This is a genomic window from Actinobacillus seminis (assembly GCF_002263215.1).
Taxonomy (GTDB): domain Bacteria; phylum Pseudomonadota; class Gammaproteobacteria; order Enterobacterales; family Pasteurellaceae; genus Actinobacillus_B; species Actinobacillus_B seminis.
In genome coordinates this window covers 173,014-259,071 of sequence record NZ_NLFK01000002.1, presented here as the reverse complement: position 1 = coordinate 259,071, position 86,058 = coordinate 173,014, and the positions used below count along the sequence as shown (strand labels likewise).

The window sequence follows — 86,058 nt, the reverse complement described above, 5'->3', positions numbered from 1 at the left end:
ATTTCCTGATGGGATGTCTGCGCTAGAAAGTGCGGTCTTTTTCGCCTCTGCTTTTGAGTTTTTGCCTAACGCGACGGAATCGCCGGCGTTTTCTTCTACAACTGCACTATCACCAATCGCCACAGCGCCTGCCGCTTTAGCTTGTGCGTTATAACCGATAGCGATTGCGTGTTCAGCAACGGTTTCCGTATTCGCTTTAAAGCCAATAGCAATGGAATCTTTACCCTCTGCTCGGTTGCCTTTAAAGTTAGACAGCTTAATTTCCTCTTCTGTTAAGTTAGTAAGTTTCTTTTTATTTTCCGCAGTGTTATCAGTTTCAACTGCCTTGGTAATTTTTTCTTGCCATTCATCCAGTTGTTTTTTTAACTCTGCTTCGGATTTACTTGAGTTAGCTACTGCGTTTTGTCCTTTAAGCTCTTGAATAAGGTTAGTAATTGCAGTTGCAGTCTCTTTGATTTTATTAGTTGAACCTAATTTATTTACCTCCGTTTCAATCGCATTTAATGATTGTTCATTAAATGTTTCTTTCCCATTCGCCTTACGGTTTAGGAGGGTAGCGTATTGTTTTGCCAGTTCCACATAGCGCTCGTAGTTTTGCACTGCTTTTTGACCGTCGGTGATGCGTTTGGCTTCGCTGTTTGTGGAGGTTTGGTCGACGGCGAGGTATGGCGTGTTGAAGCCGGCACCGTCGGAGGTGAGTAAGTTAACGCGTTCCTCTAATGATTTTAATTGCCCCACGTTGGCGGCATCGGTGTCTAAATAGCCTGACGCGACGTTAACCACGCGACGCTCATGCCCTTTATAACCCACGGAAATCACGCCCGATTGACCGCTGGTCGGGATGGTGATAGAACCTTTCGGGGTGTAGGGTTCGTGCAATAAATCGTTATATAAATAATCAGTTTTGGATTGATGTCCCAACGCCACGGAGTTATTTAAATAGGCAAGAGACTCAATCCCCAAGGCAAGGGAGTTTGTGCCCTTGTAGTGGTCTTTGTTTTGGTTAGATTTCCCAGCAATATTGCCATTACTCTCATCCTGCACTCTAGCACGATAGCCTAATGCAATACTATTTGCCCCTTCGGCATAGGAACGCACCCCAATCGCCATCGCGTTTGTCGCGCGGTTCCCCGCATAAGCATAAGACCCAATTGCAAACCCGTTAGACGCATCCGCCAACGCCGAATACCCCAACGCTAAACTGTTTTCCCACAATGCAAAAGAACGCCCCCCAATAACAATCGCGTTTTTGCCATTGCCAGTTTCACCGTGAAGTTCTGTTTTTTTGATATTTTTTCCGCCAATGGTGAGAATAATGTCATTTTGATAGTATAAAGGCATAGTTTCATGCTCGCCCCCATTTTTTAGAATGGTAGTAGCTTGATTATTAAATTCTTCAATGTCGTCTAAATTTTCTTGATTTTTATTAAAATCTTTATATAACTTAAGCCATTTTTCTCCTATATCTAAATCAAATTTAGCCCCAGCACCTACCATACTACCAATCGCAATTGTATGTTCTCCTACTGCCCGAGCGTTATAACCGTACGCCATAGAGCCCTTGCTGGTTGCTTCGTTAAAATTACCAATAGCGAGGGAGTTAGCAGCAAATACCCGTGACTCCTGACCGACCGCAACACCACCGGTTGCACTTTTATCGACAAACGCACGCATACCTAAGGTTGTAGAATAATCAGATAAAGCAAAGGACAACGCCCCAACAGAAGTAGATAAATTACCGACTGCGACTGTTCGAGAACCAATTGCAATCGCACCTGTTCCAGCAGCGTAGGTTGGGCTAAATTTTCTATTGTCGGCATTATTATAACCTGTTAAATATTTTTTTGAAATTCACCATTAGAAAAATAATAAGAGTCATTCATAAGCTCCCTAAAAATAGTATTTATGCTCTGTTGCGGAAGTTTGTCATCAAACTTTGGGTCATCAATATCATCATTACCGATAGCAATAGAGGATTTACCGTTAGCAAATACATCAGCACCTAATGCTACCGACTGACTATTTGCCCCCGCATTATTCCCGATAGCAATCGCTTGCCCGGCGCCTGCTTTTGTTTTTGCTGACAAACCTAGCGCAATCGCTTTAGCTCCTAATGCATTACTACCGTAACCAATCGCAACCATGCCGTTTTTTTCATCACTTTTTAGTGAATTAGTACCTACAGTTGCGCTTTTACCTATGGCAACATAATCGCTGTTACTGCAATTATTCCAGTTATTAGATAATTGAACGGAGTTATCTCCGGCACATTTATCCCACTCACCAATTTTAAATTGTCCATTAGTCCAACTATAAATATTTTGATCAGCAAAAGCCTCGTTTGCTATGCATATACTTAACGCTAACAGGGTAAATCGGAAAGGAAACGGGAAATCAGCCGTGGAGGGGGGGGTAGAACGGGTAGTTTGTGATGCAAGTTGTTGATTAGTCGCGAGTTCCGACACCACTTTGGTTACCCCGGAAGTTACGTCGTACTTGCATTTGAAAATTTTATTCATATTAAGTTCCTTTATTAATATGTTGTAAATATTGTTAGTTAATTGTTGGGTATTTAAATATTGGCGAGTAATCCGCACAAATTTTGGGGAGCCAGTATATCCAATATCTCTCCACAAAAAAAGCATAATTTTGTGCTTTTGGTAAAATTTGAGATATTTGAGGGGGCGCGTTGTTTTAGCGAATAAAAATGGACTTTCGCAGTTTGATCGCTGAACTTTCAAGCTAATTGAAAGGAGGCAACGCGCTTGAGATAGTAATAGCATTGTAACGAGTTTTTGCCGATGCCAATTAGTTAAATGTGGTAAATAACCATAGAGGAAGCCCTAAACCAAATACGTCAAAAAAACTGTGCGCCAGCATAAACGGGACTACATTGCGAATTTTAAAGCGTAATAGCATGAGCAATACGCCGAAAAGGAATACAACAGTGGCAGAAAATAGCCCTTGATAGGTATGGAAAGCAAAGCGTACGATAAGGGCGAAAATTAGCGCGAAAGGGAGCCATTTTTTTTCGACGCAGAAGACGAGCCCAAGGAAAAAGATTTCTTCATAAAACCCGTTTAGCAAAGCAAATAATATCAGGGATAAGGAAAAATAATCCCAGAGGTTTTCACTTTCCGTCTGCGCAGGCGTGGCGTTTTCCATCAATGTGCTGTCGGTAATCGTTGGTTCTGTGAGTATTTCTGGCGAGAAGGTATTGGCGAAAAGATGGCAAATGGCGCCCGTGAATAAGATTAAGGCAAGGGTGAGGGGGAGCGTATTTTTGTTAAACGAGAAAGGAAGTTGGGCAAATTGAAATTTACGCAACATGAGATAAAGCCATGCCACCCCTAATGAAAGCAGTTCCATGCCAATGGATGAATAATTATCGGCTTCGCTAAATTCCAGATTTTCCGGCGCGGCAAGCCCGGCTTGTTGGAGCTCTATAAAATAATGAAAAGAGGTGATAATCGGCGAATAAAAAAAGATCGCGGCTAAGATCACAAGATCGATTATATGCAAGGCGTTGTATTTTGTTGATTGCATTTGGGGCGTCCTAACAAATTTGTTGTAAATATATCATTTAGAAAGCGGGTAAATTCAATTAGAATAGGTATTGAAATGGCGCACCCGAGAGGATTCGAACCTCTGACCGCTCGGTTCGTAGCCGAGTACTCTATCCAGCTGAGCTACGGGTGCGTTTTGAAATAACCTTTCATTTTAATCATGCTAATTTTATTGTAGAGTTCAATAAAATGGCGCACCCGAGAGGATTCGAACCTCTGACCGCTCGGTTCGTAGCCGAGTACTCTATCCAGCTGAGCTACGGGTGCCCTGAGTAAATGGCGGTGAGAGAGGGATTCGAACCCTCGATACAGTTTCCCATATACACCCTTAGCAGGGGTGCGCCTTCAGCCTCTCGGCCATCTCACCGCAATCGGTTTGTGGGCGGTATAATACGGATTGCCCTGCAATAAGTCAAACTCTTTTTTTGAAAAATTAGGTCGTTTGCGTGAATTATCTACAAAATCCGTTGGAAATCACCTAACCGCGTAAAATAGCGCGTAAATTGGCAATATGATTTTTGGTTTTTTGCTGCTGTTCTTGTTCGGTTAATGGCGGTTTATCTTTTTCCCATAACAGATCGTCCGGCGGTAATTCGTCTAAGAAACGGCTGGGTTGGGGGCAATAACTCTCGCCAAATTGTCGCCGCGCTTTGCACAAGGAAAAGACCAAACTTTTTTGTGCGCGCGTAATGCCCACGTAAGCTAAACGACGTTCTTCTTCTATGTTGTCTTCATCAATGCTGGTTTGGTGGGGTAAAATATTTTCTTCCATGCCGATCAAAAAGACATGGGGGAATTCCAATCCTTTTGAGGCGTGTAAGGTCATTAGTTGTACTTGATCGCTTGCTTCGTCGTCTTCGTTGCGTTCCAACATATCGCGCAAGGTCAAACGCGTAACGACCTGATTTAAAGTCATTGGCTCATTAAATTCATCCCCTTTGAGCATCTCGGCAACCCAGCTGAACAAGGTTGCGACGTTTTTGCTTTGAAATTCCGCCATTTTGGGGCTGGCGGCTTGTTCGTACAAATATTCTTCATAATGCAATTGTGCCAACATTCGACGAACGGCATTTTCCGGTTCCGAACGCAGGCTTTCATCATGTAACTCCACAATCCAACGGGCAAAATCTTGTAACGCATTGTAGGCTTTCGGCGTAACCCGTTGTATTAATTCAAAATCGAAAATCGCCTCAAATAAACTAATATGTTTTTCTTGCGCCAAGGCACCCAATTTTTCCAAGGTTGCAGCGCCGATTTCTCGCTTCGGCGTATTGACAATGCGCAAAAATGCTGCGTCGTCATCTTGGTTAACCAATAGGCGCAAATACGCCATCATGTCCTTAATTTCCACGCGGGCGAAAAATGAGGTTCCTCCGGAGATGCGATAGGGAATACGGTTTTGCATCAAGACTTTTTCCAACAAACGGGATTGGTGATTGCCGCGATATAAAATAGCATAATCTTGATAACGAGTTTTGCGACTAAAACGATGAGCAATCAGTTCTCCGACAACACGCTCCGCCTCATGCTCCTCATTTTGGGCTTCAATGACTAATAATTTTTCTCCTTGATCCAAGGTGGAAAATAATTTTTTATCAAACACATGATCATTATTGGCAATTAAAATATTGGCACAATGTAAAATACGTTGCGTCGAACGATAATTTTGCTCCAATTTCATCACTTGCAGTGACGGAAAATCATTTTTTAAACGCACCATATTCTGCGGTCTTGCGCCGCGCCATGAATAAATCGATTGATCATCATCCCCCACCACGGTGAAACAGGCGCGTTCGCCGACCAATAATTTAATTAATTCATATTGGCTGGTGTTGGTATCTTGATATTCGTCCACTAATAAATAGCGAATTTTCGCTTGCCATTTCGACCGCACTTCGGCGTTTTGTTTAAATAACAAGGTCGGCAACATAATCAAATCGTCAAAATCCAAGGCGTTGTAGGCGCGAATTTGTTTGGCGTAACGCTCGTAACAAGAGGCGAAAGTGCGTTGTTTGGGATCTTTTGCTATAGCGGTGGCATGGTGCGGCATTACCAGATCATTTTTCCAATTGGAAATCATGGCAGCCAGATCGCGCAATAATGCTTTATCTTCTTGCAACAAGTCAGAGGTCAATTCTTTCAGTAGGGCAAATTGGTCATGTTCATCAAATAGGGTCAAATGGCGTTTAAAACCTAAATGTTGATATTCCTGTTTGATAATATCAAATCCTAGGGTATGGAAGGTGGAAACGGTTAACCCGCGGCTTTGTTCTTTACCAATGGAATGGGCTACCCGCTCTTTCATCTCGCGTGCGGCTTTATTGGTAAAGGTGACGGCAGCAATTTGTTTTGGAAAATAACCGCACTTTTCAATTAAATAGGCGATTTTATTGATGATCACGCGGGTTTTGCCCGAGCCTGCGCCGGCAAGGACTAAACAAGGTCCCTGCACATATTCGACAGCTTGTTGTTGTTGGGGATTGAGTTTCATAAGTTAATTATCGTTTGACTAGGGTTCTATAAGCGGATAGTGCAAAAGTGCGGTTAGTCTTAAGCCTATTTTCTTCATGGCGGCATTATAGAACAAGACTTTTCTGTTTTGGATATTTTTTGCTGTTTTGGCACAGATTTTACTATGGCGACGTGAGAAAAATGATGTTAGCTTATGGCTTGTTTTTGTGATATAGATCACATTTTTTAACATATTATTGTATTTTTTTGATTTACATCACATTTATTGATGTAGGCGAATGAAAATATATTGTGATACATATCACAAATTTAACTTTAAAAATTTTAAATTTGATGTTGACTATGTTATTTTCCTGCATAAATACTAATCACTTCTTCAACGAGGTTTATATGCTGTCAGCAAATACAAAATTGAAAATTCAAAGTTTTGGGCGATTTTTGTCAAATATGGTGATGCCGAATATTGGGGCATTTATTGCTTGGGGATTTATTACCGCCCTTTTTATTCCGACAGGTTGGTTTCCGAATGAAACATTAGGAAAACTTGTCGGTCCTATGATTACTTATTTGCTGCCGTTATTGATTGGTTATACCGGCGGTAAATTGGTCGGTGGCGAGCGTGGCGCGGTGGTGGGCGCGATTACTACCGCGGGCGTGATTGTGGGGACGGATATTCCTATGTTTTTAGGTGCCATGATCGCGGGTCCTAGCGGCGGTTGGGCGATTAAACATTTTGATAAATGGGCAGAGGGTAAAATCAAAAGCGGTTTTGAGATGTTAGTCAATAACTTCTCATCCGGAATTATCGGGATGATTTTAGCTATTGTGTTTTTCTGGGTGGTCGGTCCTGCGATGAAAGCGGTTTCCGGTTGGTTAGCCGCGGGGGTGGATGTGTTAGTTAATGCGGGGTTGTTGCCGTTGACGTCCATTTTTGTGGAACCGGCAAAAATCTTATTTTTAAACAATGCCATCAATCACGGGATTTTCTCGCCGCTTGGAATTCAACAAGCGCAAGAATTTGGTCAATCTGTATTCTTCTTAATTGAAGCTAACCCTGGTCCCGGTTTAGGCGTGTTGCTGGCTTATATGTTATTTGGCAAAGGTTCGGTAAAACAAACGTCAGGCGGTGCGGCGATTATCCATTTCTTCGGCGGTATTCACGAAATTTATTTCCCGTATGTGTTAATGAACCCGCGTTTAATCCTTGCGGTTATCGCCGGCGGCGCCACCGGTGTGTTTACCTTGGTGCTATTCAACGCCGGTTTACAAGCGCCGGCGTCGCCGGGTTCGATCATTGCGGTCTTAGCCATGACACCTAAAGCGTCATTTTTGGGCGTGATTGCCTCTGTTGCGGCGGCTTGTGCAGTGTCTTTCGTCGTTGCGTCATTCTTTGTGAAATTACAAAAAGAAGAGGGTGCGGATAAATTGGCAGCCGCACAAGCCGCATCAAACGCAATGAAATCCGGCGAAATGGCAGATCATCATGGTGTGGCAGATTATCAAGGAATGAATACTATTTTTGTTGCCTGTGATGCTGGTATGGGGTCTAGCGCAATGGGCGCGAGTATGTTGCGTAAAAAAGTCAATGAGGCGGGGCTTTCCATTGAAGTGACTAACTGTGCTATTAACAATTTGCCGAGAGAGGCGCGTTTAGTGATTACGCATCAAGATTTAACCTTACGTGCGAAAAAACATGTGCCCAATGCGGTGCATTTATCATTAACGAACTTTTTAGATAACACATTCTATGACCGCTTAGTGAAGGATTTAAGCGCACAGGTTGCTGAAAAAGCGCGAATAACCGCGCCAAAAGAAAGGGAAATGGCAGGAAATGACGTAACATTTCGCTTGACACCCGAGCAAATTTTCTTAGGTTTAGCGGCAAATGATAAGTTTGAGGCTATCCGTTTTGCCGGTGAGCAATTGGTGAAAGCGGGCTTTGTGCAGCCAAGTTATGTGGATGCTATGTTGGAGCGTGAAAAACTGGTATCGACGTATTTAGGGGAAGGCGTGGCAGTGCCACATGGCACTATAGATGCGAAAGAGGCGATTTTGAAAACCGGTATCGTGGTTTGCCAATATCCGAAAGGGGTACGTTTTAGCAACGAAGAAGATGGCATTGCAAAATTGGTGATTGGTATTGCGGCGCGTAATAATGAACATATACAGGTACTCACTGCCATTACAAATGCGTTAGATAGCGAAGAAGCAATAGCGTTGCTGACGTCAACGCAGGATGTAAATAACGTATTGGAACTATTGAAGGCATAAAGCGTAAGGGCAAATTTTATTTACCCCTAATATAATATCGGAGAAAATTTCAATGAAAGCATTACATTTCGGCGCGGGCAATATTGGGCGCGGTTTTATCGGGAAATTATTGGCAGACAGCAATATTGAGGTGATTTTCGCGGACGTGAACGAAAGCGTGGTAAATTTGCTTAAAACTCACCGCACTTATGGCGTGAAAATCGTGGGCGATAGCCTGAATACGGTTGAACAAGTGAACAAGGTATCCGCGGTGAATTCAACTGACGAAGCGGCGATTATTGCGTTATTTAATGAAGTGGATTTAGTGACTACAGCGGTTGGTCCAAACGTGTTAAAAATTATCGCAAATACGCTTGCAAAAGCCTTAGAAGCGCGTTTGACAAACGGTAACAGCAAACCATTAAACATTATTGCTTGTGAAAATATGGTGCGTGGAACGACTTTCTTAAAAGAGCAAGTATTTACTCATTTAAATCCGGCGGTTAGCGATCAAGTGGAAAATGTAATCGGCTTTGTGGATAGTGCCGTTGATCGTATTGTGCCGCCGGTAAAACCGGATGAAACGGATCCATTGCTGGTTACGGTGGAAGAATTTAGCGAATGGATCGTGGATAAAACCCAATTCAAAGGCGAAATTCCCGCAATTGAAGGTATGGAACAAACCGATAATTTGATGGCGTTTGTGGAACGTAAATTATTTACGCTGAATACCGGTCATGCGGTAACCGCGTATTATGGTAAATATAAAGGGTATCAATTTGTCAAAGAAAGTATTGATGATCCGCAAGTTAAAGCCTTTGTTAAATCGGTGATGCAAGAAAGCGGCGCGGTATTAATTAAGCGTTATGGTTTCGATCCGCAAGCGCATGCGGCTTATATCGAAAAGATTTTAAAACGTTTTGCTAATCCGTATTTGGTGGATGATGTGGATCGTGTTGGGCGTGAACCATTGCGTAAACTGGGTTATAATGATCGCCTTATCAAACCGTTGCGCGGGACATTGGAATATGGGTTGCCAAATAAACAATTACTTCGTGCAATTTCGACCGCGCTTTTATATCGCAATGAAAAGGATCCTCAAGCCATTGAGCTTCAACAATCGTTGGCTGAAAGCGGCGTGGTTTCAACATTGAAAAAATATACCGAATTACAAGATCATGATGTAATTGAGCAAATTGCAAAAATCTATCAAGATTTTATTAATTAATTCGATAAAAATCCCTCGGAATGCGCTTGAAAGGGATTTATTCTGATAGGAATAGTTTGTGTTATCGTCCGACCAAATTTATGAAAAACTCAATGAAGCCACTTCAATTCGCGGTTTCATTACTGCTTCGGTGGCTATTTTTGACGAAGCGGTCGATCAACTTATTCAGCGCGTTTTTCGCAAAACGGATTTTGCGGTCAAATCGGTTGTTGATTCTTTGTTTATGACCGGCGGACCTTTATTTGATTTATCGGTTCGCTTAAAGGTGCTTTTGGGGTTAGGTGTCATTACTCACGCTGTTTTTGAGGATATGTATGCTTTTATTAAGTTAAAAGAAAAATTAAGTAATGATGAAAAAGATTACCTTTTTTTCGATCAACTGATTATTGATTTTATCCGACAGCTCCATGTGGCGACCGAAAACGCTTTGCTGCATTTTCCGGATGAAAAGGAAGATATGCCGAATTCGTTGTGTTATCAAATTAAGGTGCAACGCAAAGAAAAACTCGTTCGTTCTTGTTTAATGCTAACAATCATTGAAATTTACGAACAACTTCAAATTGAAAGTCCGTTGTAACCTTGTTCTGTATTGGCGTTGCGCTGCGAAGTTGTTGTCAACGCGCTTTTATGCTTTATCTAAAAATTAGACTTTTCATAATATTATTATATAAAATTTACAAAATTTAATTTTATAATAAAAAATATTTACAAGTTGCCAAAAGTGTAAAAAACAATATAATGCGAGAACCGTTAATTTTTAACATGAGGCATTGTATGGAAAGTGTTATTTCTTTTGTTAGGTATATTGTTTCAGCATTTGAATCGCTTCTTCGTTGGATTGTCAATACATTTGACGGTCCGCTTTGGGATCTTACCGTTGTTACCCTTTTGCTTGTGGGCTTCTTCTTTACTATCACTACCGGTTTAGTGCAGTTGCGATTACTGCCGCGCAGTCTTCGGGAGATGTGGTCCGGTCGGGCGGCGGACGGTGAATCTTTAACGCCTTTCCAAGCATTTACGACCGGTTTGGCAAGTCGGGTCGGTGTGGGTAATATTGGCGGTGTGGCGACTGCGATTGCGCTGGGCGGGCCGGGCGCGGTATTTTGGATGTGGATTACGGCGATTATCGGTATGAGTAGTGCTTTTGCGGAGTCTTCTTTGGCGCAAGCCTATAAGGTTAAAGATCCGAACGGGATGTTTCGTGGCGGTCCGGCGTATTATATTAAACGTGGGTTAAAGGCACCTACATTGGCGATTATTTTTGCATTAACGCTAATTTTTTCCTTCGGCTTTGCCTTTAATGCGGTTCAGGCGAATTCTATTGTAGAAGCGACGCATAATGCGTGGGGATGGAACGCGGAATATATTGGTTTGATTTTAGTTGTGATAACAGCGGGGATCATTTTCGGCGGAGTGAAACGTATCGGTCAAATTTCTGCTAAAGTGGTGCCAATGATGGCGTTATTTTATCTTATCATGGCTGTCATTATCCTTGGGATGAATATTGATCGGGTGCCGGAAGTATTACACCGTATCATCGCCAGTGCCTTTGATTTTTCCGCTATGGCAGGCGGATTATTCGGCATGATCTTTTCTCAAGCCATGTTATTGGGAATCAAACGGGGTTTATTTTCCAATGAAGCCGGAATGGGATCTGCGCCGAATTCCGCAGCTACTTCAGATGCTAAACATCCGGCAAGTCAAGGGCTTATCCAAATGTTGGGGGTTTTTGTTGATACGATCGTGGTGTGTACCTGTACAGCAATTATTATCTTGATGTCGGATGATTATGGCAGCGAGACATTACGTGGCGTCTCTTTAACGCAAAAGGCACTTGAGTTTCATGTGGGCGAATTCGGCTTACATTTCTTGGCGTTTGTGATTTTGCTGTTTTGTTATACATCTATTATCGGTAATTATGCTTATGCGGAAAATAATGTCCGCTATGTGCGGAATAAACCCGGCTTTATTTTAGCTTTTCGCTTGGTTGTGCTATTTTTTGTTTATTTTGGTGCAGTACGCGAAGGAGGAATTGTATGGGCATTCGCAGATACGGTTATGGCATCCATGGCGTTAATCAATTTAATTTCTATTGTATTGCTTTCACCGATTGTTTGGATCATCCTCAAAGATTATAAAAAACAAATTAAAGCGGGCGTTATGCAACCGGTCTTTAAAATTGAAGACCATCCGGATCTCGTTCGTCGCGGAGTGGATCCGTTAATTTGGAAATCAAAAGAGTAAAACGATTGAGATGTATTGGGGCAGGGCGATAAGTTCTGCCCTTTTCTTTTGCTTTTATCTTTTGAATGCGGCTTAACCGTTAGGTATTAGGCTAATTTTCTGCTTTAGTCTATAATGGCGTCATTGTTTTAATTACGCAATGAGAAAATTATGGCACAAATCGCTGAAAACCCGCTCGTCTTGGTGGACGGTTCTTCCTATTTATATCGCGCGTTTCATGCCTTCCCGTCGCTAACCAATTCCCTTGGTGAGCCGACGGGTGCAATGTATGGCGTATTAAATATGCTGAAAAGTTTAATTTCGCAAGTTCAGCCGACGCATATTGCAGTCGTGTTTGATGCGAAAGGCAAAACCTTTCGTGATGAGATGTTTGAGCAATATAAATCTCATCGCCCGCCAATGCCGGATGAATTGCGGTCGCAAATTTTACCGTTACATAATATTATCAAAGCCTTGGGGATTCCTTTGTTGGTGGTGGAAGGTGTGGAGGCTGATGATGTTATCGGCACCTTGGCGCTACAGGCATCCAAAAAAGGGCAAAAAGTCCTGATCAGTACCGGCGATAAAGATATGGCGCAATTGGTGGACGATAATATTATGTTGATCAATACCATGAATAATACGCTGCTGGATCGTGCCGGAGTAATTGAAAAATATGGTATTCCGCCGGAATTAATTATTGATTATTTAGCCTTGATGGGCGATAGCTCGGATAATATTCCCGGGGTTGCCGGCGTGGGCGAGAAAACCGCCTTAGGTTTATTACAAGGGATCGGCAGTATGGCAGAAATTTATGCCAATTTGGATAAAGTTGCTGATTTGCCTATTCGTGGTGCGAAAAAATTAGGCGAAAAATTACAAGCTGCTAAAGCAGATGCGGATTTATCCTATTTGCTGGCGACCATCAAAACTGATGTAGCATTAGCGCTAACGCCGGATCAATTGACCTTGGGGCAAAATGATAATGACCAATTGATTGAATATTTTGCGCGTTATGAATTTAAACGCTGGCTAAATGAGGTGATGAGCGGGGAAAGTTCGCTGACCAATGGCGCTGAACAACGAGGGCTCTCTATCGCTTATCAAGCAACAGCGACCTTGCCGCAAGCGGAAAAAACGGAGAAAAGTGCGGTCAAAAATGTGATAAAAATTGACCGCACTTTATACCAACAAATTGATACGCAAGAAAAACTTGCCGCGTGGATTGCTAAAATTAACGCGGCGAAATTGATCGCCATTGATACGGAAACGGATTGTTTGGACGCTATGTCTGCGAATTTGGTAGGGATTTCCATTGCTTTAGAGCATGGTGAGGCTTGTTATATTCCGTTAGCGCATGTGCGTGAAGTGAGTGTTGCGCAGCCGCAAGGCGATTTATTTAGCGAAGATAAGGTTGCGGGAGAAGCCTGTTTTGAGCAGGTTTTGCCGCAGCTTTCTTTAGAGGATTGTTTAGCGCAATTAAAACCATTATTGGAAGATCCGCAGATTAGAAAAGTTGGGCAAAATTTGAAATATGATTTAATTGTGCTGGCTAATTATAATGTGCAACTTGCCGGGGTAGCGTTTGATACTATGCTGGAATCTTACGTGTTGAACAGTACGGGGCGGCATAATATGGACGATTTAGCCGAACGCTATTTGGGATATCAAACAATCGCGTTTGAAACCCTTGCCGGCAAAGGGAAAAATCAGCTGACCTTTGATAAAATTGATCTTGCTCAAGCGACGGAATATGCGGCGGAAGATGCGGATGTGACCATGAAATTGCATCAAACCTTGTGGCAAGAATTGTCGCAGATGCCGGAATTAGCGAATTTATTCAATGAGATAGAATTACCTTTGGTGAAAGTTTTATCGCGCATTGAGCGTCATGGCGTGTTAATTAATCCTCAAACCTTATTGGCACAATCGGAAGAAATTGCGCAAAGATTAACCGCACTTGAGCAGGCGGTACATCAAGAAGCAGGCGAAGTCTTTAATTTGGCATCCACGAAACAATTACAGGAAATATTGTTTGAGAAATTAGGCTTGCCGGTGATTGCTAAAACGCCGAAAGGAGCGCCCTCTACGAATGAGGAGGTCTTGGAGGAATTGGCGCAGCAAGGGCATGTGGTACCGAAATTGTTAATAGAACACCGCGGGCTTGCCAAATTAAAATCTACTTACACCGATAAATTACCACAGATGATTAACCCGCGAACCGGACGGGTGCATACCTCTTATCACCAAGCGGTAACCATTACGGGACGCCTGTCTTCCAGCGATCCGAATTTACAAAATATCCCCATTCGTAACGAAGAAGGGCGGCGTATTCGGCAAGCCTTTGTCGCTCCTCAAGATTTTTCCATTGTCGCCGCCGACTATTCGCAAATTGAGCTGCGACTTATGGCGCATTTATCACAAGATCCGAACTTGATTAAGGCTTTCGTGGAAGGAAAAGATGTCCATCGTTCTACCGCGGCAGAAATTTTTGGCTTACCAATGGACAGTGTTACTAATGAACAACGGCGTCGAGCAAAAGCAATTAATTTCGGTTTGATTTATGGTATGAGCGCTTTCGGATTAGCTCGTCAATTGGGGATTGGGCGCAATGAAGCGCAACAATATATCAATTTATATTTTCAACGTTATCCCGGTGTACAAACATTTATGACCGAGATCCGAGAAAAAGCCAAGGCGCAGGGGTATGTGGAAACCTTGTTTGGACGTCGTTTATATTTGCCGGAAATTCATTCCTCAAAGGCTATGCGACGCAAAGGTGCGGAGCGGGTGGCGATCAATGCGCCAATGCAAGGGACTGCTGCTGATATTATTAAGCGTGCAATGATTGCGTTGGATCGTGAAATTGCACAGGATCCGGATATTCGCATGATTATGCAAGTACATGATGAATTGGTGTTTGAAGTGCGGTCAAACAAGGTCGAAAAATATCGCCAATTGATCAAGAAAACTATGGAAAATGCCGCGAAGTTGGCTGTTCCATTAATTGTTGATGTTGGCGTCGGGGTTAATTGGGATGAGGCGCACTAGTCGCCATCTTCTTGAAAAATAGCGAAAAAATCACCGCACATTCCTTGCCTAACGGTGGGCGACGTGCTGAATTTACGCTATAATAGTTCACTTTTTATTTAACTTTTTAAGAATGAAGAATATGACAGCAAAATTTAATGTAAAAACCTTTCAAGGGATGATTTTGGCGCTTCAAGATTATTGGGCAACGCAGGGTTGTACTGTGGTACAACCCTTTGATATGGAGGTGGGCGCGGGAACATCACATCCAATGACCTGCTTGCGTGCACTTGGTCCGGAGCCTATGGCATTTGCTTATGTGCAGCCATCACGTCGCCCAACGGACGGTCGTTATGGCGAAAACCCAAACCGTTTGCAACATTATTACCAATTCCAAGTGGTGATCAAACCGTCACCGGATAACATTCAAGAACTTTATCTTGATAGCCTTAAAATGTTAGGTTTTGACCCAACCCAAAACGACATTCGTTTCGTGGAAGATAACTGGGAAAACCCAACCTTAGGCGCGTGGGGTTTAGGCTGGGAAGTGTGGTTAAATGGAATGGAAGTTACTCAATTTACCTATTTCCAACAAGTGGGCGGTTTAGAATGTAAACCGGTCACCGGCGAGATCACCTACGGTTTAGAGCGTTTGGCAATGTACATTCAAGGCGTAGACAGTGTGTATGATCTCATTTGGTCTGACGGTCCACTTGGCAAAACTACTTATGGCGACGTGTTCCATCAAAATGAAGTGGAACAATCCACCTATAACTTTGAATATGCCAACACCGATTTCTTATTCTACTGCTTCGACCAATATGAAAAAGAAGCCCAATTGTTATTGGCATTAGAAAAACCGTTACCGCTTCCGGCTTATGAACGTATCTTAAAAGCGGCGCACAGCTTCAACTTATTAGACGCTCGCAAAGCGATTTCGGTCACCGAACGCCAACGCTATATTTTACGCATTCGCGCCTTAACCAAAGGCGTTGCCGAAGCATACTACGCCAGTCGCGAAGCGTTAGGTTTCCCAAGTTGTAAGAAATAATTTTAACTTTCTCTTTTTAATTTTAAATCTCCCCCTAACTCTCTCTTTATAAAATAGGGGGGAATGATGAGGTAAATGTGATGAAACCTATTTTATATTTTGCTCACTGGTGTCCGGATACACCGCCTTTTGTTGCTGAATTAAAGCGTCTTGGTATTGATTATGAAGAACGCGAAATGACCACAGGCGGCGCGAACTTAAAAGCCTTTTTGAAACTGCGTGATAGCCACCCTGCTTTTCAATCGGTCAAAGCAAATGGGGCTATTGGCGTGCCTGCGTTGATTGATGGGGATAAGGTGATATTGGATTTGGCGAAGTTGGAAGATATTTTAGAGAAATAATGCAACCCTATTCGAGAGATCTTAAAATACTTTCTCAAAAACTACGTTCAACACAAACAGACGCAGAGCGTAAGTTATGGCAAAGCATAAACCGAGATCAGTTGTTAGATTTTCGGTTTAATCGACAAAAACCATTGTTAAATTACATTGTCGATTTTACTGAGCAACCGCACAATGCTTCACTCCATACATTAATGCGGGTACAAATTTAAGGAGGGTAAATGTTAGGTTTCTCAATATTAATTTCACTAGCGGATGATGAGCTGATAAATAGTAAACATCTTGAAATTAAGGATAGAGTTTTTACTGCTTGGAGAGCGGATGTTGGGGAAATTGATTGGATATTAAGACTTCACAAAGAAAACAGATGCAAATTAATTAAAGAAAACTATTTTTATCCAAATATTTATGAAATTCCTTGTGAAGAAATTAGAGCGTGGTTATCTCAAAATTCACCACAAAAAACTTTGAGTTCTAAAATTATGGTAGAAGATGAAAGTATCGAGCTTAATGATGACTATGATCCGCCCTTAACATTTAGAAATTTATCTTTGTTTAGAAGTTTAAGTCCGGAAACTCGATTACATATTACTGTTTGGGATTTAAGCTAAAATAGTACAATTATTTAAAATCAAAACGGTGCGTTAAAACGCCCCCTACAAGAGAAAACAAAATGACAACACAAAACTTCCTCGCCGAGATCGGCACTGAAGAGTTGCCACCGAAGGCACTCAAAAAATTAGCGACCGCGTTTGCGGAGAATGTTGAAGCGGAATTAAACCAAGCAGGTTTGACCTTTGACAAAGTAGAATGGTTTGCGACACCTCGTCGTTTAGCAGTGAAAGTGTTGGAGCTTGCGACAAGCCGGCCGAGCAAAGAAGTGGAAAAACGTGGACCGGCGGTGTCGGCGGCATTTGATGCGGACGGTAAGCCGACTAAAGCGGCAGAAGGTTGGGCGAGAGGCTGTGGCATTTCTGTTGAGCAAGCGGAACGTATTGCGACCGATAAAGGCGAATGGCTGATTCACCGTGCGGTGATCGAAGGTCAGCCGACCAAAAACTTGTTGCCGAGTATCATTAGTAATGCGCTTGCGAAATTACCAATCCCGAAAACCATGCGGTGGGGCGATAAAACCGAGCAGTTCGTGCGTCCTGTTCATACCGTGACCTTATTGTTAGGTGGCGAGTGTATTGAAGGCGAAATTTTAGGCGTGAAAAGCGGCACAACCATTCGTGGACACCGTTTCCTTGGCGAGCGTGAATTCCAAATTTCACACGCTGATCAATACCCTGCGTTATTGAAAGAAAAAGGCTCTGTAGTTGCTGATTTCCACGAACGTAAAGCGTTGATTTTGGCAAAATCGCAAGAAAAAGCGACCGCTCTTGGAGGTGTAGCAGATATTGAAGAAGATTTACTTGACGAAGTCACTTCATTGGTGGAATATCCGAATATATTAGCAGCAAAATTTGAGGAACGTTTTCTTGCTGTACCTGCGGAAGCCTTGGTTTACACAATGAAAGGCGACCAAAAATACTTCCCGCTATATGAAAAAACAGAAGGCGACAAAGCGGGTAAATTATTACCGCACTTTATCTTTGTATCGAACATCAACCCGGAAGATCCCGCCAAAATTATTGAGGGGAACGAAAAAGTGGTTCGCCCACGTTTAACGGATGCAGAGTTCTTCTTCAAAACCGATTTAAAACAGCGTTTAGAAGACCGGTTGCCACGCCTTGAATCTGTGTTGTTCCAACAACAATTAGGTTCGTTGTTAGACAAAACCAAACGTATTCAAGCGCTTGCCGGCGAAATTGCCGGTCAAATTGGAGCGAACAAAGCGAAAGCAGAACGTGCAGGCTTGCTGTCAAAATGTGATTTAATGACCAATATGGTGTTTGAGTTCACTGATACGCAAGGCGTGATGGGAATGCACTACGCGCGTCATGATGGCGAAGATGAAGAAGTGGCAGTGGCGTTAAACGAGCAATATATGCCTCGTTTTGCAGGCGATAAATTGCCGCAATCATTGGTGGCGAGCAGCGTCGCCTTAGCGGATAAATTCGACACACTGACGGGAATTTTCGGTATCGGTCAAGCTCCAAAAGGCAGTGCGGACCCATTCGCTTTACGTCGTACGGCATTAGGTGTGTTGCGTATTATAGTGGAGAAAAACGTACCGCTTGATCTGGCAGAAATCGTGAAAAAATCGACCGCACTTTTCGGCGATAAATTAACCAATGCCAATGTTGTTGAAGATGTGGTAGACTTTATGCTCGGTCGTTTCCGCGCCTGGTATCAAGATGAAGGCATTGCTGTGGACGTAATTCAAGCGGTGCTTGCACGTCGCCCTACTAAACCGGCGGACTTTGATGCGCGTGTGCGTGCAGTGTCGCATTTCCGTACCTTAGACAGCGCGGAAGCGTTGGCGGCAGCAAATAAAAGGGTGGGCAATATTCTTGCTAAAGTAGAGGGTGAAATTTCATCAGAAATTGACCGCACTTTACTCGTAGAACCGGAAGAAAAAGCCCTTGCCGAACAAGTGATTGCGTTACAAACGGCGCTTGCTCCATTATTTGCAAAAGGGGATTATCAAACGGCGTTAGTTCGTTTGGCGGATTTGCGAGAAGTGATTGATCATTTCTTTGATAAAGTCATGGTGAATGCGGAAGATCCGAAATTGCGCTTAAATCGTTTAGCGATTTTAAGCCACTTACAAAACTTGTTCTTACAAGTGGCGGATATTTCGTTGTTGCAATAAGCTGATGAACCATAGAGGCGGGCTAAGCTCGCTTTTGTTTTTTTAGCTGCAATATTTGATTAATAAAAAGCCCTTTGTGAAATATATTGTTACAAGAGGTTTTTATCATAGGAAAAATTATTTAAATAAAGTACGGTTTATAGCGGTACGTTTGAATTGGCTGATTAGCAATAATGTAAAAAGTACTACGTAAAAAGCAAAAATCACCACGATCCATTGCACCATTGACACCCCTAAAAATTCCCATACGTTATCGCTGCAAGAACCATAAGGTTGGAATAGAGATGGGAACCATTGATCCAACGGTAACGTTTGCGGAAATTCCGCAACCGTAGAGCATTGGTTCCAAGGACCCGGGTTCAGTTGGTAATCCAAATGTTTTAATACCAATAGTATCCCTTTCACCGAACTTCCTAAACCGATTAATAATGCGAGTATTCTGGTAACATTAAAACGCGAGAACAACATTCCGAGAAAACCGGAAAAGCCGATACCCATTAACGCGACACGCTCATAAATGCACATTACGCAAGGTGCTAAAGCCATACCGTGTTGAAAGTAAAGTGCAGTGCTTTCCAAAGCGATTACTGATAACAGTAACAGTATCCATCCTATTCTTTTTGTTGATAGCGTTTTTAAATAACTCAGCATCATTTTTCTTTTTTAATTGATGTTAATTTATGGCATTATCAATCCTAGCGAGGCTAAGATCTCCGTTGCAAATGGTAAAATAAATTCAACAGAAAGCAAACCAATAATTGATAATACGAGGGTATATGGTAATGCCATGTACACCATTCTACCATAAGATAATCGGATGAGTGGTGCTAGAGATGAGGTAAGCAAGAATAAAAATGCCGCTTGTCCGTTCGGGGTGGCGACGGATGGTAAGTTGGTACCTGTGTTAATCGCAACCGCCAACAATTCAAATTGGTGGGGGGAAATCGCACCGGCTGTCAATGCGGCTTTAGCTTCGTTAATATAAACGGTAGCAACGAAAACGTTATCCGAAATTGCCGATAATACACCGTTAAAGACATAAAATAACAGTAATTGTACATTTTCTGCGGCGGAAAGCACAAAATGGATAATCGGAGCAAATAAATGTTGATCGATAATCACTGCCACCACGGAGAAAAAGACCACTAAAAGCGCGGTAAAAGGTAAGGATTCTTGGAATGCTTTACCCAACGCGTGTTCACTGGTAATACCGCATAAGGAGGTACAGAAAATGATAATCGTTAATCCGATTAAACCAACTGCCGCCAAATGGAATGCTAAACCAATAATTAACCAAATACCGACCAGTGCCTGAATGATTAATTTTAAACGTTCTTGTTTATTCATTTTTTCTTCGCGGCTACGGTCAAATTGTGCCAACACGCCCCATACTCGACGCGGTAATTTTGCGCCATAACCGAATAAGTGGAATTTTTCCACCAATGCACAAGTCAATACGCCACAAATTAACACAGGAACCGTTACCGGAGACATCCTAAAGAAGAACTCTGCAAACCCCCATTTCGCTTGTTCGGCAATAATTAAATTTTGCGGTTCACCCACCATAGTCATCACCCCGCCCAAGGCAGTCCCAACCGCGGCGTGCATCATCAAACTACGTAAAAAGGCACGAAATTCTTCGAGAGTTTCCTTGCGATTAATGATGTGTTTATCGTCATTGATATCATCAGAATCCTCAAAGTTTTTACCGGAGGCAACTTTGTGATAGACCCCGTAAAAGCCCATACCAACACTGATAATGACCGCCACAACAGTTAATGCGTCTAAAAAGGCGGATAAAAAGGCTGCACTTAAACAGAAAGAAAGGGACAATACGATTTTGGAGCGAATTTGTAAGAGTAATTTGGTAAATACAAATAGCAATAATTGCTTCATAAAGTAAATACCGGCAACCATGAACATCAATAACAAAATAACTTCAAAGTTCGCCATGATTTCCGCTTTAACATGCTCCGGGTGGGTCATGCCGATAGCAACCGCTTCCAATGCCAACAATCCACCGGGTTGTAGCGGATAACATTTTAACGCCATTGCCAGCGTAAAAATAAATTCGGCAACTAACACCCAACCCGCCACAAAAGGGCTAATTGCAAAGAACAAGATAGGGTTAATCACCAAAAAAGCGACAATAGATAATTTATACCAATCCGGGCTTGAGCCGAGAAAATTTTTTAAAAATGCCTGAGTATAATTCATAATTTACAACCTTACAGCCTTAATCTTAAAAAACTATGATGGTTTAATTGTAATATATATTACTTTCAAGGATAATGAAAAATATCAAATTTGTTATACATTATCAAAAAATTTTTGACCAATTATAAGAAGAAAAACAGCATGAATGATCATCAATCCCTTCTCAAAGCGCAAAGTCCGGCGGGGTTAGCGGAAGAATATATTGTAAAAAGCATCTGGCATAACCATTTTCCACCGGGTTCCGATTTGCCGGCAGAGCGTGAATTGGCGGAAAAAATTGGGATTACTCGCACCACCTTACGAGAAGTATTGCAACGTTTAGCACGCGACGGATGGCTAAATATTCAGCACGGAAAAGCGACGCGCGTGAATAATATTTGGGAAACTGCCGGCCCCAATATTATCAAAACCCTCATTCAATTGGATAAATCGATTACGCCGGTGATTATTTCAAACGTCGTGTCATTGCGGACGAAAATGGCGGAATTTTATATTCCCGAAGCTATTCAAAATGATGCGACGCAATCGCTAAAACTGTTTGAAAATCTACCGCACTTAAAAGATACCGCTAAAGATTACGCGGCATTTGATTACGCGCTGTATCGCAGTTTTACTTTTATTGCGGATAAACCGGTTTACGGATTGATTTTAAACAGCTTTAAAGAATTATATTTGCAAGTCGCCTCATTGTTTTTTTCCTCGCCACAAGCACGCCATTTGACACTAAGTTTTTATCAAAAATTGCAGCAAAGTTGTGAGCATAATGATGCTCAGCAAGCCATTGTGCATATGCAAGAAAACCGTGAAAACAGCATTTCCATTTGGAAAGACTTACTGCATCATTTGCCGGATAATTTTGGTGAGCTATAAAATCAACATGAAGCCCCCGCAAGTAAAATCGCGGGGTATTTTTATTGATGATAATGTTGTAAGAAATTGGCAAATTTTCCTAAAGCATCTTCAATTTGATGCACATAAGGTAGCGTGACGATGCGGAAATGATCCGGCGCTTGCCAGTTAAACCCGCGTCCGTGTACCAGTAACACTTTCTCTTGTCTTAACAAATCCAATACCATTTTTTCGTCGTCATAAATATTAAATTTCTTAATATCAATTTTCGGGAACATATACAATGCGCCCATTGGTTTAGTACAACTGACCCCCGGAATTTGGTTAACCAGCTCGTAGGCTTTATTACGTTGTTCTAGCAAGCGCCCGCCCGGTAAAATAAATTCATTGATACTTTGATAGCCGCCTAATGCGGTTTGGATGGCGTGCTGCATTGGATGGTTGGCACACAAACGCATGGATGCCAACATATCTAATCCTTCAATATAGCCTTTTGCTGCCTTTTTCGGTCCGTTTAAAATCATCCAACCTTGACGAAAACCTGCTACCCGATAAGCTTTAGACAGTCCGTTAAAGGTGACGGTTAACAAATCCGGCGCTAATGCCGCAATATGATGATGTACCGCGTCATCATACAAAATTTTGTCGTAAATTTCGTCGGCAAAAACAATCAGACCGTGCTGGCGGGCAATTTCCACAATCTCCAACAGCACAGCTTTATTATACACCGCGCCGGTTGGGTTGTTTGGATTGATAATCACGATCGCTTTAGTTCGCGCAGTTACTTTACTTTTAATATCCTCAATTGCCGGAAACCAATCGGCTTGCTCATCGCATAAATAATGCACTGCCTTTCCGCCGGCAAGTGTCGCCGCCGCGGTCCACAACGGATAATCCGGCATTGGAATTAACACTTCATCACCATCATTAAGCAACGCTTGCATGGACATCATAATCAATTCCGATACGCCATTGCCGATATACACGTCGTTGACCGTTGCGCCTAAAATATTTTTCGATTGATAATATTGCACAATAGCTTTACGCGCGGAATACAACCCTTTTGAATCGCAATAGCCTTGCGCCGATGGCAAGTTGCGCAAAATGTCCACCAAGATTTCATCCGGTGCTTCGAAACCAAATGGTGCGGGATTTCCGATATTCAGTTTTAAAATTTTATTACCTTCTTCTTCTAGACGCAGCGCTTCTTTGTGCACTGGACCGCGAATGTCATAACAAACATGTTCTAATTTGTCTGATTTCGGAAAAACTCTTATCATGATGATCCTTGTATTACTTGCTATGCTTGAAAATCGGGAAAATCTTAACCGCACTTTACGCTTATTTTTCAAACTTGGAAAGATTTTATAAAAAAATTTCTTAAAGTGCGGTAGAATTAGCGTTTATTTTTAACTTATTTTACTGTTAAAGACAACGTTTTTCTCAATGGATAGTTTTCATTTTCTTAAAAAACAATTAATTGAAAAAATTAATACGTATCAACCACAGCACGAAGAAATTACCGTCTTGCAAAGCCAATCAGCGGTCGAAGTCAATCTATTGTCGTGGTTAAAAGCGCAGAATGTATATCCGCAATTTTATTTAAAACGACGCGACGAGGTGCAAACTTTCGCCGCAGTGGGCAAAGTGCGGTCGTTTTCGGATACAAATTTGGCGCAACAGTTTATTGAAACCCATGATTTCACTTTAATTGGCGGTTTAACCTTTGATGGCGAAACCTTACTTTATTTGCCGCGATTATTGTTGTTACAAGAAAAAGCTCAATTAAGCGCGCAGTTATTTATTGATAACCGCGTTGATTGGGCAACGGAAAAAACGCAGTTATTATCATTATTAGAAAATCTCGAAAAAACTACCGCACTTTTACCGATTCAGCAATCTATTTATCAATATTCGCCAACTGCCTCGCAAGCGCAATGGTGTCAATGGGTGGAAAATGCGCTGCAACATATTCAACAAGGACATGCCGGTAAAATCGTATTGGCAAATGAAACCCTTTTTCATACTGAACAACCGCTGTGTGCGAAAGAGGTGTTAGCGGAAAGTGAGCAATATAATGTCGGTTGTTATCATTTTTTACTGGCGCGGGATGCGGAATGTAGCTTTATTGGCTCGACACCGGAGCGTTTGTATCAGCGTGATGGCGATCAATTGCAAACAGAAGCCTTGGCAGGAACTGCATTTATGAGCGAAGATGAACAATTAAACCGCCAGCAAGCCACTTGGTTATTGCATGATCCCAAAAATATTTATGAAAATAGCCTCGTGGTAGAAGATATTCAGCAAAATTTACGTCCGTTCAGCACGCAAATTGAAGTCTCGGAATTAGGCATCAAACAGTTGCGCCAAGTGCAACATTTAAGACGACCAATTTCGGCTAAATTAGCGGAAAATTGTGGCGATAGTGTTTGTTTGCAAGCTATACATCCGACCGCTGCGGTCGCCGGATTACCACGTCAAGCAGCGAAACAATTTTTACAGCAAACCGAAACCTTTCAACGCAGTTGGTATGCCGGAACCCTAGGATTTATGCGCCAACAGCAGGCTGAATTTTGTGTGGCAATCCGTTCCGCTTTTATTGAGCAAAATAAAATTCGAGTTTTTGCCGGTGCGGGTATTGTTGAGGGTTCAATTCCCTTGTTAGAATGGCAGGAAATTGAACGTAAAGCTTTAGGATTAATATCATTATTACAAGAATAAACGGAGAATAGTATGTCAGTTAGCGTATTTAATCGTTGTTGGTCAAAAGTGATTTTAGAAACCTTGGTTCATCGAGGTATTCACCACTTTTGTATTGCTCCGGGATCGCGCTCGACTCCGTTGACCCTTGAAGCCGGACGCTTGCAAGAGGCGGGACGAGCAAGTTGCCACACCCATTTTGACGAACGCGGTCTTGGTTTTTTTGCCCTTGGATTAGCAAAATCGACGCGAACTACCGTGGCTGTAATTGTAACTTCCGGTAGTGCTGTCGCCAATTTATATCCGGCGGTAGTAGAAGCTCGACAAACGGGCGTGAATTTAGTCATTTTAACCGCCGATCGACCGCCGGAATTATGGGAATGCGGTGCTAATCAAGCAATTTTGCAGCAAAATATGTTTGCTGATTATCCGATTGCGAATGTCAACTTACCTCGTCCGAGCGCGGATTTTTCCACTAATTGGTTGATTTCCGTGTTGGATCAAGCCTGTTATCAGCAGCAATGTCGCGCGGGTGTGGTGCATATTAATGTGCCTTTTGCTGAACCGTTATATGAAGCCAAGGCGGAGGAAATTGATTTGCATCCTTGGCTTGCTAATATTCAGCGTTGGTTTACGCAACATAAAACTTGGGTGGATCATCAAGTATTGCAGCGCGAAGTGTTAATGCATGAAAATTGGGATTACTGGCGTACCAAAAAAGGTGTAGTGGTCGTTGGTAAATTGCCGCCGGAACAAGCTATGGGTATTCATGCTTGGGCGGAAACCATGGGCTGGATTTTGGTGACTGATATCCAATCCATGGTCGAACCAATTTTACCTTATGCGGATGTTTGGTTAGCAAATCAAACCGTAAAACAAAAATTGTTGCAGGCGGATATCGTTATTCAATTGGGAGCGCGGTTTATTAGTAAACGCATTAACCAATTCTTGAGCGAATTTAAAAATGAATATTGGATTGTGGAAGAAAGTCAAAATGCGGTGGATCCGTATCATCATTCACACACACGATTTAACGCCAAAGTGCATCATTGGCTACGTGCCCATCCACCACTTCGTCAAAAACCTTGGTTGTTAGAGCCTCTAGCCTTATCTGGTTTTTGCGCTACATTTATTGAAGATCAAGTAGGATCGAATTTAAACGAAGCGTCGTTGGCACATCAAGTGGGGCGCTTAATGCAACATGGCGGTAATTTATTTTTAGGCAACAGTTTATTTGTGCGCTTAGTGGATGCGTTAACCAAATTGCCGGAGGGGACACAAGTTTATACTAATCGCGGCGCCAGCGGAATTGACGGATTATTAGCGACTGCCGCGGGGATAAGCGTAGGTTCGATGCAACCGTTGATTGCAATGATTGGCGATACTTCCGCGCTGTATGATTTGAACTCCTTGGCATTATTGAAAAAAGTCAGTCAGCCTATGATCCTATTTGTTATTAATAATAACGGTGGCGCGATTTTCGATATTTTATCGGTGGATAAGGAAGTGAAAGAGAGATTCTACCGTATGCCACACAATATGGAATTTTCCCACGTTGCCTCCATGTTTGACCTCAAGTATGCACGCCCTTATACGTGGGCAGATTTGAGTTCGGTGTTTAAACAAGCCTTATTGCGTAAAGAAGCGACTATTATTGAAATTAAAGTCAATAACAGTGATGGAAGCAGTACTTATAAACACTTGATTGAGCAAATTAGTTATGCCGTGATCGGCGGTTAGTGCGCAAAAATTCAGATTTAATGATGAGGGGAAGTGGAAGAAATCCGCCAAATGAGATCCCTAAAACTTCCCTATCATATCAATTTCACCATAAAAGAAAAGCAACTTTTTCTAAATTTACTACTTTGATCATATTTTCAAACATTTCTTGTTAATTTCCCCAATCTCCTCTTGAAAACTTTATCCAAGAAGTCTATCTTGTCATTAAGGATTTTCACTAGAGTAGAAATACTCATCATAAACAAAGAGGTAAATGCTATGACTCTAAACATTACAAGTAAACAAATGGAAATCACCCCGGCAATTCGCGCTCATATTGAAGAAAGACTTGCTAAATTAGGTAAATGGCAAACTCAACTGATTAATCCACACTTCATTTTAAATAAAATTCCAAAAGGATTTTCCGTTGAAGCGTCTATTGGTACTCCGGTTGGTGATTTATTTGCCGGCAGCGAGTCTGAAGATATGTATAAAGCGATTAATGAAGTAGAAGAAAAATTGGAAAAACAATTAAATAAATTACAGCATAAAGGAGAATCTCGGCGCGCTGATGCACGTTTAAAAGACTCTTTCCAAGAATAATTTAACCTTTTACATGACAAATTTAACTGCATCTCATCTGGGATGCAGTTTTTGTTTGACCGTCTTTTATTGCATCAACGATTTGCAAAAGATATAAAAAACCGCACTCAAGTGCGGTCAGACCGCTGACAAACCTTTAGACATTTATCTGGAGGTTTGATCTAATAAGCATATCAAACAGAGGAAATACTTATGGTCAAAAATACCCAATCCCCTCAATATGAGTTCAAGAGGATAAGTCTTGAACAGCTCGTACCTAAAGACCGCCTTGTCCGTAAAATCGATAAAGCGATTGAGTTTGAATTTATTCGTGATATTGTGCGGCAAGCGGTTGTAGAGGATTAAGCAAAGTTCAAATGCAATGCTTTTTGGCAAGTATTGCCCAAAATATCAAGAAGATAACTCTTGTTATCCGGACTATTTTATATTGTTTTATGGCTTGGATAAGGGAATATACTCGGAATGGGCGTTCTAAAATTAGTAGGGTAAGAATATTGGTTTACAAGCTATCAAATACAAAACAACTCCACTATTTTTTATTGATTGTAAAAATAGTGGGGCGGGGTCATTGGTCTGAATCGATGGCAATTACCACCGATTTTTTTAGGTTTTGGAAAACGGGCAGTTCCTGAATTGCGGTTGGGGAGATTATTTTGCTTTTTTATCAAACCGACTGTTGAGCTATTCAATAGTTTGAGCTTCTTCATACTCTTTTCAAATATGAGAAGACGTATCTATACAAGCGGAAAATGCACTCTGTGTTTTTTGAAAAAACTTTTTTCGCATTAAGGTGAAAAAAAAGAGTTGGTTTGGTTACCAACTCTTTTTACACTTTGATTAGATTTGATTAGAATTGTACATCAAGTCCCAAAATAAAATTTCTTCCCATTTGTAGGACATAAGGCAGAAATGAGTTGTGAATATATATTTTCTCATTGAGCAAATTGTTGGCTTGTAAGGAGATTTTATAGTTCACTTCTTTATATTTATTCACATAATCAATGCCGAGATTGAGGAGGTGATAGCCTTTGGTTTTTTGTTCATAAATATCAATTTTATCTAATGTGTTTCCGGCAACTTTATCCGGTCGATCATCATCTTTTTCTCTGGTGAATAAGGATTTGGAGATTTTATCTTGTTTAAATACTCGGGTGTATTCTATAAAACCTGACCACGAGGAATTAAATTGGCTGTTCAATCTCAATCCTATTCTTGCCGGTGGAACTCGAGGTGCATTACGATTCGGGCGATCTATCTGTTCTCTACCAACCATTTCGTAGTCACATTCTTCTTCATTCCATTCATTTGTGAAACATTGTTCACGATAAATTTTATCACCGAAAATTTTAGGTAAATCAAATAATTTTCCACGAACATAATCACCAAATAATGTCATTTGATGATTTGGCGTAAAGTGATAACTTATTTCTCCTTCAATTCCTTGAAATTTTGCTTTTGATTGTAAATGGCGTCTTACATATAAATTTCCGCTACGGTAAAGGTTTTCAGCGTGAATATAGTTTTTAAATCGATTTTGATAAATACTTAATTTATACTCCCATTTATCACTTAGATGTTCCAGCGTAATTTCAATATTATTTGAGCGTTCTTTGTTTAAATGACGGTTGCCATATTCAAAAGAGTTTGTCGCTAGGTGTTTACCGTAATAATACAGCTCTTTTGCTGTAGGTAATCGTTCATTGTGTGATAGATTTAATGAAATAGAATAGTCCGGATGGAAATTCCATAAACCGGTTAGCGAGTAAGAAAACGCTTGTTGTTTATTGGTTGATAAATCCGGGTACTCACTACCTGGAGGGGTGTACTTTTTAAGTAAATCCATATCGTAATCAACAGGAATTCGTTGCTTTTCAAAGCGTCCGGCTAACTCAAAGATAAAATTTTTGTAACTGAACTGTTCCAAGCCAAAAAGACTGAATTGTTTAGACGTATTGCTGACTAACGGATTACGTTCACTTATTTCACGTTCGCCGATAGTTGTCGGTACATCTCCCAAATTGGTGGCGGTCCAATGCGTGATACCCTTGTTTTTTGTGTTTGATATTGTGCGCCCCAGATGCCGGTTAGGTTACCAATGGGCTGATGGTGAAATTCAATTCTTCCGTTAAATCCCCGATTGGTAAACCGTGCCAGTGGTTTACCATATAATGCTTGAGCATCTTTTATTTTTCTTTCTTTAATGTATTTAGGATCATTATCGCTGATATAAGTCTTACCGTCTCCTTTTTCATCATGATAATAATCTGCCCAAGCGAAACTGAATTTCATTCGTTCAATACCTTTGAACGGTTGTCTTATTTCCCCTTGTAAATCGATCCGTTTTGCTTCCATATCAACCTATGGACCGGGAGAGCTGTGATCGTGTTTATGCCTATAGACATTGTCATGGCTGTGCGGTTTATTAAGATCATGATCCGTACCGCAATGGAAATGGATCGTACGAATCATATCCGAGTCTTCCATTAGATGTGATATTTCCGTGGTATCACAGAGTTTTGGTCTGTCTCATAAATATGAGTACTACAACTATCCAGCATATAGTTATGACCGGGTAAACCATATCGGTCTTTACGACGGCTATAAGAAACGCCGATATATCCATTATCTTCAATAAATGATAAACCGATCGTTCCGACTTTAGATCGGTTATAGGTGTCGGGAACATAATTCAATGTTTCACCCAAATTAATGGCGGGAACATGGTAATTATCAGAATGGCGTTGTAGCCTTTCTAAGCGCAACGCGATGTTTTTACCTAAAGCAAGACTTACTCCTGCTGTTAGGGCTTTCTCTTTACTTGCTCTATCTAAACGGGAATAGATTTCTCCCTCATAACCGTTTTTCGGCATTTCGGTTAAGATCCGTTTATCGACAACATTAATAACACCTGCCGGAGAGGCACTCGCATAAGTAAAGTTGATGTTCCTCGAACAATTTCAACTTGTTGGGCTAATAAAGAATCTGCTGCAATAGCATGATCCGGTGAAATTGTGGACATATCAACCACATCCGAACTGTTTTGTAATATTTTTATTCTTACGCCCTCTTGTCCACGAATAATCGGTGAGCTGGAACCACCGACAAAAGGGTTACTGTGTATACCGAGTTCACCGGCTAGGGCATTTCCCAATGTGGCTGAACGAAAGGCGAGTTTTTTCTATCTACAACATTATCACTTAAATTTATTGTTTTTTCGGCAATACTTCCCGATAACTTATTTTGTTGAGATGTTTCAACACTGATTTCATCAAGTATTTCGGTTCCCTGTGCATGAGCGGTATTAATACTGATGTAACCGGATATTAATAAAGCAATCATCATCTTTTTATACATTTTTTCTCTCAAATATCGCAAGATTAACTTTAATAAAAATTAATCTCATTACAAATCTTATTTTGTGACGAAAAATAATAAATAAAAAATGAGGAAATTACAAAGGATAAATACGTTAAAAAAAAGATCGATGGAAGGGTATTACTTTCAAATTAACAGCATATTTTTTCAACATCATCTAAATGAGGCTTTGTGATCTTTTTTTTCTCAAAATTTTAGGAGATCACATGGAAGATCACACCAACCGATGACAAAGGCACATTTTGATTTACAAGGCGAACATTTAAAAATAGCTAATTTATTGAAATATATATTTTTTGACAAGGCTTACAACATTTTATAGTGTATTGGCGGAACGGACGGGACTCGAACCCGCGACCCCCTGCGTGACAGGCAGGTATTCTAACCAGCTGAACTACCGCTCCGGATATAGGTAAAATTGAAATTGGCGGAATGGACGGGACTCGAACCCGCGACCCCCTGCGTGACAGGCAGGTATTCTAACCAGCTGAACTACCACTCCGCACAGGTGGAGAAAATAATAATCGCGAAAGAGATGTTCGTCAACTTTTTTTTATGTTTTATCAGTTAGTTGCTTAATCCATAAGCATTTTGGCTAATGTACTTTTTCAGCATCATGGTTTTTTGTCCACAAACACTGATTATTGCTTTTTTTATTGATCAATTGGAGGTAATCCAAATGGGCTTTTTCTTCTTCCTCGCTTGGTTTTAAACGCACTAAATCCGACGAAAAACTGACCGCACTTTGTTCATAGACTTCGGATTCCGCTTGCGGCATCTCAGCTTCATTATCATCAAATAAGCTGGTTTGCCCGCCGGTCATTGCCAAGTAAACATCACCTAATATTTCCGCATCAAGTAACGCCCCGTGCAATGTACGCTTACTATTATCAATATGTAAACGGTCGCAAAGCGCATCTAAGCTATTACGTTTACCGGGATACATTTGACGCGCCATTTGCAGCGTATCCGTGACGACACAAATATCGTGGGTTTTGACATTAATATGATGTTTGGCAAACTCGTAATCCATGAAGCCTACGTCGAAGGGGGCGTTGTGAATCAGCAATTCAGCACCTTGAATAAATTGCACGAATTCCTGCGCCACCGCAGCAAAATCCGGTTTATCTTCCAACATTTCGTCGGTGATGCCATGCACTTTAACGGCTTCAGGATCCACAGGTCGATCCGGTTTGATATACAAATGCAATTTGCGTCCGGTATAACGTCGGTTGATCATTTCCACTGCGCCAATTTCAATAATACAGTGTCCTTCGTAGTGGGCACCGAATTGGTTCATCCCTGTGGTTTCTGTATCCAATATAATTTGTCTCGTCGGATTTATTTCAATGCTCATGGGTTTTGCTATCTCTTTCATTTATTTTGCGGTATTATCGCCTCATTTAATTGAAATGAATAGTTAAAATCAACAGATGACACGAAAAAAGATTGATATTTTTACTGATGGTTCTTGCTTGGGAAATCCGGGATGTGGCGGGATTGGCATTTTATTGCGCTATAAACAGCATGAAAAACAGATTTCAAAAGGGTATTTTTTGACTACAAATAATCGAATGGAATTGTTGGCGGTAATTGAGGCGTTAAATACCTTAACCGAAGCCTGCGAAGTGACGGTGCATAGCGATAGTCAATATATGAAAAACGGGATCACGCGGTGGATTTTCAATTGGAAGCGGAATAATTGGAAAGCAAGTAGCGGCAAGGCGGTAAAAAACCAAGATTTATGGCAACAATTGGATCAAGCCATTTTGCCCCATGATATTCATTGGCAGTGGGTGAAAGGACATAATGGACATCACGAAAATGAAATTTGCGATCAGTTAGCAAAACGAGGGGCGGAAAATCCGACTTTACAGGATACGGGCTATCTTCCCGAATCATGATGGGCAAGCGTACCCACCATGATCAAAGGCAATTAAGGCAATTTTGCGATTACTGCATAGCCTGATAGTCACCATCAGCGCAAATAAACGCTGATTCGCCTTGTTTTAATTCAAGTGCGGTCTGATTTTGGCGAATTTTTAGTGAACCTTCCATTACCAATAAAATCTCGGCGCTTTGCGCGTGTAAATCAAGCTTGTCTTGAGGCTGATAACGCAGATTGCTTAAAGCAAAATCTTCTGCCGGCGTCTCATAGGTCATGATAGCGTTTTGTGCATCCGCAGCCGGAATAATTTGCGGAATAATCTCACGGCAATCAACCACTTTGAGCAGTTCCGGAATATCCACATGTTTGGGCGTTAAGCCGCCACGAATAACGTTGTCGGAACACGCCATCAATTCAATGTTTTGACCGCGTAAATAGGCATGAGGAATGCCGGCATCTTGATAAATACCTTCCCCTTGTTTAACCTGCACAATATTAAACAAATAAAAACAAACCAGCCCGGCATCCAATTTATCTTCGGAAATTTCCATGCTTTCCATGCAGTACAACACCCAATAATCCGGATTGTCCAAGGAAAATTGGTTATTTTTTTCAAGCGTTTTTGGGGGTATTGCGCCTTAAGCGAGGGTAAAGACAGAAATACAACATCGATTTTATGAATTTTTTTAGTATGCCGCTTTTGATCTGTTACCGTTTTTGTAAAAACACAAAAATCATTTTGTTTTAAGCGAAAAATGTGGTATCAATAGAGAAATATAATATACCGATTATCTTATTTCTTATGTTTATTTCTGCTTTTGACCGCCTCATTATTAACCTCGTAGTGATTATTATCGCTGCGAGGGGTGTGTTGATGAGTGAATAAATCCGGATGATAATCGATCAACAAAAACCCTCGCTATTCTTTGGTGGGGGTTTTTTAATGGATGCCAATCTCCATCAAGTGAAAGCGAATTAACAATGTTAAAGGTGAAATATGAACGGTGCAAATTTAGTCGTCGAATGCTTAAAAGCCCACGGTGTAACCACATTATTCGGCTACCCCGGCGGTGCGATTATGCCGGTGTACGACGCCATCTACGATTCCGGATTGGATCATTTACTTTGTCGTAACGAACAAGGCGCGGCAATGGCTGCCATCGGGTATGCGCGCGCGAGCGGAAAAACCGGCGTGTGCATTGCCACGTCCGGACCGGGCGCCACCAATTTGGTGACCGGCTTAGGTGATGCCTTAATGGATTCCGTTCCTATCGTTGCCATCACAGGACAAGTCTCTTCCGCCTTTATCGGTACCGATGCTTTCCAAGAAGCTGATGTATTAGGCTTATCCTTGGCTTGTACTAAACACAGTTTTATCGTACAAAATATCGAAGAATTACCCCTCATCATGGCACAAGCCTTTCAAATTGCGCAAAGCGGACGCCCCGGTCCGGTATTAGTCGATATTCCGAAAGACGTCCAATTCTCTCCGACAACAAGCCGACCTGTGGTATATGATAAACTGCCAATAACAGCACAAAATTCGACCGCACTTCAACAAGCATCAAAATTATTGGCGCAAGCCAAACGTCCGGTACTTTATGTAGGGGGCGGCGTCGGTATGGCTGGGGGCGTTAAAGCAGTCAGATCCTTTCTTGAACACAGCAATATTCCTTCCGTTTCCACCCTCAAAGGCTTAGGCGTTATTCCGCCGCAACACCCGTTGTATATGGGCATGATCGGAATGCACGGCACCAAAGCGGCGAATTATGCGGTTCAGGAATGCGATTTGTTAATTGCGTGCGGCGCCCGATTTGACGACCGTGTCACCGGAAAATTAGACACCTTTGCTCCTCATGCCAAAGTGATCCACATTGATATTGATATTGCCGAGATCAACAAATTACGCAAAGCCGACGTTGCCTTGCAGGGTAATTTAATTGAAGCCATTGATGCCCTTGCACAACCTTTGGAAATTGAGGCTTGGCGTGCGGATATTCGTCGGTTAAAAGCAGATTTTGATTTTACTTACCAAGCCAATCAAGGTGATGGCGAAATCGATCCTTGGGCATTATTACATACCCTTTCACAACGTAAAGCACCCAATATGATCATCACCACGGACGTCGGTCAGCACCAAATGTGGTCGGCACAACATATGCAACACGAAGCGCCGGAAAACTTCATCACCTCCGCCGGATTCGGCACCATGGGCTTTGGTTTGCCGGCGGCAATCGGTGCGGCAAAAGCGCGACCGCAAGATCCCGCTATGGTGATCACCGGCGACGGTTCCTTTATGATGAATGTGCAAGAGCTGGGATCCATCAAGCGCGGTCATTTACCGGTGAAAATTTTATTATTGGACAACCAACGTTTGGGTATGGTACGCCAGTGGCAATCGTTATTTTTCCATGGTCGCCACAGCCAAACGATTCTGGATGATAATCCAGATTTTGTGATGCTCGCCAATGCCTTTGATATTCCGGCGGAACGCATTGAAAATGCCGGCGAAGTCTCAGCGGCATTGGATCGTTTACTCAATAGTGAAGGCGCTTATTTGCTTCATGTTTGTATTCCGGATGAAGAAAACGTGTGGCCTTTGGTTCCGCCAAATGCCTGTAATAATGATATGTTAGATGAAGACATCGGTGTATAAGGAAAATAAAAATGCAACAATATCAATTTGTTATAAGAGCTAATAAACGACCTGAAACCCTTGAACGCTTACTGCGCGTCATTCGTCATCGCGGATTTGAAGTACTTTCCTTACGAGCAGAAAATGAGGGAGCAGAAATAAGATTAAACGTCGTAGTGCAAAGTGAAAGAAATATTACGTTATTACACAACCAATTAAGCAAATTACCGGACGTTCTCGCGCTTACTTAAAAATAGCGTAATAAGAACCGCACTTTACATAAGTTCAGATAATACATATTACTATTGGAGATGATTATGCCTAAATTACGTTCCGCGACCAGTACGCAAGGTCGCAATATGGCAGGCGCACGTGCCTTATGGCGTGCGACGGGAATGAAAGAAAATGATTTCGGTAAACCGATTATTGCGGTAGTGAACTCGTTCACGCAATTTGTACCCGGTCATGTTCACTTAAAAGACATCGGGCAGTTGGTTGCCGGCGCAATTGAAGATGCCGGCGGAGTCGCAAAAGAATTCAATACAATCGCAGTAGACGATGGGATCGCCATGGGACATGGCGGTATGCTGTATTCCTTACCAAGCCGCGATTTAATTGCCGACAGCGTAGAATACATGGTAAACGCCCATTGCGCTGATGCCATGGTCTGTATCTCTAACTGTGACAAAATCACGCCGGGAATGTTAATGGCGGCACTGCGCCTTAATATTCCGACCATTTTTGTCTCCGGCGGTCCGATGGAAGCGGGAAAAACCAAACTTTCCGATAAAATTATCAAACTTGATTTGATTGATGCCATGATCCAAAGTGCGGATAAAAATGTTTCCGATGAAGATGTGGCGACGGTGGAACGCTCTGCTTGTCCGACCTGCGGTTCTTGTTCCGGAATGTTTACCGCCAACTCTATGAACTGTTTAACCGAGGCATTAGGGTTAAGCCTACCGGGTAATGGCTCCTGTCTCGCTTCGCACGCTGATCGTAAACAATTATTCTTAGACGCGGGAAAACAAATTGTTGAGTTATGTAAAAAATATTACGAGCAAGAAGACGCTTCCGTGCTTCCGCGCGCGATCGCCGGCAAAGCGGCTTTCAATAACGCCATGAGCTTGGATATTGCCATGGGCGGTTCCACCAACACCGTATTACACTTACTTGCCGCCGCGCAAGAAGCGGAAGTGGATTTTACCATGAGCGATATTGACCGCTTATCCCGCCGCGTGCCTTGTTTAAGCAAAGTGGCGCCAAATACAGGTAAATATCATATGGAAGATGTCCACCGTGCCGGCGGGATTATGGCAATTTTAGGCGAGTTGGATCGCGCTGGTTTATTACACAACCAAACCCGCACCGTACTCGGTTTAAGCCTTGCTGAACAAATTGCCAAATACGATATTATGTTAACCGAAGATGAAGCGGTACATAAATTCTTCCGTGCAGGGCCTGCCGGTATTCGCACCACACAAGCTTTCTCACAAGATACCCGTTGGGAAAGTGTGGATAATGATCGTCAACAGGGTTGTATACGCAGCAAAGCATTCGCCTACAGCCAAGATGGCGGGTTGGCAATGTTATCCGGCAATATCGCGCTTGACGGTTGTATCGTCAAAACTGCCGGTGTGGACGAATCCATCTTAAAATTCAAAGGCGAAGCTATCGTATTTGAAAGCCAAGAAGAAGCGGTTGATGGTATTTTGGGCGGCAAAGTACGTGCCGGTCATGTAGTGGTTATCCGCTATGAAGGACCGAAAGGCGGACCGGGAATGCAAGAAATGCTATATCCGACCAGCTATTTAAAATCCATGGGACTTGGTAAAGCCTGTGCCTTGTTAACCGACGGACGTTTCTCCGGCGGAACTTCCGGATTATCTATCGGTCATTGTTCACCGGAAGCAGCTTCCGGCGGTACTATTGGTCTGGTTAAAGACGGAGATATAATTGAGATCGATATTCCAAACCGAAAAATTGAATTGGCAGTTTCCGACACTGAACTTGCCCTACGTCGTGCCGAACAGGATGCCAAAGGTTGGAAACCGGCAAATCGCCAACGCGAAGTGTCTTTTGCGTTAAAAGTTTATGGTCATTTCGCAACATCCGCAGATAAAGGTGCGGTACGAGATAAAAGTAAAATTTAAATAATCACAACAAAAGTGCGGTCGTTTTAACCGCACTTTTGTATTAGGAAATGAAAATGGTAAATGAACTCACTCCAAACCTGCCCACCGGTGCAGAATACTTAAAAGCGATTTTAAGTTCAAAAGTCTATGAATTGGCGCAAGTGACGCCATTACAACCCATGGAAAAATTATCCGAACGGTTGGGCAATAAAATTTTTGTAAAACGTGAAGATCGTCAGCCGGTTCACAGCTTTAAATTACGTGGCGCTTATGCCATGATCGCAAGCCTCACGGCGGAGCAAAAATCCGCCGGTGTGATTGCGGCGTCCGCCGGTAACCACGCGCAAGGTGTGGCATTGTCCGCCAAAAACTTGGTTTAAAAGCCTTAATTGTGATGCCGCAAAATACGCCGAGTATTAAAGTTGATGCGGTACGCGGTTATGGCGGAGAGGTATTGTTACATGGAGCCAATTTTGACGAAGCCAAAGCCAAAGCGATAGAACTCTCGCAAACCAAACACATGACCTTTATCCCACCGTTCGATCATCCGTCGATCATCTCCGGTCAAGGTTCTTTAGCATTGGAATTGTTACAACAAAATACCCATATCGATCGAATTTTTGTGCCCGTCGGCGGTGGCGGTTTGGTCGCGGGTATCGCAGTGTTAATCAAACAGCTTATGCCGGAAATTAAAGTGATCGGCGTTGAAAGCAAAGATTCCGCCTGTTTATATACCGCATTAAATGCCGGTAAACCCGTCGATTTAGAACGCGTCGGGTTATTTGCCGACGGAGTGGCAGTCAAACGTATCGGCGATGAAACCTTTCGTCTTTGTCAGCAATATTTAGATGATGTGGTGTTGGTTGATAGCGATGAAATCTGCGCCGCCATGAAAGATATGTTTGAAAATGTGCGCGCCATTGCTGAACCATCGGGAGCCTTATCCCTTGCCGGACTAAAAAAATACGTTAAAGAACATCAAATTCAAGGGGAAACCTTAGTCAATATTTTGTCCGGCGCCAATTTGAATTTCCACACCTTGCGTTATGTATCCGAACGTTGCGAAATCGGGGAAAAGCATGAAGCCATGCTGGCAGTCACAATTCCGGAAGCCAAAGGCAGTTTCTTACGTTTTTGCCATTTATTAGGCGACCGCGCTGTAACGGAATTCAACTATCGCTACGCCGACCAAAAACAGGCGTGCATTTTCGTCGGGGTGCGCATTCGCGGTGAAGATGAGAAAATGGAAATCATCAATCACCTACAAGAAAACGATTATTCGGTGATGGATCTTTCCGACGACGATGTCGCTAAAACCCATATTCGTTACATGATCGGCGGACGATCTTCCAGCCCGCAAAAAGAGCGGTTATATAGTTTCGAGTTTCCGGAACAAAAAGGGGCATTGTTGAAATTCTTAGAAATGTTAGGGACGCATTGGAATATTTCCCTCTTCCACTACCGCGCCCACGGTGCCGATTATGGCAACGTCCTCGCCGGTTTCCAATTAACCGATGCGGACGGAATCCGCTTCAATGATCATTTGGAAGAACTTGCCTACACCTACCAAGACGTTACCGAAAGCCCCGCTTATCGGTATTTTTTAGGATAAAAATCTAAAAGTCAGGGAAAATTATCCCTGACTTTTTCAATACAGATTGGCGTAAACTCGATTTTTATTTCCGTTCTCCTCTCGTTCACTAAGGAAAACGGACATTACCACAGATAGCCGACAGAAACGGAACCTGCCGTTTTACCTCGAGAGTTACTGTTTCCTTGTAATCTGAGCATAATTTTTCCATTATCGCTCATTTTGGAATACCCCACCGCTACCGCATTTTGACCGTCATAAGTCGCTGTCGAGACAGAAAGCATAGATGTTCCCGGCATAGACGTCACAGCCAATCCGGCAGCCGCATTTGCTCCTGCAATCCCTGCTCTTAGGTTTTTATCGGTGGTTTCCAATTTATGTGCGGTTTGTGAATGCAGGCTATCCACATACCCCTTGTTAACCACGGTATTCGGTGAAGAGTTCGGCGTTAAATCCGGCACTCTGATTTCTCCTTTCTCCCCGTCAATCTCAATACGTTGACCTTGCGGGTTGGTCAAGGTTAATCCGCTTGAGGTGAGCGTTGTACCGTGCTTACCATCCGTTAATTTTACTCCATCGGAACCGTAATGTGCCGATTTGCCGTCTTTATGAGTTACCCGTAATCCGTTGCCGTCAAGACGGGATTTATTCCCTTCTACAGTTTCTTTGGTTTCAAAAGAGGTCATGTTTTTCAACGTGTCGGACAGTTTGACTTCCAGTCCCGTCTCGGAGGCGTCCACTTTAATATTGCCCGCCGCCGTGGTCGCACTGTTAAACTCCCCCTCGCCTTTGATGGTCAATTTCTCGCCTAAATTTTTATGGACAGGCACGCCGTCATTGCCCTCAAAATTTAAGCCCGCTTGTCCTAAGGCTTGTAAGTCTTGCAAGTTTGCCCCGCGGTGAACATCGACGCTTGCATCGCCCGACAATAATTTATTGACAGCGCCATCTTTTGCTTTTAAGGCGGTTTGATAGGCGTCTTGCTTCGTTTTTAATATGCCTTGTGCCGATTCAACCTCTTTTTTCGCTTTATCCAATTTCGAGTTAATGTCGGCTAATGTTGATTTTTCGCCCTCGATCTTAGCTTTGGCTTTCTCTTTCGCCGCTTTTTCCTCCGGTGTAGTTTCCGGCATGAAAGACAATGCGGTTTCAAGAGCGTCAATGGCGTCCTGTTTCGCCTCTTTTGCTGTTTGTAGCGTCAACATATCGTCTACTTTTTTCGCCACCGCCTGTGCTTCGGTTTTCACTGCTTCGCCTGCCTTTTTCACGTTTTCGGCATGCTCTTTCGCTTTGTCGGCATCAATACCCAAACCGCTTGCCACGTTGCCCAGCACCACAGGTTTATCGGTTTCACCACCGGTATTGACCAACGAAAGTTGTGGATTTTCCACCGCACTTTTTCCGTCTTTTGGCACACCGTTATTTTCAACATCCGCCGCATGGTAGTATTTGCCATCATTAGCTTTCACCAAACGCTGACCGGCGCTGTCGGTATACACCACCGAGCCAGCTTCCCCGTTGCGTAGGGCGTTGGCTTTGTCGTTGGCATTGTGACCATTTAGCCCATCTTTTGCGGTTAACCCTTGATTTGCCGCCGCGGTCGGGTCTGTCGCCGCTTTGCCATCCCGCCCGTCAGCAAAGGTCATCTTGCCATCTTGCCCCGCCAGCGCGCCGGTCGCTGCCACCAATTGCGCTCCGTTTACTGCGTCTGTTGAGTCCGTCGCCAGTTTCGCCGCTTTAATATTGCTCACGGTCATTGGCGTGCTTTGCGGTTCGGCTTTAATCACAATTTGGGCTTTTTCCTCCGCACTTAGCTCAACTTTTTGACCATTATTTTCTTTATAAAACTTGCCATCTTTGTCTTTGCTGACTTTGATGTCGTTTAAATAATAATCAAACGGACGGTTGCCGGCGACTTCTTCTAGGGCGCTGCTAAGTTGATTGTCCACGTAGTTTTTATTGACTGCCATATCGCCTGTTGATTTCTCATCAAGATCTTTTAAGCCCCTAATGGCTCCTGTGCCTTTCTCACCGTCTTTCGCAAACTCAAGGGTTGGAGTTTTATTTTCTCCCTCTCCTTTATTTCCTAAGAATACAGATTGTGCTCCGTCTTTGCCATTGACTGTCATTCCGTCTTTGCCATAGTGCGTATTGGATTTATCCGTACCAACCGTCATGCCGTCCGCATTGATTTTATTTTGGGAGGCTTCTTTCCCATCTCCATTATCTTTGCTCAAGGTAATATCTTCCGCCGTTTGTTTGTTCGACGCTAACTCTTTTTCATTGTTAGATTTTTTAACAAGGTCGTTTCCTTTTGCGGTTTGAGTGTTTTCAACCGTATTTCCTTTATCATCTTTTGCGGTTAATACCTCTTTTTCCGCCGTTGACGTATTGGATTTATCGCCATCTTTCAACTCGGCTTTATCCAATGTGTAAGACGCCGATTTGCCATTCGGTTTCGGTTTGCCGTCTTTATCCAACTCTTGAATGGTTGTACCGTCTTTGCCGACTTTCGTTTGAACTTTATCGCCATCGTTGGTCGTTTGGGTAACAGTTAAACCGCTTTGATCCAGTTTGGATTTATTGCCTTGCTTATCCGCTTCCGTTTCAAAAGAGGTCATATTTTTTAATTCTTTATTTAAATTAAATTTAACGACACCTTTATCTTCAACTACTGCAGTAGTATTATCGCCGTTTTTGAAAACAAAGCCCTCTGTTAATTTAACCGTTTTAGCGTCTTTTTCATCATTCGCTTTATAGCTTATGATGGCATTTGCCAAACTATCTTTCACTTCACCGATAGCCTGATGAACCGCTTTGGAGCTCACCGCTCTTTCATCGTGTTCGGAAACCTTATCCGCTTTATTTAGGGTTAAAGTTAATTTTGCTCCATCCCCATCTTTTTCGACTTTCGTTTTAATATCCTTTTCCTTCGTGCCTTTATCATCTTTATTGGCTTCCGAACTGTCGATCGTCAACAACTTGTCTAAGTTGACCAGTTGTTCTGTTTGATCTGCTTCATTTCCTTTGAATTTAAGCCCTCTTTCGTCTACATATTTTTTATTGGCGGCATCATGATCTTTGGTCGGATCGGCGACATTGATAATACGTCTTTTAGTGTTTTCATTCCCTACAGAGACGGTATTCGCTTCTCCTGTTGAACCGTTACCCAATATCACCGCATCGTAAATTTTATCATCTGTCGTTATCTTAGAACCAATAGCAATAACATTTCTACCTGCGATAGTGTTATCCGACCCGATGACATAGGATTGAACACCGGATACAGTATTAGTCTCACCGATGGCGATCGATGATTGACCTCCTACAACATTTTTTCTTCCTAAAGCAACACCGTCTATAGACGTAACATCCGAATCTTTACCAATAGAGATTGCCCCGGCATTTTTCGCTCCGGCATTTTGACCAATAGCAACCGCTCCGGCATTTTGAGCGATGGCTTTATCCCCCACCGCAATTGAGCCTTCGCCCTCTGCTTTGGTCTCCGGATTATCGGAAATTTTCACTGAGCCTGTTCCCGTACCTTTTAGGTAATCAATCACCGCTTTAGCCTGTACTAATTCAGTTGAACTTTTCTCACCGTCTGGCGTTAATTTGATTTCAGCAATACCGACATTGCTACCGAATGTTTTTCTGCCTGCTGGTTTCGAAGCTTCATCTTTTCCGATATTCTCACCAGTAACTTTTAAGAAGTCTGTTTCTAATTTTGCCGTTGGTGTGTATTTTTTCAACTCGTCCGCGACTGCTTTGGAAGTCACCAATCTTTCGTCATTTTCGTCCACTTTGTCGGCTTTATTCAATTGTAAGGTTAATTTGCCGGCATCCGTCAATGAACCATTCGAATTCGGTTCTACCGCAACGGTGATGTCTTTTTGTTTAGTGTCTACTGTATCACCGACTTTTACCTTGCTTTCCGAGCTGTCAATAGTTAATGTCCCGCCCAGTTGCATCGTAGTTTTGTTGTTGTCATTGCCTTTAAAGCTCAGCCCTTTATTCACTGCTGTGATTAAGTCATCAATGGCGTCCTTGTAGGTCGAGGTTGTGCTATTTTTTGAACCGCCCTTCACTTGTGTAAACGACGGTGCGGAAAATCCGGTTTTACTGTCATTCACCGACACACCTAATTTACCAACCAAATCAGCAAGTTGTTTACCGTTAATGGCATCGGTGGAACTGGTGGTTATTTCACCCTCTGCCACTTTTGAAATTTTAACTTTGTCACCGGAAGTGGCTTTTGTAAATGTCAACGCATTTCCACCAACTTTTAACTCCGCCGTGTTGCCATCTTTAAACACAAGGGCGTTGCTGTCGTTTTTGCCAATAGTCGATAAGCCGGTGGCTTGCACTCCGCCATTTGTCGCGTCTTTTTTCAACATAACGGTTGAGCCGTTTTCCGGACTTAACTCGATTTTGTTATCCGTTCCATTGGTAACTTTAATACTGCCCTTATTTTCACCCGCACTTAAAGTGGCTTCATTTTCTTTCAATTCAAGTTTTGAATTGTTTTTAGCACTTTCTAAGGTAGCGGTAGCATTATCGAGTTTTAACGCCCCTTTGCCCTCTGCTTTTTTAATTTCAGAAACGCCACTTAAGGTGCTACCTTTTAATGTCACCGTTTCCGGTTTATCGCCTGAGGTGAAAGTAATGGTTTTATCTTTTCCATTCTCTCCGCCTAAAGCAATCTTGGCATTCTCATCGTTGGCGACGGATTTAATGCCGGTCAATGTATCCGATAAGCCGATTTCCAGCCCGTCACCACCTGTATTTTTGGACACTTTAATATTATTGTCCGCCACGGTGATATCTTTAGCCTTGTCGCCTTTACCGACAATTTTCAACGTCTCGCCGAGTTTTCTGGCGACTTTATCGGTATCTCCACCATTTCCTTCAAATGAAATGCCTTTATTCACAGTTGCTTCAACTGCATTTTTTAATTTATCATCAACATATTTTTTATTAGTTAGTTCTTTATCATCTGTAGGGGCAGTATCATTATCTAACATTACCTTTGTAAACGTCGGACTAGCTTTCAATCCTATTTTAAGGGTAGCAGTACCATCTTGTCCTTTTACAATTTCTGTTTTTAGGTTAGTTTCTTTATAATCTGTATTAATATCCTCTGCTTTTATATTCAGTGTTGAGCCTAAATAAAATTGTTCTGTTTTTGTGCCATCTCCAAATTTAATACCTTCATTTAATTTAGCAATATTGGCATTAATTGCCGCTTTAAATGTTTCCGGCGCTGCAACATTCGTATTATTTCCGTCTTTAGCATTTAATTTCGGAAATGTTGTCGGTTTGAATTTTTTGTCGGTACTATCAACTTCCGCACCAAGTACATTGACGCCGAGTTTGCCGAATTCTTCAATCACGCTATAAAGCTGTCCGCCGTTGACGGCGTCGGTTGACGTTGGCGTGACCTCACCCGCCGCCACGTGTTTAATCAAGCGTTCTTTGCTGGTATCACCCACGCTAATGACGGATTTTTTATTACCATCCGTAGGGTCCGCAGACGTTCCCGCCTCTTTCCAATCAAATTTCAGACTGTTTTGACCAACAGTGATTTCCGCTCCATCAAGTGCGGTCGTTTTGTCGACAGTTTTTGAACCCTTACCCAACGCAAGTTTACCGTCTTCAACGACAATTTCGCCCAATTTGTTTTTCACACCTTGAGTTAGTTTAACGGTGATTGTTTTATCTTTCGCCTCTGTTTGGGTATAACTTGCCTCACCTTTTATCTCAAGGGTTTCGCTCAGTTTTATTGATGCGTCCTTATTGTTATCACCTTTAAATTTCAACTCTTTATCCAGAATAGCTTTGGCGACCATAGAGAGATCTTTGACGTTGACTGCGTTTTCTGCAATGTTTTTATCGTATGAATCCGCACCAGCTAAGATATTTTCAACCGTTTCGGTACTTCCATTATGTGTTTTATTCAACCCGCTTTGTACGCCTTTAATTTGCCGTTGATTTAAATATAATCCCGTTCTCTCAAAGACATATTTCGCCTCATTAGAGTCAATAACTACATTGGTGTTGGCATTTGTACCATTGACGCCTTTGTCATTAAATTTAATGGAGGAACTAACTTTATTATTCCCCGCTGTCGCTTTACCCGTAATCGAGTTTATCTCTTTGACATCTTCATTCAACGCAACTTCCAAAATGCCACTGTCTTTCGCTTCTGTGGTGATATTTTTATGATTACCGTTTGCAGTATCTTTCTTGCCTTGGATGGTTAACTTATCACCAAGTTGAAGTTGCTTGTCGCCACCGGTATTACCGGTAAACTTCAGCCCCTTATTGATGGCGGTAATGGTTTCGTTGATGGCGTCTCTAAAGGTTGTTTTTGCAACGTTGGTATTTCCTTGATACTCCACTTTGCTAAAGGTAGATTTTTTAAAGCCTGCTTGTCCCTTGTCCGCTTTCTCCGCGCCCAATACGTCAACCGCTAATTTAGAAAACTCATCGGCGACGGCGTAGAGTTGACTTCCGTTAATGGCATCGGTGGAAGTTGACGTTACTACACCTGCGGCGACATGTTTAATCTGTCTTTCTTTGCCGCTATCGCCTATGCTGACGACGGATTTATCGTCTCCAATACCGGCTGTCCATGCAAATTTAACGTCTTTACTTGATTTAGCTTCACTTGGTGCGGTTTCTTTCTTAGTCGCTTTCGACCCTTTACCTAAAGCGATTGAATCACCTGCCGCACTTTCTACTTTTGCTTCATGCCCCAATACGACCGCACCTGCGGCTTTGGTTTCGGCATCTTTACCGATGGCGATAGCTCCTATGGCACTTGTAGCAACCGTCGCTTTTTTTCCCAACGCAATGCCGTAATCGGCTTCGACTTTGGCAACGCTACCGATGACCACCGCGGCTTTTCCCGAGGCTTTGGTGACTTCTTGAGTGGTTGTACTCGTATTTCCCGAACTTCCTGTAGCCGTATCGTCTGCCGTGCCGATAACGATACTGTACATGCCTTTGCCCATTTCCGTTTCCGCTACGCCAATGGCTAAAGAATGATCAGCTTTAGCACCCATATTATCTTTGTTTTGCATAGCAGTTAATTTATTAACAGAGAAATACGAGACTCCGCCACCGCCGGCATTTTTCATCGCTTCTCGTAATTGCCCTAAATTGACGGCGTGTGTATCTTCCGTCCCCGGTGCGACATTCACGATTTGTCGATATTTTGTATCTTTTTTACCGATAGATAACACACCGCCGAGTTTGCCTTCAAATTGCTTAGCAAAATCCTCACTTATCCATGTTTTTTCTTTAGCCTCAGTCTTATTATCTTTTGTGATCATAAAAGAGCCACTTGACGGACTATCGGCTTCAGATTCAGCACCCAAAGCGATTGCATCGGTATGTTGATGATCTACTTTAGCCCTATATCCAATAGCGACGGCTTTTTGAGATTCCACAGAAGAATGTGCCCCTAAGGCGGTTGATTGTGAACCTTTTGCATAAGCAAGATGCCCTAAAGCAACATCGTCAGTTTGCTCCGCATAAGATTGCATACCTAGTGCTACTGTTTCGTTACCATAGGCTATGGCTTCCGAACCCAATGAAGTTGAATTTAAGGCAGCAAATGCTTGTTCACCTACTGCCACAGATTTCTTGGCACTTGCTCTAGCACGATGACCGATAACAACACTTTCTGTAATCCTCATCCAATTATTTGTATTAATGTCGATTTTTTCTCTAGTATTATTACTCCAAGGTTTATTTTTTTTATAAATGAAACTCTTACTTCCGGGTGCCAAAAGAATTGACTTATCTCCAACTTCATTTATAAAAGGTGTAGTATTCTTCCCACTTCCGCTACTATCGTTTAGAATTTCACTGGGTCCAATTTTTGATTCGTTAGCTGTTAAACCACTCAAAACTATATTAATCTCCTGACCGTACACAAAACTCCCAGTCAATAAAAACGCCAACGGCAGTAATTTAAACAGCCCTAAAAAACTGCCCGAAATCCCACCGCACTTCAGCGTTTTCTCCGAGCTACTTGCCAATTGACGATTACTCGCCAATTCAGACACCACTTTGGTTTGTCCTGTTGTTACATCGTATTTGGTTTTGAAAATCTTATTCATAGGAAATCCTTACAAAAAAACAGCAAAAAATTAAGATAAAATTTCCAGCTTTTTTTTTTTTTTTCTGTTAAATTATTTTTTTAATTATTACCAAATAAACTGCGGTCAGTTTTTAGGCAATTTTACGTGCTTTTAGGCTTTATCTGATTGCGCCGTAAACCTCAGTCCTTTTGGGCGTGGATATAAGACACAAATGTGATATAATCGTGCCGCTAACAGAGATAGGCTTAGGCTTTCTCAATGACGGCAAATCAGGGCGGGATGCGCTCGGTTTGTTGAGTGAACCGCATGAACGGTAAGCCACAGGACCCACCGAGAGTCGCCTACGCATTGCGTGGGATCCGGTAGGAATCTCCAGCCTTTAGGCAGGGGAGGATGTAATAGGATTAGTATGAAATTAGAAAATGTAAATATCGCGGTTATCGGATTAGGTTATGTCGGATTACCCCTTGCGGTAGAGTTTGGTAAAAAAAGAAATGTTATCGGCTTTGATATTCAACAAAAACGCGTTGATGAATTGGCAAGTGGCACGGATCACACATTAGAAGTCAGTCCGCAAGAATTAAAATTAGCGACACACCTCAAATTTACCACGGACTTAGCCGAATTAAAAAACAGTAATTTCTTTATTGTTACTGTACCAACCCCAATTGATAAAGTTAACCGTCCTGATTTAACTCCGTTACAGAAAGCCAGCGAAACGATTGGCAAAGTATTAAAACGTGGCGATATTGTTGTATATGAATCCACGGTGTATCCCGGCACCACCGAAGAAGTCTGTGTACCGATTTTAGAACAGGTATCCGGATTAAAATTTAACCAAGACTTTTTTGCCGGCTATAGCCCTGAACGCATTAATCCGGGAGATAAAGTCAATACGTTAACCAAAATCAAAAAAGTCACCAGCGGCAGTACTCCTGAAGTTGCAGAATTGGTTGATCAAGTGTATTCCGGCATTATTGTAGCCGGTACACACAAAGCACCAAGTATTAAAGTGGCGGAAGCGGCAAAAGTCATCGAAAATACGCAACGAGACTTAAATATTGCGCTGGTTAATGAATTATCCGTCATTTTTGAACGCGTCGGCATCGATACGAGTGACGTATTAGAAGCCGCCGGCAGCAAATGGAATTTTTTACCGTTTCGTCCCGGTCTTGTCGGCGGGCATTGTATCGGTGTCGATCCTTATTACTTAACCCATAAAGCGGAAGAAATGGGCTATCACCCGCAAGTGATTTTAGCCGGACGCCGTATTAACGATAATATGGCGCGCTACGTTGCGCGAAATACTATTAAACGGATGTTAAAAAACGGAATTGATGTCCCTCGTGCCAAAGTGGGCATCCTTGGAATTACGTTTAAAGAAAATTGTCCGGACATTCGCAATAGCAAAATTGAGGATATGATCAAAGAGTTTAAACAATGGGGAGTAGAAGTGGCGGTTTCCGATCCTTGGGCGGATAAAGAAGAAGTGCAGGCGGAATACGGCATTACCCTTAGCGATATTTCAGAGAAAAACCCGGTTGATGCTTTGGTTGTTGCGGTTGGACATAATGAATTCCGCGCCTTAAGCGCAGAACAATTGCGTCTTTTTACGCGTTCGGAAAAACCGGTACTTGCCGACGTAAAAAGTTTATTTGACCGTAATGAAGTAAAAAATCAAGGCTTTACCGTCTTTAGATTGTAAAATTTACTTTTCGACGACGAGTTCAATTTCGGTATATCAAAACCCAATAAATTTTTTGCTGTTCCTGCAATAATTTTTAGGTTGACAAGTCGGGCAGAAAAAGCTGTTACGCTGCCCAATGACCGAACTTTCAATTTTTGTACCGCACTTTGGACAAGGTTCGCCTTTACGTCCGTAAACCTGTAGTTCTTGCGCAAAATAACCGGGTTTACCATCAGGTTGTAAAAAATCTTTCAGCGTCGTTCCACCTTGTTGAATCGCACGGGTTAATTCTTGCTTAATGGTTTGTACTAAGGTTTCCGCCTGCATTTTCGTCAATGTTCGCGCCGGTTTAGCCGGATATAAGCCGCATAAAAACAGGCTTTCGTTGGCATAAATATTGCCCACACCGACCACTACGCGGTTATCCATTAAAAAGGATTTAAGAGTGGTCGTTTTTTTGCGCGATTTTTTAAACAAATATTGCGCGTTAAATTCTTCGGAAAGCGGCTCCGGTCCCAATGTTGCAAACAGGTGAAAATCTTCCAGCGTTTCCGTCCAAAGCCAAGCACCGAAACGTCTAGGATCGTTATAACGCAATAATTTCCCGTTATTCATCACAATATCAAGATGATCATGTTTTTCAATCGGGCTGTCGTGTGCTACGATCCGCACGGATCCCGACATGCCCAAATGCCCGATAATAAATCCTTGTGTGGTGTGAATAATCAAATATTTGGCACGTCTTGAAAGTGCGGTCACTTTTTGTTGAGCAATTTGTGTCAATTGCGGGCTAACTTCCCAGCGTAATTTACTGTTGCGCACCACAATTTTTTCGATCACAAATCCTGTTAAATAAGGACTCACGCCATTTACCGCTGTTTCGACTTCAGGAAGTTCAGGCATCATTTCCCCTTTTAAATGACAAATATAGAAAAACCCGAACAAGTCGGGCTTTTGCATCATATTAAAACGAAATTATTTAATTTTCGCTTCTTTATAAATGACGTGTTTACGCACTACCGGATCAAATTTTTTGATTTCCATTTTTTCAGGCATATTGCGTTTATTTTTTGTTGTTGTGTAGAAATGACCGGTTTCAGCAGTTGAAACTAAGCGGATTTTCTCACGAGCACCTTTAGCTGCCATTGTTTAGCTCCTTAGATTTTCTCGCCACGAGCACGGATTTCAGCCAACACTGCATCAATGCCTTTTTTATCAATGATACGCATACCTTTCGCCGTTAAGCGCAAAGTTACGAAACGGTTTTCACTCTCAACCCAGAAACGGTGAGTGTGTAAGTTAGGAAGAAAACGACGACGAGTCGCATTCAATGCGTGTGAGCGGTTGTTACCAACTGCCGGACGCTTGCCTGTTACTTGACAGACTCTAGACATACTAATCTCCAATAAATCAAATATAAGCTCGAGCTTAGGGTTCGGATTACTGTAAAACAAGGTTTTACAAGCTACCTCGTCAGGTCGCTGTAACCCGACCCGCATACTATATTAAAGGTGGCAAATTATACTCACTTTATTGATTATTCTCAAGCACAAATACTTAAATTCGCCAAATAAGTGCTAAAAAATTCATCATCTCGGCAAAATTCCGTTACAGCCATCCGTTTTCCGCAAAAGAAAAATAGCTCCCCTTTCCGATCACAAAATGATCCAGCACACGAATCTCTACCAATTCGGCGCATTTTATGATCCTTTCGGTAATCTGTCTATCCGATAAACTTGGCTGAGAAATACCGGAGGGATGATTATGCGCCAAAATTATTGCCGCCGCATTACAATATAAGGCGCATTTAATGATCTCACGCGGATAAACCGCCGCCATGTTGATCGTGCCGAGAAACATCTCCTCTTTTTTGATCAATCTATGCTGATTATCCAAAAATAACACCATAAACACTTCGCGTTCTTTACGTTCCAATTCCGTCTGCAAGTAGGTTCGCACCTTATCCGGTTCGGTAAAAAGCGGTACTTGCGCCAATTCTTGCAACAAATAACGCTTGGTCATTTCCGTACCGGCTTGCAATTGCACAAATTGCGTTACGCCTAAACCTTTTACTGCACAAAATTCCCCTTTTTCAGCAGAAATCAAATTTCGCAACGAGCCAAATTGCGCCAACACTGACGCAGAAAGCTGCATCACGGGACAATTTTTAATGCCCGTGCGCAAAAAAATAGCTAATAATTCTTGATCGCTTAGCGCTTCAGCGCCAAATTGCAATAATTTTTCACGTGGCATTAAAAAAGTCGTTTGCTCCATACCTTACCCACCCATCTATTCTTCACGTCTTTTACTTTACAGGCTTATTTTTTTCATAGAATCTTACGAGCAAAACTTTACGATTCCGATCGCAAAAATCCATTTTTTCTTTGTAAAAATTACAGTAAAATGACCGCACTTTTCGATGTGATTGAGGACTAACAATGCAAAATTTGCAAGGTAAACGAATTGTCGTCGGCATAACAGGCGGTATTGCAGCGTATAAAACAATTGAGTTAATTCGCCTATTACGCAAATCCGACGCCGAAGTACGCGTGGTGTTAACACCTGCTGCGGCAGAGTTTGTCACGCCGCTCACGCTGCAAGCCGTTTCCGGCAATCCCGTTTCTCAATCCTTATTAGATCCGCAAGCTGAATTGGCGATGGGACATATCGAATTGGCAAAATGGGCAGATGCCTTGCTGATTGCGCCGGCAAGCGCCGATTTTTTAGCACGCTTAACGGTAGGCATGGCAAACGATTTATTATCAACAGTGTGTTTGGCAACCGCCTCCCCTATTCTGTTGGCACCGGCAATGAATCAGCAGATGTACCGTCAAGCTATCACTCAACAAAATCTACAACAATTACGCCAACGCGGGTTACACATGGTCGGTCCCAATGCCGGTGAACAGGCTTGCGGCGATGTCGGTTTCGGGCGAATGTCAGAACCGCCTGAAATTTATACCGCACTTTGCTCGCTTCTCCAACCACAAACAGATCTGAACAATATTTCTGTGGTGATCACCGCCGGTCCAACCCAAGAAGCCATTGATCCGGTACGTTATATCAGCAATTACAGCTCCGGCAAAATGGGATTTGCGATCGCCGACGCCTTTGCTAAACGCGGTGCGAAAGTGACATTGATTGCCGGTCCGGTTAATCTTGCTACGCCGGCGAATGTTACACGCATTAATGTCACTTCCGCCCAAGAAATGTGTCAAATTGCGCTACAAAGTGCGGTCAAAAATGCTATATTTATTGGGTGTGCCGCAGTAGCAGATTATCGCATGGCAGAAGTGTCCCAACAGAAAATTAAGAAAACCGGCGATAACGACGAGCTCACCTTAAGATTGGTGAAAAATCCCGATATTATCGCAACTGTCGCGGCACTAACGGAAAATCGCCCCTTTGTTGTCGGTTTTGCAGCGGAAACGCAAAATATCGCGCAATATGCCAAACATAAATTAAGCCAAAAAAATCTTGATTTAATTTGTGCCAATGATGTCTCCAACGGACAAGTTTTCGGGCAAGATCACAATAGTTTACATTTATTTTGGCACGACGGGGAAAAATCCCTGCCTTCTGCCGGTAAAGCGGATTTAGCGACGGATTTAGTCAATGAAATTATACAACGATATATAGCATAAATTGATGTATATACCTAAAAAATTAACAAGAGAGAATAAGAATATGAAACAAATTGACTTAAAAATTTTAGATAAACGCATCGGTACTGAATTTCCACTGCCGACTTATGCCACCGCCGGATCTGCCGGCTTAGATTTACGAGCGTTAATTGATGCACCGCTGACAGTGGAAGCCGGACAAACAGTGTTAATTCCTACCGGTATTTCCGTTTATATTGCGGATCCGAATTTAGCGGCGGTCATTTTGCCGCGCTCCGGTTTGGGGCATAAAAACGGGATTGTATTGGGCAATTTGGTCGGCTTGATCGATTCCGATTACCAAGGTCCGCTGATGGTGTCTTTATGGAATCGCAGCGATAAACCTTTTACGGTGGAAATCGGCGATCGAATTGCGCAGTTGGTTTTCGTACCCGTGGTACAGGCGCAATTCAATATCGTCGAAGAATTTACGCAAACTGACCGCGGTGAGGGCGGTTTTGGCCATTCAGGTAAGAAATAATGGAAAAACAAATCAAACGTAGCGTAAAAGAACGTCGCCAGCAGGTGTTGACCGTGTTGACGCATATGTTACATTCCGAACGTGGCATGGAACGGATGACCACCGCCCGTTTGGCGGAAGAAGTGGGCGTTTCCGAAGCGGCGTTATATCGCTATTTTCCAAGCAAAACGAAAATTTTTGAAGCCTTGATTGATAATATCGAAAGCAATCTATTTAGCCGCATTAGTCATTCTATCAAAAACGAAACCAACACAATGCATCGAGTGCATGATATTTTGCAAATGATTTTGGATTTTGCGCGCAAAAACCCGGGCTTAACCCGCATATTAACCGGACATGCGCTGATGTTTGAAGATCCGCGATTACAAACACGTGTAGCACAATTTTTCGATCGTTTGGAGTTGCAATTTATGAATATTTTGCAAATGCGCAAACTACGCGAAGGAAAATCCTTTAACGTGGATGAACGCACTATCGCCACCCATTTAGTCACTATTTGCGAAGGACAATTTATGCGTTATGTCCGCTCCAATTTCCGTCGCTCCCATAATCAAAGTTTTGAACAGCAATGGCGATTAATTGAGAGCTTATTTGCATAATTTTTAAATTTAGGTAACAATATGTTGATCCCTTGGCAAGACTTACCGGAAGAAACGTTGCGCAATATCGTACAAAGCGTTATTTTGCGCGAGGGTACCGATTATGGCATTCAAGAGTTAACATTGGAGCAGAAAACACAAAATTTGCTGGCAAAAATTCGTCAGGGAAGTGCGGTCATTATTTGGTCAGAATTATATGAATCCATTGATATTAAAAATAAAGTGGATCTGCGTTAACTTTTGATTTGAATTTATTTAAATGAATGGAGGTTTTTTCAGTGCAAGATTTAAATCCGCAACAAGCTCAGCAGCAACAGCAACAAGCTCCGCTGGATCCAACCTTGGAGTGGTTTCTCTCTCATTGCCATATTCATAAATATCCGTCAAAAAGTTCTTTAATTCATGCCGGTGAAAAAGCGGAAACCTTATATTATTTGATCAAAGGATCGGTGGCAGTACTGGTGAAAGACGAAGAAGGTAAGGAAATGATCTTAACCTATCTTGGTGCGGGTGATTTTTTTGGCGAAGTCGGACTTTTTGATGAGGGTCAGTCGCGCTCTGCTTGGATTAAAGCAAAAACCTCTTGCGAAATTGCTGAAATTTCCTATAAAAAATTTCGCCAATTAATCCAAGTGAATCCGGAAATTTTAATGTATTTATCCGCGCAATTGGCACGTCGTTTGCAAAATACATCCAAACAAGTAAGCAATTTAGCGTTTTTAGACGTAACCGGTCGCATTGCGCAAACCCTACTTAATTTGGCAAAAATGCCGGAAGCCATGACTCATCCGGATGGAATGCAAATTAGAATTACTCGACAAGAAATCGGTCAGATGGTAGGTTGTTCAAGAGAAACCGTTGGACGAATTTTAAAAATGTTGGAAGATCAACATTTAATCGCTGCGCACGGGAAAACTATTGTGGTTTATGGCACGAGATGAAAGTAACTCGGTAAAGCCCGATCTCCTCTCACAGAGAAAAGTGCGGTCATTTTGAACGTACTTTTTGTCGCATACCAATACTTTCAGATGTTAATGGTAAAGCGAATCAAGCCTTGTTGAAATACGATCATTTTAATACATTAAAACGAATTTAGGTGTTGATGTAAACTATCCAATCGAGAAGTGTAAAAGGTCTACTTTCTTACGATATGTATCAACCAAAAACAGGTAAACCGGCTGATACACTTCATTTAAATACATAATTCATTGCTCATTTAACTTAGGCACCTTTTTAAATAAAAGTAATGAAAATTGAACAGAGAGGCGATTTTTATTACTTTTTCTATTTTTAATGTCATAATGCCGGGAAAACATACCGCACTTTTCGTTATTTAAGATTATTAATGCGGTAGATAAAAATTTTTGGTAAAGTGTATGCATCAAATTTTATATTTTTGGTGATTCAATGAAATGTACACTTCTAATTTTCTTAATCTTATATTGAATACAGATAGCTATAAATCCTCTCATTGGCTCCAATATCCTCCGAATACAGAATATATTTCTTACTATATTGAAGCGCGTGAAAGAAACTTTGATGTGCTTGCGTTTGGTTTACAAGCATTTATTAAGGAGTATTTACTTAAACCTATCACACAAAATGATATTGATGAGGCGGAAGCCGTTTTAACAGCACACGGTTTACCATTTAATCGTCAAGGTTGGCAGCGTTTATTGGAGAAACATCAAGGTTTATTACCGATCAAAATCGAAGCGGTACCGGAAGGTACTGTGTTACCTGCCGGAAATGTGGTTTGTCAAGTCGTTAATACTGATCCTGAGTTTTTTTGGTTAGTTGGCTATTTAGAAACCGCTTTACTGCGTGCAATTTGGTATCCCTCCACGGTGGCGAGTGTGTCATATTTATGTAAACAAAAAATTAAAATGGCATTAGAAAAATCGTCAGATAATTTAGACGGACTCGATTTTAAATTACACGATTTTGGTGCACGTGGCGCATCAAGTTTAGAAACCGTGGCATTAGGCGGTTTAGCTCATTTAGTGAATTTTATGGGAACCGACAGTGTGTCTGCGCTTGTCGCAGCAAAGCGTTGGTATAATGCGACCGGCATGCCTGCATTTTCGATTCCTGCAGCGGAACATAGCACCATGACCTCTTGGGGAAAAGAGAGAGAGACGGATGCCTATCGCAATATGGTTGAGCAATTTGCAGGTAAGCATAAAATATATGCCGTCGTGTCAGACAGTTATGACCTTTGGAATGCGTTAGAAAATATTTGGGGTACTGAACTAAAAGAGCTGGTGGAATTAAAAGGCGGCACGTTGGTCGTTCGCCCGGATAGTGGTGATCCTGCTGAGGTTATTTGTCGCACTTTAGCGATCTTGGCTGAAAAATTTGGTACGACTTTAAATCGTAAAGGCTATAAAATGTTGCCTGATTGCATACGTATTATTCAAGGCGATGGCATTAATGTGAGTTCTTTAGATAAAATTTTGGAGGCAATTCTTGCCGAAGGTTTTAGTGTTGAGAATGTCGCCTTTGGTATGGGAGGCGGATTATTACAGCAAGTGAATCGAGATACAATGAGTTGGGTAATGAAAGCCAGTGCAGTGTGTATTGCCGGCGAATGGCATGATGTGTATAAAGATCCGATTACTAGCCACGCAAAACGTTCGAAAAGAGGCATTCTTGCCTTGGTTAAACAGGCTGATTATTGGCAAACGATCGAACAAAGGGCGCTTGGCAGTCAACAAAACCGGCTCCGCACAGTGTTTCTCAATGGAGAACTATTGATTGATGAATATTTTGATGATATTCGCAGGAGAGCAAGCTTCTAAAATAATGAAGTTTTTATACCGCACTTATTGCAAGAGAAAGATCGCAGTATTTTTGTTAAGTATCTTAATGGTAAACAAAAATTTGCATACATTTACGGTTTATTATTACCGGTAAGAATTTTGTTCGGATTGTAACAATATTTTTTGATAAAAAATACCGGTTTAAGGTTTTTTTGCGTGTTAGTGTTATCTCTTTTTGGAAAAAGTTATGCAAACATTATTAAATTTTACCGCATTGTCGGCAAGACATTTGCACTTTGGGTTTTGATATTTGCCGCTATCGCTTTCGGGTTCCCGATTATTTTGTTGAACTGAAATATATTATTCCTTATTTATCATTTCTATTAAAGTAACAACAACGGTTAAAAAGCTTAACATTGGGTAAAGAAATTTGTTACGATAATAAGCCGATTTTCTACGAGGTTTATATGATGTTATCCACTTTTCCGTTTCGTGCAGTTGTTTCCGATTTAGACGGAACCTTGCTTAATGCTCAACATAGGCTCGGCAATTTCACCATCCGTACTTTAGAAAAATTGGCGCAAAAACAAGTCGATATTATTCTGGCTACCGGTCGAAATTATACCGATGTCTCTTCTATTTTGGGCAAAGTAGATGTGGAACATGCGGTGATGATCACCTCAAATGGTGCCCGCGTGCATGATTTACAAGGCAATTTATTGTTAAGCAATAGTTTTCCGGAAGCATTGGCATTCGCCTTAATGAATATTGATTTTGATCCGACGAGGATTTGTGTCAATAGTTACCAAGACGACGGTTGGTTTATTAATCGTGATGTACCGCAATTACGTCAATATCATCAGGATTCCGGTTTTATGTATGAGGTTGTCGATTTTGCAACGCATCACGGGTGCGCGACGGAAAAAGTGTTTTATATCGCCAAACAAGCGCAAGATTTATTGCCGATTGAACAATATATCCGCCAACATTTTGCCGATCAGGTTAGCATGACCTATTCCACGCCGGTGTGTTTGGAAGTGATGAATAAAAATGTGTCAAAAGCGACCGCACTTTTGCAAGTCTTAGCCGGACGGGATTATCAAGAAGCTGATTGTATCGCTTTTGGCGACGGTATGAATGATGTGGATATGTTGCTGGAAGTAGGAAAGGGCTGTATCATGGGCAATGCGGATCCGCGTTTAAAACAAGCCTGCACACAACTAGAGCAAATTGGGCTTAACCAACATGAAGCAGTTGCCGGTTATTTACGTGCAATTTTTGGAGTTTATTAATGGCTATTTGGCAATCGGTCGGGTTAATCGCAAGCGGCGCCGCAATGGGCGCTACTCTGCGCTGGGGGCTTGGATTATGGTTAAATCCGATTTTTTCTACATTCGCTTTCGGCACATTGATTGCTAACTATTTAGGGTGTTTAATTATTGGTATTTTTACCGCGTTATTTTGGCAATTTCCCGCCATATCGAATGAATGGCGGTTATTTTTAGTAATGGGATTTCTCGGCAGTTTAACCACCTTTTCCTCCTTTTCCGCTGAAGTCGTGGAAAATTTCCTGCAGGATAAATGGCTAATCGGTTTTGGCGTTGTGGCATTACATCTTCTCGGTTGTTTATTATTTACTGCATTAGGAATTGCCCTGTGGCGTTTTTGTAGCGCGGCTTGAGTATAGAAATGGCAGCGATTTGGCAAACCTTATATCTTTTACCAAATGATCCCCCGCATTTATTGAGTTATCAATTAAAAGAAAGGTTTTCTGAGACTAAATTTGATGAGATAAAATCAAAGAGCGTCATTCATAAGCTCACCTACAAAATAAAACCGAAGAAACTAAAAGCGGGATCGTTTTTTGAAATATTAAGTCGAGAAGTACGTAAATCATAGGGGATAAATAAACTATTCCCTATGATTTTTATCTTTTATCTCCGCATTATCATTCGGAATAAACCGCAAAATCTGTGTAAACGCCTGTTGGCGAATGACGTCGCGTTCAAACAGAATTTCGTGTTTAGCGTTTTCAATAAGTTGCATTTCGCCTTGCGGTAAAAGGGCGGTCAATTTTTTCAGCGTTTCATTTCTGACAATCTTTTCTTTTCCCGCTTCTAAAATCAATAACGGAATTTCAATTCTTGGCAGAATTTTCGGCAAATTGTGGATAGCTTTTGAGCAAAGATGAACCCAGCGAAACGTTGGACCGCCGAGATGTAATTGCGGATAGTGGCGATTAATGCGATTCATCCATTTCATGCGAGTTTTGCAGTTGCTCAATTCATTTTGATGGATATTGGCTGGCTTGTAAGGTGTTTTGCCAAAGACATAGCGCGAACCTTGCCCGAATAACATCATTACATTAATGATCACCTCGTCCCGTAGAGGATGTTCGGTGGGCAAACCAAAAAAAGGCGAAGAAAAGACCGCACTTTTGATTTGGTGATCGTAATTTGCCAGATAATAAGCGGAGATTAAACCGCCTAAAGAATGTGCGAGCAGATATTGAGTTTGGTAAGCATAAAGTGCGGTCACTTTTTGTATAATGTCGTGCATATCTTCGGTGTAGAAACGAAATTCGTCAATGTAGCCTTTCTCTTCATCCGAGAGTAAACGTTGAGAGTAGCCTTGTCCGCGGTGATCAAAGGCGACGACATCAAAGTCTTGTTGATAAAAATCATAAGCGACTTCCGTCCATTTGAGAATATTTTCCGCACGCCCGTTGACCAAAATCACCAAGCGGCGCACGCTTGGATGGGGGTGAATAAAATGTCGATAAGCGATTTGGCAGCCTTTTTTTCCGGTCACATATTGAATAGGAAACTGTTCAGCGAAAGGAAACAGTTCTTTGAGGGCAAATTGGCAAAAATGAGGTTCTCGCATCATAAAACGACCTGAGGCAGACAACAATAGCAAGATTATAGCGGGAAATGGCGCGAAAGCCCAGTTTTTATCCAAGAGAAAAGAGCCGGTATGGCCGGCTCTTGGAATGTTGATTTCCAGCGCAAAGTGCTGTAGAAATTTGCCCGATTTTTACATAGATTGTGTAAAGGTACGGGTGATAACGTCTTGTTGTTGTTCTTTGGTTAAGGAGTTAAAACGCACTGCGTAACCGGAAACGCGAATAGTTAATTGCGGATATTTTTCCGGATTTTCCATAGCGTCTAACAACATTTCACGGTTCAATACGTTCACGTTCAAATGTTGACCGCCTTCAACGGTTGTTTCATGATGGAAGTAACCGTCCATTAAGCCGGCAAGGTTGCGTTTTTGCGCTTCGTAGTCTTTACCTAATGCGTTTGGCACGATAGAGAAGGTATAAGAAATACCGTCTTTAGCGTAAGCAAACGGAAGTTTCGCTACAGAAGTTAATGACGCTACCGCACCTTTTTGATCACGTCCGTGCATTGGGTTAGCACCCGGTCCGAACGGTGCACCTGAACGACGTCCGTCCGGAGTATTTCCGGTTTTTTTACCGTACACCACGTTGGAGGTGATCGTTAATACAGATTGTGTTGGGGTCGCATTGCGGTAAGTTTTGTGGGTTTGGATTTTTTTCATAAAGCGTTCAACAAGGTCAACCGCTAAATCGTCCACACGGCTGTCGTTGTTACCGAATTGCGGATATTCGCCTTCGATTTCGAAGTCAATTGCCACATTGGAGGCTACAACGTTACCGTCTTTATCTTTGATATCACCACGCACCGGTTTTACTTTCGCATATTTGATCGCCGCCAAGGAATCTGCCGCCACAGAAAGTCCGGCAATACCGCACGCCATAGTACGATAAACGTCACGATCGTGGAATGCCATCAATGCCGCTTCATAAGCATATTTGTCATGCATGAAGTGAATGATGTTCAATGCAGTCACATATTGTGTTGCCAACCAATCCATAAAGTGATCCATACGCTCCATTACGGTGTTGAAGTCAAGCACTTCGTCGCTAATCGGTGTTGATTTAGGACCGACTTGCATACCGGATTTTTCATCAATACCGCCATTGATTGCATATAACAAAGTTTTCGCCAAGTTCGCACGTGCACCGAAGAATTGCATTTGTTTACCCACAACCATCGGGCTTACACAACAAGCAATCGCGTAGTCGTCGTTGTTGAAATCCGGGCGCATTAAATCGTCATTTTCGTATTGTACGGATGAAGTATCAATCGATACTTTGGCACAATAACGTTTGAACGCTTCCGGTAATTGTTCAGACCAAAGGATGGTTAAGTTCGGTTCCGGAGATGGTCCCATGGTGTAAAGCGTGTGCAACATACGGAAGCTGTTTTTAGTCACTAATGTACGACCGTCTAAGCCCATACCCGCTAAAGTTTCAGTTGCCCACATTGGGTCGCCGGAGAATAATTGATCGTATTCCGGTGTACGTAAGAAACGTACCATACGCAATTTCATGACCAAGTGGTCAATTAGTTCTTGCGCTTCCTGTTCAGTAATTTTGCCGGCTTTTAAGTCACGTTCAATATAAATATCCAAGAAGCTGGATACACGACCGAATGACATTGCTGCACCGTTTTGTGATTTTACTGCGGCAAGGTAAGCAAAATAAGTCCATTGTACCGCTTCGCGTGCATTCGTTGCCGGAGCGGAAACGTCATAACCGTAAGAAGCTGCCATTTCTTTAATTTTGCCGAGAGCGCGATGTTGTTCTGCAATTTCTTCGCGTAATTGAATGGTCGCTTGAATATCTTCGCCGCTTTCTAATTTTTGCTGTAATGAAGTAAATTGTTTGAATTTATCTTTCATTAAGAAATCAGCACCATATACTGCTAAACGACGGTAGTCACCAATAATACGTCCTCGACCGTAAGCATCCGGAAGACCGGTGATTACGCCGGATTTACGACAACGTAAAATATCCGGTGTATAAACATCAAATACCCCTTGGTTATGGGTTTTACGATATTCAGTGAAAATATGTTCGATTTCAGGTTTTAATTCACGGCGGTAAACTTGGCAAGAACCTTTTACCATTTTGATCCCGCCATATGGCATGATCGCACGTTTAAGCGGTGCATCAGTTTGAAGACCGACAATTTTTTCTAAATCTTTATTGATGTAACCCGGTGCGTGAGAAGTGATGGTTGACGGTGTATCCGTGTCGATATCATAAGGTTCGTGTGTTTTATTTTCGACTTTGATTTTTTCCATCACATCATTCCACAATGCGGTGGTTGCCTCTGTCGCACCCGCTAAAAAGGATTCATCGCCTTCATACGGGGTATAGTTTTTCTGGATAAAGTCACGTAAGTTAACTTCGGTTTGCCAGTCTCCCGGAACAAATCCTTCCCATGCTTTTTGTTGAACTTCTGTTAATTGAGCCATAATTGACTTCCTTCTTTGATTGTAAATAAATTGATTATAAAACGGGCGAAAAACGACCGCTCTTATGTTAACCTAATGATGCGGTTTATTGGTAAACCATTGCATTAATGCAATACAGACTCCGCCGCCGATAATATTCCCCAGTGTAACGGGAATTAAATTTTTCACGATAAAATGATAGACATCTAAATCAGCAAATTGTTCAGGATTTAACCCGACAGCTAACCAAAATTCAGGAGTGCTGTAATGGGCGGTAATGATTCCCATCGGGATCATAAACATATTTGCAACGCTATGCTCAAATCCCGAGGCAACAAACATCCCGATCGGTAAAATCATGATAAAAGCTTTATCGGTCAGACTTTTACCGGCATAAGTCATCCAAACTGCAATACACACCATAATGTTACACAAAATCCCTAAACAAAACGCTTCTAACCAGCTATGGTGTATTTTATGTTGTGCGGTATTTAAAATCGTTAAGCCCCATTGCCCGTTTGCCGCCATGGTTTGTCCTGCAAACCAAATTAATGAAACAATAAAAATCGCGCCGACAAAATTACCTAAATAAACCATCACCCAGTTACGTAGCATCTGAAATGTATTGATTTTTCCGTCGGTACGAGCGATTAATGTCATGGTGGATGAAGTAAATAATTCGGATCCACAGGCAACCACCATAATCACTCCCAGCGAGAACATCAATCCGCCGACTAATTTAGCCAATCCCCAAGGTACTGCTTCGGCGCCGGTTTGTGTTGTGGTGTAAAAGACAAATGCTAACGCAATAAATGCACCGGCAGAAATTGCTGATACGAAAGAAAGAAAAGGTTTTTTAGTCGCTTTATACGTCGCCGCATCAATGGCAATTTGAAGCATTTCTGTTGGCGAGGCGATAGTCTTAAACGTATTATCTTTGTTCATATTGTGACGGGTTAAAAATTTATTTTGCCGATATTTTAAGGTATTCGTTCTTAAGTTTAAACTAAAAAATATTTTATTTTTTATAAAATTTGTTAATGGCATAATTTTGCAACATGATGTTAACAAGTTGATTTTAAAACAATCTTTGGGTTAACTTAAATTTAACATCTTTCTGCCAAATTGCTATTTCCTCTGTTTTCTGATAAAACTACGCTACGCAAACATGATGATGTAACAGCGCAAATTTAAAACGGTTCATAGGGATGTTCTTTCCTTATGTTCCTCAGTTGATGTTTTGAGGAGAAAAAAATGGCAGAAGAAACCATTTTCAGCAAAATTGTTCGCAAAGAAATTCCGGCAAATATTGTATATCAAGACAATCTTGTTACCGCTTTTCGCGATATTGCGCCACAAGCGAAAACGCATATTTTAATTATCCCAAATCATCTTATTCCGACGGCTAATGACGCGACGGAACAAGATGAGCTTGCGTTAGGGCGTTTGTTTACGGTAGCGGCAAAAATTGCTAAACAAGAGGGGATTGCCGAAGACGGGTATCGTTTGATTGTCAATTGCAATCAACATGGCGGACAAGAAGTGTTCCATTTGCATATGCATTTAGTGGGCGGCGAACCCTTAGGCAAAATGTTGGCAAAATAATGAAAAAACGCATTTCTTTTCTTTTTTTAACCGCACTTTTATCCGCTTGTAGTGCGACGGTGCCGAATGTTGTCAATACCACTAAGCCAATTTTAAATATGGAAGCGGCATTGATGCCGTTATTGAACGTGGAGGTGAATGAACGTGCGGCATGGGTGGAAAATAAAACCGATAAGCAGGTTTCCTTTTCTTACTCTTTGTTTTGGTATGACAAAAATGGGGTAACGCAATTGGAGCCGGCAAAATTTATGCAAATGCAGTTAAATCAACGCCAAAAAGCCGGCATTGAAATTACCCCGCCGACTGCGGAAAGCGTGAATTATCGTCTCTATTTACGGGCAAAATAAACGTGTCATTATGTCAACATTATTAATTGATTTAAACGGGCCGGAACTGACCCAAGAAGAAGTGGAATTATTGGAACATCCGCTGGTCGCCGGCTTAATTTTATTTACCCGCAATTTTTACGATCGCGAACAAGTCACTGAATTGGTCAACTCCGTGCGTCAACGAGTAAAAAAACCGTTATTGATTACCGTCGATCAAGAAGGTGGGCGAGTACAACGTTTTCGCGACGGATTTACTCAATTACCCGCCATGCAATCTTTTGCGCAATGCTATTGCGATCCGTGGCAACAAAACCAAACGGCGCAAGAAGCCGGCTGGCAAATGGCGGCAGAAATGACCGCACTTGGCATTGATTTAAGTTTTGCGCCGGTATTGGATTTGGGGCATCAATGTAAAGCGATTGGCGATCGCAGTTTCCACGAAGATCAGCTGCGGGTCACGCGTCTTGCAGGTCATTTTATCGAGGGTATGCGCCAAATTGGCATGGCGACCACGGGTAAACATTTTCCCGGCCATGGTCATGTTTTGGCGGATTCACATTTGGAAACACCGCGCGATGAACGTGCTAAAGCGGAGATTTTTGCTCAAGATATACAACCGTTTCAATGGCTGATTCATCAACAAAAATTGGATGCAATCATGCCGGCGCACGTCATTTATACTCAATGTAACGCACAACCGGCGAGCGGTTCTCGCTATTGGCTGCAAGAGGTTTTGCGTGGGCAACTTAGTTTCCAAGGGGCGATTTTCTCCGATGATTTAGGTATGAAAGGTGCCAATTTTATGGGCGATTTTGTACAACGTTGTCAGCAATCGTTAAGCGCCGGTTGCGATTTATTGCTACTTTGCAACGAGCGCGAGGGCGTCATTCAAGTATTGGATCAATTTAAACCGCAAGAAAGCACCGCGCGGGCATCGCAACGCCGGCAACGTTTGCAAACCTTGTTTAATCCGCGCAGGTTATCTTGGCGCGAGCTGGAAAAACAGGCGCGTTGGCAAAAAAATCGCAAAGTTTTGACCGCACTTCAACAAGATTGGTTAGCGACAAAGGCATAATATGCAATTAACGATTTCTTGTTCACATTATCAATCCGGTGAATGTCTCTCTTGTCAATGGCTGGAGCGACCTTATGTGCAGCAAATTGAAGCTAAACAAGCGGATTTACATCAATTATTAGCGCCGTTCAATTCGCCGCAAGTGCAATGGGAAGCACCTTATTTATCGCCTTTGAGTCATTTTCGCAATAAGGCAAAAATGGCTGTCAGTGGCACGGTTGAACGTTGTCGTTTAGGAATTTTAAGGGATCCGGAAGATCCACAAAGTGCGGTAGATTTAACCGATTGTCCGCTTTATCCTGCTCGTTTTGCCTCTGTGTTTTTGCAGTTGAAGGATTTTATCGCACGCGCTGGGCTTGTGCCTTATAACGTGGCGAAACAAAAAGGCGAGTTGAAATATGTATTACTTAGCGAAAGCCAAATCAATGGCGCGTTGATGCTGCGCTTTGTGTTGCGTTCGGAGCAAAAATTGCTCTTAATTCGACGAGAACTGGCAGGATTATTGGCAAAATTACCGCAATTAAGCGTGGTCAGTGTCAATATTCAACCACAACATGCTGCCATTTTAGAGGGTGAAAAAGAAATTTTTCTCACCGAACAACGCCAATTAGAAGAACAATTTAATCGTATTCCTCTGTTTATCCGTCCGCAAGGTTTTTTCCAAACCAACCCGACGGTCGCCTCTGCCTTATATGCCGCCGCGCAAACTTGGGTGAAAGCGTTACCGGTGTCTCATTTATGGGATCTTTTTTGCGGCGTGGGCGGTTTCGGTTTACATTGTGCGATGGCGTTAAAAGACAAAACGCCGACATTAAAGCTCACGGGTATCGAAATATCGCCTTCGGCAATTGCCTCGGCAACCTTGTCAGCAGAAAAGCTGGGCTTGGCTTCTCAAATTGAATTTCGCTCTTTGGATGCGGCACAATTTGCCCTTGCCCAAGATCAACGCCCGGATTTGGTGATTATAAATCCGCCAAGACGCGGCATTGGGCGCAAGCTGGCGCAATTTCTGCAAAATTTAGCACCGCACTTTATCCTGTACTCCAGCTGCAACGCGCAAAGTATGGCGCAAGATTTGCACGAATTAACCGGTTATCAATTACAAAAAGTGCAATTATTCGATATGTTTCCACATACTTCTCATTACGAGACAATGATACTTTTATCTAAATTTGATATCGATAATCATATAAGCGTTAAAATTGAGCAAGATGATCTTGGCGTATATTAGGCTTTTTCGCCTACTGAGCAGCGATAGCTGGTGAACAGTTATCGCCTTTTTAAGGGATAAATGACATATTATGGAGGGAGTTTGCGAGTATATAAAAATAAAGAAGCACTTAAAACAGAAATCAATAAAACATTTGAGAAATATATTTCCGAATTTGATGATATTCCAGAAGCCTTAAAAGATAACCGAGTTGATGAGGTTGATAGAACGCCAGCAGAAAACCTGGCTTATCAGGTGGGATGGACAACTTTAGTGCTTAAATGGGAAGAAGATGAAAGAAAAGGGCTTCACGTAAAGACGCCATCAGATGACTTTAAATGGAATCAACTTAGTGAGTTATATCAATGGTTTACAGATACCTATGCACATTTATCTCTGCAGGAGTTGAAAGCGAAATTAAATGAAAATATTAATTCTATTTGTGAAATGATTGATTCGTTAAGTGAGGAAGAATTATTTAAGCCACATATGAGAAAATGGGCTGATGAAGCGACTAAAACAGCTACGTGGGAAGTATATAAGTTTATTCATGTGAATACTGTGGCACCTTTTGGCACTTTCAGAACTAAAATTAGAAAATGGAAGAAGATAGTACTATAAATCTCATTCTACAAAATAAAAGTTTCATAAAATACTGACTAAAGATGATAGGCGACATTATCGTCTTTTTCTTTGCGAATTTTATATCAGATGTTCTCGTACTTGGCACATATAGCGAAGGCGGTGTTGTGCTGATTACACCGGATAAGGCGGTAAAAATGGTGATAAGCTCGGATAACATTCGGATAACAAAGGAAAAGTGCGGTGCTTTTTTGGCAAGTTTTTAGACATTTCGGGAGAAAGCGCGCTAAATAACAGTGTCGTTGGGACTGTCTATTTAGCGTTCATTGGTTTTATATGGACACAGGTCGTGTCCATATAACCTTTGATAGTGTGTGTTACGCTTTTTTCGTTGGACGTTTCCAGCCTTGAATATGTTGTTGGCGAACACGGGAGATAGCCAACTCATTTTCATTGACGTTATCCGTGATCGTTGAACCGGCACCGATAGTAGAACCGTTGGCAAGGCGAACTGGCGCGACTAATTGGCTATCGGAGCCAACAAAGACATTATCACCGATAATGGTTTTAAATTTGTTGGCACCGTCGTAGTTACAAGTGATCACACCCGCGCCAATATTACAATTGCTGCCGATTTCCGCATCCCCGACATAGGTTAAATGGTTCACTTTTGAACCTTTGCCGATTTGGGCTTTTTTGATTTCCACAAAGTTACCGATATGGGTTTCTGCCGCCAATTCTGTCCCCGGACGTAAACGAGAAAACGGACCGATTGCCGCACGTTCGCCGATAGTGGCATCTTCGATTACGGAATAAGGTTTGATGTCCACATCATCCCCAATCACGCAATTTTTCAATACGCAGCCCGCGCCGATACGCACACGATCGCCTAATTTTACCTCACCTTCAATGATCACGTTAACATCAATTTCCACATCTTTTCCGTGTTCCAATTTACCGCGTAAATCAAAACGCGCAGGATCGATAAGCATCACACCGGCAAGCAATAATTTGTCCGCTTGTTTGCGTTGATAATAACGCTCCAACGCTGCCAGTTGCAGGCGATTATTAGCACCCTCTACTTCCATAATATCATCCGCTTGCACCGCAATGACCTGAAATCCGTCTTGATTTGCCAAGCCGATCACATCCGTCATATAATATTCGCCTTGCGCATTATTATTATTTAAACGTGCCAACCATTTTTTAAAACTAGCGCCATCAGAAACCATCACGCCGGTATTAACCTCGGTAATTTTCAGCTGTTTGGTATTGGCATCTTTTTGCTCCACAATACCCACCACATTGCCATCTTGACGTAAAATGCGTCCGTAACCGGTTGGGTTAAGTAAATCAACGGTTAATAAGGCAATACCATGCGTTGGTTTTGTGGCAATTAATTTTTGTAAGGTTTCCAAGGTAATCAACGGACCGTCGCCATACAGCATTAAAATATTTTCATCATCATGAAAAAATGGCGCCGCTTGTTGCATGGCATGACCGGTTCCCAATTGTTCTTTTTGCAACACCCAATTGACCGGCTCATCTTTTAAGCGCGCTTGCATCACGTCGCCACCATGACCGTAAATTAAATGAATATTTTGCGGATGAAGTTGTTTTACTGTATCGATAACATGTTTTACCATCGGTTTACCCGCAATATTATGTAATACTTTCGGTAAATCCGAATACATTCTTGTCCCTTTACCCGCGGCAAGGATTACCACACTTAAATTTGTCATATCAAATTTCCTTAGGATTGTGCTAAAAATTGCGCCTTATTTTATAGCATCACATGCAAGAAACAAGCGATTACACCATAAAGTGCGGTTTATTTTGGGCAAATTTCGCAAATAGATGAATAACGAGTATAATGCCTCGAAATTCACCGAATGAAATAAAAAGCATGGAACATACAGCGTATTATATTGGCGTAATGTCGGGAACCAGCCTTGACGGAATTGACGTGGCGTTGGTTAATTTTGCCAAAAACTCACCGCGCTTTTTGCCCCAATTAGTGGCAGCAGAGATGCAACCAATGCCACAAGATTTGCGTCGCCGATTACACGAATTGTTGCGCAGCGGGCAAACCGATTTGCAACAACTGGGCGAGCTGGATCACCGCCTTGGCTTATTGTATGCGCAAAGTATCAATCAATTTTTAGCCAAACATCAACTAAATGCGGAACAAATTCAAGCGATTGGTTGCCACGGTCAAACTATTTGGCACGCGCCGCAAGGTTCATATCCCTTTACTATGCAAATCGGCGATGCGAATTTGATTGCCGCGCATACGAACATCACCACGGTTGCCGATTTTCGTCGCAAAGATATGGCGTATGGCGGCCAAGGTGCACCTTTGGTGCCGGCGTTTCACCGAGCTTTATTTGCTCGTGATGATCGCATAACGGTGGTGTTGAATATCGGCGGAATCAGCAATATTACCCAACTTATTCCCGAAATGCCGGTGATCGGCTATGACACCGGTCCCGGTAATGCGCTGCTCGACAGTTGGATTGAAAAACAGTTGGGCAAGCCTTACGATCACGATGCACAGTGGGCAAAAACGGGTAAAATTCATACCGCACTTTTAAGCGAGTTGCTAAAAGAGCCTTATTTTGAACACCCGCCGCCGAAAAGTACCGGACGAGAATTATTTAATTTGACGTGGCTTGATAAAAAATTGCAGCATTTCAGCACAATTTTGCCGCAAGATGTGCAGGCGACTTTGTTGGAATTTACTGCGCAATGTAATGCCCAAGTCTTGCGCCAACTTGGTGGGCAATGTGAGTTACCGAAAGTGTTGATGGTGTGTGGCGGCGGGGCGAAAAATCCGTTGTTAATGCAACGGTTAACGCGGTTGTTGCCGGAGTGGCACGTAGCGACGACATCTGATTTTGGATTGGATGCGGATTATGTAGAAGCGGCGGCATTTGCTTGGTTGGCTTATCAACGAATGTACAATTTAAGCGGCAATTTACCTAGCGTCACCGGCGCGAAAAGGGCAGTCAGTTTAGGCGTCATTTATCCGAAATAAAACGTTGAACTTAGATAAATTCTGCAAAAATGACCGCACTTGAGCTAAAAAACTGCCGACACAAGGTTGTCAGCAGTTTTTGTTAATTAACTTACGTGTTTTTCACCATTTTGCGCTTAAGTAACCAACCGAAGCCACGCAGTAGGATTAAAAAGGCAACCAAAAAATACAAGGGTTTGGCGCCTAATGCGGCATAAGGGGTTTTGCCCGTGGTTGGCGAGACAGTTTGAGTCAGCGTCGTGGTTTCAAATTGAGGCGCTTGAGCAATAATTTTCCCTTTGGCGTCGATAAAAACGCTGATGCCTGTGTTGGTAGAACGAATCACCGGTTTGCCCAATTCTAACGCACGCATTCTCGCCATTTGCAAATGTTGCCAAGGACCAATGCTACGTCCGAACCAAGCGTCGTTAGACAGGGTTAAAATAAAATCGGTTTGATCCGTAAGATTTTGCCGGAGCCGGTTACCGAAAATGATTTCATAACAAATCGCGGTGGTAAAATGGCGGAATTTTGCCAACAGCGGCGGCTGCACTGCCGCGCCGGATTGAAACGCCGACATTGGCAAATTGAACACCGAACCCAACGGGCGCAACAGGCTTTCCAATGGCACATATTCGCCAAAAGGCACTAAATGATGTTTATTGTAACGATTTGTGGTATCCAATTGATAAGGCATGGCGGGGTTGCCGAGATCAATCACCGAATTAAGGACTTTTCCGCTGTTCGGATCTTGATACACGGTACCGATCAGCACTTCCGTTTGGCTTTGTGCGGCAGCTTGGTGTAAGCTTTGTAAATAAGGCTGAATATGATTTTCCAAGGTTGGCAACGCTGCTTCCGGTAAAATAATCAGATCACTTTTACCCAGATGTTGCATAATCAAATGTTGATAAATATCCAAGGTTTGATAGACATAATCCGGATCCCATTTTAAATGCTGCTCAATGTTGCCTTGCGCAAGGGTGATGGTCAGAGTGCGTTCCGGTTGCTCTTGGATAAAATTCAGTTTGCCGGCATAAACGGAAAGTCCGCCGATGATAATCCAAGTCAGCACATTTGCCGCTACGATCAGCATTTTTTTCTCGCGGATCGCCGCAATTAGGCTAAAAATGACCGCACTTGTCCACATCACGAAAAAGGTTAAACCCTCTACACCAAAAATCGCGCCGAGACCGGCAAACGGGGTGTCGATTTGCGTATAACCGAATTGTAGCCACGGAAAACCGGTAAAGACCCGGCCACGCAAAAATTCAGTGATAGTCCAAATGGCGGGAAATAGGGCGAGGCTGCGAACCTCAAAACGGCGTACTAAATAGGCAAATAGTAGTGGGTAAAGGGCTAAATATGCCGCCAATAAAACCACTAACAAATAGCTAACCGCGAGTGGCGCGCCGCCGAATTGGTTGATGCTGACGTTTAACCAGCTGACGCCGATACTAAAAAAGCTCAAGCCCCATAAAAATGCGCCACAAAGTGCGTTTTTTTTTGTGGCGTTTTGACCACCCAAATCAGTCCGAGTAAGGAAAGATAGGCAACGCCCCAAAGATCAAAAGGGGAAAAGGCAAAAACGCCCAATCCTCCGCTTAATAATGCAATAAGATAGGTTTTCATCAATTATTCACTGCTTTGTTTGATATTGTTGGCAATTTGCTCATCCGGTACGGTCACACGTAATTGGATAATACGACGGCTATCTGCCGAGGTGACTTTGATATTGAGGTTTTCCAATACAATTTCTTCGCCCCGTTTCGGCAAATAACCAAAGGCTTGCATTACTACGCCGCCAATGGTATCCACTTCTTCATCAGCAAAATGAGTACCAAATTGTTGATTAAAATCTTCAATATCGGTTAAGGCGCGTACCGCATAGGTATGGCGCGAAAGTTGACGGATATCGGCAATTTCTTCTTCATCAAATTCGTCTTCAATATCGCCGACGATTTGTTCCAAAATATCTTCAATGGTGACCAAACCGGATACCGCGCCAAATTCGTCCACCACAATCGCCATATGGAAACGCTCGGAACGGAAATCTTTTAGCATCCGATCTACCCGCTTACTTTCCGGTACGATCACCGCCGGACGCAACGTGGATAGCAAATCAAAGGCTTTTGCATTAGAACGCAAAAATTTCAGCAAATCTTTAGCGTGTAAAATTCCGGCGATATTATCCCGCTCGTCGGTCATCACCGGAAAACGCGAGTGGGCGCTTTCGATAATAGTATTCAGACAAGAATCCGAATTTTGCGAGGTTTCAATAAATACAATTTGCGAACGCGGGATCATAATATCGCGTACGCGCAATTCGGCGATTTCCATCACCCCCTCAATCATTTCACGGGTATCTTGATCGATAAGCTCGTTTTGTTCCGAATCACGAATGACCTCGACTAATTCGTTACGATTTTTTAATTCCCCTTGAAACAGACGACCGAATAAAGATTGGAAAAAACTTTTCTTCGTTTCAATCGAGGGACTGCTCTGATTTTCTTCACTCATATTGATATTGCTCTCACGACGATTTCATCTTACCGGCATTTTGTCTCGGGTTTGTTTTTATTCCCAAACCGGCAGCGATCGATTTTAACGGGAAATGTGGCGCTTGTTAATCCCTATTTTCGGTTTTTTATTGCCACATTTCTCGCCCTTTACTTTTTTGGAATAACAAAACTGAATTTTGTCCATTGGTAATAACGCTCACCGGCTTTGCTCATACCGCCATATTTCCACCATTCCGGATGGTTCGGCGTATCCGGCAGAGCTTGGGTTTCCAATGCAATCCCCGCATAATCAGCATATTCATTGCCGTGTCGAGTTAAGGTGCCGCCTAAATAATTGGCGGTATAAACTTGGATGGCGGATTGCGAGGTAAAAACTTGCAGGCTTAAACTGCGATCCGGGGCGGTTAAAATAGCACAAGGTTGCGTTTCTTTGAGTTTGCTATCGGTATTTTCAGCGGAATTTAATAAAAAGGCATGATCATAGCCTTTGGTTTCTTGTTGTTCTTCTTGTAAAAAATCCCGTGCAATGGTTTTTTCTTTACGGAAATCAAAACAGGTTTGATCTACGGATTTCAGCGGTGCATTAGGAATACCTTGATTGTCCACCGGCAAAAAATGATTCGCGTTCAGTTGTAAAAAATGCGAACGAACATCAGCACCGTTTTCCGCATCATTTAAATTAAAATAAACGTGGCTGGTTAAATTAAGCGGCGTATCGGCACTTGGTGTCGCTTCAAATTGCACCAACAACGTGTTATCCGGCAGTAATTCATAAGTCAAGCATACTTCCACGCTGCCGGGAAAGCCTTGTTCCAGATCTAAGGCAACATAGGAAAATTGTACAAAATTGGCGGAAAATTCACGAATTTTCCACCGCACTTTATCAAAACCGCGCACGCCGCCGTGCAGTTGATGTTGACCTTGGTTTGTGATTAAACGACGAATACCTTGATCGGCTAACGGATCGGGGTAGCAGGCGTTGGCAATGCGATTGGCATAACGTCCAATGGCTCCCCCCATAAAGGCAGTTTGTTTTTCGTAATTTTCCGGTTGACAACCGAGTAAAACTTCGCGCAATTCTGTACCGACAGGTACTTGACAGGAAATCCAAGTGGCGCCCCAATCAAGAAACTGTACCCGCATTCCATTGGGGTTTTGCAGCGTGACACGCTGAAAGGGCTGATTATCCGAGGCGACAATGTTATTTTGCAAAATCTCTAGCATAAACGAACTCCTTGTGATGCCGTACAGACATAAAAATCTTCTTTTAGTCCGGTTGTTTTTTGGTAATTATCAGCGATAATTTGCTGCACTGCCATGACTTTTTCAACCGGCGCCAAGGCGACGATACAGCCCCCAAATCCACCACCGGTCATTCTGGCGCCACCACTGTTGCCAATGGCGACCTCTGCCAATTCCACTAAGTAATCAATTTCCGGTACGGTAATCTCAAAATCATCACGCATGGAAATATGAGATTGGTACATTAATTCGCCTAGGCGAGTTAAATTGCCTTGTTGTAACGCCTCAACTGCCGCTAAAACCCGTGCATTTTCGGTCACAACATGTCTTGCGCGTTTTGCCATGGCAGGATCAAGTGCGGTCAATTCTTGTTCTTTTTGGTAAAATTGCTCAACGGATACATCACGCAAGGCGTTGACGCCAAAAAATGCCGCTGCTTGCTCACATTGTTGGCGCCGAATATTATATTCACCGTTAACCAAATCATGTTTTACGTGCGAATTTATAATCATCACCGCCACACTTGGCGGAACCGGCGTTGGTATTGTTTGCAAACTTCGGCAATCAATCATCAATAAATGATCCTGTTGCCCCAAGGCGGAAATCAATTGATCCATATTGCCGCAATTGGCGCCGACAAATTGATTTTCCGCTTGTTGCCCGATTAAAGCAATTTCCGTATTGCTTAAAGGCAAATCGCCCAATTGTTGGCAAAATTTACCGATAGCGACTTCCAAAGAAGCGGACGAACTTAAGCCGGCGGATAACGGGACATTGCCGCTAATTACCAAATCCGCGCCTTGTGTAAATTGTGGGCAACGGGCTTGAATAAATTTCACTACGCCACGTACATAACCTGTCCATTTTTCGGATATCGGTACAATTTCTTCAAGCAAGGAAAATTCGTCAAATTGATCCAAGTCGGAAGCATAAACCCGAAAAAGCGCATCCGAACGTTTACCGCCGCTCACTGCCGTTCCGTAATTAATCGCGCAAGGCATTACAAATCCGTCATTGTAATCAGTATGCTCACCAATGATATTGACTCGTCCCGGGGCATATACGTTGAGGGTTGAAGTGCGGTCAAATTTTTGTTCAAAAAGGTGTTTTGCTGTTTGTTGCGGGGTCATGTGCTACTCCAATGTTATCCAATTTGGTCAATGTTAGGGGTTGTCTTTAGCGGTTTATTGTTCGCTGTAATGTATTTCGCTTAATTCGCGTAATCTTGCAGCAGCTTGTTCGGCGGTCAAATCACGTTGGCTTTCGCCTAACATTTCATAACCCACCATAAATTTACGTATCGTCGCTGAACGCAGTAGCGGCGGGTAAAAATGGGCGTGTAATTGCCAATGGGCATTATCTTCTCCATTAAAAGGTGCTGCATGAAATCCCATGGAATAAGGGAAAGATACGCCAAATAAATTATCATATTTGGTGGTTAATTTTTTCAACGCCACCGCTAAATCTTGCGCTTGCGCTTCGCTTAAATCCGTTAAGCGTTTTATGTGGGTTTTAGGCAATAACAGGGTTTCAAACGGCCATACCGCCCAATAAGGAACCAATGCTACCCAATGTTTGGTTTCCACCACAAGGCGTTCTTTTTGCGCCAATTCGCGTTGGACATAATCTACGAGCAATACTGCACCATGTTGTCGCCAATATTTCCGTTGCGCCTCATCTTCGCGTTGCACTTCGTTAGGTAAAAAGCTATTTGCCCAAATTTGACCGTGCGGATGCGGATTGGAACAGCCCATTGCTGTGCCTTTATTTTCAAAAATTTGCACCCAAGGATATTTGGCGCCCAATTCGTGCAATTGTTGTTGCCATACCTGAATAATTTGATAAATTTCGACCGCACTTAATAAGGGTAAGGTTTTACTGTGATCCGGCGAAAAACAAATTACCCGACTTTCGCCACGCGCTTGTGATGCTTGAAATAAGGGATCGGATGATGCCGGCGGCGTTGGGGCATCCTCCAGCAGCGCAGAAAAGTCATTTTTAAACACGAAAGGGGTTTGGTAAGCGAGATTTTGTTCGCCGGTAATGCGCCGATTTCCCGGACAAAGATAACAATTGGCATCATAATGCGGTTTTTGTTCTTCCACAACCTTTTCCCGTTGTCCTTGCCAAGGACGTTTTGCTCGATGGGGAGAAACTAAAACCCACTGTTCCGTCAATGGGTTATAGCGGCGATGTGGATGTTCGGTCGGCATAAATAAATTCATGACAGACTCCTTTTTTGAAAACGGTTACAAAAATAATGAGCAAAATATACCATATTGCCGGAAATAAACTATTAAGCGGATCACAAATTTGATGAAAAAAGCTAATTTTTCTGTGATATAGGTTTTATTTTTGAAAGTAAGCGCTTTCATTTTTACTGAAATTTCATATCATACTCCACGTGATTTTTATCTGATTAGGTGTATATGATGATTACCATTCGTGATGTAGCTAAGCAAGCCGGTGTTTCTGTCGCCACGGTATCTCGCGTATTAAACAACGCTTCTTCCAGTGAAAAAGCGCGCCTTGCGGTGCAGCGTGCAGTCGCACAATTGGGCTACCACCCTAATGCCAATGCACAAGCGTTGGCATTACAAAATACGGAGACTATCGGCGTGGTAGTGACGGATGTTACGGATCCTTTTTTTGCCATTTTAGTGAAAGCAGTGGATAACGTGGCGGAGGAACATCAAAAAACCATTTTGATTGGAATCGGTTACCATAACGCCGAAAAAGAACGCAAAGCCATTGAAACCTTGTTGCGTAAGCGTTGCAGTTGTTTGGTTGTGCATTCCAAAGCCTTAACGGATGAGGAGTTACAAGCCTATTTACAACGTATTCCCGGTATGGTGATTATTAATCGTTTAGTACGTGGTTATGAAAATCGTTGCGTGAGCCTAGATAATCAAAAAGGGACATTTTTAGCCACACAAACCTTAATTCAACTGAGACATCGCCATATTGGTTATATTGGATCCACTCATCAAATTACGGATGAAAGTGAACGATTGAAAGGATATTTGACCGCACTTCAACATTATCATATTAAACTTGAGCCCCATTTTGTCACTCATAGTACGCCGGATTTTGAAGGAGGTGAAAAGGCAATGATCAATTTATTAAGTTACAATTCCAATCTCACCGCGGTAGTGGCGTACAATGATGGTATGGCGGCGGGAGCGATTTCTGTTCTTAATGAAAATAACATCAGCGTTCCGAAACAATTTTCCATTATTGGTTTTGATGATATGCCGATTGCTCGTTACTTGATCCCTAAATTAACAACAATCCGTTATCCCATTGATTTAATGGCAACTTATGCCGCAAATTTAGCTTTAAGCTTAGTTGATAATGCGATTGAAGAGCCGGCATATTTACAATTTAACCCGACATTAGTGCAACGGTTTTCGACAGGGCAGGTTAATCAGAAAGGTTAAAACTGTGATCAATCCGACAATTTTAAATTATTTTTTGTAATCGTTTCCATAATTGTGAAAGAGATCACAGTCTTTCAGATTATTTTCCTATATTCTTACACCCAATCGCTCGGGGCAGTACGTTAATTAACGTTGACGAGCATTTACTACGACGAGTCCAGTAACGAAGGAGAGTATTTATGAAAAAAACGGTTTTAAGCGCTATTGCATTAGCGGTCGGTTTAGGCGTGGCATCAACAGCGGCACAAGCGGCAAACCGTATTGGCGTAACCATTTACAAATATGATGACAATTTTATGGCGTTAATGCGTCAAGAAATTGAAAAAGAATCAAAACAGCTTGATGATGTAGAACTGTTAATGAATGACTCTCAAAATGCACAGTCTATTCAAAATGACCAAGTAGACGTGCTGTTATCTAAGGGGGTGAAAGCCTTAGCGATTAACTTAGTGGATCCGGGTTCGCCGAAAACCATTATTGATAAAGCGAAAGCCGATAATGTTCCAATCGTGTTTTTCAACAAAGATCCGGGGGCGAAAGCCATTGCCAGCTATGATAAAGCCTATTATGTGGGAACTGATCCGAAAGAGTCCGGTTTAATTCAAGGGGCGTTAATCGCTAAACATTGGAAAGCCAATCCGGCGTATGACCTAAACAAAGATGGCAAAATTCAATATGTGTTATTGAAAGGTGAACCGGGTCACCCTGACGCAGAAGCGCGTACGAAATACGTGATTGAAGAATTGACCACGCAAGGTATTGAAACGGAACAATTATTTATTGATACCGGAATGTGGGATGCGGCAATGGCGAAAGATAAAACTGACGCTTGGTTATCCAGTTCAAAAGCCAACGATATTGAGATGATTATTTCAAATAACGACGGTATGGCAATGGGAGCGTTAGAGGCAGTAAAAGCACATGGTAAAAAATTGCCAATTTTCGGTGTGGATGCGCTTCCTGAAGTATTACAACTTATCCAAAAAGGAGAAATTGCCGGAACTGTATTAAATGACGGCGTGAACCAAGGTAAAGCGGTGGTGCAATTAGCTAATAATTTGGCAGCAGAAAAACCGGCAACCGAAGGTACGCAATGGCAAATTAAAGATCGTGTTGTACGTATTCCTTATGTGGGTGTAGATAAAGAAAATTTAAGCGAATTTTTAAAATAATGATGTAAAGCGTTGTGGCGATATTTGCTACAAGCTCATGTTGTTAGGGGAGATCTGTCTCCCCTTTTATATAGAGGTTGGATATGACAGTTCCTACTCAAAATCAAGATAGCCAAGTGCTACTCACCATGACGAATGTCAGCAAATCCTTTCCCGGTGTTAAAGCGTTGGATAATGCCAATTTGACTGTGCGTTCGCATTCCGTACACGCGTTGATGGGCGAAAACGGTGCGGGAAAATCCACGTTGCTAAAATGTCTGTTTGGAATTTATGCTAAAGATGAAGGCGACATCCTATTTTTGGGCAAACCGATTAATTTTAAAACATCAAAAGAAGCCTTGGAAAACGGGATTTCCATGGTACACCAAGAATTAAACCTCGTGCGCCAACGTAACGTCATGGATAATTTGTGGCTTGGGCGTTATCCCCTCAAAGGGATGTTTGTCGATCACGGGAAAATGTATCAAGACACTAAAGCGATTTTTAACGAATTGGATATTGATATTGATCCGCGCGAAAAGGTCGCCAATTTATCCGTTTCACAAATGCAAATGATCGAAATTGCTAAAGCCTTTTCCTACAACGCCAAAATTGTGATCATGGATGAACCGACATCTTCTTTATCAGAAAAAGAAGTAGAACATCTATTTAAAATTATCGCCAAGCTAAAAGAGCGTGGCTGTGGCATTATTTATATCTCACATAAAATGGATGAGATTTTCAAAATCTGCGATGAAATTACCATTTTGCGCGACGGTAAATGGATTAATACCGTGCCGGTGAAAGGCACAACAATGGAAAGCATTGTGGCGATGATGGTTGGGCGCGAATTAACGCAACGCTTCCCGGAAAAAACCAACACGCCAAAAGAGGTAATCTTAACGGTTGAAAATTTGACCGCACTTAATCAGCCCTCTATTCAAGATGTCAGCTTCGAATTACGCAAAGGCGAAATTCTTGGTGTGGCGGGATTGGTTGGTGCCAAACGGACGGATATTGTAGAAACCATTTTCGGTATTCGTGAACGCAAAGGTGGCAAAATCACGTTAAACGGAAAAACAATGCGAAATCGCACCGCACTTGAAGCGATCAATAACGGTTTTGCCTTAGTAACGGAAGAACGCCGTTCTACCGGCATTTACGCCAATTTAAGTATTGAGTTCAACTCATTGATTTCCAACATGAAATCCTATCTCGGCAAATTAGGTTTTTTAAGCAGCGGTAAAATGAAAAGTGATACGCAATGGGTGATTGATGCAATGAATGTCAAAACGCCATCACACAAAACCACGATCGGATCACTTTCCGGCGGTAACCAACAAAAGGTAGTGATTGGACGTTGGCTATTAACCCAACCGGACATTTTGATGCTCGACGAGCCAACGCGAGGTATTGATATCGGCGCTAAATTTGAAATCTATCAATTGATTATGCAGCTTGCCAAAAAAGATAAAGGCATCATTATGATTTCCTCGGAAATGCCCGAATTATTAGGGGTAACTGACCGAATTTTGGTGATGAGTAACGGGCGTGTCGCCGGTATTGTTGAAACCGCTAAAACCTCACAGGAAGAAATTTTGCAACTCGCCGCAAAATATTTATAAGTTGAAAAAGGAAAAGTATTATGTCAGCTTTAAAACAAAACAAATCCCTTGATTTCCTGAAACAAAATGCAATCTACTTTGTATTGCTGATTTTGTTGGGTGTCATTATCTTGCAAGATCCGAGTTTTTTAAGTTTGCGCAATTTTAGTAATATCCTAAATCAATCTTCTGTACGCTTAATCATTGCTCTTGGCGTTGCCGGACTTTTGGTTACTCAAGGGACTGATTTATCCGCCGGTCGTCAAGTGGGGCTGGCGGCAGTTGTTTCTGCGACCATGTTGCAAGCCATGGATAACGCCAACCGCGTCTTTCCAAATTTAGGTGAAATTCCGATTCCGGTAGTGATCTTAACGGTTTGTGCGGTGGGAGCCGTGATCGGGTTATTCAACGGATTAGTGATTGCTTATCTTAACGTAACGCCATTTATCGCCACGATGGGAACCATGATCATTGTGTATGGAATCAACTCCTTGTACTATGATGCGGTCGGCTCTTCACCAATCGCCGGCTTTAGCGATAATTTCTCCACCTTTGCCCAAGGATTTTTTAATTTAGGCGCCTTTAAATTGTCGTATATCACTATTTACGCCGCTATTGCCGCCTTACTTGTTTGGATTATGTGGAATAAAACACGTTTCGGTAAAAATATTTTCGCTATCGGCGGTAACCCGGAAGCGGCTCGCGTATCAGGCGTCAACGTGACTCGCAATCTTGCGGTGATTTATATGATTGCCGGTATTTTTTACGCTTTCGGGGGGATGTTGGAAGCAGGACGTATTGGTAGCGCCACCAATAACTTGGGATTTATGTACGAAATGGACGCAATTGCTGCCTGCGTGGTCGGCGGTGTTTCTTTCGCCGGTGGCGTCGGTACGGTTATCGGCGTGGTCACCGGCGTGTTAATCTTTACCGTCATCAACTACGGATTGACCTATATCGGCGTTAACCCATATTGGCAATATATCATCAAAGGCGGCATCATCATCTTCGCTGTTGCGATTGACTCCTTAAAATACGCGAAGAAAAAATAATCGTGTTTTTCTCGCTTTTCCTGCCGGCGTGAGCCTTTCATTCGCGCCGGCTTATTGTTTTCTTAAAATCTTTATCTCACTATCTATTCCTCATGATAGGCACACAGGAGAATGAAATTGAAAAGTGCGGTACTTTTTCCATCAATTTACTAAGAAGCAGCGGGACTGATGATGGAATGGTAATAAGGGGGACTCGCTATTCGTAAAAAGCAATAGGCTTCACGAAGTCAAAAAAGTGGGGCTGCGTTAATGATAACCTCTGCTGAAAAATACAATGAGAAATACTGCTTTATCCGCGCGGGTGATAGCGTTCGTGTAAGTGTTTTAAGCGTTCTTTGGCAACGTGGGTGTAAATTTGGGTAGTAGAAAGATCGCTATGACCAAGTAACATTTGTACCACGCGCAAATCTGCACCATGGTTAACCAAGTGTGTAGCAAAGGCGTGGCGTAGAACGTGCGGAGAAAGGCAGTCACCATCAATGTCCGCTAAAATGGCGTAATGTTTTATGCGGTGCCAAAAAGTTTGACGGGTCATTTGACTGCCTCGTCGGCTGGGAAAGAGGATATCTGAACTTTGCCCGTTGAGCAGCATGGCGCGCCCGTATAAGACAAATTGACGGACCCAATAATTGGCTTCTTCGCCCATTGGTACGATCCGTTCCTTGTTTCCTTTACCAATGACCCGTACTACGCCTTGCGACACATTGAGGTTGTCGATAGTCAGCGAAACCAATTCGGTGACCCGTAATCCCGTGGCATACAACAATTCCAACATAGCTTTATCCCGCAATTCAAGCGGATCGTCTACCGCCGGCGTATTTAACAAATCGCTGACTTGTTGTTCGGTTAAATATTTGGGTAGGCGACTTGGCAGTTTCGGCGAGCTGAGTAGCGCACTCGGATCGTCGCTGCGGTATTTTTCCCGATATAAATATTGGAAAAGCTGGCGCAGCGCACTTAGCATTCTCGCGGTGCTGGTGGCTTTGTAGCCTTGTTCTAAACGATCACCTAAAAAAGATTGTAAATCCAGGGGAGCAAGGCTGGTTAAGGTTAATTGATGTTGCACCAACCATTGACAAAGTGCGGTCAAATCTAAGCGATAAGATTGCACGGTATTTTCCGATAACCCTTTTTCCAACCACAGTTCGTTAAGAAATAAGTCAATTAAGCTAAGATCTTTCATGGTGGATTTTCCTACTCGTTTACGCGTTTAAGCAACAATGCCGAGACATTGCGTGGTGTAAAAAAGAGGGCAAGCAGCGCAAAAAACGCCATTGCGACAAACATTAACGTCGGTGAAATTGGATATAACACGCCGGATAAGGCGGTCGTTAAGGCAATGGCACCACAGCTTGAAATACCACTGTATAAGCCTTGTAATCTTGCTATATGGGGTTGCGGTTGCGTGGTGATATAACGCACCATTGCATAATGGCTGACAGCATATGTCAGGCTATGTAAGGTTTGGGTAAAGGCGATTAAGGCAAGATTGTCGGTGCTGCCGATTAATAACCAACGTACCACGGAGGCGCCGGCGGATAGATAAAATAGCGTGCTGACGCTCCAAGTTTTGAAGAGTCGCGTGGAGAAGAAAAAGAGTAAAATTTCCGCTACCACACTTAACCCCAATAAGATACCGGTGGTTTGAACTGAAATACCAATGTTAGTCCAATAAAGCACGCTGTAAACATAATAGGCGGCGTGGGACCCTTGAATAAGCGAGATGGCGATCAATAAACGTAATGTGGTTTTGTTTTGTAATAACCGGATGAAAGTAGGCGAGTTTTCGGTTGTGCTTTCTTGATCATCAAGCGGCATTTGGTGTGGCGAGTTCATTTGTAACAAAGAATAGAGCAATAAAAGTGCGGTCAAAATAATGACAATATATTGCTCGCCGATAACGCCGATAACATAGCCAAATCCGGTAACGCCGACCACAAAGGCGATAGAACCGATTAAGCGGGCTTTTCCGTAATCCAAATGAATTTGCTGTTGCCACGTACTGGCGAGGGTATCGCCAATAGGGATACCGGCAGAGTTTACCATAGCAAACAGCCAAATAGTTATGCACAGTAACCAAAAGCTTTCAGCAACAAAACTTATCACGAAACAAATAGCGAAACTTGCCCATGCTAAATAGCGCAAGGCGTTGATTAATTGCGAGGCGCGTTTGACCAAAGAGGAAAACCAGACTCCGCCAAGAAAGCGAAATAAATAGGAAATAGCCAGTACAAATCCGATAGTTTCTGCGCCATAGGATTGAGATCTTAACCACACCGGAAAAAAAGGTATAAATACACCATAGGCGCAAAAATAGCCAAAAAAGCTGAGAGCCATCCAGTTAAATGCTGATATTTTCATTAGAATAAGGTTTCCATTTCTCGTGAACGGGTAACACAGGCTTGCATAGCTTGCTGCACTGTTTCCATCAATTCTTGTTGTTGGAATATATGGATCGCAGCGGCAGTGGTTCCGCCTTTAGAGGTCACATTTTGGCGCAAGGTTGCCAAATCCAATTGTGGATTTTCTATGACCATTTTTGCTGCCCCTAACGCGGATTGCTGTACTAAGTGACGCGCAGTCGTTTCATCTAACTTCATGTCTAATAAGGCTTTTTGCATAGCTTCCATAAACAGGAAAAAATACGCTGGGCTGCTGCCGGAAGCAGCGGTGACCGCGTGCATTTGATCTTCATTTTCTACTCGGCAGGTTTTGCCCACGGCATTTAATAAATTTTCTGCCAGTTGTTTGTATTCAGCAGAAACTGAGGCGGGCGCGTATAATCCCGCCATGCCGCAAGAGACAAGTGCCGGGGTATTTGGCATGACCCGCACGATCTGGTTGGCGGAAGGTAAAAGTGCGGTCAATCTTGACACAGAAATTGCCGCAGCAATGGAAATGACCAATTTAGCGGAAAAATCGACCGCACTTAAGGCATGGCAAACTTGGGCGATCACCTGCGGTTTTACTGCAAGTAATACGACTTCTGCACTTTCTACCGCCGCAATATTATCTTCTGTTACTTGTACGCCGCGTTGCGCGAATAAATTTCGTTTTTCTTGGTTTGGATCACAAACGGTAATTTTGTCGGCAGGGTAGTTCTGTTTTAATAATCCGAATACGATAGCTTGCGCCATATTTCCGCCGCCGATAAAAGTAATGTGTTTAGGTTGCATATTTTCACTCCCGAATAGGTTACAATAATGACATTGTACCGCATTCTTTTCAGGAGAGAATATGATTTGGTTTAAAAATATTATGGCGTATCGGTTGACGAAAAAATGGGAGTGGACAGATGAGCAGTTGCAAACGCAATTGATGTCATGTCAATTTCACCCTTGCGGACAATCGGATATGCGCAAGTTCGGTTGGAAAGCACCTTTAAAAAACAGTGCGTTATTGTATTTTTCCAACAATAAGCAAATTTTGTTAGTGGCGCATAAAGAAGAAAAAATGCTGCCGGTGCAAGTGGTGAAACGTGAGTTGGATCAACGGATTGCCGAATTGGAAGCGAAAGAAAACCGCAACTTGAAAAAAGTGGAAAAACAGGCATTGAAAGATGATGTGATTGCTACCTTGTTGCCGCGCGCCTTTAGTAAAGAACAACAAACCGCGCTTTGGATTGATACGGAAAATCAATTGGTTTATGTGGATGCGGCGTCGAGTAAACGCGCAGAAGACGTATTGGGATTATTGCGCAAATCCTTGGGATCCTTGCCGGTTGTGCCTTTAGTATTTGCCAATGAGCCAAGTTTGGTGATGAGCGATTGGATCACGCACAACCATATGCCGCAATGGTTAACTTTGTTGGAAGAAGCGGAACTGCGTGGCAGTCAGGATAGTGCGGTCATTCGTTGTAAGCAGCAGGATGTGGAAAGTGAGGAAATTCTTTCGTTGTTGCAAGCAGGAAAATACATCAGCAAATTGGCGCTGGACTGGGATGAGCATTTACGCTTTGTGCTGCAAGAAGATTGTACGCTGAAACGTTTAAAATTTGCCGATCAAATTCGTGAACAAAATGAGGATATTTTAAAAGAAGATGTGGCGCAACGTTTTGATGCGGATTTTATTTTAATGACGGGTATATTAGCGAAACTTATCGATAATTTATTGGAGGTGTTTGGTGGCGAAAAAGTGCGGTTATAAATGCGGATAAATTTGTGTTCGCGATAAAAAATTCCCTCAGGGGGAGTGAATGAGGGAATTTTTTAGTTTTGGATCACACATTGTTCGGCTAAGATTTCGCCCGGCGCATTGCTTAACGTGCCGTATTCTTGACGTTCTTGCCATTGCCAATGAATATCGGTATATCGCATCCCGCTTTCGGAAATAGTTTGCACCAATTTGTGAGTGGTATTTTCAAAGGTAAGTGAAATTGACTTTAGGTTATTCTTTTTATGGCTAACCAAACTTCTTACTACACGTACTTCTTTTTGACCTTTGCATAAATACAGATCCGCTTTTCCGGTTTGTACCGATTTGTCGACCGGTTTCGATTTGACGACCGGCGGTTTTATTTCAAGGGGTTCAATTTGAACTCTGCACGCGTTAAGTGCAAGCACTGTGAGTAATAACAATCCTAATCTAAACATAAATCCCCTTACGGCACGATTACAATGGTAACCCAAAGTAGAGAAAAGGTGGGATTATCCCCACCTTTTTATTATTTTTTATATTGATAAGAACCGTCCGCTTGACGAATAAAACGCGCACCGTCAGACAAGCGCAATTCGTTAACACGACCTTGGCTGTTAAGCGACACTTGTACTTTATCGCCCGGTTTAAAGCTGCTTAAGCTATTGCCGGCACCGTTCGCTTTGGTCATTGCATTGACATCGGAAATATTCAAGTGGTTATCACGAAATACTTGCATCAATGAAACGCCTTGCGGAATGGTTAAGGTTTTGCTGGCGACTGCCGCACTTTTCACACGCTCTGCCGTGGCTTTGCCTGTTGGTTTCGCTTCAACGACAGGGACACTTTGGCTTTTTACCGCCGGTTTTGCTTGAGTAATCTGTGCTTTTGGTTTTTCAGCTATTGTTTTTGCTTTTTCTGCTGTTTTAGGTTTCTCTACGGTTGTAGTTTTCGGTTTTTCGACCACTTTTGGCGCCACTTTTTGTGCTTCAATTGGTTTAACGGGTTCAACCGCTTTTGGTTTTTCTTCTACCAACGCCGATTTCGTTGACGCGACTGCGGTTGGCTGTTCTGATTGTGCAACTATCGGTGCGCGAGTTTCTGTGGCTGTGTTATTTGTTGACACCGGGATTAATGCCGGATCTGCTGGCGCGATAATGCTTTCCGTTGAATTAGTGTTTTCAATTGATGTCGCCGGATTATTAATATTATCCAATACATTATTTTCTACCGGCCGGCTTTGATTTAGGGGTTGGAATTGGGTTGGGATATTTTGGCTGTTTGGTTGTTCAAAGGCATTTACCGTATCGGAATTTGGTTTCAACCATTGCCAAATGAATAAAAGTAAAATGGCTAATAATAGCACGATAAAAATGCGACGATATTTTGGCGGTAACACTTGTAAAATCGCCCAGTTCTCCGGATTTTTAATGTTATTTATTGGCACTCGTGTTTGCGTTTGGGCGACAGGAACCTCGCTTGTTTCAGGTTGTTTCGGCATAATGTTTTCTTGTGTGCTAATTGGCGCCGCCGTGTTGTCGGCATGAATTGGCGCCACTTTTTCTGTAACGCTATCGTTTTTTATCACAACATCATGACTCATTGTCGGTTCATTTTGCTGTGGCGCATTTCCACTTCCAAAGGTTGGCTCTTTGCGCACATGAAAAGGCACTTCACTTGGATTGCCTTTACGCGAGAAATTGCCTATAAATCCTTTTGCTTTGTTTAATAAAGAGGATTCCGGCGTATGCGGTTTTTTGGGAGTAATAGGTTCCATTTGGTCAAATTCTAAATCCAATTCTTTTTGAGGATTATTTTGGTTACCGATTTCCGGT

65 protein-coding genes, 5 tRNA genes and 6 pseudogenes (1 of these 76 only partly in view) are annotated in these 86,058 nt (G+C 42.4%); 42 read left to right on the top strand and 34 right to left on the bottom strand.

What is annotated here, in order from left to right; genetic code table 11:
* The 7 genes and pseudogenes from CFY87_RS03375 to rep all read right to left on the bottom strand — a co-directional run.
* Positions 1-1,713 (bottom strand): annotated as a pseudogene (locus tag CFY87_RS03375) (hypothetical protein); the annotation flags it as partial.
* Positions 1,714-1,832: 119 nt separating this feature from the next.
* Complete coding sequence (locus tag CFY87_RS03370) at positions 1,833-2,519, bottom strand: ESPR-type extended signal peptide-containing protein (protein WP_094945870.1); 687 nt, start codon at positions 2,517-2,519, stop codon at positions 1,833-1,835.
* Positions 2,520-2,808: 289 nt separating this feature from the next.
* Positions 2,809-3,546 (bottom strand): CPBP family intramembrane glutamic endopeptidase, encoded by a 738-nt coding sequence (locus tag CFY87_RS03365; protein WP_094945869.1) that lies wholly within the window; start codon positions 3,544-3,546, stop codon positions 2,809-2,811.
* A gap of 76 nt (positions 3,547-3,622) precedes the next feature.
* Positions 3,623-3,699 (bottom strand) — tRNA-Arg (locus tag CFY87_RS03360).
* Between the two features lie 57 nt (positions 3,700-3,756).
* Positions 3,757-3,833: transfer RNA gene (locus CFY87_RS03355), tRNA-Arg, on the bottom strand.
* 10 nt (positions 3,834-3,843) lie between these two features.
* Positions 3,844-3,933: transfer RNA gene (locus CFY87_RS03350), tRNA-Ser, on the bottom strand.
* 111 nt (positions 3,934-4,044) lie between these two features.
* Positions 4,045-6,057, bottom strand: a complete 2,013-nt coding sequence (gene rep / locus CFY87_RS03345; RefSeq protein ID WP_094945868.1) for a DNA helicase Rep — start codon at positions 6,055-6,057, stop codon at positions 4,045-4,047.
* Between the two features lie 371 nt (positions 6,058-6,428).
* On the opposite strand from rep, the gene CFY87_RS03340 reads away from it, so the two are divergent.
* The 10 genes and pseudogenes from CFY87_RS03340 to glyS all read left to right on the top strand — a co-directional run bounded on the left by CFY87_RS03340 (position 6,429) and on the right by glyS (position 18,919).
* A complete protein-coding gene (locus CFY87_RS03340; protein ID WP_094945867.1) occupies positions 6,429-8,309 on the top strand; it encodes a PTS mannitol transporter subunit IICBA in 1,881 nt (626 codons plus the stop codon).
* Positions 8,310-8,361: 52 nt separating this feature from the next.
* Positions 8,362-9,516, top strand: a complete 1,155-nt coding sequence (locus CFY87_RS03335) for a mannitol-1-phosphate 5-dehydrogenase (protein ID WP_094945866.1) — start codon at positions 8,362-8,364, stop codon at positions 9,514-9,516.
* A 58-nt stretch (positions 9,517-9,574) separates the two neighbouring features.
* On the top strand, positions 9,575-10,093 hold the full coding sequence (locus CFY87_RS03330; protein ID WP_094945865.1) for an MltR family transcriptional regulator: 519 nt from the start codon (positions 9,575-9,577) through the stop codon (positions 10,091-10,093).
* 197 nt (positions 10,094-10,290) lie between these two features.
* Positions 10,291-11,760, top strand: coding sequence for an alanine/glycine:cation symporter family protein (locus tag CFY87_RS03325; protein WP_094945864.1), 1,470 nt, complete (start codon positions 10,291-10,293; stop codon positions 11,758-11,760).
* Positions 11,761-11,910: 150 nt separating this feature from the next.
* Entirely contained in the window at positions 11,911-14,790 is a 2,880-nt protein-coding gene (gene polA, locus CFY87_RS03320; protein WP_094945863.1) for a DNA polymerase I, read from the top strand.
* Between the two features lie 121 nt (positions 14,791-14,911).
* The gene (gene glyQ / locus CFY87_RS03315; protein WP_094945862.1) at positions 14,912-15,820 is read left to right on the top strand and encodes a glycine--tRNA ligase subunit alpha; all 909 of its coding nucleotides are present in this window, start codon (positions 14,912-14,914) and stop codon (positions 15,818-15,820) included.
* A gap of 80 nt (positions 15,821-15,900) precedes the next feature.
* Complete coding sequence (locus CFY87_RS03310; RefSeq protein WP_094945861.1) at positions 15,901-16,161, top strand: hypothetical protein; 261 nt, start codon at positions 15,901-15,903, stop codon at positions 16,159-16,161.
* Positions 16,161-16,319 (top strand): annotated as a pseudogene (locus tag CFY87_RS03305) (DUF559 domain-containing protein); the annotation flags it as partial. The gene CFY87_RS03310 and the pseudogene CFY87_RS03305, both read left to right, overlap by 1 nt.
* Before the next feature lie 63 nt (positions 16,320-16,382).
* Positions 16,383-16,772 (top strand): hypothetical protein, encoded by a 390-nt coding sequence (locus tag CFY87_RS03300; RefSeq protein ID WP_094945860.1) that lies wholly within the window; start codon positions 16,383-16,385, stop codon positions 16,770-16,772.
* Between the two features lie 62 nt (positions 16,773-16,834).
* A complete protein-coding gene (glyS, locus tag CFY87_RS03295; RefSeq protein ID WP_094945859.1) occupies positions 16,835-18,919 on the top strand; it encodes a glycine--tRNA ligase subunit beta in 2,085 nt (694 codons plus the stop codon).
* 117 nt (positions 18,920-19,036) lie between these two features.
* Here the strand turns inward: glyS and dsbB are convergent, their stop codons facing one another.
* On the bottom strand, positions 19,037-19,570 hold the full coding sequence (gene dsbB / locus CFY87_RS03290; RefSeq protein ID WP_094945858.1) for a disulfide bond formation protein DsbB: 534 nt from the start codon (positions 19,568-19,570) through the stop codon (positions 19,037-19,039).
* A gap of 27 nt (positions 19,571-19,597) precedes the next feature.
* Positions 19,598-21,136, bottom strand: a complete 1,539-nt coding sequence (gene nhaB, locus CFY87_RS03285; RefSeq protein WP_094945857.1) for a Na(+)/H(+) antiporter NhaB — start codon at positions 21,134-21,136, stop codon at positions 19,598-19,600.
* A gap of 141 nt (positions 21,137-21,277) precedes the next feature.
* Here nhaB and fadR point away from each other — a divergent pair, with 141 nt between their 5' ends.
* A complete protein-coding gene (gene fadR, locus CFY87_RS03280; RefSeq protein WP_094945856.1) occupies positions 21,278-22,006 on the top strand; it encodes a fatty acid metabolism transcriptional regulator FadR in 729 nt (242 codons plus the stop codon).
* A 41-nt stretch (positions 22,007-22,047) separates the two neighbouring features.
* Here the strand turns inward: fadR and CFY87_RS03275 are convergent, their stop codons facing one another.
* Positions 22,048-23,262, bottom strand: a complete 1,215-nt coding sequence (locus CFY87_RS03275; RefSeq protein WP_094945884.1) for a pyridoxal phosphate-dependent aminotransferase — start codon at positions 23,260-23,262, stop codon at positions 22,048-22,050.
* Positions 23,263-23,431: 169 nt separating this feature from the next.
* On the opposite strand from CFY87_RS03275, the gene CFY87_RS03270 reads away from it, so the two are divergent.
* From CFY87_RS03270 to CFY87_RS11640, 4 genes are all read left to right on the top strand, one after another.
* Positions 23,432-24,706: an isochorismate synthase gene (locus CFY87_RS03270; protein WP_094945855.1), complete on the top strand. Its 1,275-nt coding sequence runs from the start codon at positions 23,432-23,434 to the stop codon at positions 24,704-24,706.
* A 12-nt stretch (positions 24,707-24,718) separates the two neighbouring features.
* Positions 24,719-26,425, top strand: coding sequence for a 2-succinyl-5-enolpyruvyl-6-hydroxy-3-cyclohexene-1-carboxylic-acid synthase (gene menD, locus CFY87_RS03265; RefSeq protein WP_094945854.1), 1,707 nt, complete (start codon positions 24,719-24,721; stop codon positions 26,423-26,425).
* Positions 26,426-26,683: 258 nt separating this feature from the next.
* Positions 26,684-27,007: a ribosome-associated translation inhibitor RaiA gene (raiA, locus tag CFY87_RS03260; protein ID WP_094945853.1), complete on the top strand. Its 324-nt coding sequence runs from the start codon at positions 26,684-26,686 to the stop codon at positions 27,005-27,007.
* 192 nt (positions 27,008-27,199) lie between these two features.
* Positions 27,200-27,352 (top strand): hypothetical protein, encoded by a 153-nt coding sequence (locus tag CFY87_RS11640; protein WP_158216603.1) that lies wholly within the window; start codon positions 27,200-27,202, stop codon positions 27,350-27,352.
* A gap of 502 nt (positions 27,353-27,854) precedes the next feature.
* Here the strand turns inward: CFY87_RS11640 and CFY87_RS12640 are convergent.
* The 4 genes and pseudogenes from CFY87_RS12640 to dnaQ form a co-directional block, all read right to left on the bottom strand.
* A pseudogene (locus tag CFY87_RS12640) lies at positions 27,855-30,361 on the bottom strand (TonB-dependent receptor).
* A gap of 348 nt (positions 30,362-30,709) precedes the next feature.
* Positions 30,710-30,786, bottom strand: a tRNA-Asp gene (locus tag CFY87_RS03250).
* A gap of 21 nt (positions 30,787-30,807) precedes the next feature.
* Positions 30,808-30,884, bottom strand: a tRNA-Asp gene (locus CFY87_RS03245).
* Positions 30,885-30,977: 93 nt separating this feature from the next.
* On the bottom strand, positions 30,978-31,739 hold the full coding sequence (gene dnaQ, locus CFY87_RS03240) for a DNA polymerase III subunit epsilon (protein ID WP_094945852.1): 762 nt from the start codon (positions 31,737-31,739) through the stop codon (positions 30,978-30,980).
* 76 nt (positions 31,740-31,815) lie between these two features.
* On the opposite strand from dnaQ, the gene rnhA reads away from it, so the two are divergent.
* Positions 31,816-32,286: a ribonuclease HI gene (gene rnhA, locus CFY87_RS03235; protein WP_094945851.1), complete on the top strand. Its 471-nt coding sequence runs from the start codon at positions 31,816-31,818 to the stop codon at positions 32,284-32,286.
* Positions 32,287-32,335: 49 nt separating this feature from the next.
* Here rnhA and CFY87_RS03230 read toward each other — a convergent pair whose 3' ends face one another.
* Entirely contained in the window at positions 32,336-32,821 is a 486-nt protein-coding gene (locus CFY87_RS03230; protein WP_419670240.1) for a hypothetical protein, read from the bottom strand.
* A 446-nt stretch (positions 32,822-33,267) separates the two neighbouring features.
* Here CFY87_RS03230 and ilvG point away from each other — a divergent pair, with 446 nt between their 5' ends.
* From ilvG to ilvA, 4 genes and pseudogenes are all read left to right on the top strand, one after another.
* Positions 33,268-34,926 carry an acetolactate synthase 2 catalytic subunit gene (gene ilvG / locus CFY87_RS03225; protein ID WP_094945849.1) on the top strand — a complete coding sequence of 553 codons (1,659 nt, stop codon included), beginning with the start codon at positions 33,268-33,270 and terminating at the stop codon, positions 34,924-34,926.
* 11 nt (positions 34,927-34,937) lie between these two features.
* On the top strand, positions 34,938-35,156 hold the full coding sequence (gene ilvM, locus CFY87_RS03220) for an acetolactate synthase 2 small subunit (RefSeq protein ID WP_094945848.1): 219 nt from the start codon (positions 34,938-34,940) through the stop codon (positions 35,154-35,156).
* A gap of 66 nt (positions 35,157-35,222) precedes the next feature.
* Entirely contained in the window at positions 35,223-37,058 is a 1,836-nt protein-coding gene (ilvD, locus tag CFY87_RS03215) for a dihydroxy-acid dehydratase (RefSeq protein WP_094945847.1), read from the top strand.
* A gap of 56 nt (positions 37,059-37,114) precedes the next feature.
* Positions 37,115-38,652 (top strand): annotated as a pseudogene (gene ilvA, locus CFY87_RS03210) (threonine ammonia-lyase, biosynthetic).
* 104 nt (positions 38,653-38,756) lie between these two features.
* Here the strand turns inward: ilvA and CFY87_RS03205 are convergent.
* The gene (locus CFY87_RS03205; protein WP_094945846.1) at positions 38,757-46,760 is read right to left on the bottom strand and encodes a YadA-like family protein; all 8,004 of its coding nucleotides are present in this window, start codon (positions 46,758-46,760) and stop codon (positions 38,757-38,759) included.
* A 391-nt stretch (positions 46,761-47,151) separates the two neighbouring features.
* Here CFY87_RS03205 and tviB point away from each other — a divergent pair, with 391 nt between their 5' ends.
* A complete protein-coding gene (tviB, locus tag CFY87_RS03200; RefSeq protein ID WP_094945845.1) occupies positions 47,152-48,447 on the top strand; it encodes a Vi polysaccharide biosynthesis UDP-N-acetylglucosamine C-6 dehydrogenase TviB in 1,296 nt (431 codons plus the stop codon).
* Positions 48,448-48,483: 36 nt separating this feature from the next.
* Here tviB and mutM read toward each other — a convergent pair whose 3' ends face one another.
* The 4 genes from mutM to radC all read right to left on the bottom strand — a co-directional run bounded on the left by mutM (position 48,484) and on the right by radC (position 50,703).
* Entirely contained in the window at positions 48,484-49,332 is an 849-nt protein-coding gene (gene mutM / locus CFY87_RS03195) for a bifunctional DNA-formamidopyrimidine glycosylase/DNA-(apurinic or apyrimidinic site) lyase (protein WP_094945844.1), read from the bottom strand.
* 72 nt (positions 49,333-49,404) lie between these two features.
* Positions 49,405-49,575: a 50S ribosomal protein L33 gene (gene rpmG / locus CFY87_RS03190; protein WP_005542835.1), complete on the bottom strand. Its 171-nt coding sequence runs from the start codon at positions 49,573-49,575 to the stop codon at positions 49,405-49,407.
* Positions 49,576-49,586: 11 nt separating this feature from the next.
* Positions 49,587-49,823 (bottom strand): 50S ribosomal protein L28, encoded by a 237-nt coding sequence (gene rpmB, locus CFY87_RS03185; protein WP_005599762.1) that lies wholly within the window; start codon positions 49,821-49,823, stop codon positions 49,587-49,589.
* Positions 49,824-50,037: 214 nt separating this feature from the next.
* Complete coding sequence (gene radC, locus CFY87_RS03180) at positions 50,038-50,703, bottom strand: RadC family protein (RefSeq protein ID WP_236757331.1); 666 nt, start codon at positions 50,701-50,703, stop codon at positions 50,038-50,040.
* Positions 50,704-50,867: 164 nt separating this feature from the next.
* Here radC and coaBC point away from each other — a divergent pair, with 164 nt between their 5' ends.
* From coaBC to CFY87_RS12635, 10 genes and pseudogenes are all read left to right on the top strand, one after another.
* Positions 50,868-52,073: a bifunctional phosphopantothenoylcysteine decarboxylase/phosphopantothenate--cysteine ligase CoaBC gene (gene coaBC / locus CFY87_RS03175; RefSeq protein WP_094945843.1), complete on the top strand. Its 1,206-nt coding sequence runs from the start codon at positions 50,868-50,870 to the stop codon at positions 52,071-52,073.
* A gap of 43 nt (positions 52,074-52,116) precedes the next feature.
* Entirely contained in the window at positions 52,117-52,572 is a 456-nt protein-coding gene (gene dut, locus CFY87_RS03170; protein ID WP_094945842.1) for a dUTP diphosphatase, read from the top strand.
* On the top strand, positions 52,572-53,171 hold the full coding sequence (slmA, locus tag CFY87_RS03165) for a nucleoid occlusion factor SlmA (protein WP_094945841.1): 600 nt from the start codon (positions 52,572-52,574) through the stop codon (positions 53,169-53,171). Before dut ends, slmA begins: the two co-directional genes overlap by 1 nt.
* A 21-nt stretch (positions 53,172-53,192) precedes the next feature.
* Positions 53,193-53,408, top strand: a complete 216-nt coding sequence (locus CFY87_RS03160) for a YheU family protein (RefSeq protein WP_094945840.1) — start codon at positions 53,193-53,195, stop codon at positions 53,406-53,408.
* A 41-nt stretch (positions 53,409-53,449) separates the two neighbouring features.
* Complete coding sequence (gene crp / locus CFY87_RS03155; RefSeq protein WP_094945839.1) at positions 53,450-54,112, top strand: cAMP-activated global transcriptional regulator CRP; 663 nt, start codon at positions 53,450-53,452, stop codon at positions 54,110-54,112.
* A gap of 80 nt (positions 54,113-54,192) precedes the next feature.
* Positions 54,193-54,372, top strand: a pseudogene (locus CFY87_RS12545) (autotransporter outer membrane beta-barrel domain-containing protein); the annotation flags it as partial.
* A gap of 211 nt (positions 54,373-54,583) precedes the next feature.
* Positions 54,584-55,972: a nicotinate phosphoribosyltransferase gene (locus CFY87_RS03145; RefSeq protein WP_094945838.1), complete on the top strand. Its 1,389-nt coding sequence runs from the start codon at positions 54,584-54,586 to the stop codon at positions 55,970-55,972.
* 428 nt (positions 55,973-56,400) lie between these two features.
* Positions 56,401-57,225: a Cof-type HAD-IIB family hydrolase gene (locus tag CFY87_RS03140; protein ID WP_094945837.1), complete on the top strand. Its 825-nt coding sequence runs from the start codon at positions 56,401-56,403 to the stop codon at positions 57,223-57,225.
* Complete coding sequence (crcB, locus tag CFY87_RS03135; protein WP_094945836.1) at positions 57,225-57,614, top strand: fluoride efflux transporter CrcB; 390 nt, start codon at positions 57,225-57,227, stop codon at positions 57,612-57,614. The genes CFY87_RS03140 and crcB overlap by 1 nt, the downstream gene beginning before the upstream one ends.
* A gap of 8 nt (positions 57,615-57,622) precedes the next feature.
* Entirely contained in the window at positions 57,623-57,832 is a 210-nt protein-coding gene (locus tag CFY87_RS12635) for a capsular polysaccharide synthesis protein (protein ID WP_143226157.1), read from the top strand.
* Positions 57,833-57,844: 12 nt separating this feature from the next.
* Here the strand turns inward: CFY87_RS12635 and CFY87_RS03125 are convergent, their stop codons facing one another.
* The 3 genes from CFY87_RS03125 to focA all read right to left on the bottom strand — a co-directional run bounded on the left by CFY87_RS03125 (position 57,845) and on the right by focA (position 62,206).
* Positions 57,845-58,822 (bottom strand): alpha/beta fold hydrolase, encoded by a 978-nt coding sequence (locus tag CFY87_RS03125; RefSeq protein ID WP_094945834.1) that lies wholly within the window; start codon positions 58,820-58,822, stop codon positions 57,845-57,847.
* Positions 58,823-58,969: 147 nt separating this feature from the next.
* Positions 58,970-61,282, bottom strand: coding sequence for a formate C-acetyltransferase (gene pflB, locus CFY87_RS03120; RefSeq protein ID WP_094945833.1), 2,313 nt, complete (start codon positions 61,280-61,282; stop codon positions 58,970-58,972).
* A gap of 72 nt (positions 61,283-61,354) precedes the next feature.
* On the bottom strand, positions 61,355-62,206 hold the full coding sequence (gene focA, locus CFY87_RS03115; protein WP_094945882.1) for a formate transporter FocA: 852 nt from the start codon (positions 62,204-62,206) through the stop codon (positions 61,355-61,357).
* Between the two features lie 309 nt (positions 62,207-62,515).
* Here focA and hinT point away from each other — a divergent pair, with 309 nt between their 5' ends.
* From hinT to CFY87_RS03090, 5 genes are read left to right on the top strand one after another with little or no spacing between them, the layout of a single operon-like run.
* Positions 62,516-62,866 (top strand): purine nucleoside phosphoramidase, encoded by a 351-nt coding sequence (gene hinT, locus CFY87_RS03110; RefSeq protein WP_094945832.1) that lies wholly within the window; start codon positions 62,516-62,518, stop codon positions 62,864-62,866.
* Entirely contained in the window at positions 62,866-63,213 is a 348-nt protein-coding gene (locus CFY87_RS03105) for a YcfL family putative periplasmic lipoprotein (RefSeq protein ID WP_094945831.1), read from the top strand. Before hinT ends, CFY87_RS03105 begins: the two co-directional genes overlap by 1 nt.
* 10 nt (positions 63,214-63,223) lie before the next feature.
* Entirely contained in the window at positions 63,224-64,270 is a 1,047-nt protein-coding gene (gene nagZ, locus CFY87_RS03100; RefSeq protein WP_094945830.1) for a beta-N-acetylhexosaminidase, read from the top strand.
* Between the two features lies 1 nt (position 64,271).
* A complete protein-coding gene (gene rlmC / locus CFY87_RS03095; protein ID WP_094945829.1) occupies positions 64,272-65,501 on the top strand; it encodes a 23S rRNA (uracil(747)-C(5))-methyltransferase RlmC in 1,230 nt (409 codons plus the stop codon).
* 60 nt (positions 65,502-65,561) lie between these two features.
* Positions 65,562-66,101, top strand: a complete 540-nt coding sequence (locus CFY87_RS03090; RefSeq protein ID WP_425320778.1) for a ClbS/DfsB family four-helix bundle protein — start codon at positions 65,562-65,564, stop codon at positions 66,099-66,101.
* 338 nt (positions 66,102-66,439) lie between these two features.
* Here CFY87_RS03090 and glmU read toward each other — a convergent pair whose 3' ends face one another.
* The gene (gene glmU, locus CFY87_RS03080) at positions 66,440-67,804 is read right to left on the bottom strand and encodes a bifunctional UDP-N-acetylglucosamine diphosphorylase/glucosamine-1-phosphate N-acetyltransferase GlmU (protein WP_094945827.1); all 1,365 of its coding nucleotides are present in this window, start codon (positions 67,802-67,804) and stop codon (positions 66,440-66,442) included.
* A gap of 131 nt (positions 67,805-67,935) precedes the next feature.
* On the opposite strand from glmU, the gene CFY87_RS03075 reads away from it, so the two are divergent.
* Positions 67,936-69,099: an anhydro-N-acetylmuramic acid kinase gene (locus CFY87_RS03075; RefSeq protein WP_236757330.1), complete on the top strand. Its 1,164-nt coding sequence runs from the start codon at positions 67,936-67,938 to the stop codon at positions 69,097-69,099.
* A gap of 91 nt (positions 69,100-69,190) precedes the next feature.
* Here the strand turns inward: CFY87_RS03075 and lnt are convergent.
* The 5 genes and pseudogenes from lnt to galT form a co-directional block, all read right to left on the bottom strand.
* Positions 69,191-70,710 (bottom strand): annotated as a pseudogene (gene lnt / locus CFY87_RS03070) (apolipoprotein N-acyltransferase).
* A gap of 3 nt (positions 70,711-70,713) precedes the next feature.
* The gene (corC, locus tag CFY87_RS03065; protein ID WP_094945825.1) at positions 70,714-71,598 is read right to left on the bottom strand and encodes a CNNM family magnesium/cobalt transport protein CorC; all 885 of its coding nucleotides are present in this window, start codon (positions 71,596-71,598) and stop codon (positions 70,714-70,716) included.
* Between the two features lie 149 nt (positions 71,599-71,747).
* Positions 71,748-72,824 carry a galactose-1-epimerase gene (gene galM, locus CFY87_RS03060; RefSeq protein ID WP_094945824.1) on the bottom strand — a complete coding sequence of 359 codons (1,077 nt, stop codon included), beginning with the start codon at positions 72,822-72,824 and terminating at the stop codon, positions 71,748-71,750.
* Positions 72,818-73,972 (bottom strand): galactokinase, encoded by a 1,155-nt coding sequence (gene galK / locus CFY87_RS03055; protein WP_094945823.1) that lies wholly within the window; start codon positions 73,970-73,972, stop codon positions 72,818-72,820. The genes galM and galK overlap by 7 nt, the downstream gene beginning before the upstream one ends.
* A gap of 54 nt (positions 73,973-74,026) precedes the next feature.
* Positions 74,027-75,067, bottom strand: coding sequence for a galactose-1-phosphate uridylyltransferase (gene galT, locus CFY87_RS03050; RefSeq protein WP_094945822.1), 1,041 nt, complete (start codon positions 75,065-75,067; stop codon positions 74,027-74,029).
* Positions 75,068-75,274: 207 nt separating this feature from the next.
* Between galT and CFY87_RS03045 the strand changes: the two genes are divergently transcribed.
* The 4 genes from CFY87_RS03045 to mglC all read left to right on the top strand — a co-directional run bounded on the left by CFY87_RS03045 (position 75,275) and on the right by mglC (position 80,089).
* Positions 75,275-76,282 carry a substrate-binding domain-containing protein gene (locus CFY87_RS03045; protein WP_094945821.1) on the top strand — a complete coding sequence of 336 codons (1,008 nt, stop codon included), beginning with the start codon at positions 75,275-75,277 and terminating at the stop codon, positions 76,280-76,282.
* A 179-nt stretch (positions 76,283-76,461) separates the two neighbouring features.
* Positions 76,462-77,454 (top strand): galactose/glucose ABC transporter substrate-binding protein MglB, encoded by a 993-nt coding sequence (gene mglB / locus CFY87_RS03040; RefSeq protein ID WP_094945820.1) that lies wholly within the window; start codon positions 76,462-76,464, stop codon positions 77,452-77,454.
* Between the two features lie 83 nt (positions 77,455-77,537).
* The gene (gene mglA, locus CFY87_RS03035; protein ID WP_094945819.1) at positions 77,538-79,058 is read left to right on the top strand and encodes a galactose/methyl galactoside ABC transporter ATP-binding protein MglA; all 1,521 of its coding nucleotides are present in this window, start codon (positions 77,538-77,540) and stop codon (positions 79,056-79,058) included.
* A 20-nt stretch (positions 79,059-79,078) separates the two neighbouring features.
* On the top strand, positions 79,079-80,089 hold the full coding sequence (gene mglC / locus CFY87_RS03030) for a galactose/methyl galactoside ABC transporter permease MglC (protein WP_094945818.1): 1,011 nt from the start codon (positions 79,079-79,081) through the stop codon (positions 80,087-80,089).
* Between the two features lie 289 nt (positions 80,090-80,378).
* Here mglC and xerD read toward each other — a convergent pair whose 3' ends face one another.
* Genes xerD through proC form a run of 3 tightly spaced genes read right to left on the bottom strand, consistent with a single transcriptional unit; the run spans position 80,379 to position 83,265 of the window.
* Positions 80,379-81,272, bottom strand: a complete 894-nt coding sequence (gene xerD / locus CFY87_RS03025; RefSeq protein WP_094945817.1) for a site-specific tyrosine recombinase XerD — start codon at positions 81,270-81,272, stop codon at positions 80,379-80,381.
* 11 nt (positions 81,273-81,283) lie between these two features.
* Positions 81,284-82,450 (bottom strand): 3-phenylpropionate MFS transporter, encoded by a 1,167-nt coding sequence (locus CFY87_RS03020; RefSeq protein WP_094945816.1) that lies wholly within the window; start codon positions 82,448-82,450, stop codon positions 81,284-81,286.
* Positions 82,450-83,265 carry a pyrroline-5-carboxylate reductase gene (gene proC, locus CFY87_RS03015; protein ID WP_094945815.1) on the bottom strand — a complete coding sequence of 272 codons (816 nt, stop codon included), beginning with the start codon at positions 83,263-83,265 and terminating at the stop codon, positions 82,450-82,452. The genes CFY87_RS03020 and proC overlap by 1 nt, the downstream gene beginning before the upstream one ends.
* Positions 83,266-83,326: 61 nt before the next feature.
* Between proC and rdgC the strand changes: the two genes are divergently transcribed.
* A complete protein-coding gene (rdgC, locus tag CFY87_RS03010) occupies positions 83,327-84,235 on the top strand; it encodes a recombination-associated protein RdgC (RefSeq protein ID WP_094945814.1) in 909 nt (302 codons plus the stop codon).
* 62 nt (positions 84,236-84,297) lie between these two features.
* Here the strand turns inward: rdgC and CFY87_RS03005 are convergent, their stop codons facing one another.
* Positions 84,298-84,681, bottom strand: a complete 384-nt coding sequence (locus CFY87_RS03005) for an MliC family protein (protein ID WP_094945813.1) — start codon at positions 84,679-84,681, stop codon at positions 84,298-84,300.
* A gap of 71 nt (positions 84,682-84,752) precedes the next feature.
* A protein-coding gene (gene oapA, locus CFY87_RS03000; protein ID WP_236757329.1) for an opacity-associated protein OapA crosses the window boundary here: on the bottom strand, positions 84,753-86,058 show its 3' portion. 20 nt of this gene lie beyond the right edge of the window; only the last 1,306 of its 1,326 coding nucleotides appear in the window; the start codon falls outside the window, past its right edge; the stop codon is at positions 84,753-84,755.

What these genes read in the sequence shown, in the direction of transcription:
- dsbB (WP_094945858.1), bottom strand. Translation starts at nt 19,570, where the DNA reads ATGCTGAGTTATTTAAAAACGCTATCAACAAAAAGAATAGGATGGATA.
- rpmB (WP_005599762.1), bottom strand. Translation starts at nt 49,823, where the DNA reads ATGTCTAGAGTCTGTCAAGTAACAGGCAAGCGTCCGGCAGTTGGTAAC.
- mglC (WP_094945818.1), top strand. Translation starts at nt 79,079, where the DNA reads ATGTCAGCTTTAAAACAAAACAAATCCCTTGATTTCCTGAAACAAAAT.
- CFY87_RS03125 (WP_094945834.1), bottom strand. Translation starts at nt 58,822, where the DNA reads ATGATGCGAGAACCTCATTTTTGCCAATTTGCCCTCAAAGAACTGTTT.
- corC (WP_094945825.1), bottom strand. Translation starts at nt 71,598, where the DNA reads ATGAGTGAAGAAAATCAGAGCAGTCCCTCGATTGAAACGAAGAAAAGT.
- CFY87_RS03045 (WP_094945821.1), top strand. Translation starts at nt 75,275, where the DNA reads ATGATTACCATTCGTGATGTAGCTAAGCAAGCCGGTGTTTCTGTCGCC.
- CFY87_RS03105 (WP_094945831.1), top strand. Translation starts at nt 62,866, where the DNA reads ATGAAAAAACGCATTTCTTTTCTTTTTTTAACCGCACTTTTATCCGCT.
- polA (WP_094945863.1), top strand. Translation starts at nt 11,911, where the DNA reads ATGGCACAAATCGCTGAAAACCCGCTCGTCTTGGTGGACGGTTCTTCC.
- CFY87_RS03075 (WP_236757330.1), top strand. Translation starts at nt 67,936, where the DNA reads ATGCCTCGAAATTCACCGAATGAAATAAAAAGCATGGAACATACAGCG.
- nagZ (WP_094945830.1), top strand. Translation starts at nt 63,224, where the DNA reads ATGTCAACATTATTAATTGATTTAAACGGGCCGGAACTGACCCAAGAA.
- glyS (WP_094945859.1), top strand. Translation starts at nt 16,835, where the DNA reads ATGACAACACAAAACTTCCTCGCCGAGATCGGCACTGAAGAGTTGCCA.
- ilvM (WP_094945848.1), top strand. Translation starts at nt 34,938, where the DNA reads ATGCAACAATATCAATTTGTTATAAGAGCTAATAAACGACCTGAAACC.
- CFY87_RS03325 (WP_094945864.1), top strand. Translation starts at nt 10,291, where the DNA reads ATGGAAAGTGTTATTTCTTTTGTTAGGTATATTGTTTCAGCATTTGAA.
- rep (WP_094945868.1), bottom strand. Translation starts at nt 6,057, where the DNA reads ATGAAACTCAATCCCCAACAACAACAAGCTGTCGAATATGTGCAGGGA.
- xerD (WP_094945817.1), bottom strand. Translation starts at nt 81,272, where the DNA reads ATGAAAGATCTTAGCTTAATTGACTTATTTCTTAACGAACTGTGGTTG.
- CFY87_RS03020 (WP_094945816.1), bottom strand. Translation starts at nt 82,450, where the DNA reads ATGAAAATATCAGCATTTAACTGGATGGCTCTCAGCTTTTTTGGCTAT.
- rnhA (WP_094945851.1), top strand. Translation starts at nt 31,816, where the DNA reads ATGACACGAAAAAAGATTGATATTTTTACTGATGGTTCTTGCTTGGGA.
- CFY87_RS03005 (WP_094945813.1), bottom strand. Translation starts at nt 84,681, where the DNA reads ATGTTTAGATTAGGATTGTTATTACTCACAGTGCTTGCACTTAACGCG.
- focA (WP_094945882.1), bottom strand. Translation starts at nt 62,206, where the DNA reads ATGAACAAAGATAATACGTTTAAGACTATCGCCTCGCCAACAGAAATG.
- menD (WP_094945854.1), top strand. Translation starts at nt 24,719, where the DNA reads ATGTCAGTTAGCGTATTTAATCGTTGTTGGTCAAAAGTGATTTTAGAA.
- proC (WP_094945815.1), bottom strand. Translation starts at nt 83,265, where the DNA reads ATGCAACCTAAACACATTACTTTTATCGGCGGCGGAAATATGGCGCAA.
- glyQ (WP_094945862.1), top strand. Translation starts at nt 14,912, where the DNA reads ATGACAGCAAAATTTAATGTAAAAACCTTTCAAGGGATGATTTTGGCG.
- coaBC (WP_094945843.1), top strand. Translation starts at nt 50,868, where the DNA reads ATGCAAAATTTGCAAGGTAAACGAATTGTCGTCGGCATAACAGGCGGT.
- ilvG (WP_094945849.1), top strand. Translation starts at nt 33,268, where the DNA reads ATGAACGGTGCAAATTTAGTCGTCGAATGCTTAAAAGCCCACGGTGTA.
- rdgC (WP_094945814.1), top strand. Translation starts at nt 83,327, where the DNA reads ATGATTTGGTTTAAAAATATTATGGCGTATCGGTTGACGAAAAAATGG.
- mglB (WP_094945820.1), top strand. Translation starts at nt 76,462, where the DNA reads ATGAAAAAAACGGTTTTAAGCGCTATTGCATTAGCGGTCGGTTTAGGC.
- dut (WP_094945842.1), top strand. Translation starts at nt 52,117, where the DNA reads ATGAAACAAATTGACTTAAAAATTTTAGATAAACGCATCGGTACTGAA.
- CFY87_RS03365 (WP_094945869.1), bottom strand. Translation starts at nt 3,546, where the DNA reads ATGCAATCAACAAAATACAACGCCTTGCATATAATCGATCTTGTGATC.
- CFY87_RS03270 (WP_094945855.1), top strand. Translation starts at nt 23,432, where the DNA reads ATGGATAGTTTTCATTTTCTTAAAAAACAATTAATTGAAAAAATTAAT.
- CFY87_RS03205 (WP_094945846.1), bottom strand. Translation starts at nt 46,760, where the DNA reads ATGAATAAGATTTTCAAAACCAAATACGATGTAACAACAGGACAAACC.
- mglA (WP_094945819.1), top strand. Translation starts at nt 77,538, where the DNA reads ATGACAGTTCCTACTCAAAATCAAGATAGCCAAGTGCTACTCACCATG.
- galT (WP_094945822.1), bottom strand. Translation starts at nt 75,067, where the DNA reads ATGAATTTATTTATGCCGACCGAACATCCACATCGCCGCTATAACCCA.
- CFY87_RS03300 (WP_094945860.1), top strand. Translation starts at nt 16,383, where the DNA reads ATGTTAGGTTTCTCAATATTAATTTCACTAGCGGATGATGAGCTGATA.
- raiA (WP_094945853.1), top strand. Translation starts at nt 26,684, where the DNA reads ATGACTCTAAACATTACAAGTAAACAAATGGAAATCACCCCGGCAATT.
- ilvD (WP_094945847.1), top strand. Translation starts at nt 35,223, where the DNA reads ATGCCTAAATTACGTTCCGCGACCAGTACGCAAGGTCGCAATATGGCA.
- CFY87_RS03145 (WP_094945838.1), top strand. Translation starts at nt 54,584, where the DNA reads ATGTACACTTCTAATTTTCTTAATCTTATATTGAATACAGATAGCTAT.
- crcB (WP_094945836.1), top strand. Translation starts at nt 57,225, where the DNA reads ATGGCTATTTGGCAATCGGTCGGGTTAATCGCAAGCGGCGCCGCAATG.
- slmA (WP_094945841.1), top strand. Translation starts at nt 52,572, where the DNA reads ATGGAAAAACAAATCAAACGTAGCGTAAAAGAACGTCGCCAGCAGGTG.
- CFY87_RS03335 (WP_094945866.1), top strand. Translation starts at nt 8,362, where the DNA reads ATGAAAGCATTACATTTCGGCGCGGGCAATATTGGGCGCGGTTTTATC.
- CFY87_RS03160 (WP_094945840.1), top strand. Translation starts at nt 53,193, where the DNA reads ATGTTGATCCCTTGGCAAGACTTACCGGAAGAAACGTTGCGCAATATC.
- rpmG (WP_005542835.1), bottom strand. Translation starts at nt 49,575, where the DNA reads ATGGCAGCTAAAGGTGCTCGTGAGAAAATCCGCTTAGTTTCAACTGCT.
- galM (WP_094945824.1), bottom strand. Translation starts at nt 72,824, where the DNA reads ATGCTAGAGATTTTGCAAAATAACATTGTCGCCTCGGATAATCAGCCC.
- CFY87_RS03230 (WP_419670240.1), bottom strand. Translation starts at nt 32,821, where the DNA reads ATGGAAATTTCCGAAGATAAATTGGATGCCGGGCTGGTTTGTTTTTAT.
- dnaQ (WP_094945852.1), bottom strand. Translation starts at nt 31,739, where the DNA reads ATGAGCATTGAAATAAATCCGACGAGACAAATTATATTGGATACAGAA.
- rlmC (WP_094945829.1), top strand. Translation starts at nt 64,272, where the DNA reads ATGCAATTAACGATTTCTTGTTCACATTATCAATCCGGTGAATGTCTC.
- CFY87_RS11640 (WP_158216603.1), top strand. Translation starts at nt 27,200, where the DNA reads ATGGTCAAAAATACCCAATCCCCTCAATATGAGTTCAAGAGGATAAGT.
- CFY87_RS03140 (WP_094945837.1), top strand. Translation starts at nt 56,401, where the DNA reads ATGATGTTATCCACTTTTCCGTTTCGTGCAGTTGTTTCCGATTTAGAC.
- galK (WP_094945823.1), bottom strand. Translation starts at nt 73,972, where the DNA reads ATGACCCCGCAACAAACAGCAAAACACCTTTTTGAACAAAAATTTGAC.
- pflB (WP_094945833.1), bottom strand. Translation starts at nt 61,282, where the DNA reads ATGGCTCAATTAACAGAAGTTCAACAAAAAGCATGGGAAGGATTTGTT.
- fadR (WP_094945856.1), top strand. Translation starts at nt 21,278, where the DNA reads ATGAATGATCATCAATCCCTTCTCAAAGCGCAAAGTCCGGCGGGGTTA.
- CFY87_RS12635 (WP_143226157.1), top strand. Translation starts at nt 57,623, where the DNA reads ATGGCAGCGATTTGGCAAACCTTATATCTTTTACCAAATGATCCCCCG.
- CFY87_RS03310 (WP_094945861.1), top strand. Translation starts at nt 15,901, where the DNA reads ATGAAACCTATTTTATATTTTGCTCACTGGTGTCCGGATACACCGCCT.
- nhaB (WP_094945857.1), bottom strand. Translation starts at nt 21,136, where the DNA reads ATGAATTATACTCAGGCATTTTTAAAAAATTTTCTCGGCTCAAGCCCG.
- glmU (WP_094945827.1), bottom strand. Translation starts at nt 67,804, where the DNA reads ATGACAAATTTAAGTGTGGTAATCCTTGCCGCGGGTAAAGGGACAAGA.
- radC (WP_236757331.1), bottom strand. Translation starts at nt 50,703, where the DNA reads ATGGAGCAAACGACTTTTTTAATGCCACGTGAAAAATTATTGCAATTT.
- CFY87_RS03340 (WP_094945867.1), top strand. Translation starts at nt 6,429, where the DNA reads ATGCTGTCAGCAAATACAAAATTGAAAATTCAAAGTTTTGGGCGATTT.
- CFY87_RS03370 (WP_094945870.1), bottom strand. Translation starts at nt 2,519, where the DNA reads ATGAATAAAATTTTCAAATGCAAGTACGACGTAACTTCCGGGGTAACC.
- mutM (WP_094945844.1), bottom strand. Translation starts at nt 49,332, where the DNA reads ATGCCTGAACTTCCTGAAGTCGAAACAGCGGTAAATGGCGTGAGTCCT.
- tviB (WP_094945845.1), top strand. Translation starts at nt 47,152, where the DNA reads ATGAAATTAGAAAATGTAAATATCGCGGTTATCGGATTAGGTTATGTC.
- hinT (WP_094945832.1), top strand. Translation starts at nt 62,516, where the DNA reads ATGGCAGAAGAAACCATTTTCAGCAAAATTGTTCGCAAAGAAATTCCG.
- CFY87_RS03090 (WP_425320778.1), top strand. Translation starts at nt 65,562, where the DNA reads ATGACATATTATGGAGGGAGTTTGCGAGTATATAAAAATAAAGAAGCA.